Source organism: Sphingomonas sp. BLCC-B65 (assembly GCF_028550675.1).
Classification (GTDB): domain Bacteria; phylum Actinomycetota; class Actinomycetes; order Actinomycetales; family Microbacteriaceae; genus Microbacterium.
In genome coordinates this window covers 57,376-172,718 of sequence record NZ_JAQQGL010000002.1, presented here as the reverse complement: position 1 = coordinate 172,718, position 115,343 = coordinate 57,376, and the positions used below count along the sequence as shown (strand labels likewise).

The 115,343-nt window shown below is 70.2% G+C and carries 102 protein-coding genes and 1 tRNA gene (2 of these 103 only partly in view); 63 read left to right on the top strand and 40 right to left on the bottom strand.

The features are described from left to right. From PP359_RS14155 to PP359_RS14145, 3 genes are all read right to left on the bottom strand, one after another. A protein-coding gene (locus tag PP359_RS14155; RefSeq protein WP_499250887.1) for an arginase family protein crosses the window boundary here: on the bottom strand, positions 1-550 show its 5' portion. 365 nt of this gene lie to the left of the window's left edge; only the first 550 of its 915 coding nucleotides appear in the window; the start codon lies at positions 548-550; the stop codon falls past the left edge of the window. Beyond that, positions 550-894, bottom strand: coding sequence for a gamma-glutamylcyclotransferase family protein (locus PP359_RS14150; protein WP_036318266.1), 345 nt, complete (start codon positions 892-894; stop codon positions 550-552). Before PP359_RS14150 ends, PP359_RS14155 begins: the two co-directional genes overlap by 1 nt. 89 nt (positions 895-983) lie before the next feature. Continuing rightward, entirely contained in the window at positions 984-2,255 is a 1,272-nt protein-coding gene (locus tag PP359_RS14145; protein WP_347417427.1) for a DUF445 domain-containing protein, read from the bottom strand. A 34-nt stretch (positions 2,256-2,289) separates the two neighbouring features. On the opposite strand from PP359_RS14145, the gene PP359_RS14140 reads away from it, so the two are divergent. Continuing rightward, complete coding sequence (locus PP359_RS14140; RefSeq protein ID WP_036318264.1) at positions 2,290-2,562, top strand: metal-sensitive transcriptional regulator; 273 nt, start codon at positions 2,290-2,292, stop codon at positions 2,560-2,562. A gap of 8 nt (positions 2,563-2,570) precedes the next feature. Here PP359_RS14140 and PP359_RS14135 read toward each other — a convergent pair whose 3' ends face one another. Further along, positions 2,571-3,731 (bottom strand): acyl-CoA dehydrogenase family protein, encoded by a 1,161-nt coding sequence (locus PP359_RS14135; protein ID WP_499250886.1) that lies wholly within the window; start codon positions 3,729-3,731, stop codon positions 2,571-2,573. Positions 3,732-3,810: 79 nt separating this feature from the next. Here PP359_RS14135 and PP359_RS14130 point away from each other — a divergent pair, with 79 nt between their 5' ends. Further along, positions 3,811-4,215 carry a hypothetical protein gene (locus tag PP359_RS14130; RefSeq protein ID WP_036318262.1) on the top strand — a complete coding sequence of 135 codons (405 nt, stop codon included), beginning with the start codon at positions 3,811-3,813 and terminating at the stop codon, positions 4,213-4,215. A 27-nt stretch (positions 4,216-4,242) separates the two neighbouring features. Here the strand turns inward: PP359_RS14130 and PP359_RS14125 are convergent, their stop codons facing one another. After that, entirely contained in the window at positions 4,243-4,998 is a 756-nt protein-coding gene (locus tag PP359_RS14125) for an alpha/beta hydrolase (protein ID WP_499250885.1), read from the bottom strand. 44 nt (positions 4,999-5,042) lie between these two features. After that, positions 5,043-6,266, bottom strand: coding sequence for an MFS transporter (locus PP359_RS14120; protein WP_499250884.1), 1,224 nt, complete (start codon positions 6,264-6,266; stop codon positions 5,043-5,045). Between the two features lie 405 nt (positions 6,267-6,671). Between PP359_RS14120 and nrdH the strand changes: the two genes are divergently transcribed. From nrdH to nrdF, 4 genes are read left to right on the top strand one after another with little or no spacing between them, the layout of a single operon-like run. After that, positions 6,672-6,905, top strand: coding sequence for a glutaredoxin-like protein NrdH (gene nrdH, locus PP359_RS14115; RefSeq protein ID WP_005052310.1), 234 nt, complete (start codon positions 6,672-6,674; stop codon positions 6,903-6,905). 1 nt (position 6,906) lies between these two features. Continuing rightward, positions 6,907-7,338, top strand: a complete 432-nt coding sequence (gene nrdI, locus PP359_RS14110) for a class Ib ribonucleoside-diphosphate reductase assembly flavoprotein NrdI (protein ID WP_036290246.1) — start codon at positions 6,907-6,909, stop codon at positions 7,336-7,338. Further along, positions 7,320-9,476 (top strand): class 1b ribonucleoside-diphosphate reductase subunit alpha, encoded by a 2,157-nt coding sequence (gene nrdE, locus PP359_RS14105; RefSeq protein ID WP_039412121.1) that lies wholly within the window; start codon positions 7,320-7,322, stop codon positions 9,474-9,476. The genes nrdI and nrdE overlap by 19 nt, the downstream gene beginning before the upstream one ends. A 42-nt stretch (positions 9,477-9,518) precedes the next feature. Further along, on the top strand, positions 9,519-10,499 hold the full coding sequence (nrdF, locus tag PP359_RS14100) for a class 1b ribonucleoside-diphosphate reductase subunit beta (protein ID WP_005052315.1): 981 nt from the start codon (positions 9,519-9,521) through the stop codon (positions 10,497-10,499). A 104-nt stretch (positions 10,500-10,603) separates the two neighbouring features. Here nrdF and PP359_RS14095 read toward each other — a convergent pair whose 3' ends face one another. Continuing rightward, positions 10,604-11,017: a hypothetical protein gene (locus tag PP359_RS14095; protein ID WP_499250883.1), complete on the bottom strand. Its 414-nt coding sequence runs from the start codon at positions 11,015-11,017 to the stop codon at positions 10,604-10,606. 89 nt (positions 11,018-11,106) lie between these two features. On the opposite strand from PP359_RS14095, the gene PP359_RS14090 reads away from it, so the two are divergent. Beyond that, entirely contained in the window at positions 11,107-11,574 is a 468-nt protein-coding gene (locus PP359_RS14090) for a DUF3817 domain-containing protein (RefSeq protein ID WP_135949692.1), read from the top strand. Positions 11,575-11,690: 116 nt separating this feature from the next. After that, a complete protein-coding gene (locus PP359_RS14085; RefSeq protein ID WP_036316571.1) occupies positions 11,691-12,101 on the top strand; it encodes a MarR family winged helix-turn-helix transcriptional regulator in 411 nt (136 codons plus the stop codon). A gap of 38 nt (positions 12,102-12,139) precedes the next feature. Here PP359_RS14085 and PP359_RS14080 read toward each other — a convergent pair whose 3' ends face one another. Both PP359_RS14080 and PP359_RS14075 read right to left on the bottom strand, forming a co-directional pair. Beyond that, complete coding sequence (locus PP359_RS14080) at positions 12,140-13,267, bottom strand: class I SAM-dependent methyltransferase (RefSeq protein WP_499250882.1); 1,128 nt, start codon at positions 13,265-13,267, stop codon at positions 12,140-12,142. After that, on the bottom strand, positions 13,264-14,556 hold the full coding sequence (locus tag PP359_RS14075; protein WP_499250881.1) for a DUF4921 family protein: 1,293 nt from the start codon (positions 14,554-14,556) through the stop codon (positions 13,264-13,266). Before PP359_RS14075 ends, PP359_RS14080 begins: the two co-directional genes overlap by 4 nt. A gap of 35 nt (positions 14,557-14,591) precedes the next feature. Here PP359_RS14075 and PP359_RS14070 point away from each other — a divergent pair, with 35 nt between their 5' ends. Next, positions 14,592-14,972 carry a DoxX family protein gene (locus PP359_RS14070; protein ID WP_039412155.1) on the top strand — a complete coding sequence of 127 codons (381 nt, stop codon included), beginning with the start codon at positions 14,592-14,594 and terminating at the stop codon, positions 14,970-14,972. Between the two features lie 55 nt (positions 14,973-15,027). On the opposite strand, the gene PP359_RS14065 is transcribed toward PP359_RS14070, so the two are convergent. From PP359_RS14065 to PP359_RS14055, 3 genes are all read right to left on the bottom strand, one after another. Next, a complete protein-coding gene (locus PP359_RS14065; protein WP_036315951.1) occupies positions 15,028-16,410 on the bottom strand; it encodes an MFS transporter in 1,383 nt (460 codons plus the stop codon). Between the two features lie 139 nt (positions 16,411-16,549). Continuing rightward, on the bottom strand, positions 16,550-17,206 hold the full coding sequence (locus PP359_RS14060) for a response regulator (protein WP_294980330.1): 657 nt from the start codon (positions 17,204-17,206) through the stop codon (positions 16,550-16,552). Further along, positions 17,203-18,921 carry a sensor histidine kinase gene (locus PP359_RS14055; RefSeq protein ID WP_499250880.1) on the bottom strand — a complete coding sequence of 573 codons (1,719 nt, stop codon included), beginning with the start codon at positions 18,919-18,921 and terminating at the stop codon, positions 17,203-17,205. Before PP359_RS14055 ends, PP359_RS14060 begins: the two co-directional genes overlap by 4 nt. 139 nt (positions 18,922-19,060) lie before the next feature. On the opposite strand from PP359_RS14055, the gene citH reads away from it, so the two are divergent. Then, complete coding sequence (citH, locus tag PP359_RS14050; RefSeq protein ID WP_036315962.1) at positions 19,061-20,596, top strand: citrate transporter CitH; 1,536 nt, start codon at positions 19,061-19,063, stop codon at positions 20,594-20,596. 27 nt (positions 20,597-20,623) lie between these two features. On the opposite strand, the gene PP359_RS14045 is transcribed toward citH, so the two are convergent. Both PP359_RS14045 and PP359_RS14040 read right to left on the bottom strand, forming a co-directional pair. Next, positions 20,624-21,529: an NYN domain-containing protein gene (locus PP359_RS14045; RefSeq protein WP_112931110.1), complete on the bottom strand. Its 906-nt coding sequence runs from the start codon at positions 21,527-21,529 to the stop codon at positions 20,624-20,626. A 1-nt stretch (position 21,530) separates the two neighbouring features. Beyond that, on the bottom strand, positions 21,531-22,547 hold the full coding sequence (locus tag PP359_RS14040; protein ID WP_112931111.1) for a Gfo/Idh/MocA family protein: 1,017 nt from the start codon (positions 22,545-22,547) through the stop codon (positions 21,531-21,533). Positions 22,548-22,583: 36 nt separating this feature from the next. Here PP359_RS14040 and PP359_RS14035 point away from each other — a divergent pair, with 36 nt between their 5' ends. Then, the gene (locus PP359_RS14035; protein WP_112931112.1) at positions 22,584-23,927 is read left to right on the top strand and encodes a M20/M25/M40 family metallo-hydrolase; all 1,344 of its coding nucleotides are present in this window, start codon (positions 22,584-22,586) and stop codon (positions 23,925-23,927) included. A gap of 159 nt (positions 23,928-24,086) precedes the next feature. Here the strand turns inward: PP359_RS14035 and hrpA are convergent, their stop codons facing one another. From hrpA to PP359_RS14010, 5 genes are all read right to left on the bottom strand, one after another. After that, on the bottom strand, positions 24,087-28,037 hold the full coding sequence (gene hrpA, locus PP359_RS14030) for an ATP-dependent RNA helicase HrpA (protein WP_499250879.1): 3,951 nt from the start codon (positions 28,035-28,037) through the stop codon (positions 24,087-24,089). A gap of 29 nt (positions 28,038-28,066) precedes the next feature. After that, complete coding sequence (locus PP359_RS14025; protein ID WP_499250878.1) at positions 28,067-28,693, bottom strand: hypothetical protein; 627 nt, start codon at positions 28,691-28,693, stop codon at positions 28,067-28,069. Between the two features lie 13 nt (positions 28,694-28,706). Continuing rightward, complete coding sequence (locus tag PP359_RS14020) at positions 28,707-29,060, bottom strand: hypothetical protein (RefSeq protein ID WP_036315419.1); 354 nt, start codon at positions 29,058-29,060, stop codon at positions 28,707-28,709. A gap of 131 nt (positions 29,061-29,191) precedes the next feature. Then, positions 29,192-30,805: a hypothetical protein gene (locus PP359_RS14015; RefSeq protein ID WP_499250877.1), complete on the bottom strand. Its 1,614-nt coding sequence runs from the start codon at positions 30,803-30,805 to the stop codon at positions 29,192-29,194. Then, the gene (locus tag PP359_RS14010; RefSeq protein WP_036315437.1) at positions 30,802-31,227 is read right to left on the bottom strand and encodes a hypothetical protein; all 426 of its coding nucleotides are present in this window, start codon (positions 31,225-31,227) and stop codon (positions 30,802-30,804) included. The genes PP359_RS14015 and PP359_RS14010 overlap by 4 nt, the downstream gene beginning before the upstream one ends. Positions 31,228-31,352: 125 nt before the next feature. On the opposite strand from PP359_RS14010, the gene PP359_RS14005 reads away from it, so the two are divergent. Then, a complete protein-coding gene (locus tag PP359_RS14005) occupies positions 31,353-32,180 on the top strand; it encodes an aldo/keto reductase (protein WP_112931115.1) in 828 nt (275 codons plus the stop codon). A 30-nt stretch (positions 32,181-32,210) separates the two neighbouring features. Here PP359_RS14005 and PP359_RS14000 read toward each other — a convergent pair whose 3' ends face one another. Then, positions 32,211-33,275: a CobW family GTP-binding protein gene (locus tag PP359_RS14000; RefSeq protein WP_036315438.1), complete on the bottom strand. Its 1,065-nt coding sequence runs from the start codon at positions 33,273-33,275 to the stop codon at positions 32,211-32,213. A gap of 45 nt (positions 33,276-33,320) precedes the next feature. Further along, positions 33,321-34,919, bottom strand: a complete 1,599-nt coding sequence (locus PP359_RS13995) for a dolichyl-phosphate-mannose--protein mannosyltransferase (protein WP_295817562.1) — start codon at positions 34,917-34,919, stop codon at positions 33,321-33,323. Positions 34,920-34,942: 23 nt separating this feature from the next. On the opposite strand from PP359_RS13995, the gene rsmI reads away from it, so the two are divergent. Further along, positions 34,943-35,758, top strand: coding sequence for a 16S rRNA (cytidine(1402)-2'-O)-methyltransferase (gene rsmI, locus PP359_RS13990; protein ID WP_036315439.1), 816 nt, complete (start codon positions 34,943-34,945; stop codon positions 35,756-35,758). Positions 35,759-35,765: 7 nt separating this feature from the next. Here rsmI and PP359_RS13985 read toward each other — a convergent pair whose 3' ends face one another. The 4 genes from PP359_RS13985 to PP359_RS13970 all read right to left on the bottom strand — a co-directional run bounded on the left by PP359_RS13985 (position 35,766) and on the right by PP359_RS13970 (position 41,721). Further along, a complete protein-coding gene (locus PP359_RS13985) occupies positions 35,766-37,718 on the bottom strand; it encodes a glycoside hydrolase family 13 protein (RefSeq protein WP_499250876.1) in 1,953 nt (650 codons plus the stop codon). Between the two features lie 113 nt (positions 37,719-37,831). Next, positions 37,832-38,764 (bottom strand): sugar ABC transporter permease, encoded by a 933-nt coding sequence (locus PP359_RS13980; protein WP_036315445.1) that lies wholly within the window; start codon positions 38,762-38,764, stop codon positions 37,832-37,834. 1 nt (position 38,765) lies between these two features. Beyond that, on the bottom strand, positions 38,766-40,394 hold the full coding sequence (locus tag PP359_RS13975; RefSeq protein ID WP_135949706.1) for an ABC transporter permease subunit: 1,629 nt from the start codon (positions 40,392-40,394) through the stop codon (positions 38,766-38,768). Between the two features lie 73 nt (positions 40,395-40,467). Next, positions 40,468-41,721: a sugar ABC transporter substrate-binding protein gene (locus tag PP359_RS13970; RefSeq protein WP_135949707.1), complete on the bottom strand. Its 1,254-nt coding sequence runs from the start codon at positions 41,719-41,721 to the stop codon at positions 40,468-40,470. Positions 41,722-41,954: 233 nt separating this feature from the next. Between PP359_RS13970 and PP359_RS13965 the strand changes: the two genes are divergently transcribed. The 4 genes from PP359_RS13965 to PP359_RS13950 all read left to right on the top strand — a co-directional run bounded on the left by PP359_RS13965 (position 41,955) and on the right by PP359_RS13950 (position 46,404). Continuing rightward, entirely contained in the window at positions 41,955-42,968 is a 1,014-nt protein-coding gene (locus PP359_RS13965; protein ID WP_499250875.1) for a LacI family DNA-binding transcriptional regulator, read from the top strand. Positions 42,969-43,042: 74 nt separating this feature from the next. After that, positions 43,043-44,608, top strand: a complete 1,566-nt coding sequence (gene metG / locus PP359_RS13960; protein ID WP_036317458.1) for a methionine--tRNA ligase — start codon at positions 43,043-43,045, stop codon at positions 44,606-44,608. Between the two features lie 148 nt (positions 44,609-44,756). Beyond that, positions 44,757-45,644, top strand: a complete 888-nt coding sequence (locus PP359_RS13955) for a TatD family hydrolase (RefSeq protein ID WP_499250874.1) — start codon at positions 44,757-44,759, stop codon at positions 45,642-45,644. A 61-nt stretch (positions 45,645-45,705) separates the two neighbouring features. Next, positions 45,706-46,404 carry a hypothetical protein gene (locus PP359_RS13950; RefSeq protein ID WP_499250873.1) on the top strand — a complete coding sequence of 233 codons (699 nt, stop codon included), beginning with the start codon at positions 45,706-45,708 and terminating at the stop codon, positions 46,402-46,404. Between the two features lie 29 nt (positions 46,405-46,433). On the opposite strand, the gene PP359_RS13945 is transcribed toward PP359_RS13950, so the two are convergent. The 3 genes from PP359_RS13945 to PP359_RS13935 are packed head-to-tail and all read right to left on the bottom strand — an operon-like array spanning position 46,434 to position 50,021. Next, on the bottom strand, positions 46,434-47,720 hold the full coding sequence (locus PP359_RS13945; protein ID WP_499250872.1) for an MFS transporter: 1,287 nt from the start codon (positions 47,718-47,720) through the stop codon (positions 46,434-46,436). Between the two features lie 49 nt (positions 47,721-47,769). After that, positions 47,770-48,726 (bottom strand): LacI family DNA-binding transcriptional regulator, encoded by a 957-nt coding sequence (locus PP359_RS13940; RefSeq protein WP_135949711.1) that lies wholly within the window; start codon positions 48,724-48,726, stop codon positions 47,770-47,772. Then, positions 48,723-50,021 carry a glutamyl-tRNA reductase gene (locus PP359_RS13935; protein ID WP_347417412.1) on the bottom strand — a complete coding sequence of 433 codons (1,299 nt, stop codon included), beginning with the start codon at positions 50,019-50,021 and terminating at the stop codon, positions 48,723-48,725. Before PP359_RS13935 ends, PP359_RS13940 begins: the two co-directional genes overlap by 4 nt. A gap of 12 nt (positions 50,022-50,033) precedes the next feature. Between PP359_RS13935 and hemE the strand changes: the two genes are divergently transcribed. The 11 genes from hemE to PP359_RS13880 all read left to right on the top strand — a co-directional run bounded on the left by hemE (position 50,034) and on the right by PP359_RS13880 (position 61,195). Next, positions 50,034-51,245 (top strand): uroporphyrinogen decarboxylase, encoded by a 1,212-nt coding sequence (gene hemE, locus PP359_RS13930; RefSeq protein WP_499250871.1) that lies wholly within the window; start codon positions 50,034-50,036, stop codon positions 51,243-51,245. Next, positions 51,242-52,645, top strand: a complete 1,404-nt coding sequence (locus PP359_RS13925) for a protoporphyrinogen/coproporphyrinogen oxidase (RefSeq protein WP_499250870.1) — start codon at positions 51,242-51,244, stop codon at positions 52,643-52,645. The genes hemE and PP359_RS13925 overlap by 4 nt, the downstream gene beginning before the upstream one ends. A 9-nt stretch (positions 52,646-52,654) precedes the next feature. Further along, positions 52,655-53,341: a hydrogen peroxide-dependent heme synthase gene (gene hemQ / locus PP359_RS13920; RefSeq protein ID WP_112931128.1), complete on the top strand. Its 687-nt coding sequence runs from the start codon at positions 52,655-52,657 to the stop codon at positions 53,339-53,341. Then, the gene (locus PP359_RS13915) at positions 53,341-54,573 is read left to right on the top strand and encodes a ferrochelatase (RefSeq protein WP_112931129.1); all 1,233 of its coding nucleotides are present in this window, start codon (positions 53,341-53,343) and stop codon (positions 54,571-54,573) included. The genes hemQ and PP359_RS13915 overlap by 1 nt, the downstream gene beginning before the upstream one ends. Then, a complete protein-coding gene (hemC, locus tag PP359_RS13910; RefSeq protein WP_112931130.1) occupies positions 54,570-55,541 on the top strand; it encodes a hydroxymethylbilane synthase in 972 nt (323 codons plus the stop codon). The genes PP359_RS13915 and hemC overlap by 4 nt, the downstream gene beginning before the upstream one ends. Then, positions 55,538-56,320: a uroporphyrinogen-III synthase gene (locus tag PP359_RS13905; RefSeq protein WP_112931131.1), complete on the top strand. Its 783-nt coding sequence runs from the start codon at positions 55,538-55,540 to the stop codon at positions 56,318-56,320. Before hemC ends, PP359_RS13905 begins: the two co-directional genes overlap by 4 nt. Beyond that, positions 56,317-57,312 (top strand): porphobilinogen synthase, encoded by a 996-nt coding sequence (hemB, locus tag PP359_RS13900; protein WP_499250869.1) that lies wholly within the window; start codon positions 56,317-56,319, stop codon positions 57,310-57,312. The genes PP359_RS13905 and hemB overlap by 4 nt, the downstream gene beginning before the upstream one ends. Then, positions 57,309-58,619, top strand: coding sequence for a glutamate-1-semialdehyde 2,1-aminomutase (hemL, locus tag PP359_RS13895; protein ID WP_135949712.1), 1,311 nt, complete (start codon positions 57,309-57,311; stop codon positions 58,617-58,619). Before hemB ends, hemL begins: the two co-directional genes overlap by 4 nt. Positions 58,620-58,684: 65 nt before the next feature. Further along, entirely contained in the window at positions 58,685-59,263 is a 579-nt protein-coding gene (locus tag PP359_RS13890; protein WP_112932844.1) for a DinB family protein, read from the top strand. A gap of 54 nt (positions 59,264-59,317) precedes the next feature. Beyond that, entirely contained in the window at positions 59,318-60,163 is an 846-nt protein-coding gene (rsmA, locus tag PP359_RS13885) for a 16S rRNA (adenine(1518)-N(6)/adenine(1519)-N(6))-dimethyltransferase RsmA (RefSeq protein WP_295817524.1), read from the top strand. A 108-nt stretch (positions 60,164-60,271) separates the two neighbouring features. Then, a complete protein-coding gene (locus tag PP359_RS13880) occupies positions 60,272-61,195 on the top strand; it encodes a phosphodiesterase (RefSeq protein WP_294980591.1) in 924 nt (307 codons plus the stop codon). On the opposite strand, the gene PP359_RS13875 is transcribed toward PP359_RS13880, so the two are convergent. Further along, positions 61,131-62,732 carry a stealth family protein gene (locus PP359_RS13875; protein ID WP_433718460.1) on the bottom strand — a complete coding sequence of 534 codons (1,602 nt, stop codon included), beginning with the start codon at positions 62,730-62,732 and terminating at the stop codon, positions 61,131-61,133. The genes PP359_RS13880 and PP359_RS13875 overlap by 65 nt on opposite strands. A 108-nt stretch (positions 62,733-62,840) precedes the next feature. On the opposite strand from PP359_RS13875, the gene PP359_RS13870 reads away from it, so the two are divergent. The 3 genes from PP359_RS13870 (at position 62,841) to PP359_RS13860 (ending at position 66,216) form a co-directional block, all read left to right on the top strand. Further along, on the top strand, positions 62,841-63,905 hold the full coding sequence (locus tag PP359_RS13870; RefSeq protein WP_039412218.1) for an aldo/keto reductase: 1,065 nt from the start codon (positions 62,841-62,843) through the stop codon (positions 63,903-63,905). Further along, entirely contained in the window at positions 63,902-64,843 is a 942-nt protein-coding gene (locus PP359_RS13865) for a 4-(cytidine 5'-diphospho)-2-C-methyl-D-erythritol kinase (RefSeq protein ID WP_294942819.1), read from the top strand. Before PP359_RS13870 ends, PP359_RS13865 begins: the two co-directional genes overlap by 4 nt. Positions 64,844-64,905: 62 nt before the next feature. Then, positions 64,906-66,216: a GNAT family N-acetyltransferase gene (locus PP359_RS13860; RefSeq protein WP_294942821.1), complete on the top strand. Its 1,311-nt coding sequence runs from the start codon at positions 64,906-64,908 to the stop codon at positions 66,214-66,216. Between the two features lie 62 nt (positions 66,217-66,278). On the opposite strand, the gene PP359_RS13855 is transcribed toward PP359_RS13860, so the two are convergent. Next, positions 66,279-66,776, bottom strand: coding sequence for a hypothetical protein (locus tag PP359_RS13855; RefSeq protein WP_036315271.1), 498 nt, complete (start codon positions 66,774-66,776; stop codon positions 66,279-66,281). A 152-nt stretch (positions 66,777-66,928) separates the two neighbouring features. Between PP359_RS13855 and PP359_RS13850 the strand changes: the two genes are divergently transcribed. The 6 genes from PP359_RS13850 to PP359_RS13825 all read left to right on the top strand — a co-directional run bounded on the left by PP359_RS13850 (position 66,929) and on the right by PP359_RS13825 (position 74,696). Next, positions 66,929-68,725 carry an ABC-F family ATP-binding cassette domain-containing protein gene (locus PP359_RS13850; protein WP_499250868.1) on the top strand — a complete coding sequence of 599 codons (1,797 nt, stop codon included), beginning with the start codon at positions 66,929-66,931 and terminating at the stop codon, positions 68,723-68,725. Positions 68,726-68,846: 121 nt separating this feature from the next. Then, complete coding sequence (locus PP359_RS13845) at positions 68,847-69,503, top strand: ATP-binding cassette domain-containing protein (RefSeq protein ID WP_499250867.1); 657 nt, start codon at positions 68,847-68,849, stop codon at positions 69,501-69,503. Positions 69,504-69,565: 62 nt separating this feature from the next. After that, positions 69,566-70,180, top strand: a complete 615-nt coding sequence (locus PP359_RS13840; protein ID WP_499250866.1) for an ATP-binding cassette domain-containing protein — start codon at positions 69,566-69,568, stop codon at positions 70,178-70,180. Continuing rightward, positions 70,177-71,547 (top strand): MFS transporter, encoded by a 1,371-nt coding sequence (locus PP359_RS13835; RefSeq protein ID WP_499250865.1) that lies wholly within the window; start codon positions 70,177-70,179, stop codon positions 71,545-71,547. The genes PP359_RS13840 and PP359_RS13835 overlap by 4 nt, the downstream gene beginning before the upstream one ends. After that, positions 71,429-72,979 carry an ABC transporter substrate-binding protein gene (locus PP359_RS13830; RefSeq protein WP_499250864.1) on the top strand — a complete coding sequence of 517 codons (1,551 nt, stop codon included), beginning with the start codon at positions 71,429-71,431 and terminating at the stop codon, positions 72,977-72,979. Before PP359_RS13835 ends, PP359_RS13830 begins: the two co-directional genes overlap by 119 nt. Beyond that, positions 72,966-74,696, top strand: a complete 1,731-nt coding sequence (locus PP359_RS13825; protein WP_499250863.1) for an ABC transporter permease subunit — start codon at positions 72,966-72,968, stop codon at positions 74,694-74,696. The genes PP359_RS13830 and PP359_RS13825 overlap by 14 nt, the downstream gene beginning before the upstream one ends. 31 nt (positions 74,697-74,727) lie before the next feature. Here the strand turns inward: PP359_RS13825 and PP359_RS13820 are convergent, their stop codons facing one another. After that, the gene (locus tag PP359_RS13820) at positions 74,728-75,225 is read right to left on the bottom strand and encodes a MarR family winged helix-turn-helix transcriptional regulator (RefSeq protein WP_016464639.1); all 498 of its coding nucleotides are present in this window, start codon (positions 75,223-75,225) and stop codon (positions 74,728-74,730) included. Positions 75,226-75,313: 88 nt separating this feature from the next. Here PP359_RS13820 and PP359_RS13815 point away from each other — a divergent pair, with 88 nt between their 5' ends. The 10 genes from PP359_RS13815 (at position 75,314) to PP359_RS13770 (ending at position 86,025) form a co-directional block, all read left to right on the top strand. Continuing rightward, positions 75,314-76,999, top strand: a complete 1,686-nt coding sequence (locus tag PP359_RS13815; protein ID WP_499250862.1) for an FAD-dependent oxidoreductase — start codon at positions 75,314-75,316, stop codon at positions 76,997-76,999. Next, positions 76,965-77,228, top strand: a complete 264-nt coding sequence (locus PP359_RS13810; protein WP_499250959.1) for a DUF8730 family Cys-rich protein — start codon at positions 76,965-76,967, stop codon at positions 77,226-77,228. The genes PP359_RS13815 and PP359_RS13810 overlap by 35 nt, the downstream gene beginning before the upstream one ends. Then, a complete protein-coding gene (locus tag PP359_RS13805) occupies positions 77,225-77,530 on the top strand; it encodes a metal-sensitive transcriptional regulator (RefSeq protein ID WP_051039405.1) in 306 nt (101 codons plus the stop codon). Before PP359_RS13810 ends, PP359_RS13805 begins: the two co-directional genes overlap by 4 nt. A 73-nt stretch (positions 77,531-77,603) precedes the next feature. Then, positions 77,604-77,675: transfer RNA gene (locus PP359_RS13800), tRNA-Gln, on the top strand. Between the two features lies 1 nt (position 77,676). Next, complete coding sequence (gene glmU / locus PP359_RS13795; protein ID WP_036315236.1) at positions 77,677-79,149, top strand: bifunctional UDP-N-acetylglucosamine diphosphorylase/glucosamine-1-phosphate N-acetyltransferase GlmU; 1,473 nt, start codon at positions 77,677-77,679, stop codon at positions 79,147-79,149. Further along, positions 79,124-80,158, top strand: a complete 1,035-nt coding sequence (locus PP359_RS13790; RefSeq protein WP_036315232.1) for a ribose-phosphate diphosphokinase — start codon at positions 79,124-79,126, stop codon at positions 80,156-80,158. The genes glmU and PP359_RS13790 overlap by 26 nt, the downstream gene beginning before the upstream one ends. Positions 80,159-80,253: 95 nt before the next feature. Continuing rightward, entirely contained in the window at positions 80,254-82,971 is a 2,718-nt protein-coding gene (locus PP359_RS13785) for an HAD-IC family P-type ATPase (protein ID WP_499250861.1), read from the top strand. A gap of 104 nt (positions 82,972-83,075) precedes the next feature. After that, the gene (locus PP359_RS13780; RefSeq protein WP_499250860.1) at positions 83,076-83,576 is read left to right on the top strand and encodes an FMN-binding protein; all 501 of its coding nucleotides are present in this window, start codon (positions 83,076-83,078) and stop codon (positions 83,574-83,576) included. Then, the gene (locus PP359_RS13775; protein WP_499250859.1) at positions 83,573-84,475 is read left to right on the top strand and encodes an FAD:protein FMN transferase; all 903 of its coding nucleotides are present in this window, start codon (positions 83,573-83,575) and stop codon (positions 84,473-84,475) included. Before PP359_RS13780 ends, PP359_RS13775 begins: the two co-directional genes overlap by 4 nt. Beyond that, positions 84,475-86,025, top strand: coding sequence for an FAD-dependent oxidoreductase (locus PP359_RS13770; protein ID WP_499250858.1), 1,551 nt, complete (start codon positions 84,475-84,477; stop codon positions 86,023-86,025). The genes PP359_RS13775 and PP359_RS13770 overlap by 1 nt, the downstream gene beginning before the upstream one ends. 80 nt (positions 86,026-86,105) lie before the next feature. On the opposite strand, the gene PP359_RS13765 is transcribed toward PP359_RS13770, so the two are convergent. Both PP359_RS13765 and PP359_RS13760 read right to left on the bottom strand, forming a co-directional pair. Continuing rightward, the gene (locus PP359_RS13765; protein WP_347417398.1) at positions 86,106-87,650 is read right to left on the bottom strand and encodes a sensor histidine kinase; all 1,545 of its coding nucleotides are present in this window, start codon (positions 87,648-87,650) and stop codon (positions 86,106-86,108) included. Next, entirely contained in the window at positions 87,647-88,381 is a 735-nt protein-coding gene (locus PP359_RS13760) for a response regulator transcription factor (protein ID WP_016464648.1), read from the bottom strand. Before PP359_RS13760 ends, PP359_RS13765 begins: the two co-directional genes overlap by 4 nt. Before the next feature lie 192 nt (positions 88,382-88,573). Between PP359_RS13760 and PP359_RS13755 the strand changes: the two genes are divergently transcribed. The 3 genes from PP359_RS13755 to PP359_RS13745 are packed head-to-tail and all read left to right on the top strand — an operon-like array spanning position 88,574 to position 91,896. After that, on the top strand, positions 88,574-90,061 hold the full coding sequence (locus PP359_RS13755) for an ABC transporter permease (protein ID WP_499250857.1): 1,488 nt from the start codon (positions 88,574-88,576) through the stop codon (positions 90,059-90,061). Further along, entirely contained in the window at positions 90,058-90,837 is a 780-nt protein-coding gene (locus tag PP359_RS13750) for an ABC transporter ATP-binding protein (RefSeq protein WP_499250856.1), read from the top strand. Before PP359_RS13755 ends, PP359_RS13750 begins: the two co-directional genes overlap by 4 nt. Before the next feature lie 45 nt (positions 90,838-90,882). Continuing rightward, on the top strand, positions 90,883-91,896 hold the full coding sequence (locus PP359_RS13745) for a magnesium and cobalt transport protein CorA (protein WP_295775409.1): 1,014 nt from the start codon (positions 90,883-90,885) through the stop codon (positions 91,894-91,896). 64 nt (positions 91,897-91,960) lie between these two features. On the opposite strand, the gene gnd is transcribed toward PP359_RS13745, so the two are convergent. After that, complete coding sequence (gene gnd, locus PP359_RS13740; RefSeq protein ID WP_499250855.1) at positions 91,961-93,454, bottom strand: NADP-dependent phosphogluconate dehydrogenase; 1,494 nt, start codon at positions 93,452-93,454, stop codon at positions 91,961-91,963. Positions 93,455-93,464: 10 nt separating this feature from the next. Further along, positions 93,465-94,412, bottom strand: a complete 948-nt coding sequence (locus tag PP359_RS13735; protein ID WP_036315188.1) for an NAD(P)-dependent oxidoreductase — start codon at positions 94,410-94,412, stop codon at positions 93,465-93,467. Positions 94,413-94,513: 101 nt separating this feature from the next. On the opposite strand from PP359_RS13735, the gene PP359_RS13730 reads away from it, so the two are divergent. The 4 genes from PP359_RS13730 (at position 94,514) to PP359_RS13715 (ending at position 98,712) form a co-directional block, all read left to right on the top strand. Beyond that, on the top strand, positions 94,514-95,575 hold the full coding sequence (locus tag PP359_RS13730) for a D-2-hydroxyacid dehydrogenase (RefSeq protein WP_499250854.1): 1,062 nt from the start codon (positions 94,514-94,516) through the stop codon (positions 95,573-95,575). A 37-nt stretch (positions 95,576-95,612) separates the two neighbouring features. Beyond that, a complete protein-coding gene (locus PP359_RS13725; RefSeq protein WP_135949732.1) occupies positions 95,613-96,410 on the top strand; it encodes an IclR family transcriptional regulator in 798 nt (265 codons plus the stop codon). 126 nt (positions 96,411-96,536) lie between these two features. Beyond that, positions 96,537-97,949 (top strand): MFS transporter, encoded by a 1,413-nt coding sequence (locus PP359_RS13720; protein ID WP_499250853.1) that lies wholly within the window; start codon positions 96,537-96,539, stop codon positions 97,947-97,949. A 28-nt stretch (positions 97,950-97,977) separates the two neighbouring features. Continuing rightward, positions 97,978-98,712 (top strand): fumarylacetoacetate hydrolase family protein, encoded by a 735-nt coding sequence (locus PP359_RS13715; RefSeq protein ID WP_499250852.1) that lies wholly within the window; start codon positions 97,978-97,980, stop codon positions 98,710-98,712. 17 nt (positions 98,713-98,729) lie between these two features. Here PP359_RS13715 and PP359_RS13710 read toward each other — a convergent pair whose 3' ends face one another. Continuing rightward, complete coding sequence (locus tag PP359_RS13710; protein WP_036315202.1) at positions 98,730-99,434, bottom strand: FadR/GntR family transcriptional regulator; 705 nt, start codon at positions 99,432-99,434, stop codon at positions 98,730-98,732. Between the two features lie 167 nt (positions 99,435-99,601). Between PP359_RS13710 and PP359_RS13705 the strand changes: the two genes are divergently transcribed. The 7 genes from PP359_RS13705 to pth all read left to right on the top strand — a co-directional run bounded on the left by PP359_RS13705 (position 99,602) and on the right by pth (position 105,517). Continuing rightward, positions 99,602-100,987, top strand: a complete 1,386-nt coding sequence (locus PP359_RS13705) for a GntP family permease (RefSeq protein WP_499250851.1) — start codon at positions 99,602-99,604, stop codon at positions 100,985-100,987. Then, on the top strand, positions 100,980-101,747 hold the full coding sequence (locus PP359_RS13700) for an SDR family oxidoreductase (RefSeq protein WP_135949734.1): 768 nt from the start codon (positions 100,980-100,982) through the stop codon (positions 101,745-101,747). The genes PP359_RS13705 and PP359_RS13700 overlap by 8 nt, the downstream gene beginning before the upstream one ends. Positions 101,748-101,762: 15 nt before the next feature. After that, on the top strand, positions 101,763-102,791 hold the full coding sequence (locus tag PP359_RS13695) for a zinc-binding dehydrogenase (RefSeq protein WP_499250850.1): 1,029 nt from the start codon (positions 101,763-101,765) through the stop codon (positions 102,789-102,791). A 2-nt stretch (positions 102,792-102,793) separates the two neighbouring features. Then, complete coding sequence (locus PP359_RS13690) at positions 102,794-103,300, top strand: gluconokinase (protein WP_476152614.1); 507 nt, start codon at positions 102,794-102,796, stop codon at positions 103,298-103,300. Between the two features lie 81 nt (positions 103,301-103,381). Then, positions 103,382-103,798, top strand: coding sequence for a hypothetical protein (locus PP359_RS13685; protein WP_039412502.1), 417 nt, complete (start codon positions 103,382-103,384; stop codon positions 103,796-103,798). Between the two features lie 428 nt (positions 103,799-104,226). Further along, complete coding sequence (locus PP359_RS13680; RefSeq protein ID WP_499250849.1) at positions 104,227-104,850, top strand: 50S ribosomal protein L25/general stress protein Ctc; 624 nt, start codon at positions 104,227-104,229, stop codon at positions 104,848-104,850. A 10-nt stretch (positions 104,851-104,860) separates the two neighbouring features. Continuing rightward, on the top strand, positions 104,861-105,517 hold the full coding sequence (pth, locus tag PP359_RS13675) for an aminoacyl-tRNA hydrolase (RefSeq protein WP_499250848.1): 657 nt from the start codon (positions 104,861-104,863) through the stop codon (positions 105,515-105,517). A gap of 45 nt (positions 105,518-105,562) precedes the next feature. On the opposite strand, the gene PP359_RS13670 is transcribed toward pth, so the two are convergent. Beyond that, a complete protein-coding gene (locus PP359_RS13670) occupies positions 105,563-106,123 on the bottom strand; it encodes a hypothetical protein (RefSeq protein WP_112931153.1) in 561 nt (186 codons plus the stop codon). Positions 106,124-106,234: 111 nt separating this feature from the next. On the opposite strand from PP359_RS13670, the gene mfd reads away from it, so the two are divergent. Next, positions 106,235-109,861 carry a transcription-repair coupling factor gene (gene mfd / locus PP359_RS13665; protein WP_499250847.1) on the top strand — a complete coding sequence of 1,209 codons (3,627 nt, stop codon included), beginning with the start codon at positions 106,235-106,237 and terminating at the stop codon, positions 109,859-109,861. Positions 109,862-109,880: 19 nt separating this feature from the next. On the opposite strand, the gene PP359_RS13660 is transcribed toward mfd, so the two are convergent. Together PP359_RS13660 and gdhA are read right to left on the bottom strand one after the other, a co-directional pair. Then, the gene (locus tag PP359_RS13660) at positions 109,881-111,311 is read right to left on the bottom strand and encodes a basic amino acid/polyamine antiporter (protein ID WP_499250846.1); all 1,431 of its coding nucleotides are present in this window, start codon (positions 111,309-111,311) and stop codon (positions 109,881-109,883) included. 5 nt (positions 111,312-111,316) lie between these two features. After that, complete coding sequence (gene gdhA / locus PP359_RS13655; RefSeq protein WP_433718409.1) at positions 111,317-112,675, bottom strand: NADP-specific glutamate dehydrogenase; 1,359 nt, start codon at positions 112,673-112,675, stop codon at positions 111,317-111,319. Between the two features lie 116 nt (positions 112,676-112,791). Here gdhA and PP359_RS13650 point away from each other — a divergent pair, with 116 nt between their 5' ends. Continuing rightward, a complete protein-coding gene (locus PP359_RS13650; protein ID WP_433718407.1) occupies positions 112,792-113,391 on the top strand; it encodes a gamma carbonic anhydrase family protein in 600 nt (199 codons plus the stop codon). Between the two features lie 30 nt (positions 113,392-113,421). Here PP359_RS13650 and PP359_RS13645 read toward each other — a convergent pair whose 3' ends face one another. After that, positions 113,422-115,343, bottom strand: the 3' portion of a protein-coding gene (locus PP359_RS13645) for a phosphoenolpyruvate carboxylase (protein WP_039412269.1). Its footprint extends 751 nt past the window's final position; 1,922 of the gene's 2,673 nt are visible here — the last part of the coding sequence; its start codon lies beyond the right edge, outside the window — the gene reads right to left on this strand; the stop codon is at positions 113,422-113,424.

Below are 115,343 nucleotides of genomic sequence, written 5' to 3'. Positions count from 1 at the left end.
CGCGCCGGGCATACGCCGCAGAGTTGGCGAAGTCGGCGATGCCGATCTGCACGATGCGCGTCGGGTCGAGGCCGTCGTCGACGAGGCGACGCACCGGTGAGCCGTTGGAGACGCCGTCGCGCAGATCGAAGTGCGCGTCGAGGGTGATGAGACCGGCGGCACCGGCGCCCTGGGCCGTCGCGTACGTGACGGAATTGTCGCCGCCGAGCGCGATCACCAGTGCGGCACGCGCCGTCAGCTCGGCGGTCCGGGCGCGCACACGCGCTTCGCCCGCCGCGCCGTCGGGGTCGGCGACGTCGCCCGCGTCGGCCAAGCGGAGGGCGGCGGCGAGATCGACGGGCGGCGGCCCCATCAGTGTCGCGCTGTATCGGCGCAGGGCCTCACGGACCGCGCCGGGAGTCGCATCCGCGCCGGTGGGCGAGAGCGACGTGCGAAACGCCGGAACTCCCAGCAGGACGGCGTCGAGGCGGTCGGCCGCCGCCGCCTCGTCGAGCGCGGGCCAGTCGCCGGCGCGCGGCCAGAGCGGGTCGTGGGAGAGGGCAGCGGTCATCAGCCGACGTACACCCAGGCGATCCGCCCGCTTCCCAGCGTCACCCGCACCCGGCGGTACAGCGACACCTCGTACTCATCGGCGGCATCCACCTCGTCGGCGGTGAGGTGCAGGACGCGGCCGACCACCTTGTCGAGCGGACTGCCGGTCTCACGCAGCACGGGATGCACCGACAGGCCCGACAGGTCGACGACCCGCTGGTCCTCGATCTCGGCGTAGTCGATCGTGTAGCCGGGCAGCACATCGGGCTCGCCCGCGATGAGACGGCCGAAGGTGTCCAGCTGCACCTCGGCGTACTGAAGCGTGCCGTAGGTGAACAGCAGCTCGTCCGCCGGTTCGCCCATTCCGTCAGGCTACTGCGCCCGGTCGCGGCCAGCCAGGGGCGCGCCTTCGTTCATCGGCCGTCCATAACCCTTCCGCCGTGCACGCCTACTCACCCGAGAAGGGCGTGCGCGACGGCGAAGATGACCAGTCCGGCCAGAGCGCCGACCACGGTGCCGTTGAGACGGATGTACTGCAGGTCGCGGCCGACCATCAGCTCGATCTTCTCGGTCGTCTCCGCCGGATCCCACTTCTCCACCGTGTCGGTGATGATCGAGGCGATGTCGTGGCGGTAGCGATCCACGACGAAGACCGCGGCCCCCGCGATGCGGTCATCCACACGGTGCTGGAGCGCGGCATCCGTCGACAGACGCTCGCCGATCTCGACCAGCGCCGCGCTGACGCGTCGACGCAGCCCGCTGGAGGGATCGGCCAGGGCTGTCAGCAGACCCGTCTTGGCGGTGTTCCACGCCTCGGCGGCCAGCTCGCGCACGCGCGGGCTGTCGAAGACGGCCGTCTTGGCCTCTTCGAGACGCGCGATGGTCGTGGGATCGCTCTGCAGGTTCTCGGCGAGCCGCGCGAGGTAGCCGTCGACGGCGCGGCGTGCGGGGTGGTCGGGGTCGTCCTGGATCGCGGCGACGAACTTCACGGCCTCGTTGTAGACGGTGTCATCGACGAGGCGCATCGCGACCGACGGCACCCAGGAGGGGAGTCGGCGAGAGACGAGACCGCTGAAGGCGGCATGGTTGGCGCGCAGCCACGTCGCGATGCTGTCCACCCCCAGGTCGACCGCGCCGCGGTGCGCGTCGGCCTCCACGACGCGAGAGAGCCACGCGCCCACGGTCGGTCCCCACTGCGGGCTGAGCAGGTGCTCGCGTGCGAGGTCGCTGATCAGATCCTGCACCTCGTCGTCGCTGAGGGCGCGCAGGATGCCGGACGCCACCGCCGAGGCCTCTGCGGCGACGGTCTCGGCGTGGGCGGGATCGCGCAGCCACCCACCGGCCGTGCGAGCGATGGGTGTCGACTCCAGCTTCGCGCGGACGACGCCCGCCTCGAGGAAGTTCGTCTCGACGAACTCGCCCAGGGTGCGCCCGATCTCGTCCTTGCGGCGCGGGATGATCGCGGTGTGCGGGATGGGAATGCCGAGGGGATGGCGAAACAGCGCGGTCACCGCGAACCAGTCGGCCAGCGCGCCGACCATGCCGCCCTCCGCCGCGGCGCGCACGTACTGCAGCCACGGGAAGCGGTCCTGCAGGACGAAGGCCACGACGAACACGACCGCCATCAGGATCAGCGCGCCGAGAGCGACGCCCTTCATCACCCGCAGCGCGCGGCGACGTTCCTGGTCGGCGGGGCTGAGCAGTTCGGTGGGGGTGCGCGCCATGCCCGTAGTCTCGCACGCGGCGTATCCTGGCCGCGTGATCGAAGACATCCAGAAGCGCGCCCTGCACCGCACCCGCATCCTCGAGGGTCAGGTGCGCGGGCTCGCCAAGATGATCGAGAACGAGGACTACTGCATGGACATCATCGCCCAGTCGCGAGCGATCCAGCGGGCCCTCGCGTCACTGGACAAGCTGCTGATCGAGAACCATCTGCGCACCCACGTCGCGCACATGTTCGCCGAGGGCGGCGATCAGCGCGAGCTCGCCGTCGCCGAACTCCTCAAGGCGTACGACCTCGAGACGCGCTGACGGAGGGCCTAGGTCGTGACGGGGCCGAGCCAGGCCGCCGCCACCGTCGCGTGCGCGGACTCGGGGTCGGAGGGGTGGAACATACCGGCCAGCACGTCGCGGTAGAGGCGGCTGAGCTCGTTGCGGGTGAAGTACGACGAGCCGCCGGCGACGAGCATCGCCTCGTCGACGATCTGCTTGGCCGCGACGACGGCGCGGTGCTTCAGGCCCGACAGCGTGGGAAACCACAGGCCGCCGTGATCGACGAGGGCGTCCACGTCGCGCGCGATCGCCGCGACCTGGGGGAGCAGGCCGTCGTAGGCGAGGGCCATCTCCGCGATGCGCCAGCGGATGTCGGCGTCGTCGCTGTAGGGGCGCCCGGTCTTCTTCGACGTTCTCGTCTTCGCCGCCGCGACGGCCAGGTCGAGCGCGCGGCGTGCGACGCCGGTGTAGACGGAGGCCAGGAGCACTTCGAAGACGCTGAAGATGCCGAAGACGATCGGGTCGGGGTTGGGCCCGGGCGCAACCCGGCGCACGACACGATCGGCAGGGGCCACGGCCCGATTCAGCACGGTCGTGCGCGATTGCGTGCCGCGCATGCCGACCGTGTCCCAGTCGTCACGGGTGTCGACGGCGTCGGTACGCCGCACGAACGCGTAGACCATCTTCGGGTCGGTCGGGTCGGTGGTGTCGAGTCCGTGCAGCCCCAGCTGCGTCCACACCGGCCCGAGCGAGGTGAAGATCTTGGTCCCCGTGAAGGTGTAGGAGCCGTCGGCGGAGGGGACGGCCCGCGTGTCGCTGCCGAACAGGACCAGATCGTTGCCCGCCTCGCTGATGCCGAAGGCGAAGACCTCGCCGGAGGCCGCACCGGTCTGCACGAACTGCAGGTCGTCGATGCCGCGGTCGGACATCACCTTCGCCACCCCCGTCCAGACGAGGTGCATGTTGATCGCGAGTGCCGTCGCGGGGGCCGCGCTCGCGAGCCGCTGCTGCAGCACCGCGGCCTCCGCCAGCCCGAGGCCTGCGCCGCCCAACGCGGTGGGCACGAGGATCGAGAGGTATCCGGCCGCCGTCAGCTCCGCGAGATCCTCGGTGGGAAAGCGGTTCTCGGCATCCACGGCGGCGGCGCGCGAGCGGATGCGCTCAAGCAGATCGTCCGGCAGGTACGCGGTCGCATCGAAATCGGTCACCCCTCCATCCTGCCCCTCGTGACCGGACCCAGGGTCGCCGTCGGGTCCCGCAGCACCGCCGGCGCGGCAGGATAGGAGCATGATCTCGACCGAGTTGGCCGTCGCGCTGCGCGAGGCGGGTCTCGTGTGGCGCCCGGCATCCGGCGACCGATTCCAGCTCGACGAGCCGGAGTTCGAAGCCGACGTCTTCACGGTCAGTGAGATGACGATCGAACCGCGCGAGTACGCGACGGGGGCGATCCTCGCCTTCAACGGCACGACCGAGTGGGCGCTGGACTCGGTCGCCCAGGCCGATGCGCTGTGGCTGCCGCGCGAAGATCAGCTGCGCGAGCTGCTGAGGGGAGCCTTTCGCCGGCTGGAACGGCTCGCCGACACGCACCGCGTCGAGATCGAGTTCGCGGGCGAGCGGCGGGCCTTCGAGCACCCCCAGCCGGAAGACGCGTACGCCCTCGCTCTTCTGCACATCCTGCGCCGCATCTCCTGACGACGGCGCGGTGCCGATGCGGGGGCGTCAGCCGATCGCGTCGAGGAGGTGACGCATCGTCGCCTCCGGAAGGTCGCGGTGCGGCGAACGCCCTGCCCCGGTCACCACCGACATCGTCAGGAGCGGATGGCGCAGCACCGCGGCGGCCAACTCGCCGTGGAAGATCGAGAACACCTCCGGGTCCGCCGCGATCACGTGCGTCGGCACCGCGAGCCGCGCGGCGGCCGCCCGCACGTCCCACGGCGTGTTCTGCAGACTCGTCTGCTCGACCGCCCACCGGCTCGCCTGCTGCGCGGCCCGGGCCTTCAGCTCGATGTCGAGCGGATGCCAGGTGGGATGCTCCGCCCGCACCGCCTCGACGGAGGGGTCGGCGAAGGACTGCTCCTGCCCGACGCGGACGTTCTCGCGATCGCGGTCCGCAAGGTGGATGGCGGGATCGACGAGCACCAGCCGGCGCGTCCAGCCGGGGTCGCCCGCGCTCGCGACGGTGACGGCGGCGCCGCCGAGGGAGTGCCCGATGACCAGGTCCCACGGTGCGCCGTCGTCGGGGCGCGTCTGCGCGACGTCGGCCGCGTAGGCGTCGATGCGGTAGTCCAGCGTCCGCGGTGCGGTGCCGTGGCCGCGCAGGTCGACCGCGGTCGCGTGCCACCCGGCATCCGCGAGGGTCACGCCATAGCGCCACATCAAGGCACCCGTGGAGCCGAGTCCGTGCACGAGCAGGGCGCGACGCGGAGCGCGCACGTCGCCCCACGACAGCCGGGGCAGGGTCACAGCGACGGTCATGCGGTCAGCCTACGGTCGTGCGCTGTCGGTGGGTGATGAGGACGTCATGTGATGACGGGGACGGGCTCGGTGTCGGGGATGGGGCTCGCGTCACGTCCGCGCAGGTCGGGGAAGCCGCGGACGAAGACGATCGCGACCAGGGCTCCGACGATCGCGAAGCCGGCCGCGGCAGCGTAGGCGCCCGCCGCACCGTTGCTGTCGATGAGGAAGCCCGCCACGGCGGATCCCAGGGCTGCGCCGATGAGCTGTCCCGTGCCGATCCAGCCGTAGGCCTCGGCCGTTTCGCTGAACTTCACGGATGCCGAGGTCATCGCGAACATGACCGCCAGCGCCGGAGCGATGCCGACGCCCGCGACCACCAGGCACGCTCCGACCCACCACGGGGTGGACGCGCCGATGTCGCCGACGACGAAGACCGAGGCGACGAGGCCGACGGCGACGACGCTCATACGTCGCGCCATGGCCCATGGCCCCATGGGGACATGGCCGAACGCGAGGCCTCCGGCGAGGCTGCCGACGGAGAAGACCGCCAGGACGAGGCCGGCCTCCAGGCCGCCGTGGCCGAAGGTCGCGACCACCGCCGCCTCGACCGCGGCGCACGCGCCGATGAGGAGGAAGCCGGTCACCGTCGCGAGCAGCACCACGGGCTTTGCCAGCACCTTGCCGAACGCGCGGCGGCTGCGCGGAATGCGCACGCGCCCGACTTCGGGGGAGAGGATGAACCATGCGCCGCCGGCGACGAGGATCGTGACGATCATCAGCAGCGCCGGGACCGTGCCGACCTGGGTCGCGACGAGGGTGATGACCACCGGCGCGAGGATCCAGATGATCTCTTGCAGGCTCGCGTCGAGGGAGAACAGTGCGGTCAGCTGTCGTGCGTTGACGAGCTTGGGGTAGATGGTGCGCACGGCCGACTGCACGGGAGGCGTGGAGAGCCCGGCGATGAGTCCGAACACCATGTAGCCCGCGACGCCGAGAGGGATCAGCGCAAGGGCGAGCAGTGCCGCCGCGCACACCGCGGTGGTCAGCGTGAGAACGCGCCGCATGCCCCAGCGGCCCATCCAGCGGCTGGTGACGGGGCCGGCCGTCGCCTGACCCACCGATGCCGCTGCCAGCACGAGCCCCGCGGAGGCGTAGGAGCCCGTCATCTGCTCGACGTGGAGCAGGATGGCCAGGCTCGTCATGCCGTTCGGGAAGCGTGCGGTCAGCTGCGCCGCGATGATGCGCGCCACGCCCTGCGTGCGCAACAGTTCCCGGTATCCCGCCACCCCTCCACGCTACCCGTCGGCGCCGACACCGCGACACGCCGGACGGGGGTCGCGACACGCCGCAGTCGAGATTCCACAGGCGTGGCGATGTCGGAGGCCCGCCGTAGCGTGCGGGCTGTGGACGACGGTCGCGATGGCGATCGAAATCCGCGCGATTCAGGCTTTTTCCAGGCTTCGATCCTCGCGGCATCCTGTGGATGAAACGGTGGACAACCTGTGTTGTACATGGGGAGAGCGGTGCAAAACTACACGGATGTAACTACTAGCCCTTGTGGTGCTATCCAATGTCCGTACCCATATGTAGTATTGGACTCCCGGCGGGGGCACGGCCGGGATCACAGGCGAGAAGAGGGCGGATTCCCAACGGGATCGATCCGCGCAGACCAAGGGGAGAGAAGGAACGACATGGCAATCACCGTCTACACCAAGCCCTCGTGCGTGCAGTGCAATGCGACCTACCGCGCGCTGGACTCGAAGGGCATCGACTACGAAGTCCTCGACCTCTCGGAGGACCCGGCGGCGCTCGAGCACGTGAAGTCGCTCGGCTACCTGCAGGCTCCGGTCGTCGTCACCGACGAGGACCACTGGTCGGGCTTCCGCCCCGACAAGATCGACGAGCTCGCGAGCCGTCTGGCCTGACATGCCGACGTTGACGAGCGCCCCGCTGCTCGTCTACTTCTCGAGCGTGTCGGGCAATACGGCGCGATTCATCGAGAAGCTCGGTCTGCCGGCCGTCCGCATCCCGCTCGCCCCTGGCGACACACCTCTCGAGGTCGACGAGCCCTTCGTGCTCGTGACACCGACCTACGGAGGAGGCCAGGGGCGAGGCGAGGAGAAGGGCGCCGTCCCCAAACAGGTGATCCGGTTCCTCAACGACGAGCGCCATCGTCACCTCATCCGCGGAGTGATCTCCGCGGGCAACACCAACTTCGGCGAGTCGTTCTGTCGCGCCGGTGACATCATCAGCCGCAAGTGCACCGTGCCGCACTTGTACCGGCTCGAACTTTTCGGCACGCCCGACGACGTCGCCCGTGTGAGCGACGGATTGGAACGATGGTGGAAGCTGCAGTGAGCCCGGCGACCTTCAAGACCGACGCGCGCTTCGAGGGCATGGACTACCACGCCCTCAATGCGATGCTCAACCTGTACGGCGAGGACGGCAAGATCCAGTTCGACGCCGACAAGCGTGCCGCGCGGGAGTACTTCCTCCAGCACGTCAACCAGAACACCGTGTTCTTCCACTCGCTCAAGGAGCGGCTCGACTACCTCGTCGAGAAGGAGTACTACGAGGGTGCTGTCCTGGAGAAGTACCCGTTCGAGTTCATCCAGCGCCTCAACGACCGCGCCTACGGGGCGAAGTTCCGCTTCGAGACGTTCCTGGGCGCCTTCAAGTACTACACGAGCTACACGCTGAAGACCTTCGACGGCAAGCGCTATCTCGAGCGTTTCGAGGATCGCGTCGTGATGACGGCCCTGGGTCTTGCCGACGGTGACCAGCAGCTGGCCGAGAAGCTCGTGGACGAGATCATCTCGGGCCGCTTCCAGCCCGCGACCCCCACCTTCCTCAACACGGGCAAGGCGCAGCGCGGCGAGCTCGTCAGCTGCTTCCTGCTGCGCATCGAAGACAACATGGAGTCGATCGCCCGCGGCATCAACTCCGCCCTGCAGCTGTCCAAGCGCGGGGGTGGCGTCGCGCTCCTGCTCAGCAACATCCGTGAGGCCGGAGCCCCGATCAAGCAGATCGAGAACCAGTCCAGCGGCATCATCCCGGTCATGAAGCTGCTCGAAGACAGCTTCAGCTACGCCAACCAGCTCGGCGCGCGTCAGGGTGCCGGCGCCGTCTACCTGTCGGCGCACCACCCCGACATCCTCCGCTTCCTCGACACCAAGCGCGAGAACGCCGACGAGAAGATCCGGATCAAGACGCTGTCGCTCGGCGTCGTGATCCCCGACATCACCTTCGAGCTCGCCCGCAACGGCGAGGACATGTACCTGTTCTCGCCCTACGACGTCGAGAAGGTCTACGGCGTGCCGTTCGGTGACATCTCCGTCACCGAGAAGTACCGCGAGATGGTCGACGACGCGCGGATCAAGAAGACCAAGATCAACGCGCGCGAGTTCTTCCAGACCCTCGCCGAGATCCAGTTCGAGTCGGGCTACCCGTACATCATGTTCGAGGACACGGTGAACAAGGCCAATCCGATCAAGGGCCGGATCAACATGTCCAACCTCTGCAGCGAGATCCTGCAGGTCAACACGCCGACGACCTACAACGAGGACCTCTCGTACGCCGAGATCGGCAAGGACATCTCCTGCAACCTCGGGTCGATGAACATCGCGCTCGCGATGGACGGCAAGGACCTCGCCGGCACGGTCGAGACCTCGATCCGCGCGCTCACCGCGGTCAGCGACCAGAGCCACATCCGCTCGGTGCGCTCGATCGAAGACGGCAACGACCGCTCGCACGCGATCGGCCTCGGCCAGATGAACCTCCACGGGTACCTCGCGCGTGAGCACGTGCACTACGGCTCGGAAGAGGGCATCGACTTCACGAACATCTACTTCTACACGGTGCTGTTCCACGCACTGCGTGCCTCCAACCGCATCGCGATCGAGCGCGGCACGGCCTTCGACGGCTTCGCCGACTCGACCTACGCGTCGGGGGAGTTCTTCGACAAGTACCTCGAGCAGGAGTGGGTGCCGCAGACGGATCGCGTGGCCGAGCTGTTCGCCGGCATCCACATCCCCACCCAGGACGACTGGCGCGAGCTGAAGGCGTCGATCCAGGCGCACGGCATCTACAACCAGAACCTGCAGGCGGTGCCCCCGACCGGATCGATCTCGTACATCAACAACTCGACGAGCTCGATCCACCCGATCGCGTCGAAGATCGAGATCCGCAAGGAAGGCAAGATCGGCCGCGTCTACTACCCGGCGCCGTTCATGACGAACGACAACCTGGAGTACTACCAGGACGCGTACGAGATCGGCTACGAGAAGGTCATCGACACCTACGCCGCCGCGACCCAGCACGTGGACCAGGGCCTGTCGTTGACGCTGTTCTTCAAGGACACCGCCACCACCCGCGACATCAACAAGGCGCAGATCTACGCGTGGCGCAAGGGCATCAAGACGATCTACTACATCCGCCTTCGTCAGATGGCGCTCGAGGGCACGAACCTGTCCGAGTGCGTCTCCTGCATGCTGTGACCGCGCTTCGCTCACTCCACGACCGTTTGAAGGATTGACGACATGACCCCGTCCGAGCCGCTCAAGCTCATCGACCACGTCCAGGCGATCAACTGGAACCGCATTCAGGACGACAAGGACCTCGAGGTGTGGAACCGCCTCGTGAACAACTTCTGGTTGCCCGAGAAGGTGCCGCTGTCCAACGACATCCAGTCGTGGGCGACGCTCACTCCCGACGAGCAGACCACCACGATGCGGGTGTTCACCGGTCTGACGCTCCTGGACACCATCCAGGGCACCGTCGGCGCCGTCTCGCTCATCCCCGACGCGATCACGCCCCACGAAGAGGCCGTGTACACGAACATCGCGTTCATGGAGTCGGTGCACGCGAAGAGCTACTCGTCGATCTTCTCGACGCTGTGCTCCACGCCCGAGATCGATGACGCGTTCCGGTGGTCGGTGGAGAACCCGAACCTTCAGAAGAAGGCCCACATCGTCATGGACTACTACCGTGGCGACGAGCCGCTCAAGCGCAAGGTCGCCTCGACCCTGCTGGAGTCGTTCCTGTTCTACTCGGGCTTCTACCTGCCGCTGTACTGGTCGAGCAAGGCGAAGCTGACGAACACGGCCGACATCATCCGCCTCATCATCCGCGACGAGGCCGTGCACGGTTACTACATCGGCTACAAGTTCCAGAAGGGGCTCGAGAAGCTCACCCAGCCCGAGCGCGACGAGATCAAGGACTACACCTTCTCGCTGCTCTACGAGCTGTACGACAACGAGGTGCAGTACACGCAGGACCTCTACGACGGCATCGGCCTGACCGAGGACGTCAAGAAGTTCCTGCACTACAACGCCAACAAGGCGCTGATGAACCTCGGCTATGAGGCGATGTTCCCGTCGCAGCTGACCAACGTGAACCCCGCGATCCTCTCGGCCCTGTCGCCGAACGCCGATGAGAACCATGACTTCTTCAGCGGGTCGGGCTCGTCGTACGTCATCGGCAAGGCGGTCGCGACCGAGGACGACGACTGGGACTTCTGATCTGACCGACGTCGTCGAGTGGATGGCGCGACGCCCCCGAACCGTGCTCGATGAGCCGGCGCGGGGGCGTCGCGGCGTCGAGGGTCTTCGCTCGCCGCGAACGGTCAGGAGATGACGACAGCGCCGAAGCTCACCGGTCCCGGACACGGGCCGCCGCCCTCCGACCTGTAGGGGATCTCCGCGCGGACATCACGCGTAACGGTGCCGGTGGCATCGGTGATCACCACGCGCACCGTCGTGCCGGGCTCGATGCTGACGACGCTCGTGTCGGCGAGATACGGCGGTGCCAGCGGCATCCGTCCGCGGCCGTCGCGGCCGAGGGGGAGGGGCGCGGGGGCGCAGCCGTCGCCGAAGCACGCGGCCACCTCGCCGACGGTCAGGGCGGGGGCGACCTCGATCGTGGCGGGCCCGGGATTGACGAATCCGATGGCAGGGCACACCGGAACCATCGGCCCACAGCCTCCCAGCAGTCCGGTCGTCAGCAGTGCGGCCGCCGCCAGCGGAAAGCGACGTGTCATACGCGACACCCTAGGCACCGCGCGCAGCGGCGCCCGGTGCTCACAGGAAGTGCTCAGGCGGGACGGATTCCTTCAGTTATGCTGAAGGAATGCTTCGCACCCCCCTGTCTCTGTTTCGCACTCTCGCGTTCGCGGAGGCGGTGTCCTGGACGCTGCTCATCGCCGGTCTCGTCGTCCGCGCGACGACCGGGTGGGCGCCCGCGGTCACGATCGGCGGCGGCATCCACGGTTTCGTCTTCCTCTCCTACGGCGCCACGGTCGTGCTCGTTGCCCTCAACAACCGGTGGCCAGCGGGGCCGACCGCCGTCGCGCTGATCTCGGCGATCGTGCCCTACGCCACCATTCCGGTCGAGCTCTGGGTGCACCGTCGCGGCCTGCTCGCCGGTGCGTGGCGCGTTGAGGCTGCTGTCGATGCGGCGGACGCGCGGTGGTACGACGGCCCGTTGGCCTGGTTCCTGCGCCGCCCCTGGCTGCTGTTCGTCGGCATTCTCGTGGCCGTCGCCGCGATCTTCGCCGTGCTGCTGATCCTCGGCCCTCCCGGTGGTGCGAAGGCCTGATCCCCGCCCCGAGGTCAGCGCCTGGCGCCCGGCGAGCGGTGGCGTCAGCCCGTCAGCTGGAGAAGTCACGGGACGGCGACCCGTGCGCGGCACAGCGCATCGATAGCATGGACCGCATGACTCAGGACGGTCCCCGCTTCAGCCCCGTCATCGCGCTGCTCGCGGTGTCGGCGATGTGGGAGGAGCAGCTGGCGTCGATCCTCAAAGACCTCGGCATCAGCACCCGCAAGTTCGGTCTCCTCGGTCACATCTACGCCGAGCCCGGCATCTCGTTCTCCGAGCTGGCCCGCCGCTCGCACATCACAGTGCAGTCCGCCCATACCGCCGTCCGCACGCTCGTCGACGACGGCCTCGTGCAGGATGCCACGGCCCATGCCGGCGCCGCCAGCGATCTGCATGTCACCACGAAGGGAGCGCGCGTGCTGCAGGATGCACGACAGCGCCTCTTCGAGCTCGACGACGTCCTCGCCCAGCGCCTTCCCAAGGTCGCCGATTCGCTGGACGGCATCCGCGCCGGCATCGTCTGAGCACACGGCGGGCAGGCGAGGCTCGGGGCGGGGCCGGCTCACCGCTTCGTCGACACCGTCACCGTGAACTTCGGATCGCGGGAGACCTGATGCGTCGGCCCCACCACGCGCTCGAGCGTGGCGCGATATCGAAGCGGCGAGTTCCACACGCACCACAGCTGCCCGCCGGGCGCGAGAACCCGTGCGGCGTCGGCGAACAGGCGCGCCGCGATCGTCGTGGTCAGTGCGGCACCGGAATGAAACGGGGGATTCAGGGCGATGAACGACGCGCTCGCGGCGGCGCGTTCCTCCAGACCGTCCGCGCGCGCGACGCGGACTCGATCGCTCAGTGCGTTCGCTGCCACGGTCGCCGTAGCCGAGGCGACCGCCGCTGCCGACTGATCGCTCGCGTACACGTGCGCGGACGGATGCCGCCGCGCGAGCCACGCGCCCACGATGCCGGTGCCGCAGGCGAGATCGATCCAAGGGTCCTCGCGGGTGCCGCCCCCGGGAGAGCGGGGTGCGGCGTCGAGCGCGCTCAGCAGCGCCCGCGTCCCGATGTCCAGGCGAGCGCCCGCGAAGACCCCGCCGAAGGCGCGCACCTCCACGTCGTCGACGCGCGCGGCGGCGGGCACCGGGTCGCGACCGTCGTGCGGGCCTCGGGCGATCAGCGCCCGAGACTTCTGGCGGGCGTGAGTGACATCGACCGTCGTGAAGAACGCGCGCAGCACGTCGTTCATCGCGACGCTCATGTGCTTGATGCGGCCCCCGGCCACCACGGTGACATCGGATCTCGCGTGCGCCGCGATCAGTCCGGCGACATCGCGCAGCGCGTCCAGAGAGCGCGGCAGGCGCATCAGCACGACACGCGCGCCGGCGACCAGGGCCGCGTCCAGGGGGGCGGAGGAGATCTGCTCGGCCAGTCCCAGCGTGACGGCGTTGGAGAGCAGCGCCCTCTCACCCAGGACGGCGTCCTGGTGCACGCGCACCGCGGAGGCGCCGTCGTGGGCCGCTCCGAGAGCGAGGGCGCCGTAGGCGTCGCCGACGACGGCGATCTCACCGGCGCGGGCGCCGGTGCGCACAGCGGCCGATTCGTCGAGGATCAGGCGGTCTGCGGCATCCACCGCACCGAGACCCTCGCCCTCGACGTCGGGCGCGCGCCGAAGCCGCTCGAACGGCAGGCTCACGAGCGCTCCGCGTATCGCAGGACCGCGTCGGCTGGTGTGCACTCATCGCCGATGCGGATGCCGTCGGCGAGCCGTCCCGCCTCGCGCAGCTCCTGCAATCCCGCTACGGTGCGCCGGCGCAGCTCCCACGGATCGATCGTGTTGACGTAGATCTTCGTGCCGCCTTCGAAGCCGGCCGGGGTGGAGATGCGCCACTTGAGCACCACTCGCCAGGGCATGGGCCACGGCGCGCCCGGCGGACGATAGTGCCACTCTTCGTTGGTCGGCACGTGCACTCCGGTCGCGGCGTGCAGCGCGTGCAGCAGGTCGGACACGGCGCGGGTCTCGGCGTCCGTGTGCTCCTGCGGCAGGTTCGCTGCCGACGTCGAGAAGATCTCGAACGCCGGGTAGCGGTGCCCGACGCCCGCGAAGGCGACGGCGCCGTCCGTCGCCGCGACGACGAGACCCTCCGACACCGCGAGATCGGCGATCTCATGCTGGTACAGCCCGCGGTCGTGGGACAGCAGGCGCAGCTCGTGATCGACCTGCGGCCCGTGATCATCGATCGCGACGAGCTGCTTGTGCAGGTGCTCGAACGAGGCGCCCGCCGGACGCAGCCAGTTCTGGAAGACGCTCACGTACGCGGCGTGGGGTTGGGCGGCCTGGATCTCGGCCAGTGCCTGCACGGTGAAGGCGACGTAGGCCGCATGCTCGTCGGGGCTCAGCGTTCCCGCCGACGCCAGCTCGGCATCCGTGCTCGCACCGTCGACCACATGACGACGGGCGACGACGACGTCGTGGGAGCCGCCGAGCAGGTCCAACGCTGCTTCTTCAAGGCTGGTCTCGGCACCGGCCGCGCGGGCGCGGATCTCGGCGAGCTTCTCCATGTGCACGCGTCCCACGGGATCGGACAGATACTCCTCGGCCCACTGCACGATGCCGGTCGGTTGCCGGTAGCCGTGGTTCTCTCGCCAGTACTCCGCCGACACGATCTCGAACAGGTTGCCGAAGCGGCGGAACTCGGCGACGGAGTCGTTCAGCGCGTGGGCCGGCACCCGGCGCACCTCCTCGAAGCGCGGGCCGATCAGTCGGGCCTTCTCGGGCGTCGTCTCGAGGTAGCGATCCACGCAGAACGCACACAGACGACGGTCCTCGCCGGGTCCGAGACGGTGCACATCCTCGCGGGGTGCGCTGAGGGGGCGGTTCGCCCGACCCGGAACCGTCCAGACCCGCGTGCCGGTGAGGGGGCCGATCTGCTTGACGGTGCCGTCGGGCAGGCGCCGGATCGCTCGTGGTGCTCCGTCGCTCATGCCTCCAGCCTATCGAGGCGGAGCATACTGGCCTCATGAAGACCTTCGCGCGATGGCTCTTGGCCGCCGGCATGATGTTCGCCGGCCTGTCCCACCTGTTCTGGGCTCGTCGGGAGTTCCAGGCGCAGGTCCCCGACCTCGTCACCGATGTCCTGCCGATCGACAAGGACGGCGTGGTGGTCGCGTCCGGCGCGGTGGAGATCATGCTCGGAGCTGCTCTGATCGTGCTGCCGAAGGAGCGCAGGCGCGTCGGTTCCCTCCTCGCCGCGTTCTTCATCGCGATCTTCCCCGGCAACCTCGCGCAGGCCATGGATCGGCGCCCGGCCTTCGGCCTGGACAGCGATGCCGCTCGCCTGACGCGCCTGCTCTTCCAGCCGCTGCTGGTCGCCTGGGCCCTGCTCGCGACCCGAGATTGAGACGACAGAGGGAGGGGGTGGATGCCGCGGCATCCACCCCCTCCCTTTCACGTGCTCAGCGCGTGGGCTGCACCCGCACCGTGCCCGTCTCGGCGACCAGGCGTTCGCGATCCACGCGGTCGAGATCGTGCAGGGAGCTGCCCTTGGTCTCGCGCATCGAGACGACGGCGATCAAGGTGATGGCGGCGGCGACCGCCAGATACAGCGCGACGGGGATGTAACTGCCCGAGGCCGACAGCAGCGCTGTCGCGATGATCGGCGCGAGTGAGCCGGCGACGATGGACGTCACCTGGTAGCCGAGCGAGACGCCCGAGTAGCGCATGCGCGTCGGGAACATCTCCGACATGATCGCCGGCTGGGGCGCGTACATGAACGAGTGGATCACCAGGCCCAGGCAGATCGCCAGGATGATGATCGCGGGCTCTTTCGTGTTGAACATGGGGAAGGCGATGAAGCCCCACGCCGCTGCTCCGACCGTGCCGATCGCGTACACCGGCTTTCGGCCGATGCGGTCGGCGAGAGCCCCGACCAGCGGGATGACGATCATGTGGACGATGTGCGCGATCACCAGCATGCCGAGGATCTCGGCGGTGTTCACGTCCAACGCGATCTTCAGGTACGTGATCGAGAAGGTGACCACGAGGTAGTACATGATGTTCTCCGCGAAGCGCAGACCCATCGCGGTGAGCACGCCGCGCGGGTAGCGGCGGACGACCTCGAACACGCCGTAGCGATCGTGCTTCTGCTCCTCCGCCTCTTTCTGCGCCTCCAGGAAGATCGGCGCATCGCTGATCTTGGTGCGGATGTAGTAGCCGATCGCCACGATCACCACCGACAGCCAGAAGCCGACGCGCCAGCCCCAGGCGAGGAACGCCTCGGCGGAGAGGGTGCGGCTGAGCACGAGCAGCACGACAGTCGCGACGAGGTTGCCGATCGGCACGGCCGCCTGGGGGAACGATGCCCAGAAGCCGCGGGTCCTGTCGGGGGAGTGCTCGGCCACCAGCAGCACGCCGCCGCCCCATTCGCCACCGACGGCGAAGCCCTGGGCGAAGCGCAGCAGCACCAGCAGCGCCGGTGCCCAGTAGCCCACCTGCTGGAAGGTCGGCAGGCACCCCATGAGGAAGGTCGCCACCCCGACGAGGACGATGGCCAGCTGCAGCAGCTTCTTGCGACCGTACTTGTCGCCGAAGTGACCGAAGACGATGCCGCCGAGGGGGCGGGCGACGAACCCGACCGCATACGTGACGAATGCCGCGATGATGCCCGCATACGGATCGTCGGACGGCGGGAACATGATCAGGTTGAACACGAGCGTGGCCGCGGTGGCGTAGAGGAAGAACTCGTACCACTCGACGATCGTGCCGGCCATCGAGGCGCTGACCACGCGGCGGAGACCGGACTGCGGGGGCGTGCGGTGCGAAGCGGTCGCTGAAACCATGCGCTGATACCTCCTTGTAGAGCGCGATGCGACGAGGGATGCCGCGCCGTGGACGCTACCTGAAAAGTGATTCAGGTACAAGGTTCAGCGCTGCACAGTGCCTGTGCACGCGTGCACCGACGGGCGCACGCAGGCTCCGCTATGTGCGTCGACGCACGTACCGGTGCTCGGGGCGCCCCGTGGTGCCGTAGCGCAAACGCACGTCCACGATCCCGCGGGTCGCCAACGCCGCGAGGTGGCGCTGCGCAGTGGCGCGCGAGACACCCGCCCGATCGGCGATCTCCGCCGCCGAGGACTCGTCGTCGCCGAGCGCGCCCAGGATCACCCGCTCGGTCGCCGATCGTGACACTGACGACGTGTCGCCGCCCGCGTGCAGGATGCCGAGCGCTCGATCGATCTCGTCCTGCGACACGCTGCGCTCCTCGTCGAGCACGTTGCGAAAGCGCGCGTAGCGATCGAGGACCTCCACGAGGGCGCGCCGCTCGAACGGCTTCACGAGGTAGCCGAGCGCTCCGGCGCGCAGGGCGCGGCGCACCGTCAGCGCGTCGGTCGCGGCCGAGAGCACGAAGGCGTCGATCGGGTTCTCGCGGACGAATGCGATCCCGTCGCCGTCGGGCAGGTACGCGTCGACGAGCAGAAGATCGGGGTGTTCTGTGCGGACGGCGGCGGTCGCGTCGGCGAGCGTGCGCACCGGTGCGAGGGCGTGGTAGCCGGGGCGCTCGGCCACGATCTCGCGATGCAGCCCGGCGACGCGGAAGTCGTCGTCGACGACGAGGACGCGAAGGGGAGTGGTCATGAGGGGGGATCCCTTCGGTCGATGAATCGATCGGGTACGGGCCCGGCGTCGGAGGAGCCACCACCGAGGGCATCTCCCAGAACGCCGCACAACCGGGCACCGAACACCGCCCCCGTGAGCGCGGACGTCCCCGCGGCCTCGATGAGCCAGACGTCGCCCCCACGGCGGCGCGCCAGCTCGCGCGACAAGGGAAGGCCGACGCCGAGTCCGTGCACCCGGTCGGTTTCGGGAGCGGGTCGACGCCCGCGCGAGAAGAGATCCGCTTCGGCGTCCACACCGGCGTCCACACCGGCGCCGGAGTCGGCGACGGTGAGGACCAGATCGTGCCCGTCGCCGAAGCATCCGATCTCGACGCGGCGCGGCGCAGGCCCTTCGACAGCGGCTCGGATCGCGTTGTCGACGAGGTTGCCGAGCACGGCGGCCACATCCTCCACCTCGACCAGGTGCGCCAACAGCAGCGACTCCGGGTCGACGGAGACCCGTACGCCGCGCTCTCCCGCCTCGAGACCGTGCGCGCCGATGAGGGCGTGCAGCAGGCCGTCGCCGATGCGATCGATGTTCTCGACCGGGTAGTCGACGGGCCCGCGATGCAGCTGCTCGCCGAGGAACTCGCGAGCCTCGCCCGGGCGGTCGGCGTCGAGCATGCCGACGGCGACGTGAAGGCGGTTCGCGAACTCATGCCGCTGCACACGCAGTGCCCCGGTCATGGCCCGCACGGTGTCCAGCCGTTCGCTGAGCGCAGCGACGTCCGTGCGATCGCGGACGATCAGCACGGTGCCGAGGTTCCGCCCGGCGTGACGCACGGGCTGCGCGTCGGCATAGAGCACCCGGTCGCCCACGACCACCGCCTCACTCGCGGTGCCGTCTCGAGCCGCGGTGACGATCGCGGGGGCGACGCCCAGCTGCTCCAACGTCGTGCCCGAGGGGTCGCCGAGTTGCAGCATCCGCCGCGCCGCATCGTTGCAGAGGCGCACGACGCCGCGGTCGTCCAGCGCCACGACCCCGTCGCCGACGCCGTCGAGGACGGCGGCCTGGTTCTGCACCAGGGCGACGAGCTCTTCCGGCTGCAGACCCAGCGTGAGCCGCTCCCACCGTCGTCGCAGCACGATCGCGGCGATCGCTGCCAGCAGCACGCCGGCGCCGGCCGCTGCGGCGATGCCGCCGAGCAGCGCCGGCAGGTCGTCGAACACGCTGGAGGGTTCGAAGCCCACGCTCACCTCGCCGACCGGGGCGGCACCCGCGGGGTGGGTGCCGTCGGCGCCCGGGGGCCAGATGGGCACCTTCGCACGCGCCGAGACGCCGAGCGTGCCCTGCTGCCATGTCACGACCTCGTTGCCGGCGAGCACCTCGCGGAAGTCGGTGCTGACGGGCCGGCCGAGCAGCGCGGGATCGGGATGCGCCAGACGGATGCCGTGGTCGTCGGTGATCACGACGAAGAGGGTGCCGGTGTGCGCGGTGACATCGGCGGCCAGTTCCTGCAGCGGACCGCCCGACAGATCCGCGCCGCGGGGTGTGCCGGGATCGGCGCTGATCTCGGTGACCTCGGCGCGCACCTGCGGGTCGACGGCGATCGTGCGGGCGATGTTCAGCGCGGAGGTCTCGGCCGCTGCCCGCAGCTGCTGGACGCCCAGAAGTACAAAGACGAGAACGCACACGGCGACGACCGCGATCACCGTGGTCAGTTGCACGAGCATCACCCGCGTCGCGAACCTCATCTGGTGAGCATAATGCGCTGAACTCGCGTTGCGCGCAGAAGTCCACGCAATGAGAGATAGCGCGCGCGGGCGGGGCGAGATCCCTAGAGTCGCGGAATCCGGTCGACGAGGCGCGTCGACCGCAGACGAAGGAGTCGAGATGCCCCCTGTTCTCACGTCACTCGCGGCCGCGGCCGATGAGGGCTACGACCTGGCGTTCACGCCGTCGGACGGCGTGCTGGTCGTGCTCGGGTTCACGATGGTGCTCACGTTCATGGCGCTGATCATGACGCGCCGACTGACCCCCATGGTCGCCTTGATCGTGGTGCCGACGATCTTCGGCCTGTTCGCCGGCGCCGGCTTCGGTCTGGGCGACATGGTCATCGACGCGATCAAGTCCATGGCACCCACCGCCGCCCTGCTCATGTTCGCGATCATGTACTTCGGGATCATGATCGACGTCGGCCTGTTCGACCCGCTCATCCGTCTGATCACCCGCGTGCTCGGCGACGACCCCGCGAAGGTGGTGCTGGGCACCGCGCTGCTCGCCGGTGCGGTGTCGCTGGACGGTGACGGCTCGACGACGTTCATCATCACGACCTCGGCGATGCTGCCGATCTATCTGCGTCTCGGCATGAGCCCCGTGGTGCTCACGTGTGTCGCCGGACTCATGAACGGCACGCTCAACATCGTGCCGTGGGGCGGTCCCACCGTGCGCGCGGCATCCGCCCTTTCGCTGCAGCCGACGGACATCTTCGTGCCCATGCTCCCGTCGCTCGCGACGGGTCTGGTGATCTCGTTGGGCTTCGCCTGGTTCCTCGGGCTCGGCGAGCGTCGCCGTCTCGCCGGGTCGATCGACACCACCCGCATCGAGTCGACCCGCGGCGACGGCATCTTCGGCGCGCCCCGACTGTTCCGCGGCGCCGAGCCGAAGCCCGGTGCTGCCGCGACGCTGCGCACCGGCAACATCGTCACCGTGCGGGGAGCCCGCGGTGCGGTCGCCGCCACCGCGCTGGTGGATGCCGCCGACACCGCCATGGCCGACACCATGCTCGACCCGAACCGGCCCACGCTGCGCCCGCGTCTGATCTGGTTCAACCTCGCGCTGACCGTCGTCGTCATGGTGCTGCTGGTGCTCGACCTGTTCCCGCTGGCGTTCGTCTTCATGGTCGGTGCGGCGATCGCGCTGATCGTCAACTTCCCGAAGCTCAAGGGCCAAGCCGACGAGATCGTCGCCCACGCGCCCTCGATCGTCGGGGTCGTATCGATGGTCCTCGCCGCGGGTGTGCTGGTCGGCGTCCTCAACGGCACCGGGATGGTGACGGCGATGGCGTCGTGGATCACCGCGGTGATCCCCGCCGAGATGGGCCCCTTCCTTGCGGTCATCACGGGCGTGCTGTCGATCCCGTTCACGTTCTTCATGTCGAACGATGCGTTCTACTTCGGCATCCTGCCGGTGCTGGCCGAAAGTGCCTCGCACTTCGGCATCGCGCCCGTCGAGATGGCACGCGCCTCCATCACCGGGCAGCCCGTCCATCTGCAGAGCCCGCTCGTTCCCGCGATCCTGCTGCTGGTGTCGCTGGCGAACGTCAACCTCGGCGATCACCACAAGAAGGTGCTGTGGCGGGCCGCGCTGGTCTCATTGGCGATGCTCGCCGTCGGCGTTCTGGTGGGCGTGATCCCGCTCGCCGCCTGAGGGCGGTTGCTGCGCGGTCGACGGGCATCAGCTCCCGTCGGCCGCGCCGTCGTCGCTGGAGTGCGGACGCACGCGCACGATGTTCGTCGTCTCGTCGATGTCGGCGACGCCGGGGTAGGCCTTGACGAAGTCGGAGAAGGACCGGTGGCCCAGGGCCTTCTCGCTGAAGGACGGATCCATGCGCTTGAGCAGGTTCTTCACCGCCGAGAGGTGCACCCACTCGTCGTCGGTGCGCTCCTGCTCCAGGCGCAGGGCACGCCGCAGAAGCTCCGCCGTCGGGTCCTCGGTCTTCTTGCGTCGACGCGACGATGACGGGCCCGCCGTGGCGGCGGCATCCGCCTTCTTCTGGGTCGCGGCGGACGCCGGCAGCACCACTCCGGGCAGCGAATCGTACGAGTCGAACTGATCGCATGCGGCCGCGAGCGACTTGGCCGTCGAGCCGGCCACGCCGACACCCACCACGACGCGACCCAGACGCTTGCACCGCTGCGCGAGCGGCACGTAGTCGCTGTCGCCGGCGACGATCACGACGTGGGTGAGGTCGGGCAGGCGGAACATGTCCTCGACGGTGTCGACGGCCAGACGGATGTCGGCACCGTTCTTCGCGTAGGCTGCCGCGGGGAACAGCTGCACGAGGTCGACGGCGCGCGCGACCAGCTGCGAACGGTACAACGCGTTGACCGGCGACGACCAGTCGGCGTAGGCACGCGTGAGCACGAGAGTGCCGAAGGACGCCGCGTAGTCGATGATCGCCCCGACATCGATCGTGGCCTCCTTCAGGCGCTGGGCGATCTCGGGGGCATCGGGGTCGGCGATGATCTTCTGGCGGTCGGCGGCGTAGGAATTGCGCCCGTGCACGCGGTCGTACCAACTCATGACGATGTTGTCGAAGTCGAGGTAGACGGCGACGCGGTTGCCCTGCAGCTCGACCATGTCAGCGCTCCTTCGGGTAGGTCACGCCGAGCTGGCCCCGCACGTCGTCGAGCGCGTGCATGATCGCGATCGACTCCGCGAACGGCAGCAGGTCGCTGTCGGTGCGACCGGAGCGCAGCAGGCGCTCGGCGGCGAGGGCCTGGAACTGCATGCCGCGGCCGTCGACCTCGCTGCGGTACTCCTCGATCAGGGTGCCGTCGGTCGCGGTGACCCGGAAGGAGGTGGGCTCGTACCAGACGCGATCGATGTCGATCCGGGCGTTCGTGCCGATCACGTGGGCGGTGTTCGGACCGGCGGCGCGCGAGCTCGTCGCGATCGACGAGATGGCACCGCCCGCGTGGACGGCGGCGATCGCGACCTCGGTGTCTGCTCCGGTGTCGCCGAGGCGGCCCACCGCGCGGATGTCGGTCATCGGTCCGAGCACGTCCCACGCGAAGGAGACGGGGTAGATGCCAAGGTCCAAGAGGGCACCGCCGCCCAGTCCGAGAGCGTTCAGCCGATGCGCCGGATCGGTGGGCAGCGACTGCGTGTGGTCGGCGATGACCGTGCGCAGCTCGCCCAGGGCGCCGTCGGCGATGAGTTCGCGGATGCGGATCATGTGCGGCAGGTACCGGGTCCACATCGCCTCCATCGCCAACAGCCCGCGCCCCGCGGCGATGTCACGGATCGCGATGGCCTCGTCGGCATCCAGGGTCACGGCCTTCTCGATGAGAACGTGCTTGCCGGCCTCCAGGGCGAGGATCGCGTGCTCTCGGTGATGACTGTGCGGGGAAGCGACGTACACGATATCGACGTCGGGGTCGGCGACGAGCTCTTCGTACGACCCGTGCGCGTGAGGGATGTCGTACGCGGCGGCGAACGCACGCGCCGACTCCGGGCGGCGCGATCCGACGGCGGTGACGGTGAGCCCCGCCGTCCGCAGATCCTTCGTGAAGGCGTGGGCGATGCCGCCCGTGGCGAGGATTCCCCAGCGGATGGGCGCGGTCGGCACACTCGTGCCGGGGGCGTTGTCGGTCATGCGACGAGCCTAGCCGCGCGCGCGTAGGCTCGAGCCGTGAGTGCCGACACCGAGGCGTCGATCGCCCGATTCCGTGAGCTGCTGCAGATTCCGACCGTCTCGCACGCGGACGAGAGTCTCGTGGACGCGGATGCGTTCACGCGCTTCATCGACACGCTGGCGCGTCTGTATCCGACCGCGCATGCCGCTCTCGAGCGTGAGGTCGTCGACGGCTACTCCGTGCTGTTCCGCTGGTCCGGCCGGCAGAGCGCGGCGGATCCGCTCGTGCTCATGGCCCACATGGACGTCGTCCCCGTCGTCGAAGAGGAATGGGACCACCCGCCGTTCGGGGCCGAGGTGGTCGGTGAAGGTGTCGATGCCGAGATCCACGCGCGCGGCGCCATCGACGACAAGGGCGCCCTCGTGGCGATCATGGAGGCGGTGGAGGAACTCGCCGCGGAGGGCTACGCGCCGACGCGCGATGTCTACCTCGCCTTCGGCCACAACGAGGAGACGGCCGGCGGCGGCGCGCGCGCGATCGTGGCGCTGCTGCGCGAACGCGGGGTCACGCCGGGTCTGGTGCTCGATGAAGGCGGCGCGGTCGTGGACGGTGCGGTGCCGGGGGTCGCGGTGCCGACGGCGATGGTCGGCGTCGCCGAGCGGGGCGTCCTGACGCTGCGGCTGACAGCGCGCGAGGGGGGAGGCCATGCGTCCACGCCGCCCGCCTTCCCCGCCACCGCGCGGCTCGCCCGCGCCATCGACCGCGTGCAGCGCCATCCGTTCCCGGCCCGCATCGTCCCGCCGGTGCGCGCCCTGTTCGCGACACTGGCCCCCCACACCTCACAGCCGCTTCGCACTCTCTTCTCGCACCTCGCCGCGGTGGCCCCGTTGGCCGCACGGGTGTTCGCGCGCCTCGGACCGGAACTGAACGCGATGGTGCGGACGACCGCCGTCGCCACCGAGCTGTCGGGGGCTCCGGGCGAGAACGTGCTGGCGACCACGGCTCGTGCCTCGATCAACATCCGCCTGCTCACCGGCGACACCGTCGCCTCGGCGACCGCGCGGATCCGCCGCGTCGTGGCCGACCCCGCCGTCGAGATCGAGGTGCGCCACGGGTCGGATCCGTCGCCGGTGTCACCTTGGCGCGGTGAGCCGTGGCAGCGCATCGCGACCGCGGTTCACGACGCCCTCGGAGCCGAGGTCGTGACCACGCCGTACATCCAACTCGGGGCGAGCGACAGTCGCTGGTTCACGGCGATCAGCTCGCACGTCTACCGCTTCACGCCCTTCCACCTCACGCGGGCCGAGCGCGACGCGCTGCACGCCCACAACGAGCGCATCCGCGTCGGGTCGTGGCGCAACGGCATCCGCTTCTATCGCGCCCTCATCCGAGCCAGCTGACGCTTTCGGCGCCCGCCTCTCCCGCTGCATGTCCCACTCTGTGCTGTTGGGAGCGCTCTCACCCAGCGGGAACCGGGACACGCTCCGCGGGGACCGGGACACGCTCCGCGGGAATGGGGACACGCTCCGCGGAGATCGGGACGCGCACGGCGGGTGGGGTCACGCGGAGAGCGCTTTCGCGATGCGGGGGAGCGAGACGGGCTCGGCGGTGCCGAGCGCCTGGGCGAACACGCTCACGCGATACTCCTCGAGCAGCCAGCGCGCGTGTGCGATCGGAGCGGGAGCGTCGGCCGCCAGGGGAAGCGCGCCGCCGGCCTCCGCGTAGAGCGCAGCCGCGCGTTCGAACTCGGTGAGACGCTGGCGGTCGCGGCCGGGATTGTTGGCGAGGGTCCGCACCCGCTCCAGGGCGCCCTGCAGGTAGCGGGGAAGATGACGCAGCCGATCGAGGCCCGTGCGCGAGACGAACCCGGGATAGATCAGCCCGCTCAGCTGCGCCTTGACATCGCCGAGTGCGGCGAGCAGTGTCATCGCGTTCTGCGCCTTCACGGCACGCTCGACGTCGCGCTGCAGCGTCAGGATGCGTGCGGTCAGCGACACCGCCTGGAACAGCTCGTCCACCACGGCCGTCGACAGCGCGTCGCGGACGACGGCGAACTGCTCGGGTGTGCGGACGCCGCCCGGGGCGACGCGCGCCATCACCGCATCGGCGACGGCCACGCGTGCATCCTCGATGAGCGCCTTCGCGGACGGGTACGGCGACGCCGCGAGAGAGAGCTTCTCCGCAGCGGTCAGATGCTCGAGCACGTAGGCGCTCGGCGAAGGCACGGCGAGCAGCAGCAGGCGACGAACCCCCGCGTGCGTGAGGCGCCCGGCCCGTTCGGGCGTGGACTCGATGCGCAGCGCCACGGCATCCTTCTCGTCCACGAGCGCGGGGTAGCCCCGCACGACGCCGCCGGCGACCTTCGTGTCGACGACCTCGGGGAGTGTGCCGAGGTCCCACGTCAGAATGCCGCTGCGCTCGACGATCTGCGGCGCGCCGGGTGCGGATGCCGTCGCCGCCCCGTCGCCCGACGGCATGCCGGACTCCGAGATCCCCGAGGCGCGGGCGACGCGCCCGGCGGGTTGCTGCTCGCGCGTGAGGGTGCGGGCGACCTGCTCGCGGGCGCGGCCGGCGAGGCGGCCCTGCAGGTCGGCGAGGTCGCGGGAGGTGCCGACGGTGCGTCCCCGGTGATCGACGGCCCGGAACGTCATCAGCAGGTGCGCGGGCACCCGCTCGAGGTCGAAGTCGTCGGCCGTCACGGGCTGGTTCGCCACGCGCTGGATGCGGGCGGCCAGCGCGCTGCGCAGCGTCTGGGGCGGCAATCCGTCGTGGTGCTCAGGACCGGCCGACGCCACGTCCTCGCCGAGCTTCGCCGCCCAGTCCGCGGCCGGCACCACGTGCCGGCGGATCGCCTTCGGCAGCGCTTTCAACAGTGCCGTCATCAGCTCCGCCCGCAATCCCGGCACCTGCCAGTCGAAACCGTCGGGGCGCAGCGCCGCCAGCAGCGGAAGCGGCACGACCACGCTGACGCCGTCCTCGGGATTTCCGGGTTCGAAACGATACGCAAGCGAGAGCACCTGGTCGCCCTGCTGCCAACGACCGGGGAAGGCGCGCTCATCCGCCCCCGACGCGTCATCGCGGAGGTCGGCCTCGGTCAAGTCGAGAAGGCGCGGTGAGCGCGGCGAGGCCTCGCGCCACCACGTCTCGAACGAGCGCACATCGAACACGTCGTGCGGCACGCGCGCGTCGTAGAACGTGAAGACAGCCTCGTCGCCGACGAGGATGTCGCGGCGGCGTTCGCGCTCCTCCACCTTCTCCAGGCGGCGCCGCAGCTCCAGGTTGCGGCGTTCGAATGCGGTCAGACGCTTGTCGAGGTGCTGGCTGTTCCAGTCGCCGTCGACGAGCGCGTGCCGGATGAACAGCTGCCGCGCGAGCGGACGGTCGATGCGGGCCAGCTGCACGCGCTGGCGCGGGATGATCTCCACCCCGAAGAGCGTGACTTTCTCGGCGGCGACGGCGGCACCGGCATCCTTCGACCAGTGCGGGTCGCTGAGCTGACGGTGGGCGAGATCGCCGGCGAGCTCCTCGGCCCACGCGGGATCGATCGCCGCCACGGTGCGGGCGAACAGCCGCGAGGTCTCGACCAGCTCGGCCGCCATGACCGCATCGGGGCTCGCCTTGCGCAGACCCGATCCGGGGAAGATGGCGAAATTCGCGCCCCGCGCTCCGCGGTAGGTCGCGATCTGCTTGCGACGGTCGTTTCCGCCGCCCTTCGCCGCGCCGTTCTTCGCCGGTGTCAGCGAGCGGGTGTCGAGGATGCCGATGTGCGAGAGCAGACCCGACAGGATCGCCCGGTGCACGCGCGCGGGGTCGGCCGCCGCGCCGTCGGAGGTCGATCGGGTCTTCGCGCCCATCAGCTGGCGCAGCTGCCGATGCACGTCGGCCCACTCGCGCACCCGCACGTAGTTGAGGAACTCGCTGCGGCACAGGCGTCGGAAGGCGCTGGAGCCGAGGTCGCGCTGCTGTTCCTGCAGGTGGTTCCAAAGGTTGAGGAGGGTGAGGAAGTCGCTCGTCGGATCGGCGAAGCGCGCGTGGAGGCGGTCGGCCTGCTCTCTCGCCGCGGGGTCTTCGGCCGACGGGCGTTCGCGGACGTCCTGGATCGACAGTCCGGCGACGATCGCGAGCACGTCGGGGAGCACCTCCAGACGGCGCGCCTCGATGAGCATCCGCGCGAAGCGGGGGTCGATCGGCAGGCGTGCGATCTCGCGGCCGAGGGAGGTCAGCCGCCGTGACGGCGAGACGGCCCGCAGCTCGGTCAGCAGGTCGAACGCGGCTTTGACCCCGCGGCTGTCCGGCTTCGTGAGGAAGGGGAAGTCCTCGATGTCGCCGAATCCGAGCGCGAGCATCTGCAGGATGACGGACGCGAGGGAGGTACGGAGGATCTCGGGCTCGGTGTATTCCGGGCGTGCGAGGAAGTCGTCCTCGCTGTAGAGGCGGATCGCGATGCCGTTCGAGGTGCGCCCGGCTCGTCCGGAACGCTGCTGGGCCGACGCCTGCGACACCGCCTCGATCGGCAGACGCTGCACCTTCGAGCGTGCACTGTAGCGTGAGATGCGGGCCGTACCCGCATCGATCACGTAGCGGATGCCGGGAACCGTGAGACTCGTCTCGGCAACGTTGGTCGCCAGGATCACGCGCCGACGCACGCCGGCAACGGCCGAGGGTTCGAACACGCGGTGCTGTTCGGCGGCGGAGAGCCGACCGTAGAGGGGGAGGACCTCCGTGGGGCGCGCATCCTTCGCGTACATGCCGCGGACGGCATCCATCGCGTCGCGGATCTCCGCCTCGCCGGGGAGGAAGACGAGGACATCGCCGTTCGCTTCGCGGTCGAGCTCCCGCAGAGCGGCCGTCAGCGTGTCGACCTCGTCACGGTCGCCGTCGCGCGGGCTGTCGGAGTCGGCCGCACCCGGGCGGTAGCGGATCTCGACCGGGTAGGTGCGGCCGGACACCTCGACGATCGGCGCGGGTGTGCCCCCGGCATCCGCGAAGTGTCTCGCGAAGCTCTCAGGATCGATCGTCGCCGAGGTGATGACGAGCTTCAGATCGGGGCGCTCGGGCAGGATGCGTGCGAGGTAGCCGACGAGGAAGTCGATGTTCAGCGATCGCTCGTGGGCCTCGTCGATGATGATCGTGTCATAGCGGCGCAGCAGGCGGTCGCGGTGGATCTCGTTGAGGAGGATGCCGTCGGTCACAAGCGCGATCTGGGTGTCCTCCGACACCTGATCGGTGAAACGCACCTTGTAGCCGACAGCACCGCCGAGCGGCACCTGCAGCTCCTCGGCGACGCGCTCCGCGATGGTGCGCGCGGCGATGCGTCGCGGCTGGGTGTGCGCGATCTTCGTGCGCCCGAGCTCCAGGCAGATCTTCGGCAGCTGCGTGGTCTTGCCCGACCCGGTCGCGCCGGCCACGATCACGACCTGATGATCCCGGATCGCGCGCGCGATCTCGTCCCGCGCGGCGCTGACGGGCAGCTCCGGCGGGTAGAAGATCACGGGCGTGGGGGAAGGCATAGCCCTCCATCGTATTGCGCTCGGGGCGATCAGGCGCTCGGGCGGAACCCCGACACTTCCACGATCGCGTCGAAATAGGTCAGCAGCACGTTCGGAATGTCGCCGAGCGGGCTCGAGAGCACCACGAGAGCGAGCTTCTTCGAGTCCGGGACGGGGTACCAGTAGTGGGCGACGAGGCGGCGCTGCGTGAAAGCCTCGCCGTTCTCGACCTCGACCGACTCGTCGATGCGATGCGCGCGGACCACCTCGCCGTCCGCGAACGGACGCCGCACCGCCGTGCCCGCCATCTCGGGAGCGATCGTCGGCAGGGACTCTTCGAGCACGGCGAGCACGCGCTCGGGGTTCGTGCCGATGGCGGGGCTCATCCGGAACCGGTCGTCGTCGAAGAGTGTCAGCATCGCCGACATCGGCTCCCCGGGGCCGAGCTCCGTCTGCAGCAGCAGCAACCGCCCGTGCGCCTCGCGCGCGGCCCGTGCGGCCTCGACGAGTTCGTCGCGCATTCGGCGCCGAGGCGTGGCGTTCTCGTCGGCAGTGCCGAGCGTGCCACGTGCGACCTCCGCGGCCGATGTGCGGGCGGCGTCGTCGGAGTCGAGGGCGACCTGCCACCATGTGCCGAGCAGCCGGAAGGCGAGCTCGGGCTCGTGCGTGGTGCTCATGGAACGCGGCGCGTCAGCCGAGCGCGGCAAGATCGCTCATCGGCACCACGAGGCCGCCGTCGATCCAGACCGTGGACAGCCCAGAGGGCAGGCCTCGGATGGCGTCGGACAGATCGAGGATCTGCTTCGGGTTGGAGGCGTCTCGGGCGACGAGATCGAGCATGTCGGCATCGCCGTGGGCGGAGTCTCTCACCGCGATCAGAACGGCGGTCAGCGTCTGGGTCGAGACCGGCTCGCTCCCGGTGATGCGGATGACGACCGTGAGCTGGCGGGCGGCTCCCGAGAGGCTCGTGGTGACGGTGCTCGCGCGCTCGACGCGCGGGTCGGATGTCGCGATCGCGTCGTATACGGGCTGAAAAGCGTCCACGCTACTCTCCAAGGGGGTCGGGGCGGACTGGGGGGAATCGAAAAGAGAGGAGCATCCCGTTGAAGCGCCCACGGCGAGCAGAGCGACGAGAACACTAGCGAATCGGCGAGCTGAGGCTCCTGCGATCATCGTCACTCCTTCCACGTGTAGTAGCTCTCTTCGTAACCATACGCATTCTCATCGCCGATGAAGTATCGGTCGAGATCGTCGCGCGTGGCCGCCGGCACCTGCCCGATGTTGTTCTGCAGCGTGGAGTTGTAGGCGGGCGAATAGTGGATCCCTCCGACGCCCTGCGATGCAAGGGGCGAGTCCTCCTGGATCGTCGTCCAGTTGGGCCTGTCCGTGGGAGCGTAGCCGTCGGTGCCGAGCGAGATGACGCTGTCGAGCCGCGGAACCGGATCCCCATTGTGCTGCACCGAGACGACGGTGGTCGTGGATGGGATGGGCATGCTGTCGATCGGTGCACCCGCGACGACGACGGCGTCCCAGTTGTAGTCGTTGTTGTACGCGGCGAGCGTTCCGGCGAGGATCCCACCCTGGCTGAACCCCACCAGCATCACCGGGTCGTCGGGTCCCACGCCGGCCTGCTTCATCGCTTCGAGTACGGCGCGCTCGTACTGCGAGCGCAGCGAGGGCGTGAGCATGAGCGCCAGGTTGCTGTCCAGATCGTTGACCGCGCCCTGATCGCCGTTGAGCCGGGAGAACCACTCCTGGGTGCTCGGCAGCGTGACGCGCCAGCGCACGACGCCGTCGGCATCGACCACCTTCGTCACACTGATGACCGTCTCGTCGGCGGAATCCTTGGTGTGGTGGCCGAGCGAGTCGACGAGCGTGGTCTCCTTCAACGCGTGAGCGAGGTCGGTTGGCTGCCCGCGGTAGTTGTCGACCTCCGAGTCGGTGAGGTTGCGTTTGCTGACGGCGGGCGTGGGCTTGGTGACGTCGGAGAGGATGCTGGCGAGGAGAAACCCTGCGAGCAGGCCGACGACGAGGGCCGCGATGAACGGACCGATGAACGGGATCATCGACAGCAGCGCATAGACCAACGCGAGGATCAGGACGGTTCCCACCAACGCCAGAACGGTCGCGACGAGCCGCTGGAGCTCGTTCCACAGATCTTGGAGGAAGTCGCCGATCCATTTTCCGAGGTCGGCGAAGAACGATCCGAGACCCTCGAAGAAGTTGCCGACCTTGTCGAGCCACCCCTCGTTGGTAGCGTCGATGGCGCTGTCGATGAGCGACATCGCGCGTAGCGCCGCCGCCTCCATGTCGCGTCGGGCCTGCTCGTGCGCTTCGCGCGCCGCCGTCGCGGCGTTGTCGTAGCGCCGGGCGGCGGCGCGCGCCTCGGCGAGCTGACGCTCCGCGGCCTCGATGTTGCCGGTCGGCGCCGCGGACTGCTCGAGGGCACGGAGCTGACGGTCGTACGCGGACACCTGCGTGTCGGCGCTGCCGGCGTGCCGCTCGGCGTAGGCCTCGTTGGCGTCGGCCTCGTCGGCCTTGCGGTGCGCCTCGCGCAGGGCTGCCGCGTACTCCACGAGGGCGTTCGCCGTGCCCGCATAGCGGCCATAAGCCTCGGACAGGTCGCCGGCGACCTGTCCGCTGCGCTCGCGGATCGCGTCCAGCGAACGCGCGGTGCTGGCGTAGGCGAGGTTGCGCAGATCGTCGGCGGCGCGCTCGATGCGGCTCGCCGACGACACGTACGTCGCGGCGCGCTCCGCGAGTGCCTCCGGGTTGCCGGGAAGAGTCATCGGTCACCTCCTGCGGGCGGAGTCGGCGAGGGTCCCGGTGACGGGCTCGGCGTCGGCGCGGGGGCTGCCGGGGCGGCTGGCGCGGTGCTCTTGCCGATCTCGTCGTTCAGGTTGGTCGCGGCGGTCTGATCGCCCGCCGCCGCCTGCTGGAGGGACGCGGCGAGGTCGGTGTCGAGGTCCTCGAACGTGTCGACGACGGCGCGGAGGTAGTCCGCGATGAACGTCAGGTTGTCCTCCAGCTTTCCGCGGGCGATGTCCCACTTGTCGCCGAAGTCGCGCACTTTGCCGGCCAAGCCGTCGTGCCCCGTGTAGCCGGCCGTCTCGTCGGCGATGCGCTCGGCCGCCGAGAAGTCTCCCGCGATCCGTTCGGCGCTGGACGCGCTCGCCAGCACCTCACCGACATCGATCTTCAGGTCGCTCATGTGTCCGCCTCCCTCTGTCAGACCCTACGGGAGGGCGCAGACGGGTCGCGATGGGGAGAACAACCCATGCGGTGGATGCCGCGGCATCCGGCCCCCGCCCCCGTCGCCCCGCCTACGCTGTACGGATGAGCATTCCCCTCCTCACCCTCAACGACGGACACACCATCCCGCAGCTCGGCTTCGGCGTCTTCAAAGTCGATCCCGCGCAGACCGAGCGCATCGTCAGCGACGCCCTCGAGGCCGGCTACCGGCACATCGACACCGCCGCGATCTACGGCAACGAGGAAGGCGTCGGGCGGGCCATCGCCGCCAGCGGCATCGCCCGCGACGAGCTCTTCATCACCACGAAGCTCTGGAACGATCGGCAGGGCGGCGACCAGCCGTTCGCCGCGATCGATGAGAGCCTCGCGAAGCTCGGACTCGACGCCGTCGACCTGTACCTCGTGCACTGGCCCGCACCGGCTCACGGCAACTACGTGAACGCGTGGGAGAAGATGGTGCAGATCCGGGAGGCGGGCAAGGCCCGCAGCATCGGCGTCTCCAACCACCTGCCGTCGCACCTGTCCGAGATCATCGCGGCCACGGGTGTCACGCCCGCGGTCGACCAGATCGAGCTGCACCCGGCCTATCAGCAGCCGGACGTCACCTCGTTCGCGAAGGAGCACGGCATCCTGATCGAGGCGTGGGGTCCGCTCGGACAGGGCAAGTACCCGCTCTTCGACGAGGGGCCCGTCGCCGCCGCTGCGGCGGCCCACGGCAAGACGCCCGCGCAGGTCGTGCTGCGCTGGCATATCCAGCAGGGGCACATCATCTTCCCGAAGTCGAACAACCCCGACCGCATCCGCGAGAACCTCGACCTGTTCGACTTCGAGCTGAGCGCCGACGAACAGTCGGCGATCACCGCGCTCGAGCGCGGGGGTCGTGTCTCCGCCCATCCCGACGAGGTCAACTGACCCGACCGTCACCGTCGTCCTCCGCGGCGTTCACTCGCTGAGCCGGCGGTAGCGTCGCAGGCGCCGCAGCCCCGCGGCGTCTGCGCGCTCCGTCGGCGCGGTGGCCAGGGCTCGGAGGGCCGCATCGGCGCCGGCCGTGTCGAGGTCGACACCGATGGCGACGAGTTCGCCGGTCGCCGGCGGCGACGGCAGTGCGGACACGTGGATCGATCGGCCGACGAGTTCGACGAGGTAGCCCCGGTCGCCGCCGGTGCCGCGCACCCGCACCCGCCCCTTGAGGCGATAGGCGCCGCGGGGAGGGTGCTCGAGGAGGTCGACGAGCGCCGACGGCGGCACCGGAGCGACCAGCGGGATCGACACCGATCGGGCGTGTTCGTGCGTGTCGTGTCCGGGACCGTGGTGCGCCTCGCGCGCGATGCGGGCGAGCGGCAGCTCGTCGATCGGGTCGTCGTGGTCGGCCACGTCGAAGACGAGGACAGGATCGATCGCGCCGGCACGGGCGGTGACCAGGTGCGCGTCGGGATTGCGCGAGCGGACGCGCGTGCTGATCCGCGCGATCGTCGATCCCCGCTCGGATGCCGGCAGCAGATCGGTCTTGCCGATCACGACGAGCGACGCCGTCGCATAGCGCGCCGGCGCGTCGTCGCCGGCATCGATCGTCGCGAAGTGGTGCACGGCGTCGATCACGTCCACCACGCCGCCTGCTCGCACGCGGGCAACGCCGCTGAAGCGGATCAGGCGGGCGAGCGCAGCGGGTTCTGCGACGCCGCTCGCCTCCACGAGGATCGCGTCGAGGCGCAACCGCGGGGCGGCCAACCGTGCGAGCGCGTCGTCGAGTCCCCCCGCATCCGGCAGGCAGCATACGCAGCCTCCCGAGATCGCGGCGGCCTCGTCGACCTGACCGGTGACCAGCGCGGCGTCGACGTTGAGGACGCCGAAGTCGTTCACGACCACTCCGAGGCGGGCGCCGGGCGTGCGCAGCAGGTGGTTGACGAGGCTCGTCTTCCCCGCGCCGAGATGGCCGGTCACGGCGACGACGGGCACGCGCGATGCCGCGGTTCCGACCACTCCGGCGGCCGTGTTCGCGTGCGGCATTCGTCCTCCCGCACGCATACTATCGAGAATGATTCTCGATAGTTGTCACACCCAGCCCTGCATCCAGTTGTGCAGACGGTAGAAGTCGTAGGGGACCTGCGTCGCCGACCACAGTGGATACCAGAAAGCCGACAAGACCACCGCCGCGACGAGGAACACGATGACGACCCGCTGCCCGGCCGTGCGGCGCTCGTGCGGGGCGTGGGCCGCGCCGGCGACCTCCCGCAGCGCGAAGGTGAGCGCCAGCAGCAGGAACGGCCAGATCACGATCGTGTAGAACTGGAACACCGTGCGCTCGGGGTACATCAACCAGGGAAGCCACGTGGCCGCGATGCCGACCAGCACCACGGCGTAGCGCCAGTCGCGAGCGACGGCGAAGCGGTACACGAGGTACAGCGCGGCGATGACCGAGCCGTACCACAGCAGCGGATTCGGCATGCTGTACAGCACCTGCAGACAACCGTTCTCGCCCGAGCAGCCGTTCGTGCCGTCGGGGCTGGAGAACGCGTACATCGACGTCGGACGCCAGAGGAACGGCCACGCCCACGCCGCGCTCGAGTAGCTGTGCGGCGACGTCATACCGGCCATCGAGGCATAGATGGTCTCGTGGTACTTCCACAGGCTCTGCAGGGGAAGCGGCACCCAGGAGAAGAAGCCCGTCGCAGGGCTGAGCTCGGCGACCTTGCGGTCGTAGCCGCCGTCGCTGAGGAGCCATCCGCTCCAGGAGCCGAGGTACACGACGAAGGCGACCGGCACCAGCAGCACGAACGAGGCGAGCCCCTGCCGCACGGCATCCATCGGCCAGAAGGTGATGCCGAGTCGTCGACGTTCGAGGGCGTCGGTGACGACCAGGTAGAGCCCGATGCCCGCGAGCACCCAGACCCCCGACCACTTCACCGCTGTCGCCGCGCCGGCGGCGGCCCCTGCGGCGATGATCCACGGACGGTTCCAGAGCACGACTCCCCATGCGGGAGGCGCGTCATCCACCCCGCGCGCGACGATCGCGGCGGCGAGGCGGTCGAGGTGGCGTCGACGATCGAGAAGGGCGAACCAGAACGCCAGCAGGATGAAGAACGCCAGGAACACGTCGAGCAGCGCGACCCGGCTCATGACGATGCCGAGGCCGTCGATCGCGAGGAGGAAGGAGGCGACGGTCGCGAACACCGTCGAGTTCGTCAGCGTCTTCGCGACGAGGAAGAGCAGCAGCACGAGGGCCGTGCCGAACAGTGCGGTCATGGCTCGCCAGCCGAAGGAGCTGTCGGGTCCGAACAGCCACATGCCGAAGCCGATGAGGTACTTGCCGAGCGGGGGATGGACGACGAAACTCGGATCGCTCGTGAAGATGTTCGTCTCGCCCGCCGCGAATCGTGCATCGGCGCCGTCGGGCCAGGTCGCCGCATAGCCGAGATTCCACTGGCTCCACGCGTCCTTCACGTAGTAGGTCTCGTCGAAGACCAGCACGTGCGGATGCCCGAGGTTCCAGAAGCGAAGGATGCCGGCGAGCAGCGTCACCGCCAGCGGAGCGAGCCATCCGTACAACCGCTGGAGTCGCGGATCGTCCGCGACGCGCTCGCGCCAACGGTCGTACGCAGACCGGCGCACGGGTGGCAGCAGCGGTGGGATCGGCTCGGCGGTGGTCGACACGGCCACCAGCCTAAGCTGAAGCGGTGATCATCCTCGGTGCGACTCCCATCGGCAATCTGGGCGACGCGTCGGCGCGGCTCGTCGCCGCCCTCGAGCAGGCGAGCGTCATCGCCGCCGAGGACACCCGCACGACACAACGGCTGCTGCAGGGGTTGGGCATCGCCAATCGTCCGCGGCTGGTCGCCCTTCACGACCACAACGAGAAGCAGCGCGCGGCCGAGCTCGTCGCCCGTGCGCGCGAGGAGGACCTGCTCGTTCTGAGCGATGCGGGGATGCCGACCGTGAGTGATCCGGGGTACGGCCTCGTCGCCGAGGCCGTCGCACAGGGCGTCGCGGTCACGGCGCTGCCAGGACCGAGCGCCGTGGTCACGGCGCTCGCCGTGGCCGGGTTGCCCACCGATCGCTTCACCTTCGAGGGATTCCTGCCACGCAAGGCCGGCGAGCGTGCACGCGCTCTCGCTCTGCTGTCGAGCGAGCCGCGCACGATGGTCTTCTTCGAAGCGCCGTCGCGTCTGGCCGAGACGCTGCACGCCATGGCCGCCGCCTTCGGTGCCGACCGGCCTGCCGCCGTCTGCCGGGAACTCACCAAGCTGCACGAGGAGGTCGTCCGCGACGGTCTGGCAGCCCTCGCCGACTGGGCCCGCGACGGGGTCCGCGGCGAGATCGTCGTCGTCGTCGGGGGAGCGCCGGCTCGCGACGTGTCGGCCGAGGACGCTGTCGCCCAGGTGCAGGCCCTCGTGGCCGACGGCGTCCGTTTGAAGGACGCCGCTGCCGAGGTCGCGGCAGCGACCGGCTTGTCCAGCCGCGACCTCTACCAGGCGGTGCTCGCCTCGCGGTGATGCCCGCTCAGACGGCGGGACCGCCCAACTGCGCGAAGGCCTCCGGCGTTGCGACGGACCGCTCCGCACGCGCGGGCGGGGCGGTGACGCCCGGCAGCGTCCAAACGGCGAAGCTCGCTCCTCTGCCGTGCAGGCGCACCGCACCGTCATCCGCGACGAGTTCGACCGTCCCTGCCGCATAGCGCGCGGCCGTGGCCGTCGCCGCGCCGACCAGGGCCATGTCGAGACGGATCTCGACGTCGGTACGAGCGGCGAGGACCAGCACCGCCTCGTCCGCGTTCTCGCGTATGAACACGAGCGCATCGTCGTCCGCGTGCAACCAGCGCAGGCCGCCCGTCGAGAGCGCCGCGTGCGCGCGACGAAGGCCGATGAGCTCACGGTAGAGGCCGATGCGGGCGGCGATCTCGGGTTCGCCGATGCGCTCCCAGGGGAGAGGGGTGCGGCTCATCTCACCGTCCACGGCCTCGAGCCCGAACTCGTCGCCGGCGTAGACGACGGGGATGCCGGGCAGCGTCATCGACAGACCGACGGCGAGCGGGATCATCTCCGCCGCGGCGTAGGTGGCGAACCGGGCGGTGTCGTGGGTGTCGAGGGCCGACATCGTCCCGCGCTGCACACGCCACGGAATCTGGCTGGTGAAGAGCCGGAGCTGGCGCACGAACTGCTGCGCGGTGTACCGCGGCATCCCGGTGGGCAGTCCGAAGAACCACATCTCATCGCTGACGCGGCCGTCGAAGCCGCGGTGAGGGATGCGTCGGGGCTCCGCGAGCCACGACCACACGCCGCGCGTGAACGCCGGGTAGGTCATGCCGCCGTGCCAGGCATCTCCCTGCAGGTCGCTGGCGGCATCGTTCGTCGACTCGGCGAGCAGGAGCGTGTCGGGCGAGACCTCGATCATCGTCCGGCGCACCGTCTGGCGCACGACGGCATTGAGGTCTTCGGCGCCGAGTCGACCGGTCATGTTGGCGACGTCGATGCGCCACCCGTCGATCCCGTACGGCTGCGCGAGCCAGCGCGCGACGACGGAGTCGGGCCCCTCGATGAATCGGCGCCGCAGTTCGGCGCTGTTCCAGTCGAATTTCGGCAGCGTCGCCGCATCCAGCCACGTCTCGTAGGTGGTGTGGGCCGCATCGTGGAAGTAGTAGAAGTCGGCTTCCGCCGCGTCGGGCCGGCCGTACGCGTTGCGGAACCACTCATGGGCGACGCCGGAATGGTTGGTGGTGAGATCGCCGATCACGCGGATGCCGCGCGCGTGCGCTGCCTCGATGAGACGTCGGTAGGCGTCGTCGCCGCCGAGGAGTTCGTCGACGTGATCGAAACTGGCGGCGTCGTATCGGTGATTCGACTCCGCGGGGAAGATCGGCGTGTGGTACAGCGCGTTCACACCCAGATCGACGAGGTGGTCCAGCCGGTCCACGACGCCGTCGAGGTCTCCGCCATAGAGCTGCCGGCTGCGACCCGGGTGGGAGGGATCCAGCGGGTCATCCCAGGCTGCGGGGATCGCCCACTGCGGAAGCGGGCGGTCGGCCGCGGCATCCGATCGCGCGAAACGATCGGGGAAGATCTGGTACAGCACGGTGTCGGCCATCCACGGCGGCGGCGGGTTGCCGGCGACGAGGGCGAAATCCTGCGCGTCGAGGACGTCGACGTCGCTGAGCCCGCCCTGGTTGAGGATCTGCACCGTCGCGTCGCTGCGGACGAGATGGAAGCGGTAGCCGTGGCGCGGGTTTGCGACGACGATCCGCGCCGACCACCAGTGCCACCCGTCCCGTTCGCCGTCGCACTCGGCCTCCACCCACGCCGGCTCGTGGTCGGGGTTGCTGCGCACCACGACGCGGTCGACTCCGCCGTAGGCGCGGGGCACGCGGAGGCGGACGGTCACCTCGTCGCCGAGAGCCGGATCGGGGTGCGAGACGTACAACGGCGAGCCGTCGTGGTGCGGGCAGGTGGGATCGATCATGGGAACCTCCGTGGAACGCCGACAACACGTCGGCACTGGTGCGACGTGGTTGCACGGACATCCGTGGCAGAGCCCTCTGATTGTGTGGTGTGCGGCGCGGGCCGCATCATGCGCTACTTGACCGAGCCGGCCGTGAGGCCGCCGACGATGAAGCGCTGGAGGCCCAGGAACAGTGCCATCGGCAGGATCGCCGCGAGCACGGCGCCGGCGGCGAACACGCTCCAGTTGCGCGCCGTCTCCTGCGAGACGAACTGGTACAGCCCCACCGCCAGCGTCTGCTTGTCGGGATCGACGAGGACGACGGACGCGATGAGGAAGTCGTTCATGGTACCGATGAACGACAGCAGGCCGATCACAGCCAGCACGGGGGCGACCAGGCGCAGGATGATGGTGAAGAAGATGCGAGCGTGTCCGGCTCCGTCGATCTTCGCCGCCTCGTCGATCGAGGCCGGCACGGTGTTGAAGAAGCCGTACATGAGGAACGTGTTCACGCCCAGCGCGCCGCCGAGATAGACCATGATCAACCCGATCTGGGAGTTCAGACCCAGTGCCGGGAAGATGTCGCCGATCGCCGACATCAGCAGGAAGATCGCCACCACGGCGAGCAGCTGAGGGAACATCTGCACGAGCAGCAGCGTCAGCAGTCCGAAACGGCGGCCGGTGAAGCGCATGCGCGAGAAGGCGTAGGCGGCGAGCGCGCAGAGCACGACGGTGAAGAACGACGTCGTCAGCCCGATGAACACCGAGTTGACGAACCAGTTGCCGTACGGGCGCAGCGGGTCTTGGAACAGGGCGATGTAGCTGCCGATGTCGACCGTGGCGAACAGGCTGTTGGCCGTCAGCAGCGTCCCGCCCGGGTTGAGCGAGGCGGAGAGCACGTAGACGAGCGGGAACGCCGAGAAGACGAGCATCGCGATGCCGACGAGGTGGCGCCAGCCGGTCTCGCGGAACCACCGGCCGAACCGGCGACGCGTCTCGTGGGCGACGGTCGGACTCGGCGGGGTCGATGCCGTACCGGTGACGGGGAGGGTCTCAGCAGTGGTCATGTCAGTTCAGCTCCTCGAGCACCTTGGTCTGGCGGAAGCTGAGGTAGGAGATGACCGCCACCAGCACGAAGATGATGATCGAGAACGCGCTGGCCAGGCCGTAGTCGCGTTCGGCTCCCACGAAGGCCACCTTGTAGACCATCGAGATCAGAATGTCGCTCGCGCCGACGTTGATGGACGCGTCGGCGAAGCGCGGACCGCCGCCGGTGAGCATGTAGATCAGATTGAAGTTGTTGAAATTGAACGCGAACGAGGAGATCAGCAGCGGCGCCACCGACACCAACAGCAACGGGAACTTGATGTGGCGGAAGATCTGCCACACACCGGCGCCGTCGACACGCCCCGCTTCCTGGATGTCGTCGGGGATCGCCTGGATGGCACCCGTCGTGACGAGGAACATGTAGGGGAAGCCGAGCCAGAGGTTCACGACGAGAATCGACACCTTCGCCAGCAGGGGATCCTGCAGCCAGGGGATCGACGCCCCTCCGAGGATGGACTGGTTGATGAAGCCGAAGTCCTGGTTGAACATTCCCTGCCAGACCAGCGCCGACAGGAACGCGGGGAAGGCGTACGGGAGGATCATGATGACCCGGTAGTACTTCTTGCTCTTCATCCGCGGATCGTTGAAGACGATCGCGAGGAACAGGCCGAGGGCGAAGGTCGTCGCCACCGACAGGATGGCGAACACGAACGTCCAGACGAGCACGGCGAGGAAGGGCCCACGGATCGACTCGGTGGAAAACGCCCGGACGAAGTTGTCGACGCCGACCCAGACCTGCCATCCCGTGGCGAGGGTCTGCCCGTCGGCGGAGGCGAAGGAGCCGTTGCCGTTGTCCGTGTAGACGACGCCCGTCTGCGTGTTCGTCATGGTGCCTGCGGCGGCATCCCACACGAGCGTGGAGACGTACTGGTAGGCCGTCGAGCCGTCGCGGGTTTGGAGCGTGCCGTCGTTGGGATCGGTGGAGAAGGGCACCGCCATCGACGAGATCGTCGCCTGGTTGGCCACGAGCTGAGCGAAGTTCAACGTGGTGTACCCGGGAAGCGCCGCCGCGCGGCCGCCCGTGAACTCGGCATCCGACGCCGCCTCGAGCGGCTGGTCGGCGCTGCCGATCTCGGCGGTGCCGTCGGGAGTGGTCACGAGGAAGAAGAGGGCGCCGTCCTTCTCGAGGACCGACACCGGATAGGCGGCCGAGTCCTCGACGCGCTGCTGGTTTTGGATCAGCAGCGCGTTGACGGCGTCGTCCTTCGTCGACACGTGTCCCGAGCCGTAGTTCGTGAACGCGATGTAGATGCAGTACAGGACCACGAAGATCTGGAAGACGAAGAGGAAGACCAGGCCCGGCGTCAGGTACTTGGCCGGCAGAAGGCCCGGCTTCAGGTAGACGACGTTGATCGCGAGGATGCCGAGGGCAACGACCGCTGCGATGACGACGCTGTCCTTGGTCAGCAGGACGAGGATCGCATAGACGGCCATCGCGTCGATGACGCCCAGGCACACGATCTTGACCAGCCAGACCTTCCACCCGGCGCCTGCGGCTTCCGCCCAGGCCTCGGCGCGTCGGCGGCGCCGTGCCGCGGCGCGGTCTTCGGGCGCGCGCGTGGGCGGCGCGGCGATCGTGGGGCCAGTCATCTTCGACTCCTGTCGGAACGTGGGGGGATCGGGGTGCGGAGGGGTGAGCGTGAGCCCACCCCTCCGCACGGGGTCAACCGAGCTTGGCGGCGATCGAGTCGGCCATCTGGGTCCACTGCGCGGCAGGGTCGCCGCCGCCCTTGATCAGGGCGGCCTCCGTCTTGCCCCAGTCGTCCCACACCGAGCCCATCTGCGGGATCGACGGCATCGGCACCGCGTTCGCGCCGACCTTGGCGAAGCCGGCGACGATCGGGTCGGACTTGGCGGCGTCGAACGCGGCGGTCAGTGCCGGGGGACGCCCGCCAGCCTTGAAGAGAGCCGTCTGCACGTCGGCGGTGGCGATGTAGTTCACGAGGAACTCGTTCGCGATCAGCGCGTTGGCGCTCTTGGCACTCACGAAGAACGTCTGCACGCCGGCGAAGGGCTGTGCGTCACCGCCGCCCGCCGTCGGAATCGCGTCGACCGCGACGTCGATGCCGGCCTTCTGGGCGTCGGCGACGTTCCACGGGCCGGTGAGGAAGTACGGCGACTTGCCGGCGTTGAAGGCTTCCTTGGCCAGGTCGCCGGAGAGGTTGAGGTTCAGCACCTTGGTTCCGGTGTCTCCCTGCGCGGTGAGCCACGCGGCGAACTTCTGTCCGCCTTCGTCGCCGATCGACAGCTTGCTTGCGTCGTACGAGCCGTCGGCATTGCGTCCGAACACCGAGGTGCCGAAGGAGGTCTGGAACGGGTACAGGTGGTACGGGTCGGACGCCTGCGGGTCCAGGCCCACGACGAACGGGTACTCCGTGCCGGCGGCGCGGCCCTTCGCGATCATGTCGTCGTAGGTGGCCGGGGTGGAGTCGGCCAGCGCGGTGTTGCGCAGCACGGCGATGTTCTCGATGGCGTACGGAAGGCCGTAGGTCTTGCCGTCGTAGGTGACCGCCTCGATGGCGACCTTCTCGAAGTCGGCCGCCTTGTCGCCCAGTTCGACCGGCGCCACGATTCCGTCCTTGACGAACGCGCCGATCCAGTCGTGCCCGCCGATCGTGATGTCGGGTCCCTTGCCCGTTGGCACCTGTGCGGTGAACTCGTCGCGGATCTTGCCGTAGTCCTTGACGACGAGGTTGACCTTGACGCCCTTCTCCTGCTCGAACTTCTTCGCCACATCCTCGAGCGCTCGCGCACGGTCGGCGTCGACCCACACGGTCAGCTCGCCGCTGGTGGCGGCCTGTGCGTCGCCGCTGGTCGTCGGTTGTGCGGTCGTGCTGCCGGAGCAGCCGGCGAGCGCCAGGATGCCGGACGCCACGAGCAGTCCGAGGGCGACGGCGCCCTTCTTCTTCACCTTCATCGGTGTGCCTCTCTCTGGGATCACAGGGGGAGAGGGGCCGTAGCTCGGCTGCTCCGCCGCCCTGTCGTGATGTCGCACCGGGTGCGAACGCCCTCCATTGTGCGGTCGAAAAGTGCGCGATCACGGGTTCGTTATGGAACTGTGACCGGTTACAGTCCCGGGACTGTGATCGGTTACAGTGAAGGGTGCGGTTGTGGCCGTGTTCGTTGTAGACACCGGTAGAGTCGGCTCTCGTGACACCCAGCGATGTGCCGAAGAAGCCGACCATCCGCGACGTCGCCGCCGCGGCCGGCGTCTCGTACGGAACGGTCTCGCGCGTGCTCAACGGAGGGCACTGGGTGTCGCCCGAAGCCCGCGCCGCCGTCGATGCCGCGATCGTCTCGACGGGCTACACGACCAATCAGGCTGCGCGCAGCCTCGCGACCGGAAAGACCGGCTCGCTCGCCTTCCTTCTCACCGAGTCCCAGCACGTCCTGCTGTCGGATCCGAACATGGCGCTGCTGCTGCGAGGGGCGACCGATGCGGTCTCCGAGCGTGGGATGACCCTCGTGCTCCTGATCGCCGACACCGAGCGCGAACAGGCCAACGCGGCCCGATATGTGCGCGCCGGCCACGTCGACGGCGTCCTGCTCGTCTCCTCTCACGAATCCGATGATCTGCTCGGCTCGTTGGTGAACGCGGGCGTGCCGACCGTGTGCTCCGGCATCCCGCTGTGGGAAGGGCGCACCGTTGCGCACGTCGCCATCGACGAGGTGGGCTCGGCACGCACGATGACGCGGCACCTCATGGATGGCGGGCACCGCCGCATCGCGCTGATCACCGGACCGCTCGACACCCCCAGCGGCCGTTTCCGCCTCGACGGCTTTCGCGACGAACTCGGCGACCACTTCGACGAGGACCTCGTCGAAGTGGTGCCGTTCACCCGTGAGGCGGGCGCGGAGGCGATGGCTCGACTTATCGCGCGCGCGCCCGACGTCGATGCGGTGTTCGCGGCAAGCGACCTGCTCGCCGTCGGTGCCGCCCAGACGCTCGCTGCGCAGGGGCGACGCATTCCTCAGGACGTCGCGCTCGCCGGTTTCGACGACTCGGGGCTCGCCGAGGCGCACACGCCGCCGCTGACCACCATCCGCCAGCCCTGGGCCCAGATCAGCGCCACGATGGTCGAGATGGTGCTGGAGGCGATCGCCGGCGGCCATCCGGATGCCGTCGTGCTGCCGACCACGCTCGTCGTCCGCGAAAGCGCCTGAGACGCGCACCGCCGCACCGACGGCTCGACGTCACACGCGGGAGCCGGCGCGTCGCCCGGAACTAGACTCGTCGGGTGACATCTGGTCAGTCCTTCTACATCACGACGCCGATCTACTATCCGAGCGACCTGCCGCACATCGGACACGGGTACACGACGGTCGCCGTCGACACGCTCGCGCGCTGGCACCGCCAGGCGGGGGACGACACGTGGATGCTCACGGGCACCGACGAGCACGGGCAGAAGATGCTGCGCGCCGCGGCCGCGAACGGAGTGACTCCGCAGGAGTGGGTCGACAAGCTCGTCACCGAGTCGTGGTTCCCGTTGCTGAAGACCCTCGACGTCGCGAACGATGACTTCATCCGCACGACGCAGCCGCGCCACGAGGAGCGCGTGCAGCAGTTCGTGAAGGCGCTCTACGACCGTGGCTACATCTATGCCGGCGAGTACGAGGCGCTCTACTGCGTGGGCTGTGAGGAGTTCAAGCCGGAGGCGGAGATCGTCGACGGCACCGGTGCGTTCGAGGGGCTCAAGGTCTGCGCGATCCACTCGAAGCCGTTGGAGCTGCTGCAGGAGAAGAACTACTTCTTCAAGCTCAGCGAGTTCCAGGACCGCCTGCTCGAGCTCTACAAGACCGAGCCCGACTTCGTCCGGCCCGAGTCGGCGCGCAACGAGGTCGTCTCGTTCGTGCGTTCCGGGCTGAAGGATCTGTCGATCTCGCGCTCGGCGTTCGACTGGGGCATCACCGTGCCGTGGGACCCGTCACACGTGATCTACGTGTGGGTGGATGCGCTGCTGAACTATGCGACCGCGGTCGGGTACGGCACCGACCCGGACCAGTTCGAGCGACGGTGGCCGGCCTTCCACGTCGTGGGCAAGGACATCCTGCGCTTCCACGCGGTGATCTGGCCCGCGATGCTGATGGCTGCCGGTCTCGACGTGCCCCGCGGTGTCTTCGCGCACGGCTGGCTGTTGGTCGGCGGTGAGAAGATGTCGAAGTCGAAGCTCACCGGCATCGCCCCGACGGAGATCACCGATGTGTTCGGCTCGGACGCCTACCGGTTCTACTTCCTGTCGGCGATCGCGTTCGGCCAGGACGGCTCGTTCTCGTGGGAGGACCTCTCGGCGCGCTACCAGGCGGAGCTCGCGAACGGATTCGGCAACCTCGCGTCGCGGACGACGGCGATGATCGAGAAGTACTTCGAGGGCATCGTGCCGCCGCCCGCCGCGTACACGGAGGGCGATCTCGGCATCCAGAGGATCGTGGCGGATGCCGCGACGGCGGCCGATGCGGCGATGGAGCGCTTTCGTCCGGACGAGGCGATCGCGGCGATCTGGACGATCGTCGACGCGCTCAACGGCTACATCACCGAGAACGCCCCGTGGGCGCTGGCGAAGGACGACGCTCAGCGTGCCCGTCTTGCGACGGTGCTCTACACGGCGGCGGAGGGTCTGCGTGCGCTCGCGGTGCTGCTGAGCCCCGTGATGCCGATCGCCACCGAGAAGCTGTGGGTCGCGCTCGGGCACGTGGGGCGTCTGCGGGATCAGCCGCTGCGCGAGGCCGGGAGCTGGGGAGTGCTCGTGCCCGGCACCAGCGTCAACGGCCTCGAGCCGCTGTTCCCCCGGATCGAGCAGCCCTGACCCGTCCCACCCGTCCCCTCCATCGTGTCCCACTTGCGGGGCGGCATGTCCCTAAAGGTGCTTTGCGCACGTGCTCTCTTCGACAGAGAGTGGGACACGGAGGCGCGGGGGGAACAGTGCGCCGGATCGAAGAAGAGAGGGGATGCCGGTGAGCGACGCCGTTGATCCGTCGACGTACGTCCGCGTGCGCGAGAAGAGTTCACGCGACGTGTCATATCCGCCGGCGCCCGAGCCGCTGCCGGTCGCCGTCTACGACAACCACACGCATCTCGAGATCGAGGACGGCGAGGGTCTCCCGCTCGACGAGCAGATGCGTCGGGCCGCAGAGGTGAACGTCGTCGGTGCCGTCCAGGCGGGCGGCGACATCGCGTCGAGCCGGTGGTCGGCGTGGGCCGCGGCATCCCACCCGCGCGTCCTCGCGGCGGTGGCGATACATCCCAACGAAGCACCCGCGTATGCCGAGCAGGGCATGCTCGGCGAGGCCATCGCCGTGATCGACGAGCTCGCCGCGCAGCCGCGCGTGCGGGCGATCGGTGAGACGGGGCTGGACTTCTTCCGCACCGACGAGACGGGCCGTCCAGCGCAGTTCGAGAGCTTCGAGGCGCACATCGCGTTGGCGAAGAAGCACGGCATCGCGATGCAGATCCACGACCGCGACGCCCACGACGCCGTTCTCGAAACCCTCGATCGGGTCGGGGCCCCTGAGCGCACGGTGTTCCACTGCTTCTCCGGCGACGCCGACATGGCGCGCATCGCCGCCGACCGCGGCTATTGGCTGAGCTTCGCGGGCAACATCACGTTCAAGAACGCGCAGAACCTGCGCGACGCGCTGGCGGTGACGCCGCGCGAGCGGATCCTCGTCGAGACCGACGCACCGTTCCTCACCCCGACGCCGCTTCGCGGTCGGCCGAACGCGCCGTACCTCGTCCCGGTGACGGTGCGCTTCATGGCCGAGGAGCTGCGGATGCCGCTCGACGAGCTGTGCGCGCAGTTGGCGGCCAACACGCTCGAGGTCTACGGCGCGTTCGAGGACTGACGGGCGCCGGTCGGCCGGATTTCACCCCCTGGATCGCTCGCCGTCCGTCACACTGGGGACCATGGAGTTCGCTGGGTTCCTCCCGGAAGATGCACCCGATCCGCGTGCCGCCTCGGAGGCGAGACTGCGCGCCGTGTCGTTCCCGGTCTTCGAACTGCTCCCGCAACCGGCCGTCACTCGTCTGCCGATCACCGGCTTCACGGAGACATCGGGCTGGGCAGGTCACGAAGAGCTGACGGTCGAGTTCTCGTACACGCTGTGGCGGTACCCCGAGGATCGATCCGATCCGCGCAATGAGATCGAACTCGACGAGCAGACACGGCGCGACATCGAGGAGGAACCCCCGTGGGGACGACCGGCCTGGCTCGCCGAACAGGCCCAGCTCTTCCGGTATCCGATGCTGTGGAGTGCCGTCCGCACGGCATGGCAGGCATCGCCCGACCCGGAGAGGCATGCGCTCGCCCAGCTGCTCGTCGACCACACCAATGACGTGCTGCGTAACGTCTACCGCGAAGAGCTGGGGCTGCCGGCGATTCCCACACGTTTCCCGGATGCCGGCGGCTGGCGCGCGACGCCGACGGTCGTGGCCCCGGCGTCGCTCACCGTCGACGGCCGGGACCGTTCCGGCCTGCATATCGACACCGACCCCTTCGTCTACGCGTGCGGGTTCCGTGCCGACGACGGTGTCGTCTGCACGATCGTGCTGCCACGGGACGGCCTGCCGTTTCTCGACCTGGAGATCACGACGCTCCGACGATGAGATCGACACGCGCGGACGAGTGTGCGCCGTCACCGCGGGTCGTCGGAACCGCCGTCCGTCTCCTCCAGCGCCGGTTTCGCCGCGGCGATCGATGAGATCGAGCGCCAGACGAGGAGGAGCGTCAACGCCGATCCGCCGAACGCGAACCACCAGGGCGCCGTGAGGCCCCAGGTCTGAGCGATCACGCCGCCGAGCGCCTGACCGATCACGAGTCCGGCGAAGACGCCGACCATGTTCACCGACGCGATGCGGCCCTGCAGCGCCAACGGCACGAGGCGCTGGCGGACGGTGGTCGAGATCGTGGCCCACACGAACGCGTACACGCCGAAGCCGAACATGATCACGAACGCGATCGCGGGCACCGTCGTCAGCGCGAAGGCGAGGTGCATGACCACTTCGAGCGTCAGACACACCCGCATGAGCGTCGCGAACGAGACGCGCCTCTCGAGCGCGCCGAAGATCCCGACACCGACGAGCCCACCCAGAGCCGATGCCGTCGTCAGCGCTCCGTAGCCGACCGGACCCATGCCGAGATGGTCGGTGGCGTACAGCACGAGAATGCCCCAGGGTGCCGCCCACGTGATGTTGAAGACCAGGATGATCATGACCAGCGTGCGCACGGGCGGGTTCGCCCGCAGCCACCGCAGACCCTCGCGGATCGGCTGCGCCGGCCGCTCGGCATCCGCCGCGTCGCGATCCGGGATCGGCGTGCGGGTGATGCGTGCGATGAGCACGATGGCCAGTGTCACGCAGATGATCTGGGTGACGAACGGCCAGAACGATCCCACCGCGAACAGGAACGCGCCCAGCGGCGGACCGGCGAGCTGGTTCGCGACCAGATAGCCGGCCTGAAGTCTGGCATTGCCGAGACCGAGGTCCGCGGGACGCACGAGCATGGGCAGCAGCGTGCTGCCAGCCGTGTCGGCGAACACCTCCGCCGTTCCGTACAGGAACGCGGCGACCAACACGATCCACACGCTCACGGCGCCGGTCACGAGGAACACGACCAGGCCCACGACGACGAGGGCGCGCAGGGCGTTCGCGACGATGACGAGCCGGCGGCGGTCGTGATGGTCGGCCACAGACCCCGCGAACAGGCCGAAGAGCAGCCATGGCAGGTACTGCATCATGGCACCGCCGGCTACGAGGATCGGCGAACTCGTGAGCGAGGCGATGAGCAACGGGGATGCCGACAGGGCGATCCCGTCGCCGAGGTTGCTCGTCCAGGACGAGCTCAGCAACCAGCGGAAGTCACGCCCGAGGCGGCGGGGAGCGATGATCTCGCCGACGGAACGGGGACGGTCGGCGACGGGCACCACGCCATCGTAGGCGGCGCGGGGCGGGCAGGGGGCGGGGCGGGTGGACTCAGCGGGTGGTCGAGCCGCGTACCAGCTCGTAGGGCAGCTCGATCGCGCGCGGGGGATCGCCGGCGTCGAGCGCGGCGAACATCACCTCGGGGGCTTTCTCCGGATGCAGGCACAGGTGCGTGATCCCCAGGCGCGCGTTCATGTCGCACTCGATCGTGCACAGCACCAGCAGTTGCAGATCCCGGGGCATGACGACGTCGATCTGCTCGAGATGCAGGTAGATCTCCGGCCCTTCCTCGCAGTAGGCGAACACGGCGTCGGCGTCGGCCTCGAGTAGTTCGTGCAGCGCGGGTACGAGCCGCCGGCGCCCGGCATCGACCCGCGCCACGAGCGGGGTGCGGCCGTTGACGGCGCTCCAAGCGAGGTAGGCGCTTTCGCCGAGCTGATCTCGCGGCACCTCGCTCTCGTCGACGAGGAAGCCGATGCGCTGTGCGCCGGTCTCGGCCAGGTGGGCGAGACCCGCGCGAACGGCCGCCGCGTAGCCGGTGCGGATCGTGAGGACCCCGCCCGGGACGGTGAGGTCGTTCGCCGCGACGGGAATGCCGGCGGCCACCGCATCGCGCAGGATCGTGCGGTCATCGGCGGGATCGGGAAAGTACAGCGCGTCGATCTGCGCCCCCGCCAGCAGGTCGGGACGGCTGTCGGGAAGCACCGTCACGGTGAATCCGCGCGTCGCGCCGGCCTCCACGAGCGCGTCGAGCTGACGCGCGCGCTGCAGTGCGCGCCGACCGTCCTGCAGCGAGTTTGCCGCCATCACGAAGCCGATCGACATCGTGCGGCCGCTACGGAGCGCGCTCGCGTGCTTGTTGGGCGCGTAGCCCAGTTCCGCCGCCACTGCTTTGATGCGCTCGCGCGTCTCCGCGCTGAGGTTGCCGCGACCGTTCAGGGCTTGGCTGATCGCCGCCGTCGACACCCCCGCCCGCGCGGCGACGTCGCGGAGCGTGACGCGCGTCATCCGCGGTCGCCGTCCTCGGCGTCGTCGCCCGTGGACACGGCCGCGGGTGCGGCGACCGCGGCGGGCGGAAAGACGGTGTCCACCGCACTCGTCCACTGCGAACCCGAACCTGCGGCGGCGAGGGAATGTCCCTGCGAGATCAGGTCGTGCAGCAGCGCGCCGGAGAAGTGGCGCAGGGCGGCCTCCGTCTCGGCTCCCGCGCCGCGGGAGCGCGCGCGTTCGATCTCGCGGTCGAGCACGGCGTGCACATGCGCGCGCATCTGAACGACCGCGGGGGCCACCTCGTGCACGCGGCGTGCCATCGCATGACGCTGCGCGGCGGTCTGCACGATGAGGCGGGCCTCGCCGATGGTCGCGAACTCGTCGATCGGCGCGTGGACGCGGATGGTGTCGAGGTCGAGCAGTTCGATGTCGGGGAGCGAGCGCAGCCCCGGATCCACGTTGCGCGGCATCCCGAGGTCGATGATCAGCTGCGGCGTCGACACCGCAGCACGGGCCGCACCGTGGCTCTCGAGATCGAGGGCGAAGGTATCGGTGGTCGTCGTACAGGTGACGATCACGTCGGCGCGGGCCGCCTCGGCGGCGAATGCATCGGCGGTCACCGTCGTCAGGTGCTCGCGCTTCGCGAAGCGATCGCGTCCCGATCGCGAGTGCACGCGGATGTCGACGGCGCCGACGTCGCGCAGGGCCGCGAGGGATGCCGCGGCGTAGCGCCCCGTGCCGACGAGGAGCACGCGCGCCTGCTCCCACGAGGCGACGCGCGAGCCGGCGAGCTCGACCGCCAGACGAACGAGGGAGCGCCCCGACTCGCCGAGCTTGGTCGAGTTCTTCACCGCCCGAGAGGTCTCGGTGGCGCGCTGGAACAGGTGTTCGAGGGGAGCGGTGGTCACACCCTCCCGACGCGCCGCGTCGAGGGCGCGGCGCACCTGTCCCGCGATCTCATCCTCACCGACGGCCACCGAGTCCAGACCGGACGCGACCGAGAACAGGTGCTGCGCCACATGGTTGCCGTGCGCGAACTCGACCGTCTCGCGGACGTCGCGGAAGGGCAGTGCCGACAGTTCTGCGAGGCGCTCCATCGCGGCATCCATCGCCGGCAGGGGCGAGGCGTCGTCGGGACTGTCGGCCAGATCGAAATAGGCCTCGAAGCGATTGCAGGTGGCCAGGACCACGGCTCCGCGAATGCTCTCGTGCGCCGCCGTCAGGTCGGTTGCGACGGTGTCGCCGACCACCGACAGCCGCTCCAGCGCTTCGAGAGGCGTGGTGCGCTGATGGGCGGAGAGGCAGACGAGCACGCGGGTCCAGTCGTGAGTCGAACGGAAGGGAACGAGGTTAGTATAACGATTAACGCCCACTCGAGTCCGTCCCACGGGAGCATCATCATCGCCTCTGCCACCGCCGCCGCACATCCCCTGACCGCGCACGGCACCTCGACCTCTCGCCTGGTCGGCGCCCTCCGCGGCGATCGTCCGGAGATCACCCCCGTCTGGTTCATGCGGCAGGCCGGGCGCTCGCTTCCCGAGTACCGGGCGCTGCGTGCCACCGGGACGATGCTCGACGCCTGTCTGAGCCCGGAGCTGGCGAGCGAGATCACGATGCAGCCGGTGCGCCGGCACGGAGTGGATGCCGCGGTGTTCTTCAGCGACATCATCGTTCCGCTCCACCTCGTCGGGGTGGAGGTCGAGATCGCCGCCGGCCGCGGCCCGGTCTTCCGCAACCCCGTGCGCACCGCCGCCGAGATCGCCGCGCTCGTGCGGATCGATCCGGCACTCGTGGAGGAGCGCGGCGAGGCGGTCGTCGAGGCCGTCCAGCGCACGGTCGCCATGCTGGCGGAGGAGGGCGAGCAGCGCGGCGAGCCGCTGCCGCTCATCGGTTTCGCCGGCGCCCCGTTCACCCTCGCCGCCTATCTCGTGGAAGGCGGCCCGTCGAAAGACCACCTCGGCGCCCGCAGTCTCATCCACTCCGACCCCGCGGCCTGGGCGGACCTCACGGCCTGGCTCGCGGAGGTGACCGGGCGCTTCCTCGCCCTGCAGGTGCGTGCCGGCGCGAGCGCCGCGCAGCTGTTCGACTCGTGGGCCGGAGCGCTCGCTCCCGCCGACTACCGGCGCGCCGTGCTGCCGGCATCCGCGGCCGCCCTGGAGCCCGTTCGCGCGCTGCGCGGCGAAGGTCTCGATGTGCCCCTGATCCACTTCGGCGTCGGCACCGGCGAGATCCTCGCCGACATGGCTTCGATCGGCGTCGATGCGATCGGCGTCGACTATCGCGTCGACCTCGATGACGCCGTGACCCGCATCGGCCGCGATCTCACGGTGCAGGGCAACCTCGATCCCGCGCTGCTGTTCGCCCCCGAGGATGTGCGTCGCCGGGCGGCCCACGCCGCCCTCGCCTCGGGGCTGGCGGCGCGAGCACATGTCTTCAACCTCGGCCACGGTGTGCCGATGAACACCGACCCCACCGTGCTCACCGATCTGGTGCGCACCGTTCACGACTGGCGCGCACCCGCGGAGTCCGCGCGGTGACCACCTCTCGCACGAGCGCGCCGGCAGCCGCGACCGGCGCCGATGTCGTCGTCGTCGGCGCCGGCATGGGCGGGCTCGTCGTGGCACACGAGCTGGCGCGTGCCGGACGTGACGTGGTCGTGGTCGACGCGGCGGAGGAGGTGGGCGGGCTGCTGCGCCGCGGCACGCTCGCGGGGGTCGACATCGATCTCGGCGCGGAGTCGTTCGCGACACGCACCGATGCCGTGGCGACGCTCGTCGCGGATGCCGGACTCGATCTCGCACTGGTCGCGCCCCGCCCCCAGGGGGCCTGGCTCGCCGTCGCGACGGATGACGGCGTGCGGCGGGCTCGCCTGCCGCGGCGGACCGTGCTCGGCATCCCGGCCGACCCGGAGGCCGACGACGTCGTCGCGATCATCGGCCCCGACGGCGCCGCCCGTGCGCGCGACGAGCGACGCGTGCCCGTCGCCGCCGACGCGGAGCCGTCGCTGTACGACCTGGTCGCCGAACGTCTCGGTGTCCGCGTCGCCGATCGGCTCGTCGACACGCTCTGCCGGAGCGTCTACTCGCGACCCGCCGCCGAGGCCCGCTTGTCGCAGCTGCACCCCGGTCTGTGGCGCGAGTTCGTCGCGCGCGGATCGCTTCTCGAGGCTGCAGACGCGATCGCGACCGGTCAGCGTGCCGGCGCTGCCGTCGGCGGCATCGCTGGGGGCATGTGGCGCCTTCCGACGGCGCTCGCTGAGGCCGCGGCGTCGCGTGGCGCTCAGATCCGCACGGGTGTCGCGGTGCATGCCGTGCGCGCCGACGCCGACGCGCTCGTGGTCGAGACGGCGAGCGGGTCACTCTCTGCGCGTCACGTCGTGATCGCGACGGGTCCGGCGGAGGCGGCGCGCCTGCTGGCGGGTGCGGGCGTTTCGACGCGCTCCTCGGCGGCGGTCCGCCTCGTCGCGGCGGCCATCGCCCACCCCGCCCTCGCCGCCGAACCCGTCGGCTCGGGCGTGATCGTAGACGCCGCGCTGCCGACGGCGGCCAAGGCCCTCACGCACATCACCGCCAAGTGGGACTGGGCGCGCGCCGCGACGCCCGACGGCATCCACCTCGTGCGCCTCTCCGCTCGCGACGCCGCCGCCGGTACGCTCGCCACGGCCGACGAGGTCGCGCGCGAGGTGTCGATCCTCACCGGCGTCGAGGTGGCCGCGGCCGACGTCGTCGACCTGGTCGTGCAGGAGTGGACGGATGCCGTCGTCGGCGCCGCCGCGCCCGACGACCTGCCCGCGGGCATCCACCTGGCCGGGGCCGCCGTGGCCGGCACGGGCCTCGCCTCCGTCATTCCGCACGCCCGCGATCTCGCCGCACGTCTCGACAGCGCGCTCGCGGCATCCCCGCCGTCGTCTTTCCTGTACACCCACCCGGTTTCCTAGGAGCACCGTATGACCGAACAGATCCCGCTCGGATACACCCTCTTCGCCGTCCTGGCCGGACCCCGTCCTCGGGTGGCCCCCGACGCGGCGGCGGTCGCCGAGCTGTCCGCCGCCGTCGACGCGGTCACGGCCGGCGGTGTCAGCGTTCGCGGCCTCTACGACGTCACCGGCATGCGCGGCGAGGCGGATCTCATGATCTGGCTGCACACGACGCCGGGCGCGGTCGATGACCCTGCCGTGCTCCAGAAGGCACTGCGCACCCTGCGGCGCACCGGCATGCTGCAGGCGTACACGGCCGTCTGGACAGCGATGGGCGTGCACCGTGAGGCCGAGTTCAACAAGCGTCACGTCCCCGGGTACCTTCGCGGCGAGAGCGCCCGCGGCTGGCTGTGCCTGTACCCGTTCGTGCGCAGCTACGAGTGGTACCTGCTGCCCGAGGAGGAGCGCGCCGGCATGCTCGCCGAGCACGGCCGCAAGGGCGCCCGCTACACGGAGGTCGTCGCCAACACCGTCTCGACCTTCGGACTCAGCGACTACGAATGGCTCCTGCCGCTGGAGAGCGACGACCCGATCCACCTCGTCGACATGATGCGCGACCTGCGCGCGACCGATGCGCGCCGTCACGTGCGCGAAGAGGTGCCCTTCTACACGGGCCGCCGGCTCGAGCTCGACGAGCTGGCGGAGGTGCTGAGCTGATGGCCGAGAACATCGCTCCCCGCTCCGGCGAGTTCCGTCCCAAGCCTCCGCGCGCGAGCGCCGCTCCGGTGTGCGGCGAGGGGTGCCGCGTGCCGGCCGCCACGGCGGCGACCTGCGCCGGCGATCCGCACGTGAGCGCCCCCGTGGCGTATGACGGTGTGCTGCTGCTGGGGTTCGGCGGACCCGAGGGTCAGGACGACGTGATCCCGTTCCTGCGCAACGTCACGGCGGGCCGCGGCATCCCCGACGAGCGCCTCGAAGAGGTCGCCCATCACTACCGTCACTTCGGCGGGGTGTCGCCGATCAACCAGCACAACCGTGAGCTGAAGGCGGCGCTGGATGCCGAGCTCGCGGCGCGCGGCCTGGAGCTGCCGGTGTACTGGGGCAACCGCAACTGGATGCCGTACGTCGCCGACGCCCTGCAGGACGCCCATGACGCCGGCCACCGGCGCCTGCTCGCGATCGCGACCAGCGCGTACAGCTCGTACTCGTCGTGCCGCCAGTACCGCGAAGATCTCGCCGACGCCGTCGAGGCCACCGGCCTCAGCGGTGCCGTCGAGATCGACAAGGTGCGCCAGTTCTTCGACCACCCGGGCTTCGTGACCCCCTTCGCGGAGGGCGTCGCCGAGGGACTCGAGGCCCTCCATGCCCAGGGCTTCGCCGACGACGAGATCGAGATCCTCTTCTCTACCCACTCGATCCCGAACAGCGACGCCGACCGTTCCGGCCCGCCCGAGCGCGGATTCGGCGCCGGCGGCGCCTACGTCGCGCAGCACACGGCCGTCGCCGAGACGATCATGTCGCGGCTGGGCTCGTCGTGCGCCTGGCAGCTCGTCTTCCAGAGCCGTTCGGGTCCGCCGCAGGTGCCGTGGCTCGAGCCCGACATCAACGACGCGATGGCCGAGCTGCCCGCCCGTGGTCGCAAGGCCGTGCTCATCGTGCCGCTCGGCTTCGTCAGCGACCACATGGAGGTGCTCTGGGACCTCGACACGGAGGCGATGGAGACGGCCGACGAGCTCGGTCTCACGGCAATCCGCACCCCGACTCCGGGGACGCACCCGGCGTATGTCATGGGACTGGTCGACCTCATGGTCGAGCGGCTGAACGGCACCGCCGCGGCCGACCGCCCGCACGAGACGGACCTCGGACCCTGGTACGACGTCTGCCGTCCCGGATGCTGCGAGAACAAGCGACTCGGCTTCCAGCCGGCACTCGCGGGGATCGCGCCGTGACGGTGACCGACGCCGCCGCACCCGCGCCGCTGCGACTCGGAACCCGAGCGAGTCTGCTGGCCACCACGCAGTCCGGCCACGTCGCCGACGCCCTGCGGGCGGCGACCGGCCGCGAGGTGGAGCTGGTGCCGATCACGACGGCGGGCGACGTGCTCACCGGACCCCTCGCGCAGCTGGGTGGTACCGGCGTGTTCGTCGCGGCGCTGCGTGAGGCGTTGCTGCGCGACGAGTGCGACCTCGTGGTGCACTCGATGAAGGACCTTCCCACGGCCGACGTCGCCGGCCTCGCGATCGGTGCCGTTCCGCCGCGGGCCCCTGTGGCGGATGTGCTGTGCGCGCGCGGAGGCCTCACGCTCGAGGCGCTGCCGCACGGCGCCGTGGTCGGCAGCGGATCACCCCGGCGGGTCGCCCAGCTGCTGCGGCGCCGGCCCGATCTGCAGGTGCGCGGCATCCGCGGCAACGTCGACACTCGACTGCGCAAGGTCGACGAGGGGGAGTACGACGCCATCGTGCTGGCCGAGGCGGGGCTGACCCGGATCGGACGCACCGACCGGATCACCGACCGCTTCGACGCCGACGGCTGGCCCACCTCCGCCGGCCAAGGCGCGCTCGCGGTCGAGGTGCGCACGGATTCCCCGGTCGCCGCGCAGATCGCCGCGATCACGGATACGGATGCCGAAATCACCGCGCTGTGGGAGCGTGCCGTGCTGCGGATGCTGGAGGCCGGATGTGCCGCGCCGGTGGGCATCTCCGCGCGGCGCGCGCACGACGCCGTCACGCTGGTCGCCGAGGTGTACGCCCTCGACGGTGCGCGAACCGTCCGCGTCGGGCACTCCGCGGACCGTGCCGACCTCACGACGGCGGACGGACGCGACGCGGCCGCGGCCGTCGTCGTCGCCGCCTTGATGGAGGCCGGGGCCGCCGATCTCGCCGACCTCGGTCCACGCCCCGAGGGGGAGCCCCGGTGACGGCCCTCGCCGGCGCCCGCGTCCTCGTACCGCGCGGCGGCGCATGGGGCGAGCGCGTGGCCGGCGAGCTCTCGCGTCGTGGCGCCCACCCCGTGATCGCGCCGCTCATCCGCACCGCCCCGCCGCGCGACACCACCGCGCGCGACGCCGCCTTCCGGCGGCTTGCCGACGGCGATTACGAGTGGCTGTTCGTCACGAGCGCCGCCAGCGTCGAGCAGATCGCCGTCTTCCTGTCGGCGAGCGAACGCACGTTGCCGACGTCGCTGCGAATCGCGGCGGTCGGCCAGGCCACCGCGCGCGCCGTCGCCGATCTGGGCGCGAACGTCGACTTCGTGCCGCTGGGCCGCTCATCGGCGCAGACCATGATCGCGCAGTGGTGCGCAGCGCACAGCGCGAGCTCGACCGGGCGCTGCCTCGTGGTGCGCTCCGACCTTGCCGGCGCCGTCGTCAGCGACGAGCTGGAGCTGCGCGGCTTCGCCGTCGACGTCTGTATCGGCTACCGCACGGTGGGAATCGATCTCGCCCCCGACGTGGCGGCCGATCTCGCTGCCGGACGCGTCGCCGTCGTGCTGCTGACCTCACTGAGCGTCGGGCGCGAACTGCGCCGCCAGGTCGGGGTGCTGCCGGCATCCACCCTCGTCGCCTCGATCGGTCCGGGAACGACCCGCGACGCCGAGCGCCTCGGCTTCGTCGTCGGCCACACCGCCCGCACACAGAGCATCGACGCCCTCATCGCCGAGCTCGACACCCTTCCCCGACTCCAGGAGGTCATCCGATGACCGCGTTTCCCGTCCGTCGCCTGCGTCGTCTGCGCCGCAGTGCCGCCCTGCGACGCCTCGTCGCCGAAACCGACCTGAGTCCGCGCCGGCTCGTCCTTCCGGTGTTCGTGAAAGAGGGCATCTCCGAGGCGCAGCCGATTGCGAGCATGCCGGGGGTGCAGCAGTACCCGCTCGCGCAGCTCGCGGCCGTCCTCGACGAGGCGGCCGAGGCCGGCATCGGCGGCATCATGCTCTTCGGTGTGCCCGCCGTCCGCGACGCCGTCGGCAGCGGTGCGACCGATCCCGACGGCATCCTCAACCGTGCGATCGCCGTGGCCGCCGCGGCGGCGAAGGGGCGTCTGACGGTGCAGGCGGACCTCTGCCTCGACGAGTTCACCGACCACGGCCACTGCGGTGTGCTGGCCGCCGACGGATCGGTCGACAACGACGCGACTCTCGAGGTGTACGCGCGGATGGCGCTTGCCCAGGCAGAAGCCGGCGCCGACGTCCTCGGACTGTCGGGCATGATGGACGGCCAGGTCGCCGCCTGCCGTGCGGCTCTGGATGCCGCGGGCCGCAGCGACGTCGTGATCCTCGCGTACTCCGCCAAGTACGCCTCCGCGTTCTACGGTCCGTTCCGCGACGCCGTCGAGTCGACCCTCACCGGCGACCGTCGCACCTACCAGCTCGATGCCGCCAACGGTCGCGAAGGGGTGCAGGAGGCTCTCGCCGACATCGACGAGGGCGCCGACATCGTCATGGTCAAACCCGCCGGTCCGTACCTCGACGTGCTCGCCGAGGTCGCGGCGGTGTCGTCCGTCCCGGTCTGGGCCTACCAGGTGTCCGGCGAGTACGCGATGATCGAGCACGCTGCCGCGGCCGGGGTCATCGACCGTGAGCGTGCGATCGGGGAGAGCATCCTCGGCATCCGCCGCGCCGGCGCCGAGGCGATTCTGACGTACTGGGCGATCGAGGTCGCCGGCTGGCTCCGAGAGGGACGGGCACTCGCATGACCGACACCAACGACGCCCTGTTCACCCGCGCCCGCGCGGTCATCCCCGGTGGCGTGGACTCGCCCGTGCGCGCCTACGGCTCGGTCGGTGGGACGCCCCGCTTCCTCGTCGAGGCCGCGGGGGCGTATGTGACGGATGCCGAGGGCCGCCGCTACGTCGACCTCGTCGCCAGCTGGGGGCCGGCGCTGCTCGGTCACGCTCATCCCGAGGTCGTCGCCGCCGTCCAGGCCGCCGCCGCGCGCGGACTCTCGTTCGGGGCGCCGACGCCGGCCGAGGCGGAGCTCGTCGAGGAAATCGTGCGACGGGTGCCGGCCGTGCAGAAGGCGCGACTGGTCTCCACCGGCACCGAGGCGACGATGACCGCCATCAGACTGGCGCGCGGCGCGACCGGACGGGACCTTCTCATCAAGTTCGCCGGTCACTACCACGGTCACTCCGACGGGCTGCTCGCCGCCGCCGGGTCGGGGCTGGCGACCTTCGCACTGCCGGGCTCTGCCGGTGTGCCGGAGGCCGTCGCGGCGCAGACGCTCGTCGTGCCGTACAACGACCGTGCCGCGCTGGAGGAGGTCTTCGCCGCGCATTCCGGTCGGATCGCCGCCGTGATCACCGAGGCTGCGGCCGCGAACATGGGGGTGGTCGCGCCGGCACCCGGATTCTCGACGTTCGTCGGTGATGTCTGCCGACGCGAGGGCGCCCTGCTGATCAGCGACGAGGTGCTCACCGGCTTCCGCGCCGCATCGGGCGGCTACGCCCAGGTGCTCGCAGACGCGGGGGAGGAGGTCGTACCCGACCTGGTGACCTTCGGAAAGGTCATCGGCGGTGGACTGCCGGTCGCCGCGGTCGGCGGCCGCGCCGACGTCATGGACATGCTCGCCCCGCTGGGGCCGGTGTACCAGGCCGGCACGCTGAGCGGAAACCCCGTCGCGGTCGCCGCGGGCCTGGCGACGCTCCGTCTGGCCGATGCCTCCGCGTACGCCCGGCTGGCAGCGGCGGCCGACGCGGTCGCCGACGCGGCGACGGCGGCGCTGACTGCGGCCGGGGTGCCCCACGTGCTGCAGCGGGCGGGAACCCTGTTCAGTGTCTTCTTCGGCGCCGAGGTCGTCGGCGGGGTGCCGGACTACGCGACGGCGCAGCAGCAGGACACCGCCGCCTACGGCCGGTTCTTCCACGCGATGCTGGATGCCGGCGTCTCTCTGCCGCCGTCGGCGTTCGAGGCGTGGTTCCTCACCGCCGCGCACGACGATGCCGCGGTGGCGCAGATCGTCGACGCCCTGCCCGCGGCCGCCCGCGCCGCGGCGTCCGCCTGATCGCGTCACGTCTCGACGTCGCCGTCCGAGAAGCGGTGTCGGCGGCCAGGTCTAGCGTGTCGACCATGAACACCGACGAGCTGTTTCTGCGTTCCGACGCCGCCCTGCGCGACGTGATCGATCGGATCGATCCGGCCGATCTCACCCGGTCGGCGCCCGCCGACTGGACCTCCACCCCCGACCCCACGTTCCGCGACGTCCTGCAGGCCCACACCTACGACGAGGCGTGGGTGCCCGACGTCCTGCGCGGCCGTGCGTCGGCAGACGGCGACGACCTGCGCGGGGTCGATCTGCTGGGCGATGATCCGATCGGCGCCTACGACGCGCGCAACGACGCCGCGACCGCCGCCGTTCGCGCCGGCGGCTACGCCGACACGTTCCGGTTCAGCTACGGCGACTACCCCGCCGCCGAAGGCCTCGCGCACTTGGCCACCTACCGGGCGTTCCAGGCATGGCAGATCGCGAAGCACCTCGGCATCCCGTTCCATCTGTCGCCGGAGCTCATCGCCGGTCTCGAGGAGCACGTCGTGACGTTCGCGGACGAGTGGCGTCAGTGGGGCGTGTTCCCTCCCGCTATCGAGGCACCGGCCGATGCCGACGACGAGACGCGTCTGCTCTGCGCCGTCGGCTACTGGATCCCGTAGGGGGCGATCGCGGCGTCCCTCGAGCCGGCGGCGCCGCCGGATAGGCTGGAGCGCATGCCCGTGACCTTGCTCGGAGCCGCCGAGATCCGTGCGCTCGCCGCCGACCTCGACGTGACCCCGACGAAGAAGCTCGGTCAGAACTTCGTCGTCGACGCCAACACGGTGCGAAAGATCGTGCATGTCGCGGAGGTGGCGGCCACCGACCGTGTCGTCGAGGTGGGCCCCGGGCTCGGGTCGCTCACGCTGGCGATCCTCGAGACGGGCGCGGCGGTCACCGCGGTCGAGATCGATCATCGCCTCGCCGAGCGTCTGCCGGCCACCGCTGCGTCTCACGGCGTCCCCGAGGGCGCCTTGACGGTGGTGGATGCCGACGCCCTTCGCGTCACCGCTCTTCCGGGCGATCCGAACGTGCTCGTCGCGAACCTGCCGTACAACGTGAGCGTTCCGGTGCTGCTGCACTTCATGGAGACCTTCCCGCGTCTCGAGCGCGGTGTCGTGATGGTGCAGGCCGAGGTGGGGGAGCGGCTCGCCGCCCCGCCGGGATCCAAGGTCTACGGCGCGCCCAGCGTGAAGGCCGCCTGGTACGGTCCGTGGAGGCTGGCCGGCACCGTTTCTCGGCAGGTCTTCTGGCCGGTGCCGAACGTCGACAGCGTGCTCGTCGGGTTCCGTCGTGACCCCGAGCCGCGCGGCGACGAGGCTCTGCGCCGCGCGACGTTCCAGGTGGTCGATGCCGCCTTCCAGCAGCGCCGCAAAATGCTGCGGCAGGCGCTGGCACCGGTGCTCGGCGGATCGTCGAGCACCGCATCGGCGGTGTTGGAGGCTGCGGGCGTCGACCCGACGGCGCGTGGTGAGCAGCTCACGATCGCGGACTTCGTCGCGATCGCCCGCACGCTTCGGTAAGAACCGGTGCGCACGCCGGGCCTCGCCGTGACCCGCTGACCGTCGGTCGGCGACATGTCGCGTCCTGTTCACCGCGCGGTCACGAAACATGCTTGTAACATTGCGCCTATGCGTGTGGCCGAGCATCCTGCTCCCGAACGGGTTCTGCTCCACCTCAGCGACACCCACCTGCGCGCGGCCGGCTCGCGCATCTGGGATCGCGTGTCGGGCGAGGAGCACCTGGCGCGTGCCCTGGCCGGCATCGAAGCATCGGGCGTGCGTCCCGACGCGATCGTGGTGACGGGCGACCTCGTCGATCTCGGCGAACGCGCCGCCTACGCCACGCTGCGCGCGATGGTCGAGCCCGTGGCCGCTCGCCTGGAGGCGCCGGTGGTGTGGGTGATGGGAAACCACGACGATCGCGCCGCGTTCCGCAGTGAGCTGTGGGACGACGAGGACGCCGACCTTCGCCCCGTCGACCGCGTCGACGAGTTCGACGGCCTGCGCATCGTCACCCTCGACACCTCCGTGCCCGGGCACCACTACGGCGAGATCAGCGACGCGCAGTTGGCCTGGCTCGCCACGGTGCTCGCCACCCCGGCGCCGCTGGGCACGATCCTCGCCATGCATCACCCGCCTGTGCCGAGCGTGCTCGCGCTCGCGGCGAGCGTGGAGCTTCGCGATCAGGCGCGGCTGGCTCGCGTGCTGCGCGGCACCGACGTCCGTGCGATCATCGCCGGGCACCTCCACTACTCGACGTTCGCGACCTTCGCCGGCATCCCCGTCTCCGTCGCCTCGTCGACCTGTTACGCACAGGATCTCACCGTGCCGGTCGGCGGCACCCGCCCGCAGGACGGTGCGCAGTCCTACAACCTCGTCCACGTGTACGACGACACGGTGGTCCATTCCGTGGTCCCCGTCGATGTGCCACGCGTCATGGAGTACACCGACCCGCAGACGGCGCAGCGCCTCCTCGCGGAGGCGGGGATCACGGGCGTCGGCGTGCAGCGGCCGTCGGCCCCGCCGACACGTCCGGTGTCCGTGCGCCGCTGAGTGGACGCTCCCACGGGGCGCGGACCGGGAACATCCGCTCGAGCGTGTCGCGGAGCATCCGCACCCGCAGCTCTTCCGGCACCTCCGTCTCGCCGCCGTCGTTCAGGCAGAACATGTCGGCGTCGCGGCGCTGCTCCAGTCGACGCATCTTCTTCAGGGCCGACGCCATCGTGGTCTGCACGTACCGCACGCGCGGCTCGGTCGTCGCGATCGCCCGCCCGGTCATGAGCGCGTAGTAGTGATACAGGCTGTTGGTCACGGAGACGTCGGTCGCGCTGCGGAAGCGCGATGCCGCGGTGCGCGCGATGTCGTCGGCGAACTCGCGCTCCACCTCCGCGGCCACGCTTCGCCGCATCGGTGCCGCACAGTGTTCGAGGTCGCGCAGGATCACGCGACCGAACCGCTCGCGCAGGAGCTCCCGATTCACGCGCAGCGCGTTGTCGTGTCCGGACCGTTCCGTGCGCGTGGGGCCCGATCCGATGCGGACGTCGCACTCGACGAACTTCGTGAGGCCCCCCGCGGTGAAGAACATCTCCGCCGTCACGGGGCGGCCGAAGAACATGTCGTCGTTCGAGTAGAGGAAGTGCTCGGCCAGCCCGTCGATGCGGTGGAGTTGCGCCTCGACGGCATGGGAGTTGTGCGTGGGGAGCACCGACGGATCGGCGAAGAACTCCTCGCTGCGAACGACCGTGACCCGCGGATGCTCCCGCAGCCATGCTGGCTGCGGCGAGTCGGTGGCGATGAAGATGCGGCGCACCCAGGGGGCGTACATGTGCACGCTGCGCAGCGCGTACCGCAGCTCGTCGACATGCCGGTAGCGGGCGGGCCCGTCGTCGCCTTTGCCGACGACGTACTCCTCCTGCTGGGCGGCGCGCTGCCGTTGGAACTCGCTCGCCGACCCGTCGACCCAGGAGAAGACCATGTCGATGTCGACGGTGACCTGGTGGGGACGCACCTCGAACATGCCGGCCACGGTGCGCCACGACCTGCCGTAGCGCCAGACCGTCGTGACGACGAGATCGGATGCCGGGAAGACGCGCCGCGTGAGCGCGGTGGGTCGTGGCGTGTGGACCAGATCGCCGCTCATGCGCCAGGTCTCCAGGCGCACGCCCTCCGCGCTGCCGTAGCGGAGAAAGCCGCTGTCGGTGACGCGGGGACGGAACAGTCGCAGGGACCAGACGGCGTCGGCCTCGGGCAGAGGCACATCGACGGCGAGACGGGCGGCACCGCCCGGCGCCTTCGCGTACAGGGGCTCCCGGGCTCCGGCGGCGGCGAGGGCGCGGAGCGCCGCGCGCCCCTCCGCGGCATCGACCACGATGACGGCGGCGCCGTGATCGTCTTGAGCGAGCAGCGGATCGATACCGGCGGCGGCCAGGGTGTCGGCGATGAGGCCGATGTCGGCTACACGGGCCATCTCGGGCGTCAGGTCGTCGTGCACGATGTGGAGCACGCCATCCACCCAGCGCACGTCGTCGCGGGCCAGCAGGCCCGACCAGGGATGCGGGTGCGGTGAAAGTGCCTCCAGTGCTGCCGTCACGAGGACCGCCCTTCGTCGTCGGAGAGGCTCAGCGTACGGTGCGGGCGTTTCCCGCGCGTTTCGGGGACGGCAGGCGCGGCGGGCGGTCGCGGTCGATAGCCTGGACGGGTGACCGACATCTCCGAGCGCTTCCCCGCCTCACGCGGCGGCGACCTGCACCGTCCATACGCTGCGGCATCCGACCGTTACTCCGCCTCCGCGTTTCGTCAGGTGGGCTCGAGCGGGCTGTATCTGCCCGCGATCTCGCTGGGGCTGTGGTGGAACTTCGGCGACAACGTCCCCTTCGACAACCAGCGCGCGCTACTGCGCCACGCGTTCGACCGCGGCATCACGCATTTCGATCTCGCCAACAACTACGGTCCGCCCTACGGCAGCGCCGAGACCAATTTCGGACGCATGATGCGCGAGGACTTCCGGCCCTACCGGGACGAGCTCATCATCTCGTCCAAGGCCGGCTACGACATGTGGGACGGGCCCTACGGTCAGTGGGGTTCGCGCAAGTACCTGCTCGCCAGCGCCGAGCAGTCGCTGACGCGCATGTCGCTCGACTACGTCGACATCTTCTACTCGCACCGCTTCGATCCCGTCACCCCGATCGAAGAGACGGTCGCGGCGCTGGATACCCTCGTGCGTCAGGGCAAGGCGCTCTACGTCGGCATCTCCTCGTACGAGCCCGACCAGACGGCGCGGGCTGCCGCGGTGGCGCGCTCTCTGGGCACTCCGCTGATCATCCATCAGCCCTCCTACTCGATCCTCGGTCGATGGATCGAGGACGGCCTGACCGGCGTCCTGCGTGAGGAGGGGATGGGTGCGATCGCCTTCGTGCCGCTCGCGCAGGGGCTGCTCACCGATCGCTATCTGGGCGACGGGACCGCGGCGCGATCGCAGGAGCGCTCGTCGCTGCCGGGCCGTCGTCTCACGGACACTGCGCTGGAGGGCCTGCGCGCGCTGAACGTGATCGCCCGCGAGCGCGGACAGAGCCTCGCTCAGCTCGCGCTGCAGTGGGTGCTGCGCGACGGCGTCGTGGCCTCGGCGCTCATCGGCGCCTCGCGCACGCAGCAGCTCGACGAGAACCTCGCGGCCGTGAACGGCCCCGCGTTCGACGCGGAAGAGCTGGAGCGCATCGACGTCATCTCCGCCGGCATCGGCGAGGTCTGGGCGGACGCTTCGTGACGACCGCTGCGGTGGCGGGTCGCCGGGTGCACGTGCGTGCGCCCGGCAAGATCAACATCGCCTTCGACGTCGGTGACGCCCAGCCCGACGGCTACCACGACGTGGCGTCTGTGTATCAGGCGGTGTCCGCCTACGAAGACGTCTGGGCCCAGGTGGCGGACGACTTCACGCTGGCGGTCACCGGCGACCTGGACGTGTCGGGGGTGCCGCTCGACGAGTCCAACCTCGCCGTCCGCGCCGCGCGGCGCGTCGCCGAGCGGCTCGGGTGGCGCGGCGGCATCCACCTCGACATCCACAAGGGCGTGCCCGTCGCCGGCGGGATGGGGGGCGGGTCGGCGGATGCCGCGGCCGCTCTCGTCGCCGTCAACGAGCTGCTCGGCGGGGGACTCACGACTCTCGAACTTCAGGAGCTGGCGGCGCCCCTGGGCGCAGATGTGCCCTTCGCGGTGCTCGGGGGAACGGCGATCGGCACGGGTCGCGGCGACGAGCTGGCCCCCGCGCTGGCACGGGGTCGCTTCGACTGGGTCCTCGTGACGAGCGCGGACGGACTGTCGACGCCGGCGGTGTATCGGGAACTGGACCGTTTGAGAGCCCTGCCCGACATCGCGCCCGCGCACGGGGTGCCCGCCGCCGACCCTGTCGTGATGCAGGCGCTGCGTGCGGGCGATCCCGCCGCGCTCGCAGTCGCCGTCCACAACGACCTGCAAGAGGCCGCCGTCTCGCTACGGCCCTCGCTGGCCGCGACGCTGCGCGGCGGTCATCGCGCGGGCGCTCTGGCCGGGCTCGTCTCGGGTTCGGGACCCACTGTCGCCTTCCTCGCCGCCGACGAGCGCGGAGCGGCGGCGCTGGCGTCCGAACTCGCCGCGTCGGCGGCTCCCGGATCGCGTGTGCTGCACGTGCACGGACCCGTCCCGGGCGCGCGTGTCATCAGCGCCTGAGAACGACCCCGCACCACCCGGCCGAGCCTCACCGCAGACCGTCCGCACGAATGGAGACCCGCATGTCCGATCACCGCTCCCACCACGATGCATCGCTGGACCGCACGATGACCGACGAGCTCGATGGACGCGGGCTCGGCGTGCGCCGAGTCGACGATGCGCTGCGCACCGAGACCGACCCCTGGTTGGAAGCCGTCTCCCGCGGCTTCCTGGGCGGTGAGCGCACCGATGTGCAGCGCGACGCCTTCTTCGCGCACACGGCGTATCGGCGCAAGATCGGCGTGTTCGACGACACCGCCCCGCAGCCCGACGTTCCGGTCGCGACGTTCGCGTCGTGGGCGGCGGAGCTCACGCTTCCGGGCGGTACCGTTCCCGCGTGCGCGATCAGCTCGGTCACCGTCGCTCCCACCCACCGTCGCCGTGGCATCCTGCGCTCCGTGATGACGGGGGAGTTGCGCACCGCCGTCGAGCGCGGGCTTCCCGTCGCGATCCTCACCGTGAGCGAGTCGACGATCTACGGCCGCTTCGGCTTCGCGCCGGCCGCACTTGCTGCGCAGTGGACGATCGACGCACGTCGGGCGCGCTGGGTGGGGCCCGAGGCGCCGGGACGCATCGACTTCGTCACCCGCGCGCAGGGGCGCGACATCGCCGCGGCGCTGCACGAGCGCGTGCGCACGCAGACGCCCGGTGAGATCGAGATGCCCGGCGGGCACTGGGAGCGCTTCTTCGGCATCAGGCCCGACGCCGAGAAGGCCGAGGAGCTCCGCGTGGTCCAGTACCGCTCCGTGGCGGGGGAGGTCGACGGCGTCGCGCTGTACAAGGTGACCGAGAACGAGCACGACTTCGTGGCCTCGACCGTCGATGTCCTGCTGCTGGTCGCGGCGACGGACGAGGCGTACGCCGGTCTGTGGCGCTTCCTGCTGACGATGGACCTCATCGGCACGGTACGCGCGGGCGAGCTGTCGGTCGACGAACCGCTGTGGTGGATGATCGCCGATCAGCGCGCCGCGACGGTCACCGTGCGCGACCACCACTACACGCGGATCCTCGACGTGCCGGCCGCGCTGTCCGCGCGCACCTACGACGTCGCCGACGCGGTGACGCTGCAGATCGCCGACCCACTCGGCGTCGCCGCCGGCACGTTCGTGCTGACGGCGGATGCCGACGGCATCGGTGCGGTCGACATCGTGGACGAACCGCCGGTCGGCATTCCCACGGCGACGATCGGGGTGGCCGAGCTGTCGGCGATGCTGCTCGGCGGAGTCTCGGCCGTCACGCTCGCGCGAGCGGGACGTCTGGTCGCCGATGATCCGGCGCGACTGGCGCGACTGTTCGCCTCGACGGTGCCGCCGCGTCTGAGCTTCTGGTACTGAGCCCTGGATCCACGCGGGGCCCGGACCGGTGTCGGATCCGGGGCCCCGCCTGGTGAGAGGTCTCAGCTGCCGCAGACCTCCTGCAGCTTCTTGGCCTCGGCGGTCAGCTTCGTCGAGGATTCCTGGCCCTTCGTGGAGATCTCCTCGGCCTTGGCCTGAGCCTCCTGCAGCTTCTGCATGGCGGCCTCGTCGCTCGGATCGATGTTCTTCAGGTTGGGCATCTCGAAGTCGGCGAAGATCGCGGCGAAGTTGCGGTACTCGTCGGCGAATGCGCTCAGCGGGGCCTTGACCTGCTCATTGGTGACCTTCGACTCCGCAGAGGAGAGTCCGTCCAGAACCGGCTGGAAGAGCGACGAGAAGTCGACCTTCTCGCCCGAGGTCGCCTGGCTCATCGACGCGTTGAGGTCGCTCGTGATGCTCGAGGTCGCCGTCTCGATCTCGGTCTTTGCAATGCTGCAGGCGTCGGCGACGCTCTGCCCGCCCGCGCAGGCGGTGAGCGCGGCCGTGAGGCTGAGGGCTGCGGCGATCCCGCCGATGCGGGTGACGTTCTTCGTGTTCATGTCATCTCTCCGGTTTCTGATGTGCGACGGTTTCTCCGCCCACGAGAAGAGAGGGCGAAAGCTCCAGCCTATGACGGCGATACGAAGATCCGATGTCCACGCTGGGAACGGGGCCATCGGCCGTCCGCCCGCTCGCGTAGCCTGGAACCGATATGGCGCATCTGCTCGGGGCTGAAGGCCTCCACCTGGAATTCCCCACGAAGGTCGTGTTCGACCGCGTCTCGCTCGGCGTCGACGAGGGCGACCGCATCGGCATCGTCGGTCGCAACGGCGACGGCAAGTCATCCCTCATCGCCATGCTGGCCGGCCGCCTCGCGCCGGATGCCGGGCGCGTGACGGTGCGCGGCGGCGTGCGCGTGGGCGTGCTCGATCAGGGCGACACGCTCGATGACACGTTGACCATCGCGCAGAGCGTCGTCGGCGACCGCGCCGAGCACGACTGGGCCGGGGATGCCGGGGTGCGCGACGTGATCGCGGGCCTCGTGGGTGATCTCGACTGGGACGGCCCGGTCGCCGGACTCTCCGGAGGACAGCGGCGACGGGTCGCGCTCGCGCACCTGCTCGTCGGAGACTGGGACGTGCTGGCGCTCGACGAGCCCACGAACCACCTCGATGTCGAAGCGGTGGCCTGGCTCGCCGCGCACCTCAAGCGGCGCTGGTCGGCATCCCAGGGTGCGCTCCTGGTCGTCACCCACGATCGATGGTTCCTGGACGAGGTCTGCACCAAGACGTGGGAGGTGCACGACCGCATCGTCGAGCCGTTCGAGGGCGGCTACGCGGCCTACGTGCTGCAGCGCGTCGAGCGCGACCGCCAGTCGGCCGTGATCGAGCAGCGTCGACAGAACCTCGCTCGCAAAGAGCTCGCGTGGCTGCGCCGCGGCGCGCCGGCGCGCACCAGCAAGCCGCGGTTCCGCATCGAGGCGGCCAATGAACTCATCGCCGACGTCCCCGAGATCCGCGACAAGGTGCAGTTGCAGTCGCTCGCCGTGTCCCGGTTGGGCAAGGACGTCGTCGACCTGCTCGACGCCGGCGTGACCTACGGCGATCGACAGGTGCTGCAGGACGTCGAGTGGCGCATCGCGCCGGGGGAGCGCACCGGCATCCTCGGGGTCAACGGTGCCGGCAAGTCCACGCTCCTCGGGCTCATCGCCGGCACGGTCGAGCCCACCCACGGTCGGGTCAAGCGCGGAAAGACCGTGAAGGTCGCGACGCTCACGCAGCGGATGGACGAGCTCGACCAGTACCTGGACGATCCGGTGCGCGTGGTCATCTCGGGCCTGCGCACGAGCTACACGATCGGGACGGGCTCCAAGGCGGCCGAACTCACGCCGGGCCAGCTGCTGGAGCGCATGGGCTTCAGCTCGGCGCAGCTGTCGACGCCCGTGAAGGATCTGTCCGGTGGCCAGCAGCGTCGGCTGCAGCTGCTGCTGATCCTGCTCGATCAGCCCAACGTGCTGATCCTCGACGAGCCGACCAACGACCTGGACACCGACATGCTGGCCGCGATCGAGGATCTTCTCGATTCGTGGGCGGGGACGCTCCTGGTGGTCAGCCACGACCGCTACTTCCTCGAGCGGGTCACCGATCAGCAGTACGCCGTGATGAGCGGGCGCCTCCGGCACCTGCCGGGAGGAATCGACGAGTACCTGAGGCTCCGCGCCGCCCAGCGCGATCAGCCGGCGGCGCCCGCCGCGGCGACGTCGGAGGGTGACGGTGGTTCGGCGTTGGCCGGTTCCGACCTCCGCGCGGCGCAGAAGGAGCTGGCGGCGGCGGAGCGGCGGATCCAGAAACTGACGGCCCAGGTGGATGCCGCCCGCACCGCCCTTGCCGACCACGACCAGTCCGACTATGCGGGGCTGGGCGAGAAGATGCGCGCGATCGGCGAGCTCGAGGCAGAGATCGCTGCGCTGGAGGAGCGTTGGTTCGAGCTCTCCGAGCTCATCGGCTGACGCCCACGGGCTACGCGGTGGGCCGCGGGGCCGGATTTGCGTTCGCGCATCCCGCGATTGATAATGATTATCAGTTACAGGGCTGCATTCGCGATGGCCCGCTCACCGCGATGGAGGCTCCGTGCTCACTCTCTCCGACGCGCACGTCCGCGCCGACGGCTCTGCGACCTCGCTCCTGCGTGTCGACCGCCTCGAAATCGCTCCGGGGGAGCGCGTCGTCGTCGCGGGAGCATCGGGATCGGGTAAGACGCTCCTGCTGTCCGTCATCGCGGGTCGGCTGCGTCCGGGGCTGACGCTGTCGGGCTCACGTCGCGTCACCGGGGTCGATCGCGTCGGAGTGGTTCCGCAACGCGGCATCGACGCCCTCCACCCTCTCGTTCGACTGGAACGCCAGCTTTCCGCCGTCACCGGCGCTTCCCGTGCGCGGGTATCGACGGTGCTCGCCCGCGTGGGTCTCGACGACGCGCGCGTCGCGCGTCGACGGCCCGCCGAGCTGTCGGGCGGCCAGGCGCAACGCGCGGCGATCGCGCTGGCGGTGCTGACTGACGCGCCCTGGGTGATCGCCGACGAGCCCACGAGCGCCCTCGACCCGCGAACACGCGACGAGGTGCTCGCGGTCCTGGCCGGCGCGCTCTCGGCATCCGCATCCGCGACGCCGCCTGCCCTGGTCGTCTCCACGCACGACCCCGTCGTCGCGGCGACGTTGGATGCGCGCCGACTCGAGGTGGCCGGCGGCTGCATCGTGCGCGATGTTCCCGCCGGGAAGGCCGGCACGTGAACGCGCTCGAGGTTCGCGGCGTCTCCTTCGTGCACGGCACAGGACGATCGACAACGCACGCCTTGACCACCACCGACATCGAGATCGCGGCGGGGCGCAGCCTCGCCGTGGTCGGGCGATCGGGCGCAGGAAAGTCCACGCTCGCGGAGATCATCCTCGGACTTCGCCGTCCCACGACCGGGGAGGTGCGCGTGAACGGACAGCCATGGATCGGGCGAGGTCACGTCCCGCACCGCGCCGATCGGCGTCTCGTGCAAGGCGTTCCGCAGGATCCCGCCGCCTCGTTCGCCCCGCGACGGACGATCGGTGCGCAGATCACCGACGCCCTGCGTCGCCTGGGTGTGGCCACCGGGGCCGAGGCGTCCGTCCGGGTCACGGAGGCGGCGCAGCTCGCCCGGTTGGACCCCGTGCTGCTGGCCCGCCCGGCGAGCGCCCTGTCGGGCGGGCAGGCGCAACGAGCCGCCGTCGCCCGTGCGGTCGCGGTGCGCCCGGCGGTCATCGTGGCCGACGAGCCGACCAGCGCGCTCGACCGCGCGACCGCCGATGCCGTGGCATCGGCCCTTCTCGGGCTCACGGGGCGTATCGGGAGCGCCGTACTGATCGTCACCCACGATGCCGCCGTCGCGGCACGGTGCGATGACACGTTCGAGATCACGGCGGCGGGGCAGAACGCATGAGCACGGCGCCGCGACTGCGGGTGCTGCTCCTCGCCCAGGCCGCCTTCATGGTCGGCTTCTCCAGCGTCGTGCCGTTCATCGCCGTCCTCGCCGACGCCCGCTTCGGGCTCGGGCCTGCAGCCATCGGTGCCATCGTCGGAGCGCGGGTGGCGGTGCAGCAGGGGCTCTTCCTCGTCGGCGGCGCGCTCGCCGACCGCTTCGGGCCGCGGGCGCTCCTGCTGTCGGGATGCGCCGTGCGTGCGGCGGGGTTCGTGCTGCTGGCCTTCGCGCCGACGCCCGCTGTGTTCGTCGCCGCGGTTCTGATCATCGGCGTCGCCGGGGCGCTGTTCTCACCGGCCGTCGACGCGTACGTCGGGGCCGTGGACACCGCCGTGCGATCGGCGCCCGCGCCCGTCCAGACTCGTCCCATCGCCGCTCCCACCCCGTTCGCCGCGCTGGCTCTCGCGGGTGAAGCGGGCGGGATCGTCGGCGCTGTCGTGGGTGCGGTGATGATGCCGGTCCATGCCGTTCCCGTCGTGGTCGGCGCCTCGATCGTCTTCGCGATCGCACTCGCTGTTCTGGCGGGTCTCCTGCCGGGGCGCGAGACCCCACACGGCACCCCCCTGCCGCGAGCGCGCCCGGCCGCCACGCCTCCGCCTTCGACGCCGCGCGCCCGACCCGGCCGCGCCGTCATCCTGTCGGCGACGGGAGCGGCGACCGTGCTGGCCGTCTACACACAGCTGTTCTCCCTCCTGCCGACGGAGATGGCCGCTCGTGACATCGACGGCGGGTGGGTCGGTGGGGTCTCGGTCGTGCTGTCGGTGACGATCCTCACCCTGCAGTGGCCGTTGTCGCGACTGGTGGAGCGGCTCACCCGTCCCCGCGCGGTCGTCGTGGGCGTAGCTGCCGCGCTGCTGGCGGCCCTGGTCGGCGCGGGAGCTGCCGCGACCGCCGACCCGTTATCCTTCGCCGGCGCGGCGGTGCTGGCGACGATTGCGACCGCCGTCGCCATCATGCTGGCCACGCCGTCCGCGCAGTCGCTGCTCGCGGGAGCGGGATCCGACGCCCGGCGGGCGACGCGACTGGGCGCGCTGGCCTCGGGGGGCGGTCTGCTCGCCCTCGGAGCCTCGACCCTCTCCGGTGCCGTCGCAGCAGGAATCGGACTGCCCGCCGCCTGGCTCACCGCGGCGCTGCTGCCGGCCGCCGGACTCGTCTTCGCGTGCATCGGTGCGCGCACCCCCGCCGACTCCCACCCGAGAAAGGACCACCATGACCACCCGTCGCCGATCCTCGAGGATCGCCCTCATCGTTCTGAGCGCCCTCGCTCTGCCCGCCCTGTCGGGCTGCTTCGCCGCCGGCTCGACGGCGCCCGACGCGGCATCCGCTGAACGCATCAGCCTGGCGATGATGCAGCCGCCCCGTTCCGGCCTGTCGCCGCTGAGCGACGATGCGTTCAAACTCTCGCGCTGGGCGACTGCCGAGACGCTCGTCGTCCTCGATGACGACGCCGTCGCCCGTCCGTCGTTGTCGACGTCGTGGGAGCAGGTCGACGCCACCACCTGGCGCTTCCAGATCCGCTCGGGCGTGCGCTTCCACGACGGCACCGCCCTGACGCCGGATGCCGTGGTGCGATCGCTCCAGCGGGCGGCCTCCGCCAGTCCGCTCCCACGCATCCTGAAGGGGATCGGGCTGCAGGCACGCGCGGAAGGGGATGCCGTCATCGTGACCACCGGCGATGTGGACCCGCTGCTGCCGCAACGCCTCTCCAGCCCCCAGCTGTCGATCCTGGCCGCATCGGCGTACACGGGTGACACCGTGTCGCCGATCGGAACGGGCACCGGCCCCTTCCAACTCGTCGCCGTCAACGGCATCACCGGGGCCACTCTCGACCGCTTCGACGGGTACTGGGGCGGACGGGCCAAACTCGCCGGCATCGACGCCTCGTTCGTGCCGGACGGCACGGCGCGCACCGCGGCGCTGCGCACCGGAACCGCCGACATCGTCGAAACGGTGCCCGCGGGACAGATCGAGACCGTCGATCCGGCGCTTGTGCACGAGGTGCCGATGCCGCGCACCAACACTCTGTACCTGAACACCGCTCGGGGCCCGTTCGCCGATCCGAGTGTGCGCGCTGCGGCGCGCGGCGCCCTCGATCGTGCGCGCATCATCGCCGCGGTGTACGAAGGTCGTGCGGACGAGGCGAAGGGACTGCTCGGCCCGGCCCTGCCCTGGACCGTCGGAGCCCGGGACAGCGCCGACCTCGACGCCGTCCTCGCGACCCGCGCGCCCGCGGCGGTCGTCGACCGCGTGCCGATCACGCTCGGAACCTTCACTGATCGCGCCGAACTGCCGGAGGTCGCGGTGCTCGTCCAACAGCAGCTCGAAGCGGTCGGCTTCATCGTGACCCAGGACGTCCGCGAGTACCAGTTCATCGAGGCCGACGCTCTGGCGGGCGCCTTCGACGCGTTCATCCTCTCGCGGGCCACGGTGCTCGACTCGGGTGATCCCGTCGCCTACCTCGCCTCCGACTTCGGCTGCGGCGGCGGGTTCTCGATCTCGCAGCTGTGCAGCGCCGACGTCGACGCGGCGATCGCCGCGGCGTCTCGGATCGCCGCCGGTCCCGACCGTCAGAAGGCGGTCCTCGTCGCGGAAGCGAAGGTTCTGGCCACCGATGCGGCCGTACCGTTGCTGCACGAGCGCGTCGTGCAGGGGGAGTCGGCGCGGGTGCGCGATGCCGCCCGCGACCCGCGCGAGCGCACCCTCGTCACGATCGACACGTGGATCGATCCGGCGGCCCCCGCGGGCGATGCGCGGCGCTGACGCGGCGTCGCTCGTCTCGCGGATCGTTGCCGCGGCGGCGCTGCTGACGCTCGCCGGTGCCCTGCCCTGGTTGTCGCAGCGCGACGCCGCCGCGTCGATCCTGCGAGCGCGCTACGCCGAACTCGAGCCCACTCCCGAGGCTCTCGCATCGATCCGAGCCGAGCTTGGCCTCGACGGCGGCCCCCTGCTCACCAGCATGCGCTGGTGGGCGGGGGTGGTCCGGGGCGAGCTCGGCACGTCGTGGGTCAGCGGACGAGCGGTCGCTCCGGGCGTCTGGAACGCGTTCGGGGTATCCCTCACGCTGACCGCCTTCGCCCTCGCCGTCGCGCTCGTCGTCACCGTCGCTCTCGTCTCGCCGACATGCGTCCGGGTGATCCGCGACGGGCCGGTGCGCGGTGCGGGGCCGGCGGGGGTGGTATTGACCGCGATGCCGGAGTTTCTGCTCGCGAGTGCGTTGCTCGTGGTCTTCGCCGTGCAGCTGCGCCTGTTCCCGCCGTACGGCTGGCAGGGTGTGATCAACGTCGTGCTGCCGGCGCTGGCCCTCGGCATCCCCGCGGGTGGTTTGCTGGGTCGCCTTCTCGTCGATGCTCTCGCCGCCGCGAGCGGCGAACGCTGGGTCGAGGTCTGGCGCGCGGGCGGCGCCCCTGGCCACGTCGTCCTTCTCGCCGTCATTCGCCGGGCGGTGGCCGCGGTCATCGATCAGCTCGGCCTGGTCTTGATCGGCATCCTGGGAGGAGCCGTGGCGGTGGAGCAGGTCTTCGCCATCCCGGGCGTCGGGCGGTACCTGCTGGGCGCGGCGAATGCGCAGGATCTGCCGGCGCTGCAGGCCGGCGTGCTCATGATCACGGTGGCGGCGATCGCCGTCGGCGCCGTGTTCGCGCTCGCACGGCTGTGGGCGTGGGGCGGCCCACTGCCCGCAGGTGCGCTGGCCCCGCCGCCGGCGCATCGCCCACGCGACGGTGTGGCCGTCACGACGCTGGTCGTCGCCGCGGCCCTGCTCGCCGCGATCGTGGTCGCCGGCATCTTCCGTAACCCGATGGCGAGTGCGCACCCCCGGCTGGCCCCGCCGTCGTGGGAGCTTCCGTTCGGGGCGGATGCCTCCGGGCGTGATCTGTTGGCGCGGGTCGCGCACGGCGCCGTGGGAACCCTCGGGCCCGCCGTGCTGATCGTCATCGTCGCGGTAGCCCTCGGGCTCGTCGTCGCCTTCGCGGGGCCCTGGTCGGACGGTCCGGTCGAGGTGGCGAACGCAACGCCGCCCCTGATCGCCGGAGTGGTGGTCGCCGCGCTGTTCGGACCGACCGCGGGCGGTGCGGCCGCGGCTGTGCTGTGGGTGAGTTGGCCGCCCTTGGCCGCTCATGCCCGCAGCCTCATCGCCGAGGCGCGTGCCATGCCCCATGTGCGGTGGATGCCGGTGCTCGGGATGCGTCCCGTCGGGGTGAACCTGCGTCTCGTGGTGCCCGCGGCTCTCCCGCCGCTGACGCGCCACGCAATGCTGCGGCTGCCCGGAGTGGCGCTGGCTCTGGCTTCGCTCGGCTTCCTGGGCCTGGGAGCGCCTCCGCCGACACCCGAGTGGGGTCTGCTGCTCTCCGAGGGGATCGACTACGTGGAACGTGCCCCCTGGGCGACGGCGGCGCCGGCACTCGCGCTCGTCCTGGTCTCGGTCATCGCCGTGGCCGCTGCGAGCCTCGGGGGTCCGTCGCGTTCCCGTACGGCCTGAGAAGGACGGTGCGTGCGGGTCGACGACGCTGTCAGGAGTCGAAGCCCAGCGACAGCTTTCGCAGCAGGCCCGCGAGTCGCTCGCGATCGGAGCGTGACAGCACGCTGAGCAGCAGGGCTTCGGCGTCGACGAGGCGTGTGATCGCGGCATCCACGCGGGTCTTGCCCTCGTCGGTGATCGTCACCAGAACGCTGCGTCCGTCACCGGGATCGGCCTCGCGGCGCACCAGGCGGCGTCCGACGAGGCGGTCGATGCGGTTCGTCATCGTGCCGCTGGAGACCAGCGTCTGCTGCAGCAGCTGCTTGGGACTGAGCTGGTAGGGCTCGCCGGCCCGTCGCAGTGCCGACAGCACGTCCCACTCCCAGGGTTCGAGGTCGCTGCGACGAAACGCCTCGCGTCGCGCCCGGTCGAGATGCCGCGACAGGCGATCCACTCGCGAGAGCACCTCCAGCGGCGAGAAGTCGAGATCCGGTCGCTGGGCGCCCCACGCGCCGACGATGCGGTCGACTTCGTCGTGCTCGGTGGACATGCCTCCATTATCGTCACGGCGGCCCTCGGAGTTGCGTCAAGATACCCCCGGGGGTATCGTGTGAACACGCGTTCGAGAAGGAGAACAGATGCGCATCGTGATCGTCGGGGGAGTGGCCGGAGGCATGAGCTGTGCCGCGCGTGCGCGCAGGCTCGATGAGGCGGCCGAGATCATCGTCCTCGAGCGCGGCGCGCACGTCTCGTTCGCGAACTGCGGCCTGCCCTACTACGTCGGCGGAGAGATCGCCGATGAGTCCGCTCTGCTCGTGCAGACCCCGGCCTCGCTGAAAGCGTCTCTCGCGCTCGACGTGCGCCCCGGTCACGAGGTGACGGCGGTGGATGCCGCGGCCAAGACCGTGACCGTGATGAGCGCAGACGGTGTCGACACCCTGCACTACGACGCCCTCGTGCTGGCTCCGGGCGCCGCCGCGGCGACGCCGCCCATCACCGGACTGGACTCGCCGCGGGTGCGGACGCTGCGCAGCGTCGAAGACGCGGTCGCGTTGCGTGATCGCGTCCAGGCCGGTGCGCGCCGTGCCGTCGTGCTCGGAGCGGGCTTCATCGGCATCGAGGCCGCCGAAGCGCTTGCCCAGCGTGGGCTGCACACCACCGTCGTCGAGTTCGCGCCGCACGTGCTGCCCCCGCTCGAGGACGAGCTGGCCGCCCTCGTAACCGCGGAACTGCGGACGCTCGGCATCGAGGTGCGCGCCGGCACCGCGGCCACCGCGGTCGAATCCGGTGAGGACGGCGACGTCGTCGTCCTCGACGACGGCACCCGCCTCGACGCCGACATCATCGTGCTCTCGGTGGGTGTTCGTCCCGACACGGCGGTCTTCGAGGCCGCGGGCGTCGCATGCGTGCGTGGAGCGATGATCATCGACGAGCACGGACGTACCTCGCTGCCCGACGTCTACGCGGTCGGTGATGCGACGGCATCCGTCGACGCCGTCACCGGGGCCGTGCGTCCCGTCGCGCTCGCCGGACCCGCCAACCGCGCCGGACGGCTCGTCGCCGACGCGATTCTCCGTCCGGAGCACGCTCGTCCGCTTCCGCGCCCCGTCGGGACGGCGATCGTCCGTGTCGGTGCGCAGACGGTGGCGATGACCGGCGCGAACCGCGCCGCGCTCGCCGCCGCCGGGATCGACGCGGACACGCTGCACCTTCATCCGGGCCAGCACGCCGGCTACTTTCCCGGCGCCTCGCAGATCCATCTGGTCGTCCACATCCGTCGGAGTGACGGCCTGCTGCTGGGAGCGCAGGCCGTCGGCGCCGACGGGGTCGACAAGAGGATCGACGTGCTCGCGACGGCCATCCGTGCGGGCTGGGCGGTGGATGAGCTGATCGACCTCGACCTGGCCTACGCACCGCCGTACGGCTCTGCGAAGGATCCCGTCAACATGGTCGGGATGGTCGGCGAGAACGTCCGGAGCGGGGCCCTCCGCCTCTGGTACGCGCAGGACGTCGACGCGGTCACCGAGACCGCGCTGATCCTCGACGTGCGCACCCCCGCGGAGCTGTCCACCGGGCATCTGCCCGGGGCGCTCGCCATCCCGCACACCGCGTTGCGCGGCCGGCTCGACGAGGTGCGTGCCGCCGCCGCCGGGCGACCCGTGCGCGTCATGTGCCAGTCGGGCGTGCGCTCCGCGATCGCGCACCGCGTGCTCGCGCAGGCCGGGTTCGACTCGGCGTCCCTGTCCGGCGGCATGCTGACGCTGCGCGCCGTTCTCGGTGAGCACGCGGATGCGGTGCTCGTCTCCGACCACGCCCGCATCTGAGCGGCGCGGACTCTTCGCCGCACCACCGACAACGTCATACGTACGAACGACGAGAAGGAGAACTCTCATGTGCTCAGCAGTAACGTGCCGAACCTGCGGCAAGACGACGTGGGCCGGCTGCGGCCAGCACGTCGATCAGGTGATGAAGAACGTGCCGGCGGCCCAACGCTGCCCCGGCCACGAACAGGAAGCGGGCGGCGGCTTCCTCGCCCGCGTCTTCGGACGATGACGGCGAACGCGTCCGCGTCGGACGCCGCGACAGCGCACGACGGCGCCGCGCAGCGCAAGATCGCCAATCGCCTGCGCCGCGCGCGGGGTCAGCTCGATGCGGTCATCGCCGCCGTCGAGGAGGGAAAGCCCTGTCGTGACGTGGTGACCCAGCTGGCGGCGGTGTCCAGCGCGCTGGACCGCGCCGGCTTCGCCATCGTGTCCACGGCGCTGCGGGAGTGTCTGTCCGATCCGGAGGGTGCAGCCGCGGAAGACGGCGTCACCGCCGACGAGCTGGAGAAGCTCTTCCTCATGCTCGCCTGAGCACGGCGATGCGGTCATCCGGGGTCGGGACTGGCAGACTGGAGCGGCACACCCGCCGTCTCGTGGGGTGCGGTCCGCCGTAGTGTAACGGCAGCACGACAGCCTTTGGAGCTGTGAGGTTCAGGTTCGAATCCTGGCGGCGGAGCATGACAGAGAACACGTTGGATGCGTCCCTCGCCGTCGTGATCCTCGCCGCGGGGCAGGGAACCCGCATGCGGTCGTCGCTGCCGAAGGTGCTGCACCGCATCGGCGGTCGCCCGCTCGTCGGACACGTTCTCGACACGGCCCGCGACCTGTCGCCCGCCCACGTTCTCGTCGTCGTCCGGCACGAAAGGGATCTCGTCGCCGATGCGGTGACCGGTATCTCGCCCGAGGTCGTCGTCGTCGACCAGGACGAGATCCCGGGCACCGGTCGCGCCGTCGAAGTCGCCCTGGACGCCGTCCCCGATTTCGACGGCGACGTGCTGGTGCTTTCCGGTGACGTCCCCCTGCTCGATGCCGAGACGCTGAGCGCCCTCATCCGAGACCACCGCTCGTCCCGGGCTGCGATCACACTGCTGTCGGCCGTGCTCGACGACGCGACCGGCTACGGCCGTGTCGTGCGCGCCACCAACGGCGGCGTGGAGCGCATCGTCGAGCAGAAGGACGCCACGGCCGCGGAAGCGGCGATCACCGAGATCAACGCGGGCGTCTACGTCTTCCAGGCGGAGATGTTGCGCTCGCAGCTGGCGCGTGTGGGCACCCAAAACGCGCAGGGCGAGAAGTATCTGACCGACGTCGTGGGCCTGGCCCGCACCGCGGGGCTCGCCGTCACGGCATCCGTCGTCTCCGACGTCTCGCTGACGCTCGGCGTCAACGATCGCGCGCAGCTCGCCGAGGCCGGGCGCCTGCTCAACGCGCGCACCGTGCGCCGGTGGCAACTCGACGGCGTCACGATTCAGGATCCGGCGACGACCTGGATCGATGTCACCGCGACCCTCGCGCCCGACGTGACGGTCTTGCCCAACACCCACATCCTGCGCGCCACTGCCGTGGCTGCCGGCGCCACGATCGGACCCGACACGACGCTGGAGGACTGCGAGGTCGGCGAGAACGCCGTCGTCCGCCGCACTGATGCGACCCTCGCCGTCATCGGGGCAGGCGCCTCGGTCGGACCGTTCGCCTATCTGCGGCCGGGTACCGTGCTGGCTGACGGAGGCAAGATCGGAACGTTCGTGGAGACGAAGAACTCCACCATCGGCGCAGGCAGCAAGGTTCCCCACCTGTCCTACATCGGCGACACGACGATCGGACGCGGCGTCAACCTCGGCGCTGGCGCGATCACCGCGAACTACGACGACATCGCCAAGCATCGCACCGAGATCGGCGACGAGGTGCACTCCGGCTCGCACAACGTCTTCGTCGCGCCCGTTAGGATCGGAGATGGCGCCAAGACCGGTGCCGGTGCGGTGATCCGGAAGGACGTCCCGCCCGGAGCTCTCGCCTTGAGCGTTGCCCCCCAGCGCAACGTCGAGGGGTGGGTCGAGAACCACCGACCGGGAACGGCCGCGGCCGCGGCTGCCGCACGTTCCCGCACTGCACAGGAAGCGGACCATGGCGCGCAAGAAGCACACGGTTGACCTGGACGTCGAGCGCGGGATCGCCCCCGGACTCGTCGCCAAGACCAAGAAGCGTCTGGTTGTCGCCAGCGGCAGCTCGCATCCGACCCTGTCGCATGACGTCGCCCAGGCGCTCGGCACCGAGCTGGTACCGACCGAGCATCGTACGTTCGCCTCCGGCGAGATCCTGACCCGCTTCGAGGTGTCGATCCGCGGCTGCGATGCCTTCATCATCCAGTCCTTCGGCCCCCCGGTGAACGAGTGGCTCATGGAGCTGCTGATCATGCTGGATGCCGCCAAGCGCGCCTCCGCGAAGCGGATCACCGTCGTCGCGCCGTATTACCCGTACTCGCGTCAGGACAAGAAGGGTCGCGGTCGCGAGCCGATCAGCGCGCGTCTCGTCGCCGATCTGCTGAAGACGGCGGGTGCCGACCGCGTGATGAGCGTGGACCTGCACGCCGCTCAGATCCAGGGGTTCTTCGATGGACCGGTCGATCACCTGTTCGCCAAGCCCGTGCTGCTCGAGTACTTCCAGAACAGCCTTTCGGCCGACGACCGTGCCAAGCTCACCGTCGTCTCGCCCGACACCGGGCGCGTGCGCGTGGCCGACCAGTGGTCCGACTCGCTCGGAGCGCCTCTCGCGATCATCCACAAACGCCGCGACCCGAACGTCGCCAACCAGGTGACCGTCAACGAGATCGTGGGACACGTCGAGGGTCGCGTCTGCCTGCTCGTCGACGACATGATCGACACCGGCGGCACCATCGTCAAGGCGGCGCAGGCGCTGAAGGCCAACGGGGCCGAACGGGTCATCGTGGCGGCCACGCACGCGGTGTTCAGCGCTCCGGCGACCGAGCGCCTGCAGGATGCGGCGATCGACGAAGTCGTCGTGACCGACACGATTCCCCTTGCGGACGAGAAGCGCTTCCCGGGGCTGACGATTCTGCCCATCGCTCCGCTGCTCGCGCGCGCGATCAAAGAGGTCTTCGAGGACGGCTCGGTCACGAGCATGTTCGACGGCGCCGCCTGAGCCCGCCGCCCCCGGTCGCGGCGGCGTGAGCGTCGCCGGACGTCATCCTGGCGATCGCACCCGCGGCGGCGAAGCGCGCCTCCTAGGATCGCGGTATGAGCGCCCACGCTGCTGCCGACGTCGAACTCACCGTTGCCGCCCCGCACGCCGCTGACGTCGCGGAGGTTCGCCGCCTCCTTCGCGTCGGAGAGGACGGCCTGACGGCGGACGACGCGCGAGCCCGACATGCTGTCGTCGGGCCCAACCTTCTGCCTGAGCCGAAGCGCACGCCGGCGTGGCAGCGATTCCTGTCGCACTTCAACGACACCCTGATCTACATCCTCCTCGCCGCCGCGGCGATCAAGGCCGTCATGGGCGACTGGCTCGACTTCTGGGTGATCGTGTCCGTCGCCGTCATCAACGCCGTCATCGGCTACGTCCAGGAAGGGCGGGCGGAGAAGGCCCTCGCCGGCATCCGTGGCATGCTCTCCGCGGATGCGACCGTGCGCCGGGAGGGACGTTGGACGACCGTCGCGGCCTCCGAACTGGTTCCCGGCGACGTGGTGCGACTGATGCCCGGCGACAAGGTGCCCGCCGATGCACGCATCGTCGAGGCCACCCAGCTGCGTGTCGACGAAGCCGCCCTGACCGGTGAGTCGATGCCCTCCGCGAAAGCACCGGCGGCCGTCGCGGCGGAAGCGGGGGTGGGGGACCGGTCCTCGATGGTGTTCTCCGGCACGATCGTCACTGCGGGGCAGGGGGTGTGCATCGTCACCGGCACCGGGGCGCGGACGGAGATCGGCAAGATCCAGGCGCTCGTGGGCGAGGCGGGCGCGCTCGAAACTCCGCTGACCGCTCAGCTGGCCGCGTTCGGCAAGACGCTGACACTCGTCATCCTCGGCATGGCGCTGGTGATGATGGTGATCGGCCGATACCTGCACGAGATGCCGTTGCCCGACCTCGTCTCGGCGACGATCGGCTTCGCGGTGGCGGCGATTCCGGAGGGGCTTCCCGCCCTGGTCACGATCACGCTGGCGATCGGGGTGCAGCAGATGGCGCGGCGCCACGCGATCACGCGCAAGCTGCCCGCCGTGGAGGCGCTGGGCTCGGTCACCACCGTGTGCTCCGACAAGACGGGAACGCTGACGAAGAACGAGATGACGGTGCGCACCATGCTCACCCCTCTCTCCCGCTACGAGGTCTCCGGGCTCGGCTACGACCCGACGGGAACGATCACCCCTGCCGGCGGCGCAGACCTGGCGGCGTTGCTGGCCGTCGCCGATCTCTGCAACGATGCATCGCTGGAGCGGGTGGCGGACGGTACGGATGCCGGTCGGGCGCACCTTCTCGGCTGGTCGCTGGTGGGCGAGCCGACCGAGGGGGCGCTGAAGGTCGTCGCCATGAAGGGGGGTGTCGACAGCGCTGACGCACGCCGCATCGCCGTCGTCCCCTTCGACTCCGCCAACAAGTTCATGGCAACGCTGCACGAGAGCGCGGACGGTTCGCGGGCGGTGCTCGTCAAAGGTGCGCCTGACCGTCTGCTCGAACGCGCACTCACCCAGCGCGGCGCGGAGGGTGCCGAGCCCGTCGACCGCGTGTTCTGGGAGCGGGCCGTCGAGGAGCTCAGCGCCCAGGGGCTGCGGGTCCTCGCCGCGGCGCGCAAGGCCACGAGGGCCGAGACGCTGGATGCCGAGGACCTCGTCGATCTGGAGATGCTCGGTCTCTGGGGCATCGTCGATCCGCCTCGACCCGAGGCCATCGTCGCCATCGCGGACTGCCATGCCGCCGGTATCCGCGTGAAGATGATCACCGGAGACCACGCCGGCACGGCGATGGCGATCAGCAGGGAGATGGGGCTTATCCGCGACGCGGACGCTCCGGTGCTGACCGGCGCAGAACTCGAGGCGATGAGCCAGGAGCAGCTGAAGGGCGTGGTGCAGGAGGTCGACGTCTTCGCCCGCACCAGTCCGGAGCACAAGATCCGCATCGTGCGCGCACTGCAGGCGCACGGCGAGGTCGTCGCGATGACCGGCGACGGTGTGAACGACGCGCCCGCGCTCACCCGGGCCGACGTCGGCATCGCCATGGGCATCAAGGGCACCGAGGCGACGAAGGAGGCGGCCGAGATCGTCCTGGCCGACGACAACTTCGCGACGATCCGCAGCGCGATCGCCGAGGGACGGCGGATCTACGACAATCTCCGCAAGTCGGTCGTCTTCCTGCTGCCGACCAACGGTGCGCAGTCGCTCGTCATCCTGGTGGCGGTCGTCTTCGGCCTCACCCTGCCGCTCACACCCGTGCAGGTGCTGTGGGTCAACATGGTCACGGCCATCACCCTCTCGCTTGCGCTGGCCTACGAGCCCGCCGAACGGGGCATCATGAACCGACCACCGCGGCCGACCGGCGGATCCATCGTCTCGATGCGTGAGCTCGGCTTCATCCTGGCGGTCTCGGTGCTCATCGGCGGTGCCACCCTCGTGGTCTTCGGCCTTGCGCTCGCCCGCGGCGCCGACATCGGCGTTGCCCGCACGGAGGCGGTTTCCACGCTCGCCTTCGCCCAGCTCGCCTTCCTGCTGAACTGTCGATTCCTGGGACGCTCGAGCCTCACGATCGACGTCTTGCGCGGCAACCCGGTCATCTGGTGGTCCGCGATGGCGCTCGTGGCTCTGCAGCTGCTGTACACCTACGTGCCGTTCCTGAACGAGCTGTTCGGTTCGGAGCCCCTCGACGGCCTCGGCTGGATCATCCCGATCGCCGCAGCCGTCGCCGTGTTCCTCGCGGTAGAGGTGTTCAAGGCGCTGCGCAGCCGCCCGATTCTCAATGCGAATGCATAGGAAAACGCAGGGGTCTGGTCCGAGCGCGCCGCTAGCGTGGAAAGCGCCACCGCGATGCGCCCCCCGCATCTGAAGCGGCAGGGCACGACAGAAGGAGGACCATCATGATCCGCACCACCGCCGTACCCCGTTCCGTCCGCACCGGCGCTGCTGCCGTCTCGGTGTTCGGAATGATCGCCCTCGCGGGCTGCTCGGCCACCACGACGAGCACCGCGTCGCCGTCTACCGCCCCCGCCGACGAGTCCACCCCCTCGACGGCGTCCTCGCCTCCTGCCACCGGCAGCACCGGGGCCGCCGCCTCCGGCAGCGTGTACAAGGACGGCACCTACTCGGCCGACGGTTCGTACGCGACCCCCGAGTCGGTCGAGACCATCTCGGTGACGGTCACGCTCGCCGACGACGTCATCACCGACGTGCAGGTCAGCGGAAATCCGACCAAGAGCGAGTCGAAGCAGTATCAGAGCCAGTTCATCGGCGGAATCAGCTCCGAGGTCGTCGGCAAGAAGATCGAGGACATCTCGGTGTCGCGCGTCGCCGGTTCGTCGCTGACCAGCGGTGGATTCAACAAGGCGATCGAAGAGATCAAGACCGAAGCGAAGGCGTGACCGCGCCCGACGCGCCCGACTCGTCCGCGCCCCCCGCTCTCCGCTGGGAGTTCGAGGCGATCGGCACGCGCTGGCGCATCGACACGGCCGTGGAGTTGTCCGCCACGGTGCGCTCCGAGGTCGGTGTTCTGATCGACGCGTTCGACCGCGCGTGGTCGCGATTTCGGCCCGATGCCGAGATCGCCGCGCTCGCGACGGCGGCAGGATCCATCCCGGCGCCCGTCGACGCGGCGCCGATGCTGGATCTGTTCCTCGCGCTGAGCGAGGCCACGGCCGAAGCCGTCAACCCGCTCATCGGCGACGCGCTCGCGCGCCGTGGCTACGACGCCCAGTACGGGCTCGTGGACCACGGCGCGCAAGCCGCTCCGGCGGGATGGTCGCAGCTGCTGACATGGGGCGGCGAACGGCTCACCCTGCGCACGCCGGCGACGATCGATGTCGGAGCGCTCGGCAAAGGGCGCCTCGTCGACCGCGTGCTGCGTCGCGTCGCGGCGCTCGTGGAGGGTGCGGTGACGGTCGACGCCGGCGGCGACATCGCTCTGCGCGGCAGCGAGACGATCGCACTCGAGCACCCCTTCGACCCGACGCGCGCGATCGGGGTGTGGCGGGTGACGGATGCCGCGCTCTGCGCGTCCGCGATCCAGCGCCGCGCCTGGCCGGCCGCGGACGGCGGGGGACTGCATCACGTGCTGGACGCGCGCACCGGAGAGCCGGTGCGCACGATCGCCGCGACGTGGGTGGTCGCCGCCGACGCCATGACCGCCGATGCCGCCGCCACCGCGCTCTTCTTCGACGGCGGACCCGCGTTCGCCGACGCCCACGCCGCGGCGTGGGTGCGTATGACCACTGACGGCCGCGTGGAGTGGTCGCCCGACAGTAAGGCAGAGTTGTTCCTGTGATGAGCTCACTCACCGCGGCATGGAGTCGCACCCTGGCGGTGCTCGGTCGCGTATCGATGTACCGCCTGGTCGTTCTCGCGCTCGCCGTCCTGGCCGCGATCGCTCTCGTGCTGTCCTTCGCGGGAGCGGTCGGGCCCTCGCCGTGGGAGCTGCTGGTTACCCTCCTCGTGCTCGCGTTGGTCTGTGCCGCGACCGATGCGATCGGGCACCGCGTGCTCGGCAAGGACTGGCGGTGGGAGTCGTCGCTCGTCACCGTGCTGATCCTGCTGTTCGTCCTGCGCCCTACGGTGGAGCCGGCGGCGCTCGTGGGCATCGCCGTCGCGGGACTCGTAGCCTCGGCATCCAAGTACCTGCTGGTCTGGCAGGGACGCCACATCTTCAATCCCGCTGCGGTCGGCGCGACCGTGCTCACGGTGTTGAGCGTGTGGCTGCCGGACCTGGGCTCGTCCGCATGGTGGGTGGGTTCCCCCTTCCTCGCCGGACCCGTCATCCTGCTCGGCCTCGTCGTGCTCGTTCGCACCGAGAAGGTGCGCATCATCGCGCTCTTCCTCGTCGTCGCGGTGGCGGTCGCCTTCGTGCGCACCACGCTGCAGTACCAGCAGGCGGGGCTCGCACTCGATGCGGGGACGGTGTTCTGGAACATCCTCTGGTCGTCGCCGTTCCTGTTCCTCGGCGCTTTCATGCTCTCCGAGCCGCTGACGCTGCCCCCGCGCCGGTGGCAGCAGTTCGTGGTCGCGGCGGTGGTCGGCGTCCTCGCCGGCTGGCCCATCGACGTCGGCGACGTCAGTCTCGGTCAGGAGCGCGCGCTGCTGGTCGGCAACCTCATCGCCTTCGTCTTCGCCCTACGTACGGCGGTGCGCCTCACCTTCCAGGAACGTGTCGCCCTCACGCCCACCGTGCGCGAGCTGTCGTTCCGGGCCGAACGGCGCTTCCGTTTCGTCGCGGGGCAGTATCTCGAGCTCGAGGTGCCGCACCCCCGCCCCGATGCGCGTGGCACGCGCCGGGAGTTCAGCATCGTCTCGGCCCCGGAGGAGCTGCCGGAGGTGCGCATCGCGCTGCGCGAAGGATCGCAGTCCAGCTACAAGAAGGCGCTCGCGCTCGTCGAGCCGGGCCAGCAGCTCGCGGTGACCGGCGTGTGGGGCGACTTCGTCCTGCCGGCGCGCGCGTCGGCGCCGGTGCTGATGGTCGCCGCCGGCATCGGCGTCACGCCCTTCGTCTCGCAGCTGCGCCACCTGCGCCTGTCGGGGGAGCAGCGTGACGTGGTGTTCGTCTACGTCGCCGCGGATGCCGAAGAGCTCGCGTTTCGCGACGAGTTCGAACACGCCCGCATTCCGGTGATCGTCTTCACTCGCACCGAGCCCGACACGCTTCCCGGGCACTGGACGTGGGCGCAGGGCGTCCGTCTGGATGCCGCGGGACTGCTGCAGATGGTGCCCGATCTCGCGTCGCGGCATGCCTACGTGTCGGGTCCGCCGCGTCTCATCGCGGATCTCGCCCCCGCCCTCGAGAAGGCTCGGACACTCACGACGGACGCCTTCTCGGGTTACTGATCGGCACCGCACGCGTGGTGCGGGGGCCGCGTGCGCCCGGTCGTCGGGGCGGTCTCGGCCCCGCTCGCGCGCAGCCCGGGTCAGGCCGGCGCGTCGGCCGCGTGCGGGGCCGCCGGGCGCGCCGGCAGTCGTACCTCGAACTCGGTGTGGCCCGGTTCGCTGTTGACGGAGATCGTGCCGTGGTGCGCGGTGACGATCGCCTTCGCGATCGACAGACCCAGGCCGGTACCTCCGGTCTGGCGTGCGCGGGAGGCGTCGCCGCGCGCAAACCTCTCGAACAGCTCGCCGGCGACCACCGGATCAATGCCGGGACCGTTGTCGGTGACGCGCACGACGGCGTCGCCCTCCTCGACGGCGACGCTCGCGGTGACCGTCGTTCCTGCCGGCGTGTGCACGCGGGCGTTGGTGAGCAGGTTCGCCACGACCTGATGCAGACGCATCGTATCTCCGGCGACGACGACCGGTTCTTCGGCGGCATCCAGCTGCCATTCGTGTCCTGAGCCGGCGACCTGTGCGTCGGCGACACTGTCGACGACCACTCGCGTGAGGTCGACGGCGCCGTACACGAGTTCCTTGCCCTCGTCGAGTCGAGCCAGCAGCAGCAGGTCTTCGACGAGCGCCGTCATCCGCAGGGAGGCGGACTGGATGCGCTCCAGGCTCTGCTCCGACTGCTCGGCGCTGATCGCGACCTGGGCCGGTGTGGCCGCGTCGCCGGCGGCGTTCACGGTTCGCAGCGACCGCAGGGAAAGCTCGGAGTAGCCGCGGATCGCCGCCAGGGGAGTGCGCAGCTCGTGGCTGGCGTCGGCCACGAACGAGCGCATGCGCTCCTCGTTGCGTTGCCGGGCGGCCAGTGACACGTCGATGTGGTCGAGCAGAGTGTTCAGTGCCGCACCGACACGCCCGATCTCATCGCTCGCATCGGCTTCGGATGCCGGGACGCGCTCGGAGATGGTGACGTCGCCCGAGTCCAGCGGCTGCGCAGCGACGCGTGTCGCCGTGGCGGCGACGGCCCGAAGCGGCCGAAGGGAGTAGCGGATCACCACGGCGATGACGGCCGCCAGCAGCAGCAGCCCTCCGGTGGTGACGAGGGCGACGGTCGTCAGGATCTGCGCAATGGTCGTGTTCACGGTCGACACCGGCAGCCCGACCGCGATCGCGTAGGGACCGGCGCCGGTGGTGAACAGCCGATAGGTGCCGATGTCGTCCACCGTCCCCGTCGCGGAGGGACCGGAGCCGAATGCGTTGGCGATCTCGAGTACCTGTGCGTCCGTCAGCGACTTCACGCTGTTGCCGTCGAGGTACGCCCCGTCGAAGCCGCTCGCCGACCTCACGATCAGCAGCACTCCGGGAGTTCGCACGCGCGCATCCTGCAGCACGGTGTACGCGGACTGCACGGTGCCGAAGTCCACCTTCTGCGAGAGGAGTTGCGCGCTGACACTGGCTGCCGCATCGCGTACCTGTGTGTCGAGCTGGCCGGACAGGATGTTGCCGAGCAGCGCGCTGGTGGCGACGCCGATCATCGCCAGAATCAGCGTGACCATGCCGACGACGGCCGCGATCAGTCGCGTCTGCAGGCTCCATTGCGGTCGCCGTCGGACCTTCTTCGGTGCAGGCGCTGCGCTCACTGCGGAGCTTTGATCATGTAGCCCACGCCGCGCACCGTGTGGATGAGCGGGTCACGGCCCGCGTCGATCTTCTTTCGCAGGTAGGAGATGTACAGCTCGACCACCGAGGAGCGCCCGCCGAAGTCGTAGTTCCAGACGCGGTCCAGGATCTGGGCCTTCGACACGACGCGACGCTGGTTGCGCATGAGGAAGCGCAGCAGCTCGAACTCCGTCGCCGTCAGCTCGATCTCGGTGTCGCCGCGCATGACCTCATGGGAGTCCTCGTTCAGCGTCAGCTCACCGACGCGCAGGACGGGGTCCGCGCCGCCCGCTGTCGCGGTGCCGGCGCGGCGCATCAGACCGCGCAGACGCGCGACGACCTCTTCCAGGCTGAACGGTTTGGTGACGTAGTCGTCGCCGCCGGCGGTGAGGCCCGCGACGCGGTCGGCGACGGCATCCTTCGCCGTGAGGAAGAGCACCGGCACATCATTGCCGGCGTGACGCAGTCGCTGCAGCACCGACATGCCGTCGAGGTCGGGCATCATGATGTCGAGCACCATGGCGTCGGGATCGAACTCGCGCGCCTGCGCGAGCGCGTCGAACCCCGACCCCGCCGTGCGGACCTCCCAGCCCTCCATGCGCAGCGCCATCGAGAGCAGGTCCGTGAGCATCTGCTCGTCGTCGACGACGAGGACGCGAAGGGCCGACCCGTCTGGGCGGTGCAGGACAGGGGAGGCGGCGAGAGCGGTCATGGCTCCATTGTGCTGCCGGTGCTGTGAAGAACCTATGCGCCGCGCTATGAGCCCGCTGTGGATTGCAGCAGGCTCTGCCGAGTGGCTCATAGCCACTTCCTCAGTCGCCCTTCGATCGCGCATCGAAACGGCTCGTACGTTCGTCGCGTCGGCGCACCGAGCACCCGGGCTCGCTCGCCAGAAGGAGACGCGATGTATTGGACGTATCTGCGCCGTGAGCTGTCCGGCCGAAAGAAGCAGACCACGATCGTGGCGTTCGGCCTGGCCGTCGCGGTCGCGCTGGTCATCATGGTCAACGCGCTGTCCGCGGGCGTGCGCGACGCCCAGTCGGAGGCCCTGGCCTCGGTATACGGCGTCGGCACCGACCTCACCGTCACCGGCGCGCAGGCCCAGCCCGGCTCGAACACGCGCGGTGGTCGCTTCGACTTCGAAGGCGGCGGCGGCCAGACCGGCGCGGACGGGACGACCACCCTCAACCAGTCGCGCCTGGTCGCCGGGTTCGGTCGCAGCACGCTGGACGCGTCGGTGCTCGATACGGTGCGCGCCGTCGACGGGGTGTCCGAGGCGACCGCTGCTCTCAGCCTCACGAACATGACCTTCAGCGGCTCGCTGCCGCAGCGCCAGTCCGGCACCGCTGAGGGCGGCGCGCAGACCGCGCCGCAAGAGGGCGAGGGCAGCCGCGGGCAGGGCGGCGAGGGCGGTGGCGGGGGATTCCAGGGGGGCTCCTTCGGCGTGGATTCCTTCAGCGTGCTCGGCGTCGACCCGGGCGCCACCGCCGCGGGGCCGTTGACGGCTGCCACCGTCAGCGGCGGACGCGCGCTCACCTCTTCTGACGCGGGTACGGATGTCGCCGTGGTCGACGCGACCTACGCGGCCAGTGCCTCTCTCGCCGTGGGCGGCACCATCGATGTGGCGGGGACGCCGTTCGAGATCGTCGGGATCGTCGCGTCCGCGTCCTCGTCCGCCGACACCGCCGCCAACGTCTACATTCCGCTCGATGTCGCACAGAAGCTCTCCGGCGCGGGCGACGTCGTCTCCACGGTGTACGTGCAGGCCAGCTCGAGCGATCGCATCGCCGCGATCCAGTCCGCGCTCAAAGCCGCCCTCCCCACGGCGACCGTCAGCTCGCAGTCGGACCTTGCCTCGACCGTCTCGGGCTCGCTCGCCAGCGCGAGCTCGCTGATCACGAACCTGGGCACGTGGCTGTCGATCATCGTCCTCGTGGTGGCCGTCGCTCTCGCGGTCCTGTTCACGATCTCGGGTATCTCCCGACGCACCCGTGAGCTAGGCACGCTGAAGGCCATCGGGTGGTCCAACGCGCGTGTGGTCGGCCAGGTGGCGGGGGAGTCCGTGGTCCAGGCCCTCATCGGCGGTGTCATCGGCGTGGCGCTCGGCCTCATCGGCGCGCTGATCATCAACATCATCGCCCCCACTGTGTCGGCCTCCGCGGGCGCGACCGCCGGCCGAGGTCCGGGCGAGGGTGGTCGCGGCGGGGGAAGCGGGTTCGGCGGTCAGCTGGCGCAGACGACAACCGAGATCGCCCTGCACGCGCCGCTGTCGCTCTGGATCGTCGGGCTCGCTCTCGTGCTCGCCGTCCTCGGCGGACTGATCGCCGGCGTGTTCGGTGGCTGGCGTGCCGCCCGTCTCAGCCCCGCAGAAGCACTACGGGCGGTCTCGTGAGCACCCCGGCCGCCCCCACCGACATCCACCATCTCGAAGGAATGACCGACATGACCGTGATCGATGACACCATCGCTACCCCTGCGCCGACCGCGGCGGGAGCGGCCTATCGCTTGACGTCCGTGACGAAGACCTACCGTCAGAAGGGCAGGGAGGTGAAGGCCTTGACGGGGGTCGACCTGCAGATCGAGGCAGGAGAGTTCGCGACGATCCAGGGTCCCACGGGTGGGGGCAAGTCGACCCTGCTTCAGATGCTCGGCGCGCTCGACGTCCCGACCAGCGGAACGGTGCTGCTCGGCGACACCGACCTCGCGGCGGCATCCGCGACGGACCTGCAGAAGGTGCGCGCGCACGAGATCGGCTTCGTGTTCCAGGCCTTCAATCTCATTCCCACGCTCACCGCGGCGGAGAACGTCGCCATGGGGTTGGAACCGCTGCGTCTGGACGGTGCCGACCGTCACACCCGTGTCGAGGAGGCGCTCGCGCACGTCGGCCTCTCCGATCGCGGCAGCCACCGTCCGGGGGAGCTCTCCGGCGGGCAGCAGCAGCGGGTGGCGATCGCGCGGGCCATCGCCAAGCGCCCGCGCGTGCTGCTGGCGGATGAGCCGACGGGGAATCTGGATGAGTCGATGCGCGACGAGATCCTCGTGGTGCTCGAACGTCTCTCCGCCGAGGGGCTGACCCTCGTCGTCGTCACCCATGACTCGGCCGTCGCGCGCCGCGCCCGTCGCCGGCTGCGGCTCGACAAGGGCGCCGTCACCGACATCACGGCATGAGAGCGGTGAGGAGCGGGGCCGCCCGGCGGGCCTAGGGTTGCTCTCATGGCTCAGCCCCAGTGCGTCGTCTACGACGGCGGCATCGCCCACCCCACCGACGCGGCACCGGCCGACGCGCTCGCCGAGGCGCGTCGGCGGGGCGGAATGCTCTGGGTCGGGCTGACCTCCCCGAGCGACGAGGAGGTGAGCGCGCTCGCCGAGGTGCTCCAGCTGGAGCGGCTCGGCGTCGCGACGGCGCTGCGCACCCATCAGCGTTCGAAGCTCGAGCGCTTCGGCGACCACCTGTTCGTGGTCGTCCAGCCCTCCCAGTACGACGAGCCGACCGAGACGGTGCAGTGCCGCGAAGTCGACCTCTTCGTCGGCCCCGACTTCTTCGTCGCCATCTCCGGCGACGGCGCGGTCGACATCGATCGCCTGCGAACGCTGCTCGACGAGCATCCCGACATCGCCGCGCGCGGGCCCCTGGGCGTGCTCTGGGGAACCTTCGAGTACGTCACGCGGGCGTACCGGGCCGTCATGGACGAGATCGAGCACGACATCGACGAGATCGAGGAGCAGCTCTTCGCTGAAGACGAGGGCGTCTCCCGTCGCATCTTCGCGCTGCAGCGCGAAGTCATCGACCTGCGCCATGCGACGGCTCCGCTGCCGACGATGATGGACCGCCTGGAGCACTACGTGAGTACCCGGATGCCGAGTGGTGAGGCCCCCGGATATCGGGAGATCGCCGATCGCGCCCGCTACATCGATGCGCGAGTGGCGGCGTTTCGCGAAACCCTCGACAATGCGCTGACGATCCACGCGACGATCGTCGACCAGCGACGCAACGACCAGATGAGCGAGATGACGCGCACGAGCATCGAGCAGAACGATCAGGTCAAGAAGATCTCGTCCTGGGCCGCCATCGGCTTCGCGCCGACGCTCGTCGCGGGCATCTACGGTATGAACTTCCACGACATGCCCGAACTGTCATGGCCGTGGGGGTATCCCTTCGCCATCGCGCTCATGGCGGCCGTCAGCACGGGGCTGTATCTGGTCTTCAAGAAGAAGGACTGGATCTAGGCCTTTCGACTCGCGGCTGAGCAGAGCGCGTCGAAACGCCCCTGCTCAGCCGCGCCGCGGGCGGTCAGTGGGTGTCTTCGGCCTCGACCTCGGTGCGGTCGCCCGACCACAGCGTGTGGAAGGTGCCGTCCTTGTCGATGCGCTTGTAGGTGTGCGCACCGAAGAAGTCGCGCTGGCCCTGGATCAGGGCGGCGGGCAGGCGCCGCGCGCGCAGTCCGTCGTAGTACGCCAGCGACGACGAGAAGGCGGGAGCGGGGATGCCGGCGGCGGCAGCCAGCGCGACGATGTTGCGCCACGCGTCCTGTGCGCGCGTCAGCGCGTCGACGAAGTACGGCGCCGTCAGCAGAACGGCAAGGTCCGGCTCGGCTTCGTACGCGTCGGCGATCCGGTTGAGGAACTGGGCGCGGATGATGCAGCCGGCGCGCCAGATCTTGCTGACCGCGCCGAGGTCGATCGACCAGTCGTAGTGCGCGGCGCCGGCGCGGATCTCGTCGAATCCCTGCGAGTACGCGACGATCTTCGACGCGTAGAGGGCCAGCCGCACCTGCTCGATGAAGGCGTCCGCCTCGGCGCCGGTGAGGTGCTCGCCGGTCGAGTCGTCAGGACCGGGCAGTGCGCCGGAGATGGAACGCTGCTCGGGGTGGCTCGACAGCGATCGCGCGAACACGGCCTCGGCGATGCCCGAGACGGGAACTCCCAGGTCGATCGCGGTCTGCACGGTCCACCCGCCGGTGCCCTTCGCGCCGGCCTGGTCGAGGATGACATCGACCAGCGGCGCGCCGGTCTCGGCGTCGACCTGGCGCAGCACCTCGGCGGTGATCTCGATCAGGTAGCTCTCCAGCTCGCCCGTGTTCCACTCGGCGAAGACATCGGCGATCTCGGCGGGCGACTTTCCCGTGGCGCGACGGATGAGGTCGTAGGCCTCCGCGATCAGCTGCATGTCGGCGTACTCGATGCCGTTGTGCACCATCTTCACGAAGTGGCCGGCACCGTCGTGTCCGATGTGGGTGACGCAGGGCTCGCCTTCGGCGACCGCTGCGATCGAGCGCAGGATGGGACCGAGCGTGACCCAGGCCTCGTCGGGGCCGCCGGGCATGAGCGACGGGCCGAGGAGCGCGCCCTCCTCACCGCCGGAGACACCCATGCCCACGAAATTGAAGCCGCGCTCTCGCACGGCCTTCTCTCGACGGATGGTGTCCGTGAACAGCGCGTTTCCGCCGTCGATGATGATGTCGCCGGGCTCGAAGACGTTCATCAGCTCATCGATGACGGCGTCGGTGGGGCCGCCCGCCTTGACCATGATGAGTGCCGTGCGCGGCTTCTGCAGGCTGGCGGCGAACTCCTCGTAGGAGAAGGCGGGAACGAAGCCGGCCTCGGGGTGCTCCGCGACGAGCTCGTCGGTCTTCGAGCGCGAACGGTTGTACACCGCGACGGTGTTGCCCTCGCGCGACGCCAGATTGCGGGCCAGGTTCGAGCCCATCACCGCGAGTCCGACGACTCCGATGTTGGCCGTGGGCGACACGGGCGTGGTGGTCTCGGCAGCGGTCTGTTCGGGCACGTCGAACTCCTCAGGGTCGGTCGGGGATTCCGTTCTCAGCGTAGTCCGCCCCGGGTGCGGCGGGCGTCGGATGACGCTGCGCCGTCAGTCGCCGCGTGACCGAGATGTCACGCTCGCCGAGTCCCGCAGTCATGATCTCGTCGAAGACCGCGCGCAACGCGGGCAACAGGGCGGTCGTGGTGTGTGTGGATGCCGCGACGTCGGCGGCGAAGCCCAGATCCTTCACCATGTAGGCGGCGGCGCCCGACGGGCTGTCGTCGCCGAAGACGAGGCGGTCCTTGCGGCTGCGCAGCAGGTTCGAGCCCGCATATCCGCCCGCCAGCAGCGACCACAGGGCGTCGAGGTCGAGCCCCGAGCGTGCGGCCAGTTCGGTGGCCTCGCCGAGGGCGACGATGGTCGCGGCCACGACGAGCTGATTGCAGGCCTTCGCCACCTCTCCGGCACCGAGCGGGCCGAGGTGGACGGGAGTGCCGCAGGGGGAGAGGATGCGCGCGGCCAGCGCGGCGTCGGCATCCGCTCCGCCGAGCATGATCGACAGCGTCCCCGCGCTCGCCCCGTCGACGCCCCCCGAGACCGGGCAGTCCACGACGCGCACACGACCCCCGCTCTGCCGGTCGAGCCGTTCGGCGATCGTGCGCACGCCCGTGGGCGAAGAGGTCGACCCGATCAGCAGCAGCAGGTCCTCGGCGCCGGCGAGCAGGCCGTCATCGCCGTCGAGGATCTTCTCCAGGTCCGGCAGGTCGGGGAGCATGACGAGTACGGCGTCGCTGTGCGCGGCCAGTTCGCCGGGTGTGTCCACGGGACTCGCGCCGAGCTCGACGAGATCGGGCCGCGGCGACCGTGACCAGATCGCGAGACGCCCGCGGGCGCGGATGAGATGGCGAGCCATCGGCGTGCCCATGGCACCTGTGCCGATCATTCCGAGGCGGACGTCCTCGGCCGCAAGAGACGATGTCATGACGACACTCTAAACAGGATTCAACCTGATGAACAGCGTTCATTAATGTGGACTTGCGGTAGAGTAGTCGCGGATCACATCCACCCGATGGAGGGAAACGAATGTCGGATCACGCCGTCCGCTCGCTGCGCGCCGTCGCCGCCGTACCGCTGCGGGAGGAGCTGTGTCGGCTGATCGAGCGGCTCGAACCGCGCGTCGAGATGGTCCGGGAGCCCGACCTCCTTCCTCCGATGCGCGGCCCGGCCGACTGGTCGGGCGACCCCGCTTTTCGGCGTACTCCCGCCGAGCAGCGCCGCTTCGAGGAGCTCGTCGACTCGGCAGACGCCCTCTTCGGCATTCCGGATGTCGACCCGGCGGCGCTCGCGCGCACGGTGGCGGCCAATCCGCGGCTGCGGTGGGTCATGACCACGGCAGCCGGAGGCGGCGCACAGGTGCGGGAGGCGGGTCTTGCGCCCGAGGCGCTCCAGCGCGTCGTCTTCTCGACGACCGCGGGCGTGCACGGGGGAGCGCTCGCCGAGTTCGCGGTGTTCGGCGTGCTCGCCGGAGCGAAAGACCTGCCGCGGCTGCGCGCCGACCAGGACTCGCGCACGTGGCCCCTGCGGTGGCAGATGCGCCAGCTCGACGAGATGACCGTGCTCATCGTCGGGCTCGGCGGCATCGGGTCGGCCTGTGCGCGGCGCTTCGCCGCTCTCGGCGCGACGGTGTGGGGCACGACGCGTTCGGGGGAACCGGTCGAGGCCGTGGACCGCCTCGTGCCTCTCGAGGAGCTGCCGTCGGTGATCGCCGAGGTGGATGCGGTCGTGGTGACGCTGCCGGGCACGACGCAGACGCACCATCTCATCGGCGCGGCCCTGCTGTCGAGGGCGCGTCCGGGCCTGATCCTCGCCAGCGTCGGACGCGGCAGCGTCATCGACGAGGCGGCACTGCTGCGGGCTCTCGACGACGGCACCGTCTCCTTCGCCGCGCTGGATGTCTTCGAGGTGGAGCCGCTCGCGCAGGACTCGCCGCTGTGGTCGCATCCCCGCGTCCTGGTGAGTCCGCACACGGCGGCCCTGGACAGTCGGGAGGAAGAGCGGATCGCGCGGCGGTTCGCCGCCGACGCGACGCGACTGCTCGATGGCGCCGCGTTGCACGCTGTTGTCGATACGGTCGAGTTCTACTGACATCGGCGCACGGCGGCGTGCGTCGTGAAGGAGGATCATGACCGACGACCTCGACGACCGTGCCACACGCGACCCCGCTCCCGCCGTCACTCGCGGCATCCGGCTACTCGAACTCCTCGCGGAGGCGAGGCGGCCGCTCACGCTGACCGAGATCGCGGCGGCGCTGGGTCTTGCCAAGTCCTCGACCGCGAACCTGTGCCTGGCGCTGGAAGCGGCCCGCATGATCGAGCGGGGTGCGCAGGGGTATCGCCTCGGCCTGCGCACGGCAGAGCTCGGGGGAGCCTTCGCCGCGCAGTTCAACCAGGTGCGCGAGTTCTACGGCGTGTGCGATGCGTCGCCGATCCTCGCGGGCGAGCTCGTGCAGGTCGCGATCCTCGACGGGGCCGATGCGCTCTACATCGCCCGGCACGAGGGGTCGCGTGCGGTGCGCATCGGCACGCCGCTCGGCTCCCGCCTTCCGGCGGCGTTGAGTGCGACCGGGCGGGCGATGCTGTCCACGCTCTCGGATGCCGAGGTGACCGAACTCGTGGGCGCTGATGCCGTCTTCCCGTCGGTCGCCGATGCGGCGGCGCGCGATCTCACGGGGCTGCTGCGGCGTCTGGCCGACGTGCGCGAGCGCGGCTGGGCTCTGGATGCCGAGGAGTCGCTGCCCGGAATCGTCGGGGTGGCCGTGCCCTTGGAGGGCTGGGCGCCCGGCGATCCGCAGCTGGCCCTGGGTGTGGGGCTGCCCGCGGCCGAAGCCGACCAGCGGCGGATCGCGGCCGTGGCGGCGGCACTCAACGAGGCCGCGCGACAGCTCACGAACCCTTTCAGTGCGGCCGCCCGCCGCGACTGAGCGCCGCAGCGGCGTGGGTCAGGCCCTCGCGCGCCGGCGCATGAATCCAACATATTGAACATCGTCCACTGGGTTGATACTCTGATCGCACACGCGGCCGTGCCGTGCCGATCAAAGGAGATGGCAGTGACAGACCTTCGACCCCCGGTGGACACCACCTCGGACGACCCCGAATACGCCGCGAACCTGCGTCGGGCAACCCTCGCCTCCAGCATCGGCAGTGCCTTGGAGTACTTCGATTTCGCGCTGTACGGACTGTCCACCGCGCTCATCTTCAACGTGCTGTTCTTCTCCCAGGACGATCCGGCCATGGCCACGGTCGCCGCCTTCGCCACGTTCGGCGTCGGATTCGTGGCCCGTCCCTTCGGTGGCCTGTTCTTCGGCGTTCTCGGTGACCGTCTCGGGCGCAAGTGGGTGCTCGTCATCACCATCCTGCTCATGGGAGGCGCCTCCACCGCGATTGGGCTGCTGCCCACGTACGCGCAGATCGGGCTGTGGGCGCCGGCGCTGCTGGTGCTCATGCGCCTGCTGCAGGGCTTCGGCGCCGGAGCCGAGCAGGCCGGTGCCACCGTGCTGATGGCGGAGTACGCCCCCGTGCGGCGACGCGGCTTCTTCTCCGCGCTGCCCTTCATCGGCATCCAGGCGGGTACGCTCCTGGCCGCGGTGGTCTTCAGCCTGATCACGCTCCTGCCGGAGGATCAGCTGCTCTCGTGGGGCTGGCGGGTGCCGTTCCTGTGCTCGTTCGCCCTCATCCTGGTCGCGCTGTTCATCCGCATGCGCCTGCGCGAGACGCCGACGTTCGTGGAACTCGAGAAGCACGAGCAGATCAGTGATCGACCGGTTCGCGAGATCTTCGGTCATGGACTGCCGGGTGTCATCGTCGGCATCGGTCTGCGCATGGCCGAGAACGGCGGCTCTTACATGCTGAACACGCTCGCGCTGACCTTCTTCGTCGCCGTTGCGGGATCCGGCGCCGACAAGAGCCTGCTCACGTGGGGCGTCACTCTCGGCTCGCTGCTGGGCATCTTCACGGTGCCGCTGTCCGGTGCCCTGTCGGATCACTGGGGGCGTCGCACGGTCTACCGGATGGGCGCGCTGTTCCTGCTGGTGTACTCGTTCCCCGCGTGGTGGCTGCTGACACTCGGCAACCATGCGATCGCGATCGCGGTCATCGCGATCGGCATCGGATTCGGAGTCAACGTCATGCTCGGTCCGCAGTGCGCCCTGCTGCCGGAGATGTTCGGCAACCGGCACCGCTACCTCGGGGTGGCCATGGCTCGTGAGCTGTCGGCAGTGCTCGCCGGCGGACTTGCCGGTGTGCTGGGCGCGTATCTGATCGCGGTGAGCGGCGGCAACTGGGTGCTGCTGGGTATCTACATGGCGACCCTTGCCCTGATCACCACGGCCGCGACGTTCCTCGTGCCCGAGACCCTCCGGCGCGACCTCACACGCACCGACGACGCGGTGAAGGTGTCGCGCGACGAGGCCGGCGAGGGCGTGTCGTCGACCACGGTGACTATCCGGACGGTGCGCTGGTGATGCGCGCCGACGACGGCGGAGGGCCGTCGTGCTGATCGGGCGGGCGCTCGTCGACGGGAGGGCTGTGGACGTGCGGTGGAGCCCCGACGGCCCGGTGCCGATCTGGGTGCCCGATGACGGCGATGACATCGCGTGCGGTGGGCACGACATCGCCGGGCCGCGTGCCGACGCCGAGCTGATCGCCCCCGCGGCACCTGTCGTCCTCGTCGGGATCGCGCAGAACGGGCCGCGTCATCCGGCTCCCGTCCAGGCCTGGTTGAAGAGCCCGCGCACGATCGTTCCGTCCGGGCGCACCGTGCGGCTGCGACGCGATGCCGGGCAGAGCGTCGCCGAGGGCGAGATCGCCGTCGTGATCGGCCGGGACTGCACGGAGCTGACGGCGGCGACGGCCGAGCGGTTCGTGCGGGGCGTGACCGCCGTCAACGATCTCTCCAGCCCCGATCGCACCGTCATCGACGTCCGCAACTTCGAATCGAAGTCGGGGGCGGGATACACGCCCCTCGGGCCGTGGATCGACACGGCCGCGGACATCGATCGCGTCGCGCTGGTCCTCGAGATCGACGGTGCGGTGGTGGCGCAGACGGATGCCGCGGCGCTGCCGGTATCGATCCGCGACTGTCTCGCCTACGTCGCGTCATGGACGCCGCTCGGGCCCGGTGACGTGGTGATGACGGGAGCGCCGTTCAGTGCCGCTGCGGTCCAGCCGGGCCACCGCATCGACGTGATCGTCGGCGGTGTGCGGCTGACCACGCCGACCTCGTGAGCGGGCTCGTCCGTGCCTCACGCGTGGGCGACCTCGCCGGACACGAGTCGGAGGTGCTCGCGCGCGGACGCCTCGGCGCTCGCTCCATCGCGGCGGACGATCGCCTGCGCGGTGGCCACGTGCGCTTCCAGCGTGCCCACCCGCGGCAGGCTCGGCGTAAGGCCGCGCACCGCTCGGCCCCGCAGGATCTCGGCGATCGGTTCGCTGAGCTTGCCGAACAGCGGATTGCCGCCGGCGCGCAGAAGAAGCGAGTGATAGGCGATGTCGGCTTCGAGATACTCCTCGGTGTCGCCGAGCCCCTGCGCGCCGAGCTCGTTGAGGCGGGTCGCGTGCGCGAGGAGGTGCTCACGTTGGGCGTCGTCGGCGCGCTCGGCCGCGAGACGGGCGGCGATCGGCTCCACGGCGGCCCGCAGCTCGGTGAGCTCTCGAAGGACGTCGTTGCGCCGGGGGCCGTCCAGAGTCCACTCGATGACGGTGGCGTCGAGGCTGTCCCATTCCTCCCGCGGGCGCACCACGAGTCCCACGCGGCGCCGGGAACGCAGCAGCCCGTGCGCCTCGAGCACGCGGACGGCTTCGCGGACGACGGTACGGGAGGCGGAGAACTCCTCCTCGAGATCGGCGACGGTCATTCCCGACCCGGGGGCGAGCGCGCCGCCGGCGATGCGTCGGCCGAGGGTCTCCACGATATGCGCGTGCGACGCGGTCGAGGCGGTGGTGGGCATCGGTGTCCTTCTGTCAGGGGACACGCTACCGGGACATGGCGTCCGGTGACCCGAGGCAAGGGAAAAAAGTACGACGATTCGCTTGCAATAAGTAGTACTTTTGTGAAACGGTGGTCCCGCCGCCGGGAACGACCCCGGCGCATGGACGATTCATCGGAGAAGCCCCCATGCAAGATTGGACGCAGACGCTCGGCGCCGTCCCGCTGCTGCTCATCGCAGCAGGCGCCATCGCGCTCATCCTCATCCTCATCATCTGGGCGCGCATGCACGCGTTCCTCGTGCTCGTGCTCGTTTCGCTCCTCACGGCACTGGCGACCGGCATCCCGATCGACGGAGTCGGCAAGGTCCTCATCGACAGCTTCAGCGGCACTGTCGGCGCCGTCGCCCTTCTGGTCGGATTGGGCGCGATGCTGGGAGCGCTGGTGGAGACCTCCGGCGGTGCACGCGTGCTCGCGGAGAAGATGGTGTCCGTCTTCGGTGAGAAGCGGGCCGCGTTCGCACTCGGTGTGGCCTCGCTCATCATGGGATTCCCGATGTTCTTCGACGCGGGACTCATCGTGATGCTCCCGGTGATCTTCGCCGTCGGACGACGCATCGGCGGCAAGCACATGCTCCTGTACGGCATCAGTGCCGGCGCCGCGTTCTCGGTCATGCACGTCTTCGTGCCGCCGCACCCCGGCCCCATCACGGCCAGCGAGACGTACGGGGCCAATCTCGGGCTCGTCCTCCTCATCGGTATCGTCGTCGCGCTGCCGACGTGGTACCTCACCGGCTACCTGTGGGCGAAGTTCACCGACAAGCGCATCCCGCTTGCGATCGTCGACCTCTTCGGCGGCCGCGACGTCGAGCCCACTAACCCGCCGAAGGCCGGCACCGTCATCGGGGTGCTCGCGATCCCGCTCGTGCTGATCCTGCTCAACACGGGCATGTCCGCGCTCGTGTCCGCCGGGGCCGTGGACGGCGCGCTCGTCTGGGTGCAGGCGCTGCGCCTGATCGGCACCAGTCAGATCGCCCTGCTCATCTCCGTGCTCGTCGCCCTGTTCGTGCTGGGCACCCGCCGCGGCGTGCACGGCACGGCGCTGGAGAAGATCGTCGACTCCGCCCTCGGGCCGATCTGCTCCGTCGTGCTCATCACGGGCGCCGGTGGCATGTTCGGCGGCGTGCTGCGGGCGTCGGGCATCGGCTCGGCGCTCTCGGACTCGCTGTCCTCGATCGGCATTCCGGTGATCTTCGCCGCCTACCTCATCGCGGTCGTCCTGCGCGTCGCACAGGGCTCGGCCACGGTGGCCCTGGTCACGGCGGCGGGCCTGGTCTCGCCCGCGGTGCTCGCAGCCGGCTTCAGCCCCCTGCAGGTGGCGTGCGTCGTTCTCGCCACCGCCGCCGGCTCCGTGTTCGCCGGGCATGTCAACGACTCCGGCTTCTGGCTGGTCGGTCGCCTCATGGGCATGGACGTGAAGACCACGCTGAAGACATGGACGGTTCAGCAGGCCCTCGAGTCGGTCGTCGGCTTCGCCTTCGTGCTCATCATCTTCGGGGCGGTGTCCCTTGTCTGATCTGTTCGACCTCAGCGGGCGTACCGCCCTCGTCACCGGATCTTCGCGGGGGCTCGGACAGAGCCTGGCGGCGGGCCTGGTCGATGCGGGCGCGCGCGTGATCGTCCATGGGCGCAGCCGCGAGGGTGTGGCCGACAGCGCCGCCCTGCTGGCCGATCGGACGGGCGCGCGCGTCGAGACCGTCGTCTTCGATGTGACGGATGCCGCGGCCGTCGAGGCCGCGATCGCCGAGCTCGTCGCGCGCGTGGGCGTTCCCGACATCCTCGTCAACAACGCCGGAATCCAGCGTCGAGCGCCGTTCGCCGATTTCTCGGTCGCGGACTGGGACCAGGTGATCGCCACCAACCTGTCCAGCGCGTTCTACGTGTCGCGCTTCGTCGTGCCGGGGATGATCGCGCGCGGCTCGGGGAAGATCATCAACATCGCGTCGGTGCAGTCCGCGCTCGCGCGGCAGACGATCGCCCCCTACTCGGCGAGCAAGGGCGGCATCGCGCAGCTGTCGCGCGGCATGGCTGCCGATCTGGCGCGCCACGGCATCCAGGTGAACACGCTCTCGCCCGGCTACTTCGCCACCGAGATGAACGCTGCCCTCGTCGCCGACGAGGACTTCACCGCCTGGGTCGTCCAGCGCACCCCGGCTGGTCGGTGGGGGCGGGTCGAGGAGCTGCGCGGCCCCCTGACCTTCCTCGCCTCGGCGGCGAGCGACTTCGTGAGCGGACAGAACCTGTTCGTCGACGGCGGCATGACCGCGGTCGTGTGATCGAGAGGAGCAACCATGGATGCGGTCGTGATCAGAGGACGCCAGGACGTGGCGGTCGAGGAGCTCGGCGTGCCGCCGTGCGCCCCCGGGCAGGTACGGCTGCGAGTCGGCTACGTCGGCATCTGCGGCTCTGACCTGCACTACTACTTCGACGGCGCGAACGGGGCGTTCGTGGTCACCGAGCCTCTCATCCCGGGGCACGAACTCGCCGGCTGGATCGACGACGATCCCTCCGGCACCTGGGCGCCGGGCACGCCCGTCACGGTGCACCCGGCGCGCTTCGGGAGCTGCGTGCCCGCCATCGCTGAGGCGCCGCACCTGTGGCCCGGGGGTTCGTACCTCGGCAGCGCCTCGACGACGCCGCATACGCAGGGGGCGATGGCAGATCGCCTCGTCGTCGACGCGGCGATGGTGCGGGTACTGCCCGAGTCCCTGTCGGTGCGGCGTGCGACGCTGGCGGAGCCGCTGGCCGTGGCCCTGCATGGCGTCGGTCGCGCCGGGAGTGTCGACGGCGCGCGGGTGCTGGTGTGCGGCGCCGGTCCGATCGGGCTTCTCGCCGTCGTCGCCGCGCAGGCCCGCGGCGCTGCGGTCGTCGACGTCAGCGATCTGCTGCCCGAGGCGTTGGAGCGTGCGGCTGCGCTCGGCGCCGATCGCACGTGGCGCGCGGGAAGCGATGAGGTGCCCGGCGAGGCCTACGACGTGGTGCTGGAGTGCTCGGGCGCGGCGGCCGCCGTCAGCACCGCCGTCTCCGCGGTGCGTCGGCGCGGCGTCGTCGTGCAGATCGGCATGCTGCCGAACGAGCCCCGTCCGATCAACCTCGCCCCCTTGGTCGCCAAGGAGGCGACGCTCACCGGCGCCTTCCGCTTCCTCGACGAGATGGAGGAGGCGATCGCTCTCCTGGACGCGCAGCCCGCGGTGGAGAGCGTCATCACCCACGAGTTCGCGCCCGCCGACGCCGTCACGGCGTTCGAGACCGCTCGTGACTCGGCATCCAGCGCCAAGGTGATCGTGGCCATGGCGTCCGCGCGAGAGGCGGGGCAGTGAGCATGCCCTCCCGTGCGCCGCGCATCGTCGTGATGGGCCCGAGTGGCTCGGGCAAGACCGCCGTCGGGGCCGCGCTCGCCGTCGACTTCGGCGTCGACTTCGTGGATGCCGACGACCTGCACCCCGTGCAGAACGTCGCCAAGATGGAGTCGGGCGTGCCGCTGGACGATGACGACCGACGGCCCTGGCTCGACGTCGTCGGACGGCGCCTGGCGTCTTCACCGGGGCTGGTCATGGCCTGTTCCGCTCTCGCCCGTCGCTATCGCGATCGCATCCGCGAGGCCGCACCCGACACGCGGTTCGTCGAACTCGTCGTCTCGCGTGCCGAGCTCGACCGTCGGATGCGTTCGCGCCAGCATTTCATGCCGGTCGCCCTCTTGGAGTCGCAGTTGGCGACGCTCGAGCATCTCGGTGCCGACGAGGACGGGGTCGCCGTCGAGAACATCGGGGGCATCATCGAGGTCGCCGCCCGCGCGCGCGCCGCTCTGGATCAGGCCGAGCGCCGATAGGCAGACGGGCGGCGACGAGAAGGAGGGGTACGCTCGCATCGCGGGGCGCAGTGGCCGATCCCCGCGGCAGCGGAGGTGAAGATGGCGCGGGTCGTGTTGATGGGGTCGTCGGATGCCGCGGTCGAGCTCACCGGAGCGGCGCTCGCCGCGCGACTGCGCGCCCGCTACATCGACGGCGACGAGTTGCGCCCGCCCGCCCGCCGGCGTCGCCGCCGCGCTGAGACGACGCCCGCAGCGTCCGATGCCGAGATCTGGTTGGACGCGCTGCGCCTCGTTCTCGTGGAGGCGGCGGCCGTCGTGGTGACCACGGGACCGCTCACGCGCGCGGCGCGTGATGCCGTCCGTGCGCGCGTGCGCGACGTCGTCTTCGTCGAGCTGGTCGGCCGCGAGAGTGTCGGCGAGCCGCTCACGCAGGACGAGGCGGGATTCCGCGTGGCCGCGGGGGCCGATCTGCAGATCGTCGTCGATCGGGTCGCCGATCTGCTCACGGCGCGCTGACATCCGCGACACCCGCGGACGCCGACGCCGATCAGTCCTTGCGGTAGCCCGAGCGGCCGAGGGTGAACAGCGCCCCGACGACGGCGACGGTCGCTCCCACCGACATCAGTCCGATGATCCACAGGAGTGCGTGCGACATCCAGCCGTAGTCCATGGGTTCCTCCGGAGTGAGAGACGGGTGGGCGCGGCCTCGGCCGCGCGAGGGCACCCGTGCGGGCACCGTCTCCATCGTAGCGGCGTCGCTGGTAGAGTGGAGTCCTCCCTCGGCGAGGGATGCCGTGTGTTCGCGTATCGGCATCCGTGATCGACGCGGTGATGCGGGCCCACGCGGCGCGGACGGACAGTCCGGGCGGGCTCTCCTCACGTGACCACGTTCGAGTCGAGACCCAGACCCAGACCAGGGCGAGAAGCCCGCAAGGAGAATCATCATGTCGACCGAGACCGACACCAAGGTCATCGCCGAGGTTCGCGAGAACTTCGGTAAGGGCTTCGCCCGCCGTCTGCGCGCCGCAGGCAAGATCCCCGCCGTCATCTACGGCCACGGCACCGACCCGGTGCACGTCGCGCTGCCCGGCCACCAGGTCGCGCTGCTCGTGCGTCGTGCCAACGCCGTCCTCGAGCTCGAGATCTCCGGTGCGCAGCAGCTCACCCTCGTGAAGGACGTCCAGAAGGACCCGGTGCGCCAGATCATCGAGCACATCGACCTCCTCGTCGTGAAGAAGGGTGAGAAGGTCCAGGTCGACGTTCCCGTCGTCGTCGTCGGCGAGCCCTTCGCGGGCACCATCGCCAACCTCGACAACGCGACCGTGTCGCTCGAGGTCGAGGCCACGCACATCCCCGAGAACGTCGAGGTCGACGTCGAGGGCCTCGAGGACGGCACGCACATCACCGCGGCCGACCTGAAGCTCCCGCGCGGCGCCGCGCTGGTCACCGACGCCGAGACGCTCATCGTGGCGATCTCGGTGCCGGCGGCGACGATCGCCGAGGTCGACGAGATCGAGGCGGCCGACGAGGCCGTCGCCGAGGAGCAGTCGGACGAGGCTGCCGAGTAATCGACGCATCATGAACGAAGCCCGTCGCCGCCGATACTGGTGGGGCGGGCTTCGTCGTGGATCGACCGGTGAGGACATGAGCATGGCCGAGACATGGCTGGTGGTGGGGCTGGGAAACCCCGGCGTCCGCTACGAGAGCACCCGTCACAACGTGGGGCAGATGGTGATCGCCGAGCTCGCCTCTCGGCGGGGCGAGACGCTGCGTGCGCACAAGGCGAACGCGCGCGTCGCGGAGAGCTGGCTGCGTCCGGGTGGGGCGAAGCTCGTGCTCGCCACCCCCAATTCGTACATGAACGTGTCGGGCGGGCCGGTTTCGCAGCTCGCGCGCTTCTATGACGTTCCCGCCGACCGCGTCGTGCTCGTCCACGACGAGCTCGACATCCCGTTCGACACCATCAAGCTCAAGACCGGCGGTGGACACGGCGGCCACAACGGCATCCGCGATGTCGCCAAAGCACTGGGTACCCCCGACTTCCCGCGCGTGCGGGTCGGTATCGGTCGTCCTCCCGGCCGCCAGGATCCGGCGGACTGGGTGCTCGATCCGTTCTCTTCGGCCGAGCGCGCCGCGTTGCCGGTGCTGGTGTCGGAGGCTGCCGACGCGGTCGAGCTGCTCGTCGGGGAGGGACTGCTCGCCGCCCAGCAGAAGCATCACGCGCCGCGCGCCTGAGCCTGCGAGCGGCTTCGTCGGGAGGCGTTCGGTGGTCGGGGAGCGTCAGGAGTAGGTGGGGATCGCGGCGACGACGCCGGCAAGGACGGCGAGCGTGACCGCGACGGCATAGACGATGGGGCCCGCCGCCGCGACGATCACGGCGCCGATGCCCTGCCCGCGTCCCCGCCGGCTCGCGATGGCGACGATCCCCTGGATCAGAGCCCAGACGCCGAGGACGGTTCCGCTCCAGAATCCGATCTCGGCCCACAGCACGAGCCCGCGCACGGGACTCAGCAGGGCGAGGGTCTGGTCGTCGGAGAGATGCTCCAGCGGCCTGGTCGAGGTCAGACCTGCGTGGGCGACGGCTCCCGACGCGGCGGCGAAGCTCGTGGTGGCGCTGAGCACCGAGGAGAACGCGACGGCGCAGATCGCGACGATCACGGCGATCGTACCAAGCGCCTTCGAGGTGGTCGGCGCGGGCGGCGTCACCGATGGCGGCAGGTAGACCGGGGGAGCACCCGGCACGGACTGGACGTAGCCGCCGGTCGGCCATGCGGGTCCGCCGGGTCCCGGAGCTCGCGTCACGGCGGGCGGTACGGGGGCGTGCTGCGGGTTCTCGCTCACCTGCTCATCCTAGGGACAACACCGCTGAGATCAGGAGCGATGTCGGGGCGCCGCGCTCACACGATCGCGCTCGGCGGAGCGGGTGTCGGCGGGGAGCCATAGACTCTTTCGGTGACAGTTTCCGGGATCGTTCACGCCCTTCTTCAGGCGGATGTGATCCGCGAATCCGTCGAGTCGGCCCTCTCCGACGCCGATTTCTCGATGATCCCCGGGCTGGACGCGCCGCTGCTGGCCGCGCTGCTGGATCGTCGGCGCGCGGCAGGTCTGCCGGGTGTCCTGCTGGCCGTGGCTCCCACGGGCCGCCGCGCTGAGGCGTTGGGTGCGGCATTGTCCGACGTCATCCCGGATGCCGAGGTGCGGCACTTTCCCGCCTGGGAGACCCTTCCGCACGAACGCCTGAGCCCGTCGCCAGAAACGGTCGGACGCCGCCTGGATCTGCTGCGCACGGTCGCAAGCTGGGACGGGCGACGCCCCCTCGTCGTGACCGCTTCGGTGCGCAGCGCGCTTCAGCCCATCGCGGCCGGGCTCACCGACGCCGGCGTCATCGCCCTGTCCGTGGGCGGGCGCGGCCACGATCTGGACGCCGTCACGCGACGACTCGTGGAGCTCGCCTACCACCGGGTCGACATGGTGTCGCGACGCGGAGAGTTCGCCGTGCGCGGCGGCATCCTCGATGTCTTTCCTCCGGCCGCCGACCATCCCTATCGGGTCGAATTCTTCGGCGACGAGGTGGATCAGATCCGCGCGTTCTCGGTCGCCGATCAGCGCTCCCTGCCCGGAGAGGTGAAGGACATCACCCTTCTGCCCAGCCGTGAGCTGCTGCTGACCCCTGAGGTCCGTGAGCGCGCGGCCGCGCTGCGCGACCGCTTCCCGGGCCTGCGCACCATGCTCGAGAAGATGAGCGAGGGCATTCCGGTGGAGGGCATGGAGTCTCTGCTGCCAGCGCTCGCCGACGCCGTGGTGCCGCTCATCGACTACCTGCCCACCGGCGCCGCGGTCGCTCTCGTCGATCCGGAGCGCGCCGTCGGCCGCGCCATGACGCTCGGGGAGACCAACCGAGAGTTCCTGGAGGCCGCGTGGAGCGCCGCCGTCGCCGGCGCCGACACCCCCGTCGACCTGGGCTCCGGCGACTTCCTGACCCTGCCGGAGTTGCAGGCCGCGACATCGGCCCGCTCCGGCGTGTGGTGGACGCTCAGCGGCTTTGATTCGGGTGCGGCGGATGCCGCGGCCGACCTCGCCGGTCTCGCCTCGGCACCCCGCAGCGATGTCGTCCGTGTTCCCGGCTCGGCGGTGCCGTCCTTCCAGGGCAACGTCGACGGTGCGACGGCACACGTCGCGCAGCTGCTCGCCGAGCGGTGGCGTGTCGTCATCGCGGCCTCGGGGGTGGGACTCGTCGATCGCGCTCGAGACGTGCTCGCCGAACGCGGCATCGCCGCCCGCAGCGTCGACGGCCTCCAGGACGCCCCGGAACCGGGCGTCGCCGTCGCGGTCGTCGGAGCCTTGGAGAGCGGCTTCGAGCAGCCCGAGGCCCGGCTGGCCGTGCTCACCGAGGCTGAGTTCTACGGTCGGACGATCGGCGCCGACAGCCGCGTCGTCAAGAAGCTCGCCTCACGGCGTCGCAACGTCGTGGACCCGTTGCAGCTGAAGGCGGGCGACATCGTCGTGCACTCCACGCACGGCATCGGCCGCTTCGTCGAGCTCGTCCAGCGCGAGGTGTCCAGCGGCGGTCGCCATGCCGTCAAGACCACGCGCGAGTATCTCGTGCTCGAGTACGCGCCCACCAAACGCGGCCATCCGGGCGACAAGCTGTTCGTGCCCACCGACCAGCTCGACCTGTTGAGCAAGTACGTCGGGGGTGAGGCGCCGACGCTCTCCAAGATGGGCGGCAGCGACTGGGCGGCGGCCAAGGGCAAGGCACGCAAGGCCGTGCGCGACATCGCCGTCGAGCTGGTCAAGCTCTACTCGGCGCGGATGGCCGCGAAGGGCTACGCCTTCGGTCCCGACACCCCGTGGCAGCGCGAGCTGGAGGAGGCGTTCCCCTTTGCCGAGACTCCCGACCAGCTGCAGACCATCGAGGAGATCAAGGCCGACATGGAGCGGCCGATCCCGATGGACCGTCTCCTCTCGGGCGATGTCGGCTTCGGTAAGACCGAGGTCGCCGTGCGGGCCGCGTTCAAGGCGATCCAGGACGGCAAGCAGGTCGCGATGCTGGTCCCCACGACACTGCTGGTCAAACAGCACCTCGACACGTTCACCGAGCGGTTCGCGGGCTTTCCGGTGAAGGTGCGTCCGCTCTCGCGGTTCCAGTCCGACAAGGAGGCACGAGAGATCGTCGCAGGGCTCCTCGAGGGCAGCGTCGACATGGTCATCGGCACCCACCGCATCCTCACCGAGAAGGTCGCCTTCAAGGACCTCGGGCTCATGATCATCGACGAGGAGCAGCGGTTCGGCGTCGAGCACAAGGATGCGCTGAAGAAGCTGAAGACGAACGTCGACATCCTCGCGATGAGCGCGACGCCCATCCCGCGCACACTCGAGATGGCCGTCACCGGAATCCGCGAGATGTCGACGCTGCAGACTCCGCCCGAGGACCGGCATCCGATCCTCTCGTACGTCGGGCCCCGCAGCGACAAGCAGATCGCCGCGGCGATCCGCCGGGAGCTGTTGCGCGAGGGGCAGATCTTCTACGTCCACAATCGCGTGCAGTCGATTCAACGCGTCGCCGCCCAGCTCGCCGAGCTGGTACCCGAGGCGCGGATCGCCGTCGCCCACGGTCAGATGGGAGAGCACGCACTCGAAGAGGTCGTGGACGGATTCTGGGAGCGGCGTTTCGACGTGCTCGTCTCGACGACCATCATCGAGACCGGGCTGGACATCTCCAACGCCAACACGATCATCATCGACCGCGCCGACAAGTACGGCCTCAGCCAGCTCCACCAGCTGCGCGGGCGCGTCGGCCGGGGCCGGGAGCGTGCGTACGCCTACTTCCTCTACGACGAGATGAAGCCGCTGTCGGAAACAGCCGCCGACCGGCTGGAGACGATTGCCGTCAACAACGACCTCGGCAGCGGCATGCAGGTCGCCCTGAAGGATCTCGAGCTGCGCGGTGCCGGAAACCTCCTGGGCGCCGAGCAGGCCGGGCACATCGCCGGCGTGGGCTTCGACCTCTACCTGCGGATGATCGGCGAAGCGGTCGCCACCTTCCGCGGCGACGAGGTGGACGGCCCGACCGAGCTGCGCCTGGAGCTTCCGGTCGATGCGCGTCTGCCCGAGAGCTACATCGACAGCGAGCGGCTGCGTCTGGAGGCCTACCAGAAGCTCTCTGCTGCGGCATCCCCCGACGCCCGCACCCGTGGGGGAGAGGGCGGCGCCTCGGCCGATCCGATCGACCTGGTCATCGAGGAGCTCACCGACCGGTACGGTGCGCCGCCGCGCGAGGTCGACGGTCTCGTCGCCATCGCACGCCTGCGCCGTCGCGCCGCTGCTGCCGGGCTCTCCGATGTGGTCGCGATGGGGCCCAACCTGCGCGTCGTGCCCGCCCCGGCATCCGATTCCCTGCGTGTGCGGCTGCAGCGTCTCTACCCGAAGTCGAAGGTGCTCGCCGGCGGCGAGGCGATGATCGTGCCGCTGCCCACCGCCGGTGGCGAGCCGGTCGCAGACGCCGATCTGATCGCGTGGGTCGCCCAGCTCATCGATCAGCTCTACCCGTTGCCGGTGACCGAGGCCGCCGAAGCCTGACCGGCGCGATCCCCGCGAATCAGAGGGAGATCGCCCCGTCGGACAGCAGCACGACCGCCGCGATCGCCGCGGCGACCGCGAGGGCGAACACCACCCACTCGGCCGGCGCGAACACACGGTGCTCCCGACGACGTCGCGCGACGACGAACAGCGCCGTGCCGGGTACCAGCACGAGCATCGCCAGCAGCAGATACTGCCCCCCGGCCGCCGCCAGCAGGAACAGCGTGTAACCGGTCGCGCAGATCGCGACGACGAGAGCGCCGAGACCGGCCGCGCGGCGGGCGCCCTCCGCGCGCACGTCGGCGATCGCGACCCGCAGGCCGTAGCCCGCGGTGAGCACGTAGGGGATGAGCGCGAAGGCGCTGGTGAGGCTGAGGGCGACGTCGAAGGCATCGGCCGACAGCAGGACGACCAGCAGCAGCACCTGCACGAGCAGCGTCGACATCGTCAACGCGCCGACCGGCACGTCGTGGGCATTGGTGCGCGCGAAGATCGGAGGAAGGTCGCCGTCCCGTGCGGCGACCAGCAGCACCTCGGCCGCCATCAGGGTCCATGACAGATAGGCCCCGAGTACCGCGACGATGAGCGAGATTCCGACGAAGGCGGCGCCCCACGGGCCGACCACCTCAGCGAGCACACCGGCCATCGACGGCTGGGAGAGGGCGGCGATGCGCTCACGCGGCAGGATGCCGAAGGACACGATGGTGACGGAGGCGAAGATCGCGAGCACGCTCAGAAAGCCCAGCACCGTCGCGCGTCCGATGTCGCGCCGGCGGCGCGCGTGCCGGGAGTACGCGCTGGCGCCCTCCACGCCGATGAAGGCGAACACCGTCACCAGGAGCGTTCCGCGCACCTGATCGAACAGCGGCAGATCGTTCGGTCCCCACAGGTTCGCGGCGAAGACCTTGGGATCGAAGGCCGTCACGCACAGCACGACGAACACGACGATGGGCAGCACCTTGGCGACGCTCACGATGCGGTTGACCGCAGCGGCCTCGCGGGTGCCGCGCCGCACGAGCAGGAAGAACACCCACAGCCCGACCGAAGAGACGGCGACGGCGAGCACCGTGTCGCCGCCGGCCAGCGGCGGCGCGACCGCGCCGATGGTCGACATGATGAAGACCCAGTAGAAGACGTTGCCCGCGCACGCGCTCGCCCAGTACCCGAACGCCGAGAGGAAGCCCAGGTAGCGGCCGAAGCCTGCGCGTGCATACGAGTAGACGCCGGCGTCCAGGTCGGGTCGACGTGCGGCCAGTCGCTGGAAGACCAGGGCGAGCGTGAACATCCCCGTTCCCGCGAGAGCCCAGGCCACGAGAGAGCCCACGACTCCGGTCTGTGCGGAGAACGTGCCCGGCAGCGAGAACACGCCCGCACCCACCATCGATCCGACGACGAACGTCGACAGGGTCAGGGTGGAGACGGTCGCGGGGGAGCGGGCGTCTCTGCTCATCGCCGTCAGATCACACCCTGCGCGAGCATGGCGTGCGCAACACGCTCGAAGCCGGCGATGTTCGCTCCGGCGACGTAGTCCTCGGCCCTGTCGTATCGTTCGGCGGCGGTGAAGGCCGCCCGGTGGATGTCGCGCACGATCGCGCGCAGCTTGCGCTCGCTGTCGTCGAAGCTCCAGCGCTGGCGCGACGCGTTCTGGCTCATCTCCAGCGCCGAGGTCGCGACGCCGCCGGCGTTCGCGGCCTTGCCCGGACCGAACAGGACCCCTGCCGCGCGGAATGCGCTCACCGCGCCGGGAGTGCACGGCATGTTGGCGCCCTCGGAGACGGCCGTCACACCGTTGCCGATGAGGGCCTGCGCGTCGTTCTCGTCGAGCTCGTTCTGTGTGGCGGCCGGCACCGCGATGTCGACCGCGACATTCCAGGGCCGGGCGTTCGCGACGAAGCGGGCGGAGGGCCGACGCTCGGCGTACACCGAGATGCGGGCCCGCTCGACGTCTTTGATCTCGCGCAGCAGGGCGACGTCGATACCGGCATCGTCCACGACGTAGCCCGACGAGTCGGATGCGGTCACCGGCAGTGCGCCGAGCTGGTGCGCCTTCTCGATGGCGTAGATCGCAACGTTGCCCGAGCCGGACACCCCCACGCGCAGACCGTCGAGCGTGCGGCCGTGCACCGCCAGCATCTCCTCGGCGAAGAAGACGGCACCGTAGCCGGTCGCCTCGGTACGCACCTCCGCTCCGCCCCACTGCACCCCCTTGCCGGTGAACATGCCGGACTCGTGACGGTTCGTGATCTTTCGGTACTGGCCGAAGAGATAACCGACCTCTCGCGCGCCGACCCCGATGTCGCCGGCCGGCACGTCGGTGTGCTCGCCCAGGTGGCGGTAGAGCTCGTTCATGAAGGCCTGGCAGAACCGCATGATCTCGCCATCCGAGCGCCCGCGCGGATCGAAATCGCTGCCGCCCTTGGCTCCGCCGATGCCCTGCCCGGTGAGTGCGTTCTTGAAGATCTGCTCGAACCCGAGGAACTTGATGATCGACAGGTCGACGCTGGGATGGAAGCGCAGACCGCCCTTGTACGGTCCGAGCACCGAAGAGAACTGCACGCGATAGCCGCGATTGACGCGCACGCGACCGGCGTCGTCGACCCACGGCACGCGGAACATGATCTGGCGCTCGGGCTCGACCAACCGCTCGAGCACGCCGGCGGCCTCGAATGCCGGGTGGCGCTCGATGACGGGAGCGATCGAGTCCAGCACCTCGTGCACCGCCTGCTGGAACTCCGGCTCGTGCGGGTTGCGTTCGCGCACGCCACGGAACACGAAGTCGACGGGGGCGGGCAGAGGTGTCAGGTGGTCTGTCACGGTGGAGCTTTCCGGCCACGCCCCGGGTGGTGCGGCCTGTCCCACCCTAGCGGCGACCGAGGCGGGCCTCGACGCGTGTGACGTCGCTCGCCTACGCTGGGCGCGGGAGGATGATCATGCAGTTCGAACATCTCGGGGCGCGCCCCCGCATCCACCCCGATGCCGTCGTGGCCCCCACGGCCGTGATCTCCGGTGACGTCGAGATCGGAGCCGGCTGCCAGATCCTGCACGGTGCCGTGCTGACGGCGGAGGGCGGCCCGATCACGCTCGGCTCACACGTGATCGTCATGGAGAACGCCCTGATCCGGGCGAGCGCCGCACACCCCGTGCACATCGGCTCGCACGTGCTCGTGGGCCCGACGGCCAGCATCTCCGGAGCGACGATCGCCGATGAGGTCTTTCTCGCCACGGGTATCCGGGTCTTCAACGGTGCGCGCATCGGCGAACGATCCGAGGTGCGCATCGGTGCGATCGTGCACCTGCGCACGATCGTGCCGCCGGATGCCGTGGTACCCATCGGCTGGGTCGCCGTGGGCGATCCCGCCCAGATGCTCTCGCCCGATCGTCACGAGGAGATCTGGGCGCTGCAGAAGGAGCTCGACTTCCCGGGGTTCGTTTTCGGCCTGGATCGGGAGACACCCGATCTGATGATCCAGCTCACCGAACGCTACGGCGCGGCGCTCGCGCGCCACGCCGACGACCGCCGCGTGGACTGAGTCCCCGCGACGGTCCGGATCGGGGTGCGATCACCCCGTGTTCTGCAGTCCGGCCGAGACGCCGGAGACGCTGAGCAGCAGAAGGCGCTGCCACTGCGCCAGGTCGGCCTCGTCGTGCTCGCCGGTGCGGAGCGTGCGAAGGGCGCGCAGCTGCAGCAGCGAGAGTGCATCGACGTACGGGCTTCGCATTTTGACGGCGCGCTGCAGCACCGGCTTGTTCGAGAGCAGTTCGTCGCCGCCCACGATGCGCACGACCCAGTCGCCGGTGAGCTGCAGCTCGTCCACGACGAGGTCGGCCAGGTCGCTGCGGTCACCGAGGTCGAGGTAGCGGCGCGCGATACGACCGTCGGCCTTCGCGAGGCTCATGCCGACGTTGTCGATGACGGTGCGAAACAGGGGCCACTCGGCGTAGGCGCGTCGCAGGAGCTCGACGTCCCCGACGGCCTCCAGCGCGGATCCGAGACCGAACCAGCCGGCCAGGTTGATGCGGGCCTGCGACCACGCGAAGACCCACGGGATGGCGCGAAGGTCTTCGAGCGATTCGACCGACAGACCGCGTCGTGCGGGACGCGAGCCCAGCGCCAGCAGGCCGATCTCCTCCATCGGCGTCACGGTCGCGAACCACGACGCGAACCCGTCTGCCTTGACCAGCGAGAAGAATCGCGCGCGGGAGGCGGCATCCATCGTCGCGGCGACCTCGGCGTAGCGCTCCGCCGCCGCGCTGTTGCGCTTCTCGATCGACGGGGCGGAGGCGAGCAGGACGGCCGCGGCGACCTGGTCGATGTGACGCATCGCGATGTTGGGGTCGCCGTAGCGCGCGAAGATCACCTCGCCCTGCTCGGTGAGCTTGAACCGTCCGTCGACCGAGTGCGGAGGCTGCGCCAGGATCGCCGAGTTGGCCGGTCCGCCGCCGCGACCGAGCGCGCCGCCTCGTCCGTGGAAGAGGGTGAGGTGGATGCCGCATTCCTTGGCCCAGGCGGCGATCTTCGCCTGCGCCTCGTAGAGGGCGAGGTTGGCGGCGACGGGACCGACGTCCTTCGAGGAGTCGGAGTAGCCGAGCATGACCTCGAGCCGCCGATCGGTGGCTTCCAGCCGTGCCGCGAATTGCGGGTGGTCGACGATCTCGGCCATGATCGCGGGCGCGGCCTGCAAGTCGGCGAAGGTCTCGAACAGGGGGATCACGTCGAGGACGGGAACGGTGCCCCCGGGGCCGACCGCCAGCCGCGCCAGCTCGTGCACGGCGGCGAGGTCGGCGGCGGACTGGGTGAAGGAGACGATGTAGCGGCCGGCGGCGCGCGGCCCGTAGCGGTTCTGGATCTGCGCGATCGTGCGGAAGACTTCGAGCACCTCCTCCGCCTGCGTGCTCAGCGGCTCGCCGCTGGCGACTTCGGCGAGCACCTTGGCGTGGACGGCGGAGTGCTGACGCACCTCGAGTTCGGCGAGGTGGAAGCCGAAGGTCTCCACCTGCCACAGCAGCTGCTGGAGGTGTCCATACGCCTGGCGCGGGGCCCCCGCGTCGACGAGTGACTGCTGCACGGTGCGCAGCTCGCCCAGCAGCGCGTCGGGGTCGCGATATGCGAGATCGGCGTCGCGCTTGCGCGTGGCGGTGATGCGACGGGCGATCAGCAGCATCGCGCGCTTGTGCGGCTCGACCTTGGCCCGCTTGGCGGCGTCTGCCGCACCGTCCTCGTCGGCGTCTGCGAGTCGCTGCAGCAGGCCGAGGAGGTCAGCGGTCGGCGGCGTCGTGTCCTCGGACAGCGTCAGCGTCTTGGCGATCCGGACGGCCGAGCGCTCAAGGCCGAGCAGGATGTGCTCGGCACCGATCGACGCGGCCTTCTTCGTGACGGCGGCTGTCACGAACGGGTTGCCGTCGCGGTCGCCGCCCACCCACGTCCCGAGGCGGACGAAGGGGCGCACGACGGGCGCGCGACCGCCGGCCGCGGGTCCCTGCA

Coding starts and splice junctions, on each gene's coding strand:
- PP359_RS13660 (WP_499250846.1), bottom strand. CDS start 111,311: ATGAGCAGAGACGCCCGCTCCCCCGCGACCGTCTCCACCCTGACCCTG.
- citH (WP_036315962.1), top strand. CDS start 19,061: ATGCCCCCTGTTCTCACGTCACTCGCGGCCGCGGCCGATGAGGGCTAC.
- PP359_RS14015 (WP_499250877.1), bottom strand. CDS start 30,805: ATGACTCTTCCCGGCAACCCGGAGGCACTCGCGGAGCGCGCCGCGACG.
- PP359_RS14005 (WP_112931115.1), top strand. CDS start 31,353: ATGAGCATTCCCCTCCTCACCCTCAACGACGGACACACCATCCCGCAG.
- PP359_RS13980 (WP_036315445.1), bottom strand. CDS start 38,764: ATGACCACTGCTGAGACCCTCCCCGTCACCGGTACGGCATCGACCCCG.
- PP359_RS14145 (WP_347417427.1), bottom strand. CDS start 2,255: ATGGCGCGCACCCCCACCGAACTGCTCAGCCCCGCCGACCAGGAACGT.
- PP359_RS14000 (WP_036315438.1), bottom strand. CDS start 33,275: ATGCCGCACGCGAACACGGCCGCCGGAGTGGTCGGAACCGCGGCATCG.
- PP359_RS13805 (WP_051039405.1), top strand. CDS start 77,225: ATGACGGCGAACGCGTCCGCGTCGGACGCCGCGACAGCGCACGACGGC.
- PP359_RS13725 (WP_135949732.1), top strand. CDS start 95,613: ATGACCGACGACCTCGACGACCGTGCCACACGCGACCCCGCTCCCGCC.
- hrpA (WP_499250879.1), bottom strand. CDS start 28,037: ATGCCTTCCCCCACGCCCGTGATCTTCTACCCGCCGGAGCTGCCCGTC.
- PP359_RS13915 (WP_112931129.1), top strand. CDS start 53,341: ATGGCCGAGAACATCGCTCCCCGCTCCGGCGAGTTCCGTCCCAAGCCT.
- PP359_RS13970 (WP_135949707.1), bottom strand. CDS start 41,721: ATGAAGGTGAAGAAGAAGGGCGCCGTCGCCCTCGGACTGCTCGTGGCG.
- nrdF (WP_005052315.1), top strand. CDS start 9,519: ATGACCCCGTCCGAGCCGCTCAAGCTCATCGACCACGTCCAGGCGATC.
- PP359_RS13755 (WP_499250857.1), top strand. CDS start 88,574: ATGTATTGGACGTATCTGCGCCGTGAGCTGTCCGGCCGAAAGAAGCAG.
- nrdE (WP_039412121.1), top strand. CDS start 7,320: ATGGTGGAAGCTGCAGTGAGCCCGGCGACCTTCAAGACCGACGCGCGC.
- PP359_RS13830 (WP_499250864.1), top strand. CDS start 71,429: ATGACCACCCGTCGCCGATCCTCGAGGATCGCCCTCATCGTTCTGAGC.
- PP359_RS13710 (WP_036315202.1), bottom strand. CDS start 99,434: ATGCCCACCACCGCCTCGACCGCGTCGCACGCGCATATCGTGGAGACC.
- PP359_RS13785 (WP_499250861.1), top strand. CDS start 80,254: ATGAGCGCCCACGCTGCTGCCGACGTCGAACTCACCGTTGCCGCCCCG.
- glmU (WP_036315236.1), top strand. CDS start 77,677: ATGACAGAGAACACGTTGGATGCGTCCCTCGCCGTCGTGATCCTCGCC.
- PP359_RS13815 (WP_499250862.1), top strand. CDS start 75,314: ATGCGCATCGTGATCGTCGGGGGAGTGGCCGGAGGCATGAGCTGTGCC.
- PP359_RS13810 (WP_499250959.1), top strand. CDS start 76,965: ATGCGGTGCTCGTCTCCGACCACGCCCGCATCTGAGCGGCGCGGACTC.
- PP359_RS13780 (WP_499250860.1), top strand. CDS start 83,076: ATGATCCGCACCACCGCCGTACCCCGTTCCGTCCGCACCGGCGCTGCT.
- PP359_RS13985 (WP_499250876.1), bottom strand. CDS start 37,718: ATGATCGATCCCACCTGCCCGCACCACGACGGCTCGCCGTTGTACGTC.
- hemQ (WP_112931128.1), top strand. CDS start 52,655: ATGACCGAACAGATCCCGCTCGGATACACCCTCTTCGCCGTCCTGGCC.
- PP359_RS14075 (WP_499250881.1), bottom strand. CDS start 14,556: ATGAGCGACGGAGCACCACGAGCGATCCGGCGCCTGCCCGACGGCACC.
- PP359_RS13860 (WP_294942821.1), top strand. CDS start 64,906: ATGTCCGATCACCGCTCCCACCACGATGCATCGCTGGACCGCACGATG.
- PP359_RS13790 (WP_036315232.1), top strand. CDS start 79,124: ATGGCGCGCAAGAAGCACACGGTTGACCTGGACGTCGAGCGCGGGATC.
- PP359_RS13880 (WP_294980591.1), top strand. CDS start 60,272: ATGCGTGTGGCCGAGCATCCTGCTCCCGAACGGGTTCTGCTCCACCTC.
- PP359_RS14055 (WP_499250880.1), bottom strand. CDS start 18,921: ATGAGGTTCGCGACGCGGGTGATGCTCGTGCAACTGACCACGGTGATC.
- hemB (WP_499250869.1), top strand. CDS start 56,317: ATGACCGCGTTTCCCGTCCGTCGCCTGCGTCGTCTGCGCCGCAGTGCC.
- PP359_RS14070 (WP_039412155.1), top strand. CDS start 14,592: ATGAAGACCTTCGCGCGATGGCTCTTGGCCGCCGGCATGATGTTCGCC.
- PP359_RS13850 (WP_499250868.1), top strand. CDS start 66,929: ATGGCGCATCTGCTCGGGGCTGAAGGCCTCCACCTGGAATTCCCCACG.
- PP359_RS13695 (WP_499250850.1), top strand. CDS start 101,763: ATGGATGCGGTCGTGATCAGAGGACGCCAGGACGTGGCGGTCGAGGAG.
- PP359_RS13820 (WP_016464639.1), bottom strand. CDS start 75,225: ATGTCCACCGAGCACGACGAAGTCGACCGCATCGTCGGCGCGTGGGGC.
- PP359_RS14090 (WP_135949692.1), top strand. CDS start 11,107: ATGCTTCGCACCCCCCTGTCTCTGTTTCGCACTCTCGCGTTCGCGGAG.
- PP359_RS14125 (WP_499250885.1), bottom strand. CDS start 4,998: ATGACCGTCGCTGTGACCCTGCCCCGGCTGTCGTGGGGCGACGTGCGC.
- PP359_RS14095 (WP_499250883.1), bottom strand. CDS start 11,017: ATGACACGTCGCTTTCCGCTGGCGGCGGCCGCACTGCTGACGACCGGA.
- PP359_RS13690 (WP_476152614.1), top strand. CDS start 102,794: ATGCCCTCCCGTGCGCCGCGCATCGTCGTGATGGGCCCGAGTGGCTCG.
- PP359_RS13650 (WP_433718407.1), top strand. CDS start 112,792: ATGCAGTTCGAACATCTCGGGGCGCGCCCCCGCATCCACCCCGATGCC.
- PP359_RS13745 (WP_295775409.1), top strand. CDS start 90,883: ATGGCTCAGCCCCAGTGCGTCGTCTACGACGGCGGCATCGCCCACCCC.
- nrdI (WP_036290246.1), top strand. CDS start 6,907: ATGCCGACGTTGACGAGCGCCCCGCTGCTCGTCTACTTCTCGAGCGTG.
- PP359_RS13730 (WP_499250854.1), top strand. CDS start 94,514: ATGTCGGATCACGCCGTCCGCTCGCTGCGCGCCGTCGCCGCCGTACCG.
- PP359_RS14040 (WP_112931111.1), bottom strand. CDS start 22,547: ATGACCGACAACGCCCCCGGCACGAGTGTGCCGACCGCGCCCATCCGC.
- PP359_RS14130 (WP_036318262.1), top strand. CDS start 3,811: ATGATCTCGACCGAGTTGGCCGTCGCGCTGCGCGAGGCGGGTCTCGTG.
- PP359_RS13890 (WP_112932844.1), top strand. CDS start 58,685: ATGAACACCGACGAGCTGTTTCTGCGTTCCGACGCCGCCCTGCGCGAC.
- PP359_RS13975 (WP_135949706.1), bottom strand. CDS start 40,394: ATGACTGGCCCCACGATCGCCGCGCCGCCCACGCGCGCGCCCGAAGAC.
- PP359_RS13825 (WP_499250863.1), top strand. CDS start 72,966: ATGCGCGGCGCTGACGCGGCGTCGCTCGTCTCGCGGATCGTTGCCGCG.
- rsmA (WP_295817524.1), top strand. CDS start 59,318: ATGCCCGTGACCTTGCTCGGAGCCGCCGAGATCCGTGCGCTCGCCGCC.
- PP359_RS14025 (WP_499250878.1), bottom strand. CDS start 28,693: ATGAGCACCACGCACGAGCCCGAGCTCGCCTTCCGGCTGCTCGGCACA.
- PP359_RS13950 (WP_499250873.1), top strand. CDS start 45,706: ATGGAGTTCGCTGGGTTCCTCCCGGAAGATGCACCCGATCCGCGTGCC.
- PP359_RS14045 (WP_112931110.1), bottom strand. CDS start 21,529: ATGGTCGAGCTGCAGGGCAACCGCGTCGCCGTCTACCTCGACTTCGAC.
- PP359_RS14150 (WP_036318266.1), bottom strand. CDS start 894: ATGGGCGAACCGGCGGACGAGCTGCTGTTCACCTACGGCACGCTTCAG.
- PP359_RS13770 (WP_499250858.1), top strand. CDS start 84,475: ATGAGCTCACTCACCGCGGCATGGAGTCGCACCCTGGCGGTGCTCGGT.
- hemL (WP_135949712.1), top strand. CDS start 57,309: ATGACCGACACCAACGACGCCCTGTTCACCCGCGCCCGCGCGGTCATC.
- PP359_RS14010 (WP_036315437.1), bottom strand. CDS start 31,227: ATGAGCGACCTGAAGATCGATGTCGGTGAGGTGCTGGCGAGCGCGTCC.
- PP359_RS13855 (WP_036315271.1), bottom strand. CDS start 66,776: ATGAACACGAAGAACGTCACCCGCATCGGCGGGATCGCCGCAGCCCTC.
- PP359_RS13760 (WP_016464648.1), bottom strand. CDS start 88,381: ATGACCGCTCTCGCCGCCTCCCCTGTCCTGCACCGCCCAGACGGGTCG.
- PP359_RS13705 (WP_499250851.1), top strand. CDS start 99,602: ATGCAAGATTGGACGCAGACGCTCGGCGCCGTCCCGCTGCTGCTCATC.
- PP359_RS13940 (WP_135949711.1), bottom strand. CDS start 48,726: ATGACGCGCGTCACGCTCCGCGACGTCGCCGCGCGGGCGGGGGTGTCG.
- nrdH (WP_005052310.1), top strand. CDS start 6,672: ATGGCAATCACCGTCTACACCAAGCCCTCGTGCGTGCAGTGCAATGCG.
- PP359_RS13735 (WP_036315188.1), bottom strand. CDS start 94,412: ATGACATCGTCTCTTGCGGCCGAGGACGTCCGCCTCGGAATGATCGGC.
- PP359_RS13680 (WP_499250849.1), top strand. CDS start 104,227: ATGTCGACCGAGACCGACACCAAGGTCATCGCCGAGGTTCGCGAGAAC.
- PP359_RS13685 (WP_039412502.1), top strand. CDS start 103,382: ATGGCGCGGGTCGTGTTGATGGGGTCGTCGGATGCCGCGGTCGAGCTC.
- PP359_RS14060 (WP_294980330.1), bottom strand. CDS start 17,206: ATGACCACTCCCCTTCGCGTCCTCGTCGTCGACGACGACTTCCGCGTC.
- pth (WP_499250848.1), top strand. CDS start 104,861: ATGAACGAAGCCCGTCGCCGCCGATACTGGTGGGGCGGGCTTCGTCGT.
- PP359_RS14085 (WP_036316571.1), top strand. CDS start 11,691: ATGACTCAGGACGGTCCCCGCTTCAGCCCCGTCATCGCGCTGCTCGCG.
- PP359_RS13835 (WP_499250865.1), top strand. CDS start 70,177: ATGAGCACGGCGCCGCGACTGCGGGTGCTGCTCCTCGCCCAGGCCGCC.
- PP359_RS14065 (WP_036315951.1), bottom strand. CDS start 16,410: ATGGTTTCAGCGACCGCTTCGCACCGCACGCCCCCGCAGTCCGGTCTC.